This is a genomic window from Streptomyces sp. NPDC001410, assembly GCF_042895235.1.
In the GTDB taxonomy this organism is placed as follows: Bacteria; Actinomycetota; Actinomycetes; order Streptomycetales; family Streptomycetaceae; genus Streptomyces.
In genome coordinates this window covers 1-112,506 of sequence record NZ_JBIAWE010000017.1, presented here as the reverse complement: position 1 = coordinate 112,506, position 112,506 = coordinate 1, and the positions used below count along the sequence as shown (strand labels likewise).

Sequence of the window (112,506 nt, the reverse complement as noted above, 5' to 3'; positions counted from 1 at the left end):
AACCTCGACCATCTTACCCATTGGTATTCCATCCTTCGTGGCTTCGATTACTGCCTGTTGAAGGCTCCTGAGTTGGACTTGGGTGGCGAGTCGTACCTGTTCTGGGTTCGCCCTTTCTGTTATCCTTCCCTGGAGGTATTCGTTCATGTGCTTAGTTGCGTTCGCGTGAACCCATACCCGTTTATCTCCTGCCTGCATCTCGAAGGACTTCGGAAGCTCCGTCAGTGGGTAGTTCGGCTGAGTCGGTTTAATGTCCTCCCAGACCGTTCCGCAACCAGGTGCCAATCCGAGAGGGTCGCTCCAGGTATGTGGATTGTGGACGTAGGTGGCGGGATTGGGTGCGGGCGTGAGTCCGAGGGGGTCCGGGGTCAGGTATCGGGCGGTTTCGGGGTCGTACTGGCGAAAGTAGTTGTAGTGGAGGCCGGTTTCGGGATCGTAGTACTGCCCCGAAAAGCGTAGGGGTGTGTACGCCGTACTGTTCGCCGCCCACGCCGTCGTTCCCCACAGCGTGCTGCGGGTGCGCCAAGCAATGTCGCCCTGCTCGTCGATGAGTTCGCTGGGTGTGCCGACGAGGTCGGTAATTATGGCGAAGAAGCGGGAGTCGATCTCGTTCTGGTGTGCGTCGGTCGCGGTGATGCGTTCCGTTTGGGCCAGGGGGCGCAGGCCCTGGTGGTCCCAGGTGAGGGTGACCGGGTTGGGGAGGTCTGCGGACGTCGTGGTCTGTTCGCAGAGGGTGGAGCCATCCCAGGTGAAGTCCACCCGCTCTGCGACCGTTTCGCTGTCCGCTCCTAGGCGAAGCTTTGCCGTGCGGCGGCCCAGGGGGTCGTAGGTGTAGCGCCAGCGCGTGCCGTCGGGGGTCACCACCGACGTCAGGCGGTCCTCGGCGTCCCATTCGTAGCGCCAGGTATCCGGCTTGTGGGACAGGCGGGTCTTCTGGCGGAGGGTGATGCGGCCCAGGGCGTCGTGTTCGTAGCGGACGTTGCCCGCTCGGGTGATGCGCGTGCCTGTGTAGGTGCGGGGGCCGATTGCCTCCTGCCCTGGGTGATCGGTCGGCCAGGCGGCCTGGGTCTGGTTACCAGCCTCGTCGTAGGCGTAGCGCTCCGTCCACCCGGCGGCGTGCACGGCGGTCACCCTGCCCGCCGCGTCGAGGTCGAAGCGGCGGGAGCCGGAGAGCTGATCGTCGATGCCGATGACGTTGCCGTCGGCGCGGTAGGTGTACGTCCGGTGCTGCACCGTGCGGTGCTCGGCGCCGGTGACGGACTGTGTTGTCAGGCGCCCCAGAGCGTCGAAGTCGTGCTCAAGGGTGACCATCTCGCCGACCCGGCGTGTCAGTTCGCGGCCTGCCTCGTCGTACGTGAAGTCGATGGCGCGGCCCGAGACCACCATGCCGGTGCGGTGGCCCACAGCGTCGTATGACCAGGTTGTCGTAGCCCCGGTGGGGGTCGTGCGCCCGGTGCGGCGGCCCAGCACGTCGTACGTGTAGCTCACCGTGCGGCCGTTGACCGTCTCCGAGTGCAGGCGGCCGTAGCGGTCGCGGAGGAGGGTGAGGGTGGTGCCGTCGGGGCCTGTTGCCTGCGCCAGCTGGTCCGTGAAGTCGTAGGCGTAGGTCGTGATCTGGCCGGACGCGTTCTTGAGGGTCACCTGGCCGAGTTCGTTGCGATCGAAGGACACCACCTCGCCGAGAACGTTTCTGCGCGAGGTGAGGCGACCTGCGTGGTCGTACGTGTACGTCAGGGTGCGGTCGTCGAAGTCCGTTTCCGTCGCCAGGCGGCCTGCCGCGTCGTACTTGTACTTCCAGGTCAGGCCCTGTGGGTTGGTGACCTTCGTCAGGCGCAGTTCGCTGTCGTGGTCGAACTCGTAGCGGACGCCATCCGGGCCCGTGCGTGCCGTCAGCAGGTCAAAGTGGGTGTACTCGAAGCGGGAGACACCCCCTATGGGGTCGGTGTGGCTGGTGCAGTTGCCCTCGCCGTCATACGTCCAGGTCTCCGTTGTGCCGTCTGGGGCTGTGCGGCGAGCCAGGTGGCCCTCGAGGGTCCACGACAGGTGGGAGGCGGCACCAGTGGGATCCGTGATCGCGGTTGTGCGGCCGAAGGCATCCCGCTCGTAGCGGGTGGTCGCGCCGAGCGGGTTCGTCACCACCAGAGGAAGGCCGGAGCGGTCGCAGATCGCGGTCGTGGTGTTGCCGAGTGGGTCGGTCACGGAAGTCAGGTGGCCCGCCTCCGTGTAGGTGAAGCGGGTCGTCTGGCCCGCCGGGTCCGTGATCGAGGTGCGGTTGCCGCGTTCGTCGTACGCCTGGCGCACGACTGTGCCGTCTGGATTGACCAACTTCACTGGTAGGCCGAGGTCGTTGTACTCCGCTTTCGCCTCGCGCCCGTCCGGGCGTACGACCGACGTCAGGTTGCCCTCGTCGTCATAGCGGAAGGTCGTCGTGTGGCCCAGCGGGTCCGTCTCGGAGAGCAGACGGTTGTAGCGGTCGCGGCTGTATCGAGTCGTTGCGCCGAGCGGGTCGGTCTCGGCTACCACCTGTAGGGCGTCATTGATCAAGTAGCGCCAGCTGTGACTCTCGCCTGTCGTGGCCGTCGTGGTCCGCAGACCGGTCGTCGGGTCGGGCTCGTCGTAGGACAGACGCATGGTCATGTGGCCTGCGGGGCCACCCTGGGCTATGCACCGGTCCTTGTCGTCGTACTCGTAGGCATAGCTGCGGTCGTTCGTGTCCGTCCATGAGGTGATTCGGCAGGCTTCGTCGTAGGTGAAGCGGAGCGGCAGGCCGGAGGAGTTGATGACCTCGGTGAGGTTGCCGTCCGTGTAGCCGTAGCGCTTCAGCTCCTCGCCGGTGGTGACCAGGTGGAGGGCCGCTATTCGGCCGGAATCCGTCGTGATGTGGACGCCTTGGCCGCTGCTGGAGGCCACTGCCAGCGGGGTGCCCTCCGCGTCGTACTCGAAGGTGATCCAGTTGCCGTTGCGGTCGTCTATCTGCTCCAGCACAGCCAGGCTTTTGCTTCGGTCGGCGAAGTGCCAGATGCGGTGTGTCTGCGGGTCCGTGATCGTGTAGCCGTCGTCCACGCGGTCCAGGGGCCAGCGGGGGCCGTGGCTGGGGAGGGTGGGCAGGCCGGGAGCCGGGTGAGGGTACGCCAGGAGCAGGCCGTCCTCCGTGACGAAGACGACTCCCTCGGTGTCGATCTCCAGACGTTGGTCCAGGGTGGAGGACCAGGAGGGGCCGAACCAGCGGCCCAGTCGGTAGCCGGACTCCGCGCGTCGCTTGAGGAGCAGGGGCAGCACCCCGGGCAGGATGACGTCGGTCTGCGGCAGGAACATCTTGCCGGAGGCCACGTCGACCGGGTCGCCGCATTCCTCTACGCAGTGCTCCTGGCGCGAGGATTCGTCCGGGTGCTCGTTCACCTTGTCCCGAGCGGTGTTCTCGCCTCCGGTCTCGGCCCCCGCCTGTCCCTCGCGTTTCGCCGCCGCCTTCGCCGCGTCCTCTGCCGCGCGCGCCTCCCTCGCCGCGGCCTTCACCCCGTTCGCCTCCACCCCCAGTCCGCCGGTCAGAAGCGCTTCGGCAGTGAACCGTCCCCCGAACTCGGACGGATCCTTGATGAAGTCGCCCAGGTTCTGCTTCAGCACCTGTTCCGGATGCGCGACGCCGGAGACGAGACCGGCCAGGGTCATCGCCTGGTGCTGGAGGGCCTCGGCAGGGTGGGTCAGGTTGTACGGGCTCAGTGGGTTGGCGTTGAGGGCCGTGCTCACCAGACCCGTGCCCGCCTTGATGACGCCGCCCCCGAAGTGGACGGCCTCCGTGTTGAAGGCGTCGAAGCCATCGGCCGCGTCCACCTTGAACTGGGTCAGCGGAGGCGGTTCGGCAGGGGCGTGCGCGAGGGCCGTGTCGACGGCCTTGGTGGCGGTGTCGGCTGCGTGGTTGCGTTGTTTGCGGGCCTCGTTCAGGATCTCGTCGGCCCGTTTGAGGTCTGCGGTACCGGGGTCATCGAAATCGCCGGGGGCCGGGCCGGGGTCCTTGTCACCCGAAGCGACAGCGGCCTTGTAGGCGTTGGACCGCTTTTCGTACGCCGCCTTCGCGTTTTCTGACGTCTCCTTGCCTGCCTTGTACAGGTCGATCGCGTCTTTGGCCTGCTTCTGTGCCCAGGTGACTGTCTCCGCGTATGTCTCCAGGGCTGCGGCGGCCTTGGAGCAGGCGTCCGCCGCGTGCAGCCATTTCACCGGGTGCATCGCGAACTTCTTGCGGAACGCTTCGGCCGCCTCGCCCTGCCACTGCGAGGAGTCCAGCTTCCGCATGCCCTCGCCGACATTGTCGAAGGCCTTGTGGAAGTCCTTCAGGTGTTTGGCGGTGGCCTGGATGTCCGCTGCGTTGCCGTGGACCAGGTCCTTCGGGTCGTCACTCTCGCCGAGCTGCTTCTCGCCCGGAGTGGCGCCCAGGGCGGACGCGGCCCCATCGCCCCAGTTTTCGACCTTGTCCGCCCAGCCGTGGGCACCGGCCTTGTCCAGGCCCTCGCCGACGAGGTCGGTGCCTTTGTCGATGCCCTCACCGACGAACTTCTTGCCGGAGTCGACGATGTGCCCGGCACCGCTGATGAGGTCGTTGGTCACGTCACCGAGCCCCATCAGCCGGCACCCCCGTTCTGCTGCTGGTTCTGTTGCTGCTCAGCGGCCCGCGCACGTTCCTCGGGGGACGGGCCCCACGTGTCGTCGAGCATGCGGTTGTAGTCGTCGCTGTTTCCGGTCGCCCGGTTGATGTCGTCCATGGTCACGCCCGGCGGCAGCCCCAGCGATCCGGTCATCGCGTCGCGCCCGGCGTCCTTGAGGCTCTGCTTGCTGTGCTGCCACGCCTCGGCGAAGGACTTCTCGCTGTAGACGGGGTGGGTCAGGCCGTCGGCGCTGCTCCGGCGCAGCTGGTCCCAGCTCATCTTCTCGACGTCGTCCTCGGACGCGTACGGGTTGCCCACCAGCGAGTTGTAGCCGACCTTCAGCGCGCCGCCGACGTACTGGTCCGTCTCGTGCAGCGTGCCCGCTGACAGACCCACGTTTTCCGCGAAGGTGTTGCCCTCCACCACCAGGGCACGCACACTCCACTCCCAACGCTCGCAGAAGGACTTGAACTTCGAGGTGAGGTTCTCGTGGCCCAGCTGGAGCCCGGACAGCTCCAGGTTCGAGAAGCCCCGGCCTGCGCCCGCCAGGCTGTCGACGCCCAGCTCCTTCAGCTCGGCGAGCGTCTGGGTGATGCCCTTCGCTATCTCGTCCAGCCCGGCAGCCCTGATGTCCTTGCCGCCCTTGCCCCCGCTCACTGCCGTGCCTCCTCAGTCCTCACGTCGACGGCTGCCGCGTCCGGCACGATCCCCGCCACCGGCGGGAACAGCACACCCTCAGCCCCACTGGCCGCATCAAGAGCCACCCCGCACGGCACCCCGACGGCCGGAACCCCCGCATCCAGCAACCTGGCGCCCAGCACCCGCTGGTACGCCCACTCCCGCTCCCCTTCACCCCTCGCGATCGCGAACCGGGCCAGCGCCGACTCGTTCGAGAAGGCCAGGATCCAGCGGATGCCGCCGTAGTCGGCGGTCAGTGGGGCCTCGTCCGCATCGACAGGGAGCAGCACTGCCGTACGGCGGAACTCGCCCAGCACAGCAGCGAACTCGCGGCGCCTGCGCGCTATGGCGTCCGTCTCGGAGGGAGCAGGTGTGGTGGTCGGCGACGGGGGAGCGGCGGCGAACGGTGTGTCCGGCACAGGAGCAGGAATCCCACTGGATGCATCCGCGTCCGCCGGCTCCGCGTACTCCGCCAGCCGTGACCTGCGTATCGGCCCCGACGAGTCGGCGCCACCCCCCGTGATCAATCATGTCCGGGATCATCACATCGGTACGTTGCCGAACACAACGCGGTACTCGGCAAGGTGAAAGGCCTTTGGCCGAATGTGTCTGTCAGCGGAGGCACGCATACGTCGACGGAAACGCATAGTCGGAGACGCATGCACGACGACGCCCGGACCCAGGCCGGGGCCGGGGCGTCCTCAAGCCGAGAGACTAGCCTCACTTCTACCCGACGGATACGGGTGGGTGGGTGGGCAGAACGACGTCGGCGACAACACAGCTCACGTTGTCAGGACCCCCCGCCGCATTGGCCTCGTCAACCAGCAACTGCCCCGCACCCTCACACGCGAGCAGCTCCTTGATCCGCTCGTCCGGGACGACCCCGGTCAGCCCGTCGGAGCACAGCAGATAGCGATCACCGACCCGAGCCTCGTGCAGCCGCAGGTCCGGAACCGGGGCCATGCCGCCGCCGAGGGCCTTCAGCAGCAGAGCACGCTGCGGATGACTCGCGGCCTCCTCCATCGTCAGGCGCCCCTCGTCGATCAGGGACTGAACCACGCTGTGGTCGTGGGTGATCCGGAACAGCTCGCCGTCCCGCAGCAGATACGCCCGCGAGTCCCCGATGTGGACCAGGGCCAGCTTCGACCCGGTCCACAGCAGCGCGGTCAGCGTGGTGCCGTTCTCCTCGCCGCCCTCCGCGAGGTCATGGACGGCCTCGCTGGCCCCCCGTACCGCGTCCTCCAGCAGGTTCAGCACGCTGCCGGCCGCGATCTCCTCTCCCTCGTCCAGAAACCTCAGCGCCTCCACGGCCGCGCTGCTCGCCGGTGCCCCCGCCGGCCCGAACCCGTCGGCCACGGCGAGCAGCCTGCGGCCCGCGTACACCGTGTCCTGGTTGGCCGGGCGGACCTGCCCACGATCGGAGTGGGCGGAATAACGCAGTTCCAGCATGGTGGTGTGATCCCTTCTCGACTCACCGGTCAGCTGGTCGACGAGGAACGCGGCGAGATCCCGCCGTACGGCCGTCTCCGCCTCGACCCGCGCCCAGTACGCCCGGATCTCCGCCGCGGCGTCCGGCGCGTCCAGCGCGCACACGGCGCGGATCTCGGCCAGCGGCATACCCAGCCGCCGCAGCCAGGCCACGAGCCGGGCCTGCCCGAGCTGCTCGACGGCGTAGTACCGGTATCCGGTGCCGGGGTCGACCCGGGCGGGCCGCAGCAACTCCAGCTCGTCGTACAGCCGCAGTGCCTTCGGCGACAGCCGGCTGGCCCTGGCGAAGGCACCGATCGTCAGCAATTCCATGAGGCTCCTCGCGCTCCTCGTCGTCCGCCACCGATGCTGGGGCTTCACCAAAGGTGAAGGTCAAATGCGCTGTCGTGGTTCCTGCGGCGGTTGTTAGCCTCACAGCGGATCGAACCGTCGTACGACAGGGAGCCCGCCGTGCCCCGAATAGCGCTCGCCACCTACGACCCCGGAGCCGAGCCGACCAAGGACCGCGACCTGCCGGTGCTGGTGCGGGCGCTGACGGACGCCGGGGCCGAGGCGGAGGCCCGGCACTGGGACGACCCGGATGCCGACTGGGGCGCCTACGATCTCGTCGTCATCCGGTCGACCTGGGACTACAGCTGGCGCGCCGAGGAGTTCGGGGCCTGGGTGGAGCGGGTCGGCGCCGTGACGCGCCTGGCCAATCCGCCCGCAGTGGTGCGCTGGAACTCCGACAAGCGCTACCTCGGCGAGCTGGCGGCGGCCGGTGTGCCGACCGTGCCCACGCGCTACCTCGCTCCCGGCGAGCCCGCCGACCTGCCCGCCGACCACGAGTACGTGATCAAGCCGACCTCCGGCGCGGGCGCCCGGTTCGCCGCCCGCTACACCCCCGCCGAGCACGAGACGGCCGTACGACAGCTGGCGCGGATGCACGCGGAGGGCTTCACCGCGATGGTGCAGCCGTACGTGCGCGACATCGACGTCAGCGGGGAGCGGGCGCTGCAGTTCTTCGGCGGCGCCCTGCTGCACGCCAGCCGCAAGGGCGCAGTCCTCTCCTCCGGGACCCCCTACGACGCCGACAAGGTCGCCCACCCCGACCTGCAGCCCTGGCAGCCCACGGACGCCGAACTCGCCGTGGCCGAGAAGGCGTTGACGACCGTACCCGGCGGCGCACCGGGCCTGCTGTACGCACGCGTGGACCTCGTGGACGGGGAGGACGGGCAGCCACGAGTGATGGAACTGGAGCTGGTCGAGCCCAACCTGTTCCTGTTCCTGCACCCGGCCTCGCTGCCGCGCGTCACGGAGGTCATCCTGGCGGCGGCCGCAGAGGACTAGGGCCTGTCCGGCCCATCAGCCCCCTAGGCTGACCCGGCCGTGGCCCGGCAGGCCTCGGCGTACGCGCGGACCAGGGGCCGTCCCTCGTCCTCGCGGCGCCACGCCAGGGCGTAGCGGCTGGGGTCGATGCCGCGGATCGGGCGGGTGGTGACGCCGCCCAGGGTGATCAGCGGGGCGTTGCCCTCGGCGAGCAGGCAGACGCCGAGGCCGGCCACCAGTGCCTCGTACGTCTCCTCTGCCCCGGCGATCTCCGCGCCGATGCGCGGCGGGCGGCCGGCTCGGGCGTCCAGGGCGAGCCAGTAGTCGCGCAGCGGGCCCGCGGTCTTCGGCAGGGCGAGGAACGGCTCGTCGAGCAGGTCCGCGAAGTCGATCTCGGCACGGGCCGCGAGCGGGTGGGTGTCGGGAAGGGCGACCAGGCGGGGCTCCTCGGCCAGCACCGTCCAGGCGTAGCGCTCCTCGTCGGGCAGCGGCAGCCACACGAAGGCGACGTCCGCGCTGCCGTCCGCGAGGCCCGCCGTCGGGTCCTCCCAGCTCACCTGGCGCAGCCGGGCGGTGGCCTCGGGGTGCGCGGCGGTGAAACGGGAGCGGATGGCCGGCAGCAGCCCGCCCCGGCCGGGACTGGTGCTCATGCCCACCACGAGCGTGCTGCGCTGCGCCGCCTTGGCCGCCTCCACCGCGGCCGCGCCCTCCTCCCACGCGGCCAGCACCCGCCGGGCATGCGGCAGCAGCGCCTCGCCCGCGGCCGTCAGCGCCACCCCGTGCTGATCGCGCTGCAGCAGATCGGCCCCCAACTGGCGCTCCAGCGCCCGGATCTGCTTGCTGAGCGCGGGCTGTGACACGTACAGCCTCTCGGCCGCGCGCGTGAAGTGCAGCTCCTCGGCGACCGCGACGAAGTAGCGCAGATCCCGGGCATGGACGTCCATCGTCATAACCATTGGCTATCACCGTGGGTCTTGGACGGGCAACGGCATCCGGCAGCAGGCTGGTTCGTGTCAGGAAACAGCAGGAGCTACGGGGAGTTGCCGTGAACAAGGTATGGCTGGTGACCGGTGCGAGCAGCGGTTTCGGGCGGGCGATCACGGAGGCGGCCGTCGCCGCCGGTGACGTCGTGGTGGGCGCGGCCCGGCGCCCCGAGGCGCTGGACGACCTCGTGGCCGCGCACCCCGACCAGGTGGAGGCGCTGCGCCTGGACGTCACCGACGCGGCCGCGATCGAGGAGGCTGTACGGGACGTGGTGGCCCGGCACGGACGGATCGACGTGCTGGTGAACAACGCGGGGCGCACCCACGTCGGCGCCGTCGAGGAGACCACGGACCAGGAGCTGCGGGACCTGTTCGACCTGCACTTCTTCGGCCCCGTGGCCCTGGTGCGGGCGGTGCTGCCGCACATGCGGGAGCGGCGCTCGGGCGCGATCGTGCAGATGAGCAGCATGGGCGGGCAGATGTCCTTCGCGGGCTTCGGCGCGTACAGCGGGACGAAGTTCGCGCTGGAGGGCATGTCCGAGGCGCTCGCGGACGAGGTGCGGGAGTTCGGTATCAAGGTGCTGATCGTGGAGCCGGGTGCCTTCCGGACTTCGCTGTTCGGCACCGGCCGGGCCGGTGTCAGTGCGGACAGCGGGGTGTACGCCAAGGTGAGCGAGACCCGCGGGTTCGTCGAGGGCGGTGACGGTACGCAACCCGGTGACCCGACGAAGGCGGCGGCGGTCATCCTGGCCGCGCTGGACGCGGAGCAGACCCCGCTGCGGTTGCCGCTCGGCGACGACGGAGTGGATGCCGTCCTGGACCACCTCGTCCAGGTTCGCGCGGACGTCACCGCCTGGGAGAAGGCCGCGAGGGCGACCACCTTCGACGACTGACCGGATCAGCCGGCCACGCAGCCGACCGCCGTCCGCTGCAGCAGCCCCCAGGTGAACTCGGCGACGACCTCGTGCCGTACGCCGTCCCGGTCCGGGGCGGTGAAGGCCAGCCCCCAGCGGCTGGGGGCCGTGCCCTCCAGCGGGCGGGCCGGGGCGAAGGCGCGGGCGGCCTCGTCCACCGTGCAGGACCACGGGGCCAGGTCGTCCAGGGTCTCCAGCCTCGGCGCCGGGGCGCCGGGCGCGCGCACCAGCCACTCGTTCCAGACCGCGCCGTCGGGGGAGACCAGCACCTCGAAGCGCAGACCGGGCCAGAGGGGCAGCGCCCACTGCCGGGCCTCGCAGTCGACGTCGCCGAGGCGGCGCCGGACGACGGCGGCGGGCTCGCCGAGGACGGAGCGGTAGCGGGCGGCCGCTGACCGCGACCTCGGTGACCGGACCATCGCCTGCCACCGCTTGTTGGTCTCCCGCATGTCCGCGATCGACGCGCCGAGCGTGCGCCGGGCGTCCTCGACCAGGTCCGGGTTGTGGTCCGCCATGCGGCGCAGCAGCACCAGCTGGAAGTCGAGTTGCATGGCACCCATGGTGCCCGGCTCCGGGCTTCGCATCCCGAGGACTCCCGCCCATTGCCCGCGCACCCCGCGATGACTAGCCTGTGTTCGTCATGCCGATCGTCTGTTGAAATCTCGAACACAGACGCTTAGACCCAAGGGAGGGGGCCGGACGTGGGACGCCTCGTGCCTGCCGTGACCCGGGCTCTCGACATTCTTGAGCTGTTCCTGGACGGGGACGGGACGCTCTCCGCCCCCGACATCGTGCGCAAGCTGCAGCTGCCGCGCACCACCGTGCACGAGCTGGTCACCACGCTCGCCGCACGCTCGTACATCGTGCAGGTACCGGGTCAGCCCGGACGGTACCGGCTCGGCGTACGCCCGTACCAGCTCGGCAGCCGCTACGCCGAGCAGCTCGACCTCGCGGCCGAGGGCCAGCAGGTGGCCCGCTCGGTCGCGGAGACCTGCGACGAGACGGTCCATGTGGCCATACTCGAGGGCACCGACGTCATCTACATCGCCAAGGTCGACTCCACGCACGCCGTGCGCATGGTCTCGGCCGCCGGCCGCCGGCTGCCCGCCCACTGCACCTCCGTCGGCAAGATGCTGCTGGCCTCGCTGCCGGAGCAGGAGCTGGCGGCGCGGATCCCGGACGACGCCGAGCTGGCCGCGATGACGCCCAACAGCATCACCGATCCGGCCGCGCTGCGCGAGGCCCTTGCGGAGATCCGGCAGCGGGGCATCGCGGTGGAGAGCCGTGAGTCCAACCCGGACGTGTCGTGCGTGGCCGCCCCCGTGCGCGACCGCGCGGGCCACGTGGTCGCCGCCCTCTCCATCTCGGTCCCCATGATCCGCTGGAGCGACGAGCGGCGGGCCGAGCTGGAGCAGCTGGTCGTGAAGGGCGCGGCGGAGCTGTCGGAGCGGCTCGGCCACCGGAGCGTGGCATGACGTCGTACGAGGTCGCCGTGCGGGCGGAGGCGGCGCTCGGCGAGGGCCCGACCTGGGACCCGGCAACGGGCCGCCTCATCTGGGTCGACGTCCTGGGCATGCGCGTCCACACCTACGACCCCTCCTCCGGCCGCCGCACGATCCGTACGACTCAGCAGCACGTCGGCGCGGCAAAGCCCCGCGCGGGCGGCGGCCTGGCCCTGAACCTGCGCGACGGTGTCGGGCTGCTCGACCCCGACGACACCTTCCGCTGGCTTCACCACGAGCCCGTCCCCGGCCGCCGCGCGAACGACGCGGCCGTAGCTCCCGACGGGTCCCTCTGGGCGGGCACGATGCGCTACGACGAGGCGACGGGGGGCGGCACGCTGACCCGCCTCACCGGCGACGGGGACATACGGCTCGCCCTCCCCGACGTCACCGTCAGCAACGGCATCGGCTGGAGCCCCGACGGCCGCCTCATGTACTACGCCGACACCCCCACCCGGCGCGTGGACGTCTTCGACCACGACACCGAGGGCATCCGCAACCGGCGCACGCTGGTCGAGATCGAGCAGGGCGCCGGCTTCCCCGACGGCCTGACGGTCGACGCGGAGGGCTGTGTGTGGGTGGCGCTGTGGGACGGGGGAGCGGTCCGCCGCTACACGCCGTCCGGCGGCTTGGACCGTGTGCTCACCTTGCCTACTCCGCGTACGACGGCCTGCACGTTCGGTGGCCCGGACCTGACCGACCTGTACATCACGACGGCTCGTACGGGATTGTCGGCACCGCATCCGATGTCGGGCTCGGTGCTGGTGGTACCCGGTGTGGGCAAGGGGTTGCCGCAACCTGCGTTCGCCGGCTGAGCGGTACTGGGGCTGGGCGGGGGTGGGTTTCGCTTGCCCGCGCGGGCGGGGTGCCGCTGCGCCCACCCGTGCCGCCCCAGCGGCACGACTGCCCGCAGCTACGCGGGACCATTCAGGCTGACGGTGCTGCAACTCCCCAGGGGCGCGGGGAACTGCGCGACCAGCTCCCACCGGCCCGCAGCCTACGAAACCCCCGCAGCCTTCCGCTCCTCCACAGTTAGCGGAGGTCCAGTCAGTGGCGGCTTCAGCGGCCCCACCGCCGCAGCGATCAGCATGCTCGGGGTCAGCAAAGACTCCGCGCCCCGCTGCAGCGCCGTCACGTCCGTCACCCGGCGGGCAATGCGGCCGTTGCCCGTCGCGGTGTGCAGGAGGCGCTCGACGTAGGCGGACAGGAGGCGGTCCCGGAGAGTGGGGCCCGTCTCGGTCGCGCCGGGGTAGAAGACATCCGCCCCGATGGCCAGGTCCCAGGCCGCCCGAACCGTCCGCCCCACCGCCTTCTGGATGTGACGGGACAGGCCGGGGGTGTCCAGGGAACGCAGGCCCTGACGGCGGATCACGTCCCGCAACGCGAGGGCCGACTGGGCCGACACCGCCATCCCGTGGCCGTACAAGGGATTCAGCGCACACACCGCATCCCCGAGCACCACGAAGCTCTCGGGCCACACCGGCATCCGCTCGAAGAAGTAGCGCCGGTTCGCGGTCGTCCGGGTCAGCGCCACCTCGGTCAGCGGCTCCGCGTTCGCCAGCAGCTCGCCGATGATCGGATGGCGAAGCTCCTCGCGGGCGTACCGGGCGAAGTCGTCCGCGGTCGTGGGCATTTCGTCGCCGCGGCCGCCGAACAGCGTGACGATCCACTTGCCGTCCTCGACCGGCATCAGCGCGCCCCCGCGCCCGGTCCCCGCGCTCCGCGGATCGGGTTCGATGTTGACGATCGGGAAGCCGTCCCGCGCCGCCTGCTCGGGCGCCCGGAACAACCGGCTGGCGTACACCAGTCCGGAGTCGACCTCCCGCCGCTCCGGCCCGGGCAGCCCCAGCTCGGTCAGCCAGTGGGCGGCCCGGGAGCCACGGCCGGTGGCGTCCACGACGAGGTCGGCCGACAGGGTGCGCTCGGCGTCGTTGTGGGCCCGGATCCGTACCCCGGTCACCGCCGCGTCCGTGCCCGTGAGGGCGACCGCCTCTGCCCGCTCCACCAGCTCGATGTCCCCGTCGGCCAGTACGAGTTGCCGTACCACCCAGTCCAGCAGGTCCCGGCTGGCCGGCAGCATGAACGCCGACTCGGCCCACCGCCGGTACCAGCCGTGCGGCGACAGGGCCACCATGTCCGTGGTCATCGGCACCCGGCTCACCCCGGCCGCCCGCAGCCGCCCGATCGCCCCGGGCAGCAGCTGCTCCAGCGCCCGCGCCCCGCCCGACCACAGCTGGTGCACGTGCCGGGCCTGCGGCAGCCCCTTGCGCGGCTCGGGCCCCGCGGGCAGCGCGTCCCGCTCGACCACGGTCACCCGGGCGCCGGTCGAGGCCAGGGCGCGGGCCGCGAGCAGGCCGGCGAGAGAGCCGCCGAGCACGACGGCGACGGGCTTGCGTTCAGTCATGTACGGCAACGCTCTCTGCTGGGGCGGTCGCACGCGCGCGGACCGCCTCGATGTCGTCGGGACGGCGCAGGGCCCGGGAGACGGCCGCGATCTCCTGGAGCAGGCTGGTGGTGTCGGGCCCGGCGGCCTCCCCCAGTGCCTCAAGGTCCTGGGGGGACCCCCAGGGCGGCTCGGGGTCACGGGCCTTCGCCTCGGTCGCGTCGAGGATGCTCACCGCGGCCGCCAGCGCCCGGGCCCGGGCCGGCGGATGCCCGAGGTCGAGCGCGGCGTCGTACGACCGCCTGTTCAGGCCGGTGTCGATGTGCCGGGCCAGCGGCAGCAGCACGTCCCGGATGAACGTCTCGCGCCGGGTCAGCCGCAGCTCGGGCGTGGCCCGCAGCACGAACGGCACGCCCTCCCCGCTCGTGGACCGCATCAGCTGGTACAGCGGCCGCAGTTCGCGGTGGGCGAGCCGGACCCGCCAGCGATCGTGCAGGTACTGGCCGGCGTGCGGCAGGATGAAGCCGACGGCGATCAGGATGGCGGACAGGGCGGCGACCGGCGGGGCGAGGTTGGTGCTCAGCCAGTCCAGGTCCTGCCCGAACCAGCGCGCGACGACGGCGATCAGCTTGCTCGCGTCGAAGATCAGGTTCAGTACGTAGCCGGCCCCCAGCAGCTTCAGTCCCCAGCGCAGCCACGCGTCCAGGCCCTCGGTGCGCACCCAGTTCCAGATCAGCTTGGAGGTGATCAGGCAGGCCACGGCGTGCGCGACGAGGTAGAGCAGGATCTCCTCGCGCATGAACGGGGTGGTGGCGTAGTACGTGTCGAGGTCCCGCAGCCGCTCCACGGGCGCGTCGGCGAGCAGGAACAGCACCCACAGCGCGACGACCACCCCGGAGTAGACCGAGACGACCCAACGCATCGCGCGCCGGGTGGCGGCCGAGCGGTCGGACAGGCCGTTGCGCCAGGTGATGATCAGCAGCAGACAGGATCCGCAGAACGCGGTGATCAGCGAATAGCACCAGGGCGCCGAGATGTTGGGGACGCCGGTGAACCGGTTGACGGCGGCGATCGTGGACGGGGTGCAGAACACGAACACCCCGCAGGCGAGCAGCAGCAGTCCGCCGACCGCGCGCAGCAGCGGGTCCCGCCACAGCCGGATGATCGTGGGCAGCTTGATCACCAGGGCCGCGGTGAGCACCGCGGTGGGGATCCAGAAGGAGATGTAGAACTCGCTGAGGAAGTCCGAGGGGTCGAGTGCCAGCAGGGTCACCGCGCGGCTCCGCCTTTTTTCGTCGCTCGGTTCGCCTGGTCGCGTCCGCGGTAGCCGAGAGAGCGCTGGACCGGGTCGAGGGGCGTGCCCGGGCCGGGACCGGTGAGGTAGGGCCGGAACAGCGTGGCCAAGCGGTGGCCGAAGTCGTCGGCCTCGGCCTCGTCCACCTCGCGGGAGCCGTTGCGGGCGGCCACCGTCAGGGCCATGTCGCGCCAGCGGGGCTCGCCCGCGAGTGCGCGGGCCGCCGCGGCCCCGGCCAGGTGGTGGTGCCGGTGCCCGGTGTGCAGATGCCACAGCTCGTGTCCGAGGATGACCAGTTGCTGCACGGCCTCGGCCCGCTCCTCCACGATGACCAGGTCGAAGTCCTGGAACTCCACCCACAGGCCGGTGACCTCGATCTCGTCCGGGAAGCGCTCGAAGCGCAGCTCCACCGGCCGTCCGGCTCGCCGTACGGTCATCTCCTCGCACAGCGCCTGGCACAACTCGCGGACGCCGTCGGGTGGTTGTGGTCGCGTGCGGAGGGCGGTGGCGAGGTCGGCGGCCAGGGTGCGCATCGCCGGGCCCGGGCGGGAGCCGTACAGCCATGCGGCCAGCCGCGCCGCCCGCTGCCGCGCACCCGCGATGGTCATCGGTCCCCCTTCTCACTGCCGGTGTGCGGTTCGTCCGAGCGTACGCGCCTGGATGTGTCCGCGTCAGGTGATCGGACGACCGTCGTTCAACGCGGAACGACTGCTTCCGCTCCCGTGACGAGCGAAAGCTCGCGTCCAACCCATTGACGCGCAAGCGCTTCGATTCTACGGTCCCGTTCGAAGTTACGGGCAGTATTCGATATCCCGAACGGTGGGGGCAAGGTATGGGACAACCTGGCCTGAGTCGCAGGCAACTTCTAGGGGCGGCCGGAGGGTTGGCGGTGGCCGCGAGCTTCGGTTTCGCCGCCCTCGGCAGCGGAGCCGACGCGCTCGCCTCCAGTGCCCGCACACGGGTGCGCTACTGGAACCTCTTCAGCGGCGGCGACGGCGGCAACATGGTCGCGATGGTGGACGCCTTCCACCGGGCCGACCCGGACGTCGCGGTCGGCCTCCCCGGCACCTGGACCGACCACGGCAAGGCCCTCCCCGACGCCCCGGTCCACCACCTGGCGACCCGCCCGGACGCCCCCTACGCGGTGGAGGGCGCCTCGATCCTCCACCACGGCGCCTACTACTACCTCTTCGCGTCGTACGACGCCTGCTGCGCGGGCGTGAACTCGACCTACAAGATCAGAGTGGGCCGCTCGACATCGATCACCGGCCCGTACGTCGACAGCACCGGCACCCCCATGCTCAACGGTGGCGGAGACCTGCTCCTGTCCGGCCACGGCCGCTACATCGGCCCCGGCGGCGAGTCCACGTTCCGCACCCACGGCAAGACATGGCTGGCCTACCACTACTACGACGCAACCGACAACGGCCCCCCGAAGCTGGGGCTGAACAAGCTCGGCTGGTCAAAAGAGGGTTGGCCAAAGTTCTTTTAGGGGCGCGGGGAACTGCGCGACCAGCCACAACGCACCCGCACTCGCCGACGAATCACCAGCCACCCACCCTGAAAGGCGCACATGCACCCCGCCCGCTTCACGCTGGACCCCGCCTTCACCATCGGCGAAGTAAGCCCCCGCCTCTTCGGCTCCTTCGTGGAACACCTCGGCCGCTGTGTCTACACCGGCATCTTCGAGCCCGACCACCCCACGGCCGACGCCGAAGGCCTCCGCACCGACGCCCTCGACCTGGTCCGCGAACTCGGAGTCACCACGATCCGCTACCCCGGCGGCAACTTCGTCTCCGGCTACAAGTGGGAGGACTCCGTCGGCCCCGTTGAGGACCGCCCCCGCCGCCTCGACCTCGCCTGGCACTCCACCGAGACCAACCGCTTCGGCCTCTCCGAATACATCGCGTTCCTGAAGAAGCTCGGCCCCCAGGCCGAACCCATGATGGCCGTCAACCTCGGCACCCGCTCAGTCGCCGAGGCTCTCGAACTCCAGGAGTACGCCAACCACCCCGAAGGCACCGCCCTGTCGGACCTCCGTGTCTCCCACGGCGACAAGGACCCCTTCGGCATCAAACTCTGGTGCCTGGGCAACGAGATGGACGGTCCCTGGCAGACCGGCCACAAGACGGCCGAGGAGTACGGCCGGATCGCCGCCGAGACGGCCCGGGCCATGCGCCAGATCGACCCCTCCGTGGAACTGGTGGCGTGCGGCTCCTCCAGCCAGTCCATGCCCACCTTCGCCGCATGGGAGGCGACCGTCCTCCAGGAGACGTACGAGCTGGTCGACCACATCTCCCTGCACGCCTACTACGAGCCGGTCGACGGCGACCTGGACTCCTTCCTCGCCTCCGCCGTCGACATGGAGTCCTTCATCGAGAACGTGGTGGCCACGGCCGACCACGTGGGCGCCCGCCTCAAGTCCAAGAAGAGGATCAACCTCTCCTTCGACGAGTGGAACGTCTGGTACCTCTCGCGCTGGGAGGAGTACGCGAGGACCCTCGACCGGACCGGCTGGCCGGAGGCCCCCCGCCTCCTGGAGGACAACTACAGCGTCACCGACGCCGTCGTCTTCGGCTCGCTGCTCATCGCCCTGCTCCGGCACGCCGACCGCGTCACCGTCGCCTGTCTCGCCCAGCTGGTCAACGTGATCGCGCCGATCATGACCGAGCCGGGCGGCCCGGCCTGGCGGCAGACGACGTTCTTCCCGTTCGCGCAGGCCTCGAAGTACGGCCGGGGCGAGGTGCTGGACGTGCGGGTGGACTCGCCGACGTACGAGACGAAGAAGTACGGCGAGACGGACCTGCTGCACGCCACGGCCGTGCGCGCGGCCGACGGCACGGTCACGGTGTTCGCCGTGAACCGCAGCCGTACGGACGCCCTGCCCCTCGAAGTCGCCCTGAACGGGCTGGAGTTGACGCACGTCACCGAGCACAGCGCGCTCGCGGACGCCGACCCCGACGCCCGCAACACCCTGGACGACCCCGAGCGGGTCGCCCCGCACCCGGTCGAGGGCACCGCCCTGCGGGACGGCACCCTCACCGCCGTGCTGGAGCCCCTGTCCTGGAACGTGATCAGGCTCGCCTGAGTGGTCTCAGCGGCCGGGGGAGAGCACCGGAGTCACCGGTGTCCCCCCGGTCGCCCGGCCCAGCAGGGTCAGCTGGACGTTCCCCGGGCCGGACTCCGTGGTGAACTCCGAAAGGACCGCCAGCGCCAGGGTGTTGGAGCCCCGGGTGCGCAGGATGCCGTTCGGCAGGACGAAGGTGTGCTGCGGGCCGACGTTGTTGATGTACTGGCCCATGTTCCAGCCGTTGAGGAAGATCTGCGCCCGGTAGGCCCGGTACGGGTCGTCCTCCAGGGTCAGACCGATCGAGGCGTCGATGTCGGCCGGGACCGACAGCCGGAAGCTGGTCCGGTACCAGGTCACGCCCTGCCGCCGCTCGGCCCGCGGGAAGGTGACCGCCTTCCAGTCGCTGTCGCTGTCGCGGAAGCCGGGCAGGTGCCAGCCCTCGCGCTCGCCGTACAGGCCGCCGTTGTTCTGCGGTCCGCGCACCGGGTCCGGTGCCGCCTCGCCCTGGATCCGCCAGGTCACCTTCGGCGCGGCCCCCTTGAAGAGGGCGGCGGTGAGGCCGCGGGCCGCCTTGTGGGTGTCCAGCGCCTTGCCGTCCTGGTCGTGCTGCATGCGCCGGACCAGGACCGACAGCACGTGCCGGCCGGGCGAGCGCAGCCGTTCGTCCACCGGGAAGACCGCGGTGGCGTCCCAACTGCCCTTCCTGACCGTGGTGTTCTTGTCCGGCACGGGCATCCGGTGGGTGCCCAGCGGCTCCCCGTCCAGCCATGCCATCAGCAGGCCCTGCGTGCCCGTGGTGTAGGCGAGCGAGACCTCCTCGATGCCGGCGGAGTCGCTGAACGTGCCCCGGTACCAGACGTCTCCGTAGTGGAAGCCGTAGTCGTCCGCGAACAGCACCGGCTGGTCCTCGGGGACCGGGGTGATGCTGTACGACGACGTCCGGTCCGCCTTCTTCCAGGACGAGTCGTCGAAGTTGGGCCCGGCCTCCGGGTTCTCGGTCCGCATCCGCCAGCGGTCCAGCCGGGGCAGCACGACCTCCGGCACGGAGGGCAGCATCCCGGTCGTCATCACGCTTTGGGACATGGTGATCCGGGTCGGCACCTTGCGCCCGTTCCACACCAGGCTCGTGATCCCGCGCGGCCCCCACACCTCCACGCTGGTCTCCTCGGTGACGTCACCCGTCAGGTGGACCTCGGAGCCGCGCACCTCGGCGTGGCGCAGCAGCGAGGGGCCGTACACCAGCAGGGTGCCGGACGGGGTGTCGTACGGGAAGATCCGCACGGCGGTGGCGTCGTCGGCGAAGAGCAGCAGCAGCGGGATGTCGCTCTCGCCCTTGGCGACCAGCACCCGGGTGAGACCGCCCTGCCCGAGGATCGCGTTGACGTGCAGTTCGTTGCTGTCGTACGCCCAGGCGCCCTCCGGGTCGAGCCGGGTGACGAACGGTTCCTCCGGGCACTTCAGGACCAGCTCCGCCATGTCGTCGCGGCGGCCCGCGAACACGGCGATGTCCTGCCGCCCGGCCGTCACGCACAGCATGGGCTGGGTGGTGGAGTACTTCAGCGTCCGGTGGCCTAGGCGGAGTCCGGTGGTCAGCATGCGGGCGTCGCGCGCGGGCACGGTGATCTTCAGGTCCCCCGCGTCCGTGGGCAGGTCGGTGGTGACCGGCTCGGTCCCGTCGTTGCGGGCCACGTACACCTGGGTGCCGGTGTCCGGGTTGGAGAGGTGGTAGACCTTCAGCCCCTCCGCCTTGACCTCCGCCGCCCGGTCCAGCCGGGCGAAGTCGGGCACGCGCTGCAGCAGATGCCCGAGCTGGTGCATGGGGGCGATCTTGTCGGTGACGTTGCGCGCCTCGTCGATGGCGGCCCCGTAGTCGTACGACGTGTAGACGACCGGTGCGGGCAGCCAGCCCCACGACGTCCCGCCGAACGTCATGTACACGTTGTGCAGGGTGATGCCGTTGGCGAGGTTGGTGAGGTAGAAGCGGCGCTCGTAGGCCGCGTCCCGGGTGCGCCGCGACTCGGCGTACCCCTTGCCGTCGAACCAGGACCCGCCCCACGGGTCGAACCAGCCGCCCCCGAACTCGGGGATGAACCCGGGCGTGCGCGGCGAGGCGGTGGACCCGCCGGTCGGCCCGCCGGGCCCGAAGGTGCCCCAGTCGGGCGGCGTCTGGGACGGCGACGGATACCCGTCGAAGCCGTACAGCCAGCCGCCCCGCTCCCCGCCGGTGTCGAACGCGCCGGGGACCCAGTGGCCGTTCCTGCCCTTGTCGTTGTGGAAGAGCGGGACGTCGATCCCGTCGTCCCTGACCTTCTTGTACAGGTGGGACATGTAGTCCCGGCCGGTCGCCTCGCCGACGTGGGAGTCGTACTCGTTCTCGATCTGGTAGAGCAGGATCGTGCCCTTGCCCTGGGTGAACAGGTGCCGGCGGGCGATCCGGTTCACCCGGGTCAGCCACTCGTCGACGTGCGACAGATAGGTCGGGTCGGCGGTGCGGGCCGTCCCGTTGGTCGCCGTCAGCCAGCCCGGGAAGCCGCCGCCGTCGACCTCGGCGTTGATGTACGGGCCGGGCCGCAGGATGACGTACAGCCCGGTCTCGGTGGCCATCCGCAGGAAGAGGTCGAGATCCCGGACCCCGGAGAAGTCGTACCGGCCGGGCGCGGGGGAGTGGTAGTTCCACGACACGTAGATGCTCACGGCGTTGTACCCGTGCGCCCGCATCTTCTGCAGCACGTCCCGCCACAGGGACGGGCTCGGCAGCCGGAAGGGATGCATCTCGCCGGACCACACGACCAGCCGCCGGCCGTCGACCAGCAGCGAGTAGTGGTCGTACCCGATCGTGTGGTGCTGCCCGTCGGCGCGCGGCGGGGCGGGCGCCGGACCGGTCGGCACACTGCGCGCCGCGTACGCCGAAGGCGCCCCGGGGCCGCCGCTGCCGCCCAGGGCGAAACCGAGCGCGGCCGAGCCGGCGAGGGCACTGAAGGTACGTCTGCTGAGCGCCAAGGTGGATCCTCCCGGGCGATCTTACGGGGGCGCGGTCCGGCCATTCTCCATGGAGATACGCCCCACAATGGACCCATGAGGATCTCGGCGCGGGCGGATTAGGCGGTGCGGGCGGTACTGGAGCCGCCCGTACGGGAGGGTGACACCCCGATGAAGGCCGAGGAAATCGCCGCTGTACAGGACATTCCGCACAAGTTCCCGGAGGGCATCCTGGGCGACCTCCGGCGCGCCGGAATCGTCGGCAGTCGGCGCGGCGGGGGCCAGCGGCTACCGGCCGGCCCGGGCCGCGGCCGCGATCACTGTGGCGGACGTCATCCGGGTGGCGGACGGCCCGATCGTGTCGGTACGCGGAGAACGCCCGACGGCCCTGTCCTGCACGGGCACGGCCCAGCCGCTGCTGCCGCTCTGGATCGCTCTGCGTGCCAACGTCCGCCGCATCCTGGAGGGCGTCACGATCGCCGACCTCGCGGCGGACGCGCTGCCGGAGCCGGTACGGGCCCTGGCGGCGGAGCCGGCGGCGTGGGAGAACCCGTAGCCCGCCGGGCGGCCTGTGAACGGCCCGAAGTGAATGGCCGGAGTTCGCCCTCCCGGGGCGGAGCGGGGCTTCCTACGATTCCCTCGCCTCCCCCTCTTTCACAGGTTCCACACAGCTTCTGCAAGGTTGAACGGACGGGTCGGAGGCCGAAACCCCCCACTCGACAACTGGAGAAAGCATGGCTGGTGGACTCCTCCTGAGCGGTGCCGTAGCCGCTCTCCTCACCACCGCGATACCCGGCTCGACCTCCTCCCCCGTCTTCGACGACCCGCCGCCGGACAAGATCGTCATCGACGTGGCCACGGTGAACGGCTCCGGCTGTCCCGCGGGCACGGCCGCCGTGGCCGTCTCCCCGGACAACACCGCCTTCACGGTGACCTACAGCGACTACCTCGCCCAGGCCGGCGGCAACTCCGACCCCACGGCCTTCCGCAAGAACTGTCAGCTCAACCTCGTCGTGCACGTCCCGCAGGGCTTCACCTACGCGATCGCGAGCGCGGACTACCGCGGTTTCCTCTCGCTCCAGCAGGGCGCGACCGGCACGCAGAAGGCCTCGTACTACTTCCAGGGCTCGCCGAACACCGCGGCCAAGACCCACCCGTTCGGCGGCCCCTACAACGACGACTGGCAGGCCACCGACAGCACCGACTGGGCCCAGCTGGTCTGGGCTCCCTGTGGGGTGCTGCGCAACTTCAACATCAACACCGAGCTGCGGGTGTCGGCGGGCACCCAGGCTCCCGGCAAGGTGAGCTTCATGACGATGGACTCGACCGACGGGGACATCAGCACGGTGTACCACATGGCGTGGAAGACGTGCCCGGGCAAGTGACGTAAGCCGAGACGTAACCGACTACTGCTGAGGCGCGTCGAACTCCTGGGAGACCACCTCGACGCGCCCGGTGGCAGGATCGGAACGCACGGTGTCCAGGCCCATGCGCTCCAACTCGGCGAGCGTCGCAGCGTGCGTGGTGGTGTTCAGGGCGAGCATGGCCACCTGGGGGCTTCCCTCCCCGAGCACCACCTCCCCGCCGAGCAGCGTCTCCGTCAGCCGGTGGGCGGAGGCCGACGGCAGCGGCTCGTCGACGGCCATGTGCAGCATCAGGTACTCGAACCCGGTGTCCATGCGGCGCGCGTGCGACACCCAGACCGTACGGACGGCCGGGAAGTCCCGTATCCGCCGGGCGAGGGCATCGCGCAGCGCCACGGCGACGGGGTGTGTCGACCAGGTGAGCTTCAGCTGCTGCCCTCCGGCCTGCTGACCTCGCTCGCGCAGCGTCTGGGACAGCAACGGCAGCGGTACGCTCGCCCAGTTCGTGGCCGAGTGGAGCGCGAGGACACCGACGCCGGTCTGCTGGGAGATGTCCAGCAGCCGCAGGGCGTCGCAGTGGACGGCCCCGGCCGCCTCCGGCAACCGCTCGGCGCAGCACGCTTCGCTGACGTAGCCGGGGAGGAGAGGGCTGCCGTCCTCGCTGTTCCGCAGGAACATCACCGACCCGTTCGCCTGCACGGGCACGAAGACGCCGTGATCGGCGAGGGTGGCGAGCAGTTGCTGCGACTCCGACGCGGCGGCGCCACGGTCGAGGATGTCGGCGAGGGCCCCGTTGATGGTCATATGGGGAGCATAGATCAACTGTGGTGAGTTTCCTGGAGGTTGCTGTCGGGGGGAAGTGGGCGGCTTGGCGCCGCCTCTACGTAATTCGATTACTGTGTGTGTTGACGCTCGCATGAGTGGTCAGTGGTTCGACGTTGACCTGTGGGTGATCTGAGCGGCCATTCTTTTCGGCTGGGGCGCGTGGGGGCGCGAGTTGTGAGCGGGGCTCTCCTCGTGCGCCGCCTGTTTTGCTTACTCAACGTGATCGCGACTCTGGTAGTCCTGTGTGCGCAGCGTGACGACGCCTCGTCGTCGCGTTCTCATGTGTCACGGGATCCGAGGGAGAGTCATGCCACTCGAGACGGCGACAGCACCGGCCGCGGGCGCGGAGTCGGCCCAGCAGCGGGAGCAGCAGAGCCTCAGCACCGCGGCGGCGCGCAATCTCGCCACCACCACCAAGTCCGAACCCCAGATGCAGGGCATCAGCTCCCGCTGGGCGACCCGCATGCTGCCCTGGGTGAACGTGCCCGGTGCGACGTACCGGGTCAACCGCCGCCTGTCGTTCACCATCGGGGACGGCCGGGTGTCCTTCGTGAAGACCGGTTCGAAGGTCCAGGTGGTCCCCGCCGAACTGGGCGAACTGCCGCTGCTGCGCGGCTTCTCGGACACCGATGTGCTCGGCGCGCTGGCCGACAAGTTCGTGCAGAAGGACTTCACGCCGGGCCAGGTCATCGTCCAGGCGGGCCGCAAGGCCGATCACGTGTACCTGATCGCGCACGGCAAGGTCGAGAAGATCGGCGAGGGGCCGTACGGGGACGAGGTCGTGCTCGGGCTGATGGCCGACGGGGACACCTTCGGCGGTCAGGTGCTGGCCGGGCAGGCCAAGAAGTGGGAGTTCACGGCCCGCGCGACGACCGCCACCACGGTGCTGGCGCTGCCGATGACGGCGTACAAGGCGGTCGCCGACCGGCACGAGGCGCTGCGCAGGCACGTGCAGCAGATCAGCTCCGACGGGCACCGCAAGGTGAATCGGTCGGGCGAAGCGGTGATCGAGCTGAGCTCGGGACACGCGGGCGAGGCGACCCTGCCGCATGCCTTCGCCGACTACGAGCTCTCCCCGCGCGAGTACGAGTTGAGCGTGGCGCAGACCGTGCTGCGGGTGCACAGCCGGGTCGCCGACCTCTACAACGAGCCGATGAACCAGACGCAGCAGCAGTTGCGGCTGACCATCGAGGCGCTGCGGGAGCGGCAGGAGCACGAGCTGATCAACAACGAGGAGTTCGGCCTGCTCCACAACGCCGACTTCGACCAGCGGATCTCCACCTACTCGGGCCCGCCGACCCCGGACGACATGGACGAGCTGCTGAGCATGCGGCGCAAGACCCGCTGCTTCCTCGCCCACCCCAAGGCGATCGCCGCGTTCGGCCGCCAGTGCAACAAGCGGGGCCTCTACTTCGGCGGCATCGAGCTGCACGGCAACCATCTGCCCGCCTGGCGCGGGGTGCCGCTGCTGCCGTGCAGCAAGATCCCGATCAGCGAACAGGGCACGTCGTCGATCATCGCCATGCGTACCGGCGAGGACGACCAGGGCGTCATCGGCCTGTACCAGACCGGGATCCCGGACGAGGTGGAGCCGGGCCTGAACGTGCGGTTCATGGGCATCGACGAGAAAGCGATCATCTCCTACCTGGTCAGCACCTACTACTCGGCCGCCGTCCTGGTGCCCGACGCCCTCGGTGTCCTGGAGAACGTCGAGATCGCCCGTACGAACGGGAGCTGACGACGGTGTCGTTGATCTCCCGGGTCACGGCACCCGCCGCGACCCATGACGTGGCGGGGTTGGTCCGGGCCCTGCTGGCGACGGGCCCACCGACCTCGGCCAACCGGCCGCCCGGCGGGCCGGGCCCGCCGGGCGGCCGGTTCCGCGTGGGTCAGTTCCGAGTGGGTCAGTTCCGCGGGGGTCGGCGCCGCCCGGACCGTGCCCGCCGGAGGGGCCGCGCCTGCTGGAGGGTCTGCGCCTGCCGGGAGGTCCGCGCTTGCCCTCCGGCCCGACCGGGCCGGGTACGTCCGCGGCGCGGATCTCCGCCGGCGTCACGGCTGCACCGCACCCCTCCGGGTCCGGCCCCGCCACGGCCGACGGCACCGTCGCACCGTCCCTCCCGCTGCCGACTCCAGCGGCATCTTCTGTACCGCTCCCTACCTCGGCGGCACCTCCCCTACCGTCGCCCACTCCGGCGGCACCTTCCGTACCCCCGCCGACTGCGACTACCCCGCCCACGCCGGCGCCCACGTCAACGCTCACGGCCGTACTGCCCAACGGCCCCACCGGACTCGGAACATCAGGCGCGGCCGTCCGGAAGGCCATCACCCCCGAGCCCCGCCAGCTGACCACCACCCCCGAGCCCCGCCGGGAGGCGGCGCCGCGGCCGATCCCGCGCCGGGGCTGCACTGTCCGCCCGCCATGCGCGACGATCCCGCCCTGGGGGAGACCGTCACCGAGCGGCTGGTCGAGTGGGCCGAGGAGGTCGGGATCTACCCCGGCCAGCTCGACAAGATCCGCACCGCCGACTTCGGTCGGCTGATCATGCTGGCGCATCCCGAGTCGGACGACCCCGACCGGCTGCTCGCGGCCGCCAAGTGCGCGCTGTCGGAGTGGGCCGTGGACGACCACTACGTGGACGGCGAGGCGGAGGAGGCCCGGCACGAGCAGCTCGGGCAACGGCTCGCCATCGCCCACTCGGTGATCGACCAGGCACACCTGCCGCTCGCCTACGCCCCGCAGCTCGAAGAGGTCGTACGGGCCGACCCGGTCATGCGCGCCCTGCGCGACAGCCTGCGCAACCTCCACACGTACGCGACGACCTCCCAGGTGCGCCGGCTCCGCCACGAGCTGGGCATCATGTTCATCGCCTACAACCAGGAGGGGTACTGGCACACCGCCGGGCACACCCCGCCGGTGTGGGAGTTCCTGATGCACCGGCACGAGAACAGCTTCGTCCCGTGCATGGTGCTCGTCGACGCGGTCGCCGGATACGAGATCCCCTACGGCGAGTTCGCCGACCCCCGGGTCCGGCGCGCGTTCACCATGGCGGGTACCGCCAGCGTGATCGTCAACGACCTCTACTCCATGGGCAAGGAGGGCCCGACGGACTTCAGCCTGCCCCGGCTGATCGTCGCCGAGGACGGCTGCTCGCCACGGGAGGCGGTCGACCGCACCGTCGGGATCCACAACGAGCTGATGCACACCTTCGAGGCGGAAGCGGCCGCGCTCTGTGCGACCGGCTCCCCGGAGCTGCGCCGCTTCATGGCGAGCACCTGGGCCTGGCTCGGCGGCAACCGCGAGTGGCACGCGGGCAGCGCCCGCTACCACGCCGACGCGCAGGCCGCCTGACCCCGCCCCACCCCGCTCCGTCTCACCGCATTCCCCCCCACCTCAGTAAGGAACGCCTGCCATGTCCAAGATGTCCATCCAGATGGAAAGCATTGCCATGCGCGACGTCCTGCGCACCGATTACCAGAAGTCGGTCGCGGAGTACTGGAACAAGGAGAAGGACCCGGTCAACATCAAGCTCGGCGAGGTCGACGGCCTCTACCACCACCACTACGGCCTCGGCGACTGGGACCCCTCGGTGCTGGCCGGCGCGCCGGAGAACCGCGACCAGCGCATGATCGAGGAGATGCACCGCCTGGAGACCGCCCAGGCCGAGGTGCTCCTCGACCACCTGGGGGACATCACCCCGGACGACCGCCTCCTCGACGCCGGTTCCGGACGCGGCGGCACCAGCTTCATGGCCAACGCCCGCTTCGGCTGCCACGTCGACGGCGTGAGCATCTCCGAGCAGCAGGTCCATTTCGCCAACGACCAGGCGAGGCACCGCGGGGTCACCGACCGGGTCCGCTTCCACTTCCGGAACATGCTCGACACCCGCCTGGACACCGGCTCGCGCCGCGCGATCTGGACCAATGAGACGACGATGTACGTCGACCTCTTCGAACTCTTCGCGGAGTTCTCGCGCCTGCTGGAGTACGGCGGCCGCTACGTCTGCATCACCGGCTGCTCCAACGACGTCACCGGCATGCGCCCCAAGGCCGTCAGCCGGATCGACGAGCACTACACCTGCAACATCCACCCGCGCAGCGAGTACTTCAAGGCGCTCGCCGCCAACAACCTGGTGCCGATCCAGGTCGTCGACCTGACCCCCGACACCATCCCCTACTGGGAACTGCGCGCCAAGTCGTCCGTGGCCACGGGCATCGAGGATCCGTTCCTGACCGCCTACAAGGAGGGCAGCTTCCACTACCTCCTCATCGCGGCCGACCGCATCTGACCCACGCGCCCCTTGGAGCCGAGCCAGGCTCCAAGGGGCGCGTGGGTCAGAGGACCTTCGGTCAACCGGACACACCCAGGGTGAGGGTGCCGGTGTAGCCGTAGGGCGGCGGCCGTGGTGCCGGTGGCGATCAGTACGGTGCGGCGCCCGACCGGGCGGGCATCTGAGTTCTCTGTCATGGAGACGGCACCGTAGAAACGCTTGCTGTCCGCAGGCTGTCAGTTGGGCAAAGCGGCGGACCGTCAAGATGCCTGATGAGACAGGAGAGTTGATGTGAGAACTGTGACGTCGTCGTCCACGACCCCACCATGATCCGTACCTCCGCCGGCCGTTACCTGCTCTACTCCACCGGCGGCGGACTGGCCTACAAGACCTCCACCGACCGCATCTCCTTCACCGCCGGCTCCGACGCCTTCTCCGCCAAGCCGAGCTGGTGGTCGTCGTACGCCACCGAGGCCTGGGCGCCGGACATCTCGTACCACGGCGGCAAGTACCTCATGTACTACGCGGTCTCCACGTTCGGGTCCAACAAGTCGGCGATCGGACTGGCCGGTTCGACGACGGGCCTGCCGGGCTCCTGGACCGACTACGGCGTCGTCTACACCTCCACCACCTCCAGCGACTACAACGCCATCGACTCCAACCTCTTCGTGGACGACGACGGCAGGTGGTGGCTGTCCTTCGGCAGCTGGTGGACCGGCATCAAGGTGATCCGCATCGACCCGTCCACCGGGAAGCAGTACGCCGGCGACACCACCCGGTACGCCCTCGCCTCCCGCCCGACCGGCAGCAAGGCCGTGGAAGCGCCGGACGTCGTCAAGCGGGGCGGCTACTACTACCTCTTCGCCTCCTACGACGTCTGCTGCCAGGGCACCAGCTCGACGTACAAGGTGAAGGTCGGCCGCGCCACCTCCGTCACCGGCCCCTACTAGGACAAGAACGGCGTCGCGATGACCGCCAACGGCGGCACCCCGGTCCTGGAGTCGCACGGCAGCGTCATCGGCCCCGGCGGCCAGTCCGTCATGCACGACACCGACGGCGACCTGATCGTCTACCACTACGACGCCAACGACAACGGCACCCCGAAACTCGGCGTCAACCTGCTGAGCTGGAGCACGGGCTGGCCGGTGGCGTACTAGCGCCGGGCGCGCACCGGTGGCTGTACTACTCCGCCTCCGCCGCCGATCACTTCACCACGTTCGTGCCGAGCAGGGACGGCTGCTTCCTGAGGACCGCCGGCCCGACAGTCCGCTAGCCCGCCTGCCCCATCCCCGCCGCGTTCGGCCAGCTCTGTGCGTTGGGCCAGCCGGTTGCCGGGGCCGGGGTCAGATCGGCCGCCGGGGTGCCCGGGGCCGTCATGCCGCGTACCTGGGCCGCCGTGAGGCCCCCGCGGGCCGGGACACCCGGCGGGGTGGGGCCGAGCGGGGCGGCCGGGACAGGGGCGGGGGCAGAAGCCATGGGGACAGGGGCGGGGGCGGGAGCCGCGGGGACAGGGACAGGGGCGGGTGCGGGTACCGGTGTCGGGTACGGCGCCGGTGCAGGAACCGGAGTCGGGACAGGCGCCGGCACCGGAACAGGCGCCGGGACAGGTACCGGTGCGGGGACAGGTACCGGTGCGGGGGCCGGGGCCACCGGCTGCTGTACCGGGGCCGGTACCGGCTGAGCCGGCGTCGGCTGCTGTACCGGCACCGCTTGAGCTGCCGCCGGCATCGGCATCCCGCCGCCGGTCGGCGCTGCGGCGGCGGGGAGCGGCATGCCGGTGCCGGCGGCCGGGACGGCGCCGGTGCCGACGGCCTGCGCGGCAAGCCCCGGCACTCCGGCGCCGTTGGTCGCGCTCACCAGCCGATCCACGGCCGCCGTACCCGAGCTGTAGCTGGTCCCTGTGCCCAGCTCGGGTACGGCGGCTCCCCTCCTGGTCCCGTAGAGCACCTGCTCCAGGCCGGACACCAGGCGACGCACGTCGACCTGGGGGCGCACCACGAGTCTCAGGAAGCGGCTGGAGGAGCCGATCTTGTTGCCGCACTCGCGGACCAGGATCCGGTGCTCGGTGAGCATCCGGTCCCGGACCACCGTGCCCTCGGCTCCCACGGGGAGGCGCACGAAGAGGAAGTTGCCCTGGGAGGGATAGACGGTGAGGCCGGGCAGGGCGGAGAGATGGCTGGCCATCTCCAGCCGGTCCCGGCGCACCTGCATCAGGCTCTGCGCGTACTCGGCACCGTGCTCCTTCAGCATGAACACCACGTGCTCGGCGAAGGAGTTGAGGTTCCACTTCGGAAGCATCGAGCGGACGCGGCCGGCCAGGGCCGGGTTCGCCACCAGGTAGCCGAAGCGGATGCCGTGCAGGCCGAAGTTCTTGCCGAGGCTGCGCAGCACGACCACGTTGGGCCGGAGCATGGCCTCCTGGACGACGCTCGGGTCGGCCTCCGCGTCGGCGAACTCCAGGAACGACTCGTCCACGACCACCAGGTCCAGGTCCGCCATCGCGTCCATGAACTGCACCACCGACTGCTTGCGCAGATAGCCGCCGTCGGGGTTGTTCGGGTTGCAGATGACCGCCACACGGGTGCCGCGGGCGCGGATGAACTCGGCGTACTGGGCGAGGTCCAGCGCGAAGCCGTTCGCCTCCTGGAGCGGGAACATGTCGACCCGCTTGCCGGTCTCCATCGGCTGGTCGGTCCAGCGGCCGAACGTGGGGACGGGGATGGCCAGGGACTCACGGACCAGGAGATGGTCGATCCAGGTGATCAGCTCCGTCGAGCCGTTGCCCATTGCCACGCACTGCGGCGGCAGCTGGAGCAGACTGCACAGCTCGGCCGTGATGGTGTCGGCGCTGCTCGGGTAGTACGTGATGATCTCGCGCAGCCGGACCGCCAGCTCCTCGAACATGGTGGGAGTGGGGAAGTACGGATTGCACGGGATGCAGAAGTCCACCGGGCCCGACCCGTCGCTCTCCCGCGCCAGCGCCGCCATCGAAGGGCTGTGCGCTGCGGTGTCGCGGAACAACGAGGTGACGTTGTCAGGCAAGGGAACCTCCGTCGAAGGGTGGCCCGGGCGGGGGAGCCCGGGCCACCCTTGGATACGGAGGAGACAGCAGTGGCGTTCAACTCACCTGCTGTGTGAGCCGCTTCACGCCCGCCTCACGCCGAGAACGTGTGGACCGTCGTCGTCCGGTAGGTCTGGCCCGGCCGCAGCACGGTCGACGGGAAGTTCGCGTGGTTCGGCGAGTCCGGGAAGTGCTGGGTCTCCAGGCACAGGGCGTCGCCCTGGCGGTAGGTGCGGCCGCCGGTGCCGGTCAGGGTGCCGTCGAGGAAGTTGCCGGAGTAGAACTGCAGGCCCGGCTGGTCGGTGGCGATCTTCAGGGTGCGGCCGGAGCGCGGGTCGCGCAGCGTGGCGACGTGCTCGGGCCCCGCGGTGATGCCCTTGTCCAGGGCCCAGTTGTGGTCGTAGCCCTTGGCCTGCACCTGCTGCTCGTGGCCGGCGCGGATGTCGCGGCCGATCGGCTTGGCGTGCCGGAAGTCGAAGGGCGTGCCCGCGACCTTGGCCAGTTCACCGGTGGGGATCAGACCCGAGTCGGTGGGGGTGTAGCGGGAGGCGGCGATGCGGAGTTCGTGGTCCTCGATCGTGCCGCTGCCCTCGCCGGCCAGGTTCCAGTAGACGTGGCTGGTGAGGTTGACGACGGTCGCCTTGTCGGTGGTGGCCTCGTAGTCGATGCACCAGTCACCGTGCCTGGTGAGGGTGTACGTCACCGTCGCCTTGAGCGTGCCGGGGTAGCCCATCTCGCCGTCGACGCTGGTGTAGTGCAGGTGCAGGCCGACGTCGGTGCCCTTGGTGAACGGCTCCACGTCCCACACGTGCTTGTCGAAGCCCTGCTTGCCGCCGTGCAGGCTGTTCACGCCGTCGTTGACGGACAGCTGGTGGCTCTTGCCGTCGAGGGTGAACTGGCCCTTGGCGATGCGGTTGCCGTAGCGGCCGATGAGGGCGCCGAAGTACGGGGTCTTCGCGACGTAGTCGTCGATGTTGTCGAAGCCCAGGGAGACGTTGGCGTAGTGGCCGCGCCGGTCCGGGATCTCCAGGCTCTGGACGACACCGCCCCAGTTGAGGACCTTCAGGCGGGTGCCGCCGTTCTCCAGCGACCAGCGGTAGATCTTCGTGCCGTCGGCGAGCTTCCCGAAGGACTCCTTCACCGGCTTCCTGCCTCCCGAGGCGGCCTCGGCGCTGCCCGTGCCGAGGGTGGTGGCGGCGAGGCCTGCGGCTGCCGCGCCCGCAATGACCGTGCGTCTGTTCAGTTCCATCTAGCGGCTCCTTAAGAAGAGAGTTGAAAGGCGCCCGCTGAGCCCCGTGCCCCAAAGGGGCGCGGGGAACTGCGCGACCAGCCCCCGACGGCCCGCAGCTTTGATTCGGCCTTCCCAGCGGAGCGTTCGCGCTGACTTACGAACCGGACTTGCGCTTGTTCCACACGTCGAAGCCGACCGCCGCCAACAGGGCGAAGCCCTTGATGACCTGCTGCCAGTCGGTGCCGACGCTGAGGAGGTTCATGCCGTTGTTCAGCACGCCGAGGACGAGACCGCCGATGATCGCGCCGAGGACGGTGCCGACACCGCCGCTCATGGACGCACCACCGATGAACGACGAGGCGATCGCCTCGAGTTCGTAGTTCAGGCCGGCCTTCGGCGAGGCCGCGTTGAGGCGGGCGGCGATCGCCAGACCCGCCAGGGCCGCGAGCGCGCCCATGTTCAGGAAGACGTAGAAGGTGACCTTCTTGTCCTTGATGCCGGACAGCTTCGCCGCGGGCAGGTTGCCGCCGATCGCGTAGATGTGGCGGCCGAAGACGGCGTTGCGCATGACGTAGGTGTAGGCGACCACCAGGACACCGAGGATGATCAGCACGATCGGGGCGCCCTTGTAGCTGGCCAGCAGCAACGTGAGGGTGAGGACCGCGGCGACCAGGGCGACCAGCTTGAGCAGGAAGAGGCGGCCGGGCAGCACCTCGAGCGCGAACTCCTGCTGGCGACGCCGGTCCTGCACCTCCTGCCACACCACGGCGACGATCAGGACGAGGCCGAGGAGCAGTGTGAGGTTGTGGTAGTTGGTGTTCGGGCCGACCTCGGGCAGGAAGCCGTTGCCCATCTTCTGCAGGCCGTCGGGGAAGGGGCCGAGGGTCTGGCCCTTGAGGAGGATCTCCGTGAAGCCGCGGAAGATCAGCATCCCGGCGAGGGTGACGATGAACGACGGTATGCCGAGGTACGCGATGAAGAACCCCTGTGCCGCGCCCGCCGCCGCGCCTGCCAGCAGGCACAGCACCACGGCGATCGGCCAGGGCACATGGTGCTGCACCGTCAGCAGGGCCGCGAACGCGCCCACGAAGGCGGTCAGCGAGCCGACCGACAGGTCGATGTGGCCCGCGATGATCACCAGCATCATGCCGATGGCGAGGATCAGGACGTAGGCGTTCTGCAGCACCAGGTTGGAGACGTTGTGCGGCAGCAGCAGGTCGCCGTCGGTCCAGATCGCGAAGAGCAGGACGATCAGGCCGAGCGCGAGCAGCATGCCGTACTGGCGCATGTTGGCGCGCAGCCCCGCCAGCATCAGCTGGAGCAGGCCCGCGCCGGTGCCCGATCCGCTCCTGCCCGGCGGCGCGGAGGCCGGGATCTTGTCGGTCACGTCGGTGCTCATCGCGTTACCTCTTTGTCCTTCGTCATATGACGCATCAGCACTTCCTGCGTGGCCTCGGCCCGCGGCACCTCACCGGTCAGCCGTCCGGCGGCCATCGTGTAGATGCGGTCGCACATGCCGAGCAGCTCGGGCAGCTCGGAGGAGATGAAGACGACCGCCTTGCCCTGGGCGGCCAGCTGGTCGATGACCGTGTAGATCTCGTACTTGGCACCGACGTCGATGCCGCGCGTGGGCTCGTCCAGGATCAGCACGTCCGGACCCGAGAAGATCCACTTGCTGAGGACGACCTTCTGCTGGTTGCCGCCGGACAGCTTGCCCACCGGCTCGAAGACGGTCGGCGCCTTGATGTTCATGGACTTGCGGAAGCCCTCGGAGACCTGCCGCTCCTCGTGCTCGTCGACGATGCCCCGCTTGGCGACCTTGCTCAGGGCGGTCAGCGAGATGTTGCGGTTGATCGTGTCGATGAGGTTGAGGCCGTAGTGCTTGCGGTCCTCGGTGACGTACGCGATGCCGTGGCCGACCGCCTCCGCGACGGTCTTCGTACGGATCTCCCTGCCGTCCTTGAGGACCGTGCCGCCCGCGTACCGGCCGTAGGCCCGCCCGAAGACGCTCATCGCGAGTTCGGTGCGGCCGGCGCCCATCAGGCCCGCGATGCCGACGATCTCCCCGCGGCGCACGGTGATCGACACGTCGTCGACCACCTTGCGCTCCTGGTCGATCGGGTGGCGCACGGTCCAGTTGCGGATCTCCAGGGCCGGGGCGGCACCCTCCTGCGCCTCGTGCGGGGTGCGCTCGGGGAAGCGGTGGTCCAGGTCGCGGCCCACCATGCCGCTGATGATCCGGTCCTCGGTCGTCTCCGGCGACTTCACATCGAGCGTCTCGATGGAGTGGCCGTCGCGGATGATCGTCACCGAGTCGGCGACCTTGCGGATCTCGCCCAGCTTGTGGGAGATGATGATCGAGGTGATGCCCTGCTTCTTCAACTCCAGGATGAGGTTGAGGAGTTTGTCGCTGTCCTCGTCGTTCAGCGCTGCCGTCGGCTCATCCAGGATGAGCAGCTTCACCTTCTTCGACAGCGCCTTCGCGATCTCCACGAGCTGCTGCTTGCCCACGCCGATGTCGGCGACGCGGGTCTCCGGGTGGTCGTCGAGACCGACCCGGCGCAGCAGCTCGGTGGCGTGCCGCAGGGTCTCCCGCCAGTTGACGAACCCGCGCTTGGCGTGCTCGTTGCCGAGGAAGATGTTCTCCGCCAGGGAGAGGTACGGCGACAGCGCCAGTTCCTGGTGGATGATGACGATGCCGTGCTGCTCGCTCGCCCGGATGTCCTTGAAGCGGCAGACCTCTTGCTCGAAGAGGATCTCGCCCTCGTAACTGCCGTGCGGATGGACGCCGGAGAGCACCTTCATCAGGGTGGACTTTCCGGCGCCGTTCTCACCGCAGATGGCGTGGACCTCGCCTTGCCGGACGGTCAGTGTGACGTCCGACAGCGCTTTGACACCGGGAAAGGTCTTGACGATCGAGCGCATTTCCAGGACGGGTCCCGCCATGGTCGTGCCTTCCAATCAGTGTGGGGTCGGTCGGTTGGCGGGACTACTTCAGCTGGGCGTCGGTGTAGTAACCGGTCTTGATCAGCGCGTCCTCGTAGTTGGTCTTGTCGACGCTGACCGGCTCCAGCAGGTAGGCGGGGACGACCTTGGTGCCGTTGTCGTACGACTTGGTGTCGTTGACCTGGGGCTTCTTGTTGTGCAGGACATCGTCGACCATCGTCGAGGCGACGTCGGCGAGCTTGCGGATGTCCTTGTAGACGGTCTGCGTCTGCTCACCGGCGATGATCGACTTCACCGAGGCCAGCTCGGCGTCCTGGCCGGTGATGACCGGCAGCGGCTTGCTCTTGGTGCCGTAGCCGTCCGACTTCAGGGCGGACAGGATGCCGATGGAGATGCCGTCGTACGGCGACAGGACCGCGTCGACCCGCTCGCTCTTGTAGGAGGAGGTGAGGACGTCGTCCATGCGCTTCTGCGCGGTGGCGCCGTCCCAGCGCAGGGTGGTGACCTTGGTCAGCTCGGTCTGGCCGGAGCGGACGACCAGCTGCTTCTTGTCCATGTACGGCTTCAGGACGCTCATCGCGCCGTTGAAGAAGTACCGGGTGTTGTTGTCGTCGTTGGAGCCCGCGAACAGCTCGATGTTGAACGGGCCCTTCTTGCCGCTGTCCAGGCCGAGCTTGTGCACGATGTAGGTGCCCTGCAGCTTGCCGACCTTCTCGTTGTCGAAGGAGGCGTAGTAGTCGACGTTCTTGGTGCCGAGGATCAGGCGGTCGTAGGAGATGACCGGGATGTTGGCGTCCGCGGCCTCCTGGAGCACGCTGTTCAGGGACTTGTTGTCGATCGCCGCGATGATCAGGCCCTTGACGCCCTGGGTGATCAGGTTCTCGATCTGCGAGACCTGGGTCTCCGGGTCGTCCTCGCCGTAGACCAGCTTGGTCTTGTAGCCCTTGGCCTCAAGGTCCTTGACGACGTTCTTGCCGTCGGCGATCCAGCGCTCGGACGACTTGGTCGGCATCGCGATGCCGATGGTGGCCCCCTTGGTGCTGCCGGCCTTCTCCTTGCTCCCGCCCTCGCCGCTCTGGCCGCAGGCGGACAGGGTGAGGGCGAGGGAGGCGGCTCCGGCTATCGCGGTGAGTACGGTTCTGCGGTTGCGCATGTGATCAGTCCTTGTTCGTCTCGTCGTTGAGAGGGGTCACGCGTTGGTGGGGAAGCGGTTGAGCGCGCCGGGCAGCCGCGAGCCGAGCGGCGCCATGTCGCCGTCCGCGCCGTGCCGGGCGAGCAGGTCGAGGGCGAGCCGGCCGCGCCGCACCCGCTCCCGGGCGGTGTCCAGGGTCACGTCCCGCAGGTGGGTGCCCCACGGGTAGATGCCGGGAGCCTTGGACAGGCCGAATTTCAGGTAGAGCGGTGCGCCGCGCCGGATCAGCTCGGCGACCTCGTACATGCGCACATAGCCGCCGAGGTCGTCGGGGGCCTCGATGTACATGTCCATGGGGGTGGCGGACACCCGGCGGATCTCGGTGAGGTGATCCAGCGTCAGATCACTGGGCACGTTGATGGAGTCGGCCCCCAGCCCCTCGTACACCGCATACGAGGCGGGGTTGACCGGCCCGATCAGCGCCGAGACCTTCAGGGTGGTGTCGGCCGGGATGATGCCCGCCTGGCGGGCCCGGTGCAGGGTCCACAGCACGCCCTCGTCGGCGACGAGGAGGCACTTGACGCCGAGTTCGGTGGCGCGGACGGCGTCCTCGACACATCCGGCGACGGCGTCGTGGCCACGGGCGCGCAGTCCGGCCCCCCGCGAGTCGGTGCGCACCGAGCCACCGATGTCCCAGGTGCCGCGCGGGCCGGTGAACAGGCAGAGTTCGATGTCCCGTTCGCCGGTCGCGTCGACCATCTCGGTGATCTCGGCGTCGGTCAGCATCCACACGCCGCTGCCCTGGCTGATCCGGTGGATCGGCACGTCGAGGCGGGAGGCCTCCTTCAGTACGACCGCCAGCGCTTCGGGACCCTCGCACGAGGGGATCTCGGTGCGCCAGCGGCCGCCGCCCGGGAAGCTGTGGGTGGAGGTGTCGGCGGGGTCGAGGGCGGGCGCGTCCAGGCCCAGTGCGGCGAGCACCTGCTCGCCGGGCCTGCGGGCTGCCGGAGCGGAAGCGTCGGTCACAAGCTGTCCTTCGTGTTCGATATTTCGGACAAGGTTCGCGGCTCTGGGTAGAAAAAGGCCTTGGTGGTACGCCGGTCAGGGCGCCGTCAGGTCACGCCCCGACCGGCGTACGGTCAGGGGCGGAGCAGCACCTTGCCCACCTTCGGATCGCCGGCTCCCACCAGCTCGATGGCCTGCGGGAACTCGGTCAGCGGCAGCTCGTGCGTGACCAGCGGCAGCGGGGCGAGCAGCCCGGCGCCGAACACCCGCACGGTGTGCGCCCAGGCGTCCGGCGGCGCCCCGAAGACGGTGTGCACCTCCAGCTGCCGTACGACGAGATCGGTCGGGTCGAGCCCGTCGGCGCCCGGCGCCGGGATGCCCGTCAGGACCAGGCGTCCGCCGCGCCTGAGCAGGGAGGCGGCGGTGCGCGCGGCGGACGCGGACCCGGCGGTCTCGATCACCACGTCGAAGTCGTCGGGCAGTTCCTGGTCCCTGAGCCGGAAGTCGGTCGCCCCGAACTGCCGGGACAGCGCCTCCCGGTCGCCCCGGGTGCCCACGACGAGCAGCTCCACCGGCGAGATCGCCTTCAGGAACTGCACGGCGAACATCCCGAGCGTCCCCGTGCCCACCACCGCGACCCGCTCACCCGGCTGGGCCTTCGCCTTCAGCGCGGCGGCCGCGATGCACGCGGCGGGCTCCAGCAGGGCGGCGGCGGTGAGGTCGGCGTCGTCCGGCAGCGGGTGCAGCAGCCGGGCGGGCAGGGTGAGCGTGGCGGCCATGGCACCGGGCTGGGTGAACCCGGTCTCCTCGTACCCGGCCGTGCACAGCGTGGTCTCGCCCGCGTGACAGCGGTCGCACACCTGGCAGTTGCGGAAGCCCTCGCCGACGACCTTGCGGCCGACCAGGCTCTCCGGCACGCCCGCACCCACCGCGCGCACGGTCCCCGACCACTCGTGGCCGGGCGTGAGCGGATAACGCACGTACCCCTCGGGCCGGTTGCCCTGGTACACCTCGCGGTCGCTGCCGCAGATGCCCACCGCGTGCACGGCGACCAGCGCCTCGCCGGGACCGGGATCCCGGGGCGTGTGCTCTTCGACCCGGTGCGTGCCCGGCGCCTCGATCAGGACCTGGGAACTCACTTCGAGCCCTTCGGCTTGCGCTGCTCCCAGCCCTCGGCCCACAGGTCGAACCGGGCCTGCTGCTGCGGGAACTCGGCGGCCGCGTCGGTGTCCAGCTCGACGCCGAGACCGGGCTCGTCGGAGAGGTGGAAGTAGCCGTCCACGACCTCCGGCGCCCCCTTGACCACCTTCTTGATCTCCGCGTCCGCGAAGTCGTTGAAGTGCTCAAGGATCTTGAAGTTCGGGGAGGTGAAGCCGACTTGGAGCGAGGCGGCGGTCAGCACGGACCCGCCCACGTTGTGCGGGGCGACGAGCATGTAGTGCGTCTCGGCGGTGGCGGCCAGCTTCCGGGTCTCCCAGATGCCGCCGATGTGGCCGACGTCGGGCTGGAGGATGTCCGCTGCCTGGCTCTCGAACAGCTCCCGGAACTCGATCCGGTCGTGGATGCGCTCACCGGTGGCGACCGGGATGTCCACCTTGGCGGCGACCTTCTCCAGCGCCTTCAGGTTCTCCGGCGGCACCGGCTCCTCCAGCCAGGCCGGCTTGAACGGCGCCAGCTCGTGGGCGAGCCGGACGGCGGTGGCGGGGGAGAAGCGGCCGTGCATCTCCAGCATCAGCTCGGCGTCCGGACCGATGGCGTCGCGCACGGCCTCGATGAGTGAGACGGCGTACCGGGTCTGCTCGTGGTCCAGCTCGAAGTGCCCGGTGCCGAACGGATCGATCTTGAGCGCCTTGTACCCGCGCTCCATCACCCTCCGGGCGGCCTTGTGGTACGCCTCGGGCGTTCGCTCGGTCGTGTACCACCCGTTGGCGTACGCCTTGACCTTGTCGGTGACCTTGCCGCCCAGCAGCTGCCACACCGGCACGCCGAGGGCCTTGCCCTTGATGTCCCAGCACGCCATCTCGACGACCGCGATGCCGGACATGACGATCTCGCCGGCCCGGCCGAAGTCGCCGTACTTCATGCGGCGGACGAGGTCCTCGACAGCGAACGGGTCCGAACCGAGAATGTGGTTGGCCTCGGCCTCCCGCAGATAGCCGATCAGCGCGTCGGTGTGACCGAGCATCCGGGTCTCGCCGACTCCCGTGATCCCTTCGTCGGTGTGCACCTGGACGTAGGTCAGGTTGCGCCACGGCGTCCCGACCACGTGTGTGCTGATTCCGGTGATGCGCACGGCAGTTGCCTCTCAGCTGTTCGAGATTTCGTCACACGTTCGAAATGCTGGCGTGACAGTAAGGACGGTGCGGCGGGGGTGTCAATGGGTCGAACGGGTAACGGTTTCGACAAGACTTTCGAGAACCTTTTCGGTCCCGCACGAAACCTTCACAGCGGTGCCTAGGAACGTGACCGATGAGGAATCTAGTCTTCCGGCGTCATGGACTTCTGCCACCCGTGCCAACGGCACCTCAACGGCGCCCTGGCCTGCCCCGGGTGCGGCGCGCCGGCGCCCTCTCTCGCCGCGCACGGACACACGGGCACGGCGGCCGGTCCGTACGGTCAGGAAACCTTCACGAGTGCAGCGGCCCGGCCGTACGCCGAACAGGTCGCCCACCACCCCCACGAGTCCCCCCGCGTGCCCACGCAGTTCGGCGCAGCGGAGGCGGCGGACGCGTACGGGGCCGCCACGGACGAGTACACGTACGCCGGCGCGGACGGCCACACCGGCCCGGACGACTACGCCGACCAGGACGACTACGCCGACCAGGACGCCCCTGATGACGCTCGTGGCGAGGCACAGGGCGACGCCGAGGACGCCTCCGCCACCCCCGACGAGCCCGGGGGCCGTGCCGCCCGGCGGCAGTCGCGCGGCCGGGGCCGCGGTGGAGCCACGGCCGGCGGCGAGACGGACAGCGGCCCCGGCGCCGCCGACGCCAGCCGTCGCGATCGCAAGGCCGCCGCGCACCGGCGCCGCCGCCGTCGTACCGTCCTGATCGCCGCGGGCCTCGTGCTGGCGGCCGGCGGCCTCAGCGTCGCCGAACTCGGCACCGACGCCCCCTTCTCCCCGTTCTCCAGCGACGAGCCGGCGACGACCGCGGACACGTCGGCGGACGGCGGCACCTCCTCCGCGTCCCCGGACCGGACGGCGAACCCCCTCGACGACGCCTCGGGCGCCGCGGGGAAGGCGGGCGCCTCCGCCTCCCCGGACGCCTCGGCCTCGGCCTCCGCCTCCAAGTCGCCGAAGGACAAGGACTCCAAGTCCCCGTCCGCCACGGACCAGGCGGAACAGTCGGCCACGTCGGGCGCGGGCGGGCCGACCACGGCGCCGACCGCCCCGGCCACCTCCCACCCGACGTCCACCCCCACGTCCGACCCGACGACGTCGAACCCGACCGCGCTGCCGTCGCCGACGAAGACGTGCAACCGCTTCCTGTGGTGGTGCACGTAGGCGGCGGCTTCCCGGCGCGCCGCACCGCCGATCCTTCCTCTCCTTCCCTCTGATCCCTCACTGGGACACCCCCTGTCACGTACCGCCCTGAGCCATCGGCCATCCGGGGTATCGATGACACCAACCCGCCTCCTGCGCGGTTGAGTCGGACAGGTACATCCCGCCGTACACGATCCAGGGAACGCGCGACGGCGGAACGGGCGTTGTGCACAGGGGGAGCGGCGAGCAGCGGCTCAGTGGAGGAGAGCGGATGACGCAGGGGATCACCGTGCACGGCACGGTCGCCGAGGGATTCGAAGCGGTGCGCGAGGAGTTCGCCTCCTTCGTCGCCGAGGAGCGGGACGACTACGAGGGCCAGTTGTGCGCCTACGTCCACGGCCGGCGGGTCGTCGACCTGTGGGCGGGCGAGGGCGCCGACGGGGACTCGCTGTACGGCGTGTTCTCGTCCACCAAGGGCGCCGCCCATCTCGTCGTGGCCCTGCTCGTGCAGGACGGCACGCTGGAGCTGGACCGCAAAGTCACCTACTACTGGCCGGAGTTCGGCGCCGAGGGCAAGGGCGCGCTGACCCTGCGCGATGTGCTCGCGCACCGCGCGGGCCTGGTCGGCACCGACACCGGGTTCAGCGCGGCGGAGCTGGCCGACGACCGCGCGCTGGCCGAACGTCTCGCCGACCAGCGGCCGTTCTGGCGGCCGGGCACGGCCTTCGGCTACCACGCGCTGGTGATCGGCGCGCTGACCGGCGAGGTCGTCCGGCGGGCGACGGGCCGCACGATCCAGGAGCTGTACGAGGAACGGGTGCGCGCGCCCTACGCCCTGGACTTCCACCTGGGCCTGCCGGTCTCCCGCGAGCCCCGCTTCCGCACGGTCCAGCCGATGCTGCCGACCCCCGAGCAGCAGGCGGAGCTCGACGCGCTGCCGTCCGGACCGCACAGCCTCTCCGCGATCGCCTTCAACCGGCACACGGCCGACCCGACCGACCTGGTCGCCCTGCCGAACGAGCGCGGCGTCCGCGCCAAGGGCCCGGCTTCGGTGGGCGGTGTCGCCTCGGCGCGCGGCCTGGCCGGGATGTACGCGGCGATGATCAGCGAGGTCGACGGCAAGGCACCGCTGCTGAAGGAGGACACCGTCGCGGAGTTCGGCCAGCCGCACTCCGTCGGGTACGACCTGGTGGCCCGCGCCCACAGATCGTTCGGCCTCGGCTTCCAGGCCACGTCCGACGCCTGGTACCCCTTCCTGGGCGCCGGCACGATCGGCCACAGCGGAGCAGCAGGCTCCCAGGCCTTCGCGGATCCACGCAGCGGCTTGGCGTACGGCTACACGCGCCGACGGTTCGCATTTCCGGGCGGGGCAGCCCCAGAAAACGAAAGGTTGGTGGCGCTGGTACACCGGGCGGCGCTAATCCCCTAAGGGGCGCGGGGCTGTATCTATATGCGGCTCCGCCGCGTGGGCGCGAGCAACCCACCACGACCCGCACCCGAAAAAACAGCAGCCGCACCCCACGTCCAAGGATGCGGCTGCCGATGTACGCAACGACGGTTCTCAGACCAGCGTCACGGTGATGTTGCCCCGAATCGCCTTCGAGTACGGGCACACCTGATGCGCCCTCTCGATCAGCTCCCGAGCAACACTCTCCTCGACGTTCGGGATCTCCGCGGAGATCTCCACGATGATCCCGAACCCCTCCTCGTTCCGCCCGATCCCCACCTTCGCGGTGACGGTCGAACCGGAGACGTCGACGCCCTCCTGCCGGGCGACCACGCCGAGCGCGCCCTGGAAGCAGGCGCTGTACCCGGCGGCGAACAGCTGCTCCGGGTTGGTACCGGCGCCGCTGCCGCCCATCTCCTTGGGCGGGTTCACGACGACGTCGAGCTTGCCGTCGTCGGTGGCGACCCGGCCGTCGCGGCCGTTTTCCGCGGTGGCGACGGCGGTGTACAGGACGTCTGACTGCTGGATGGGCATGCGGTTGTCTTCCTCCTCGGCCCGCCGTGACTCGCGCCCACGATCGACGGCGGATTTCGGAAAGAAGTTACCGCATTCCGGAAAGTCTAGGCCAGGGGTGGAGGCTCGTCAGAGCTTGACGATCATCTTGCCGGTGTTGTCGCCGCGCAGGACCCCGAGGAACGCCTCCAGGTTGTTCTCGATGCCCTCGACGACGGTCTCGCGGTACTTCAGCTGCCCGGACGCCACCCACGGACCGACCTCGGCCACGAACTGCGGCTGCAGATCGTAGTGGTCGCCGACCAGGAAGCCCTCGATGCGGCCGCGGGTCTGGATCAGCCGGGTGAGGTTCCTCGGGCCGGGGGCGGGCTCGGTGTTGTTGTAGACGGAGATCATGCCGCAGACCGCGATCCGGCCGCCCTCGTTGAGCGAGCCGATGGCCGCCTCCAGGTGGTCGCCGCCGACGTTGTCGAAGTAGACGTCGATGCCGTCGGGAGCGGCCGCGCGCAGCTGCTCGGCCACCGGGCCGTTCTTGTAGTTGAAGGCGGCGTCGAAGCCGTACTCCTCCACCAGCAGCTTGACCTTCTCGTCGGAACCGGCCGAGCCGATGACCCGCGAGGCGCCCTTGAGCTTGGCGATCTGCCCGACCTGGCTGCCCACGGCACCCGCGGCGCCGGACACGAACACGACGTCGCCCTCCTTGAAGGAGGCGGTGCGCAGCAGGCCGGCGTAGGCGGTCAGGCCGGTCATGCCGAGCACCCCGAGGTACGTCGACAGCGGTGCGGCCGCGGGGTCGACCTTGACGGCCTGCTTCGCATCGAAGGCCGCGTACTCGCGCCAGCCGAAGAAGTGCAGGACGTGGTCGCCGACCGCGATGCCCTCGGCGTTGGAGGCGACGACCTCGCCGACCGCGCCGCCCTGCATCACCTTGCCCAGCTCGAAGGGGGCGGCGTACGACTTCGCGGCACTCATCCGGCCGCGCATGTACGGGTCCACGGAGAGGTACTTGTTCCGTACCAGAATCTGGCCCTCACCCGGCGTCGGGACCTCTGTCTCGACCAGGGCGAAGTCCTCGGGCTTCGGCCAGCCGACCGGTCGGCTGAGCAGGTGCCATTCGCGGTTGATCATGACAGTGCCTTTCGAGATTTACTTCAGAACCTGAAACAACCATGCACCTGAATATTTCAGGATGTCAAGTAACGGGGTATCCTGGGGTCCATGTCCACCCCAGAGAAGACCCGCCGCCCCGACGCCGTGACCATGGAGGTCGTCGAGCTGATCGGGGACGTCGTGGCCCGCTTCTACGCGGACTACGAGCTGGCGGCGGGCGAGCACGCACTGACCGGTCCGCAGGCCCGCCTGCTCAGCCTGCTGTCGCTGGAGCCGCTGCCCATGCGCAAGCTGGCCCAGAAGCTGAGGTGCGAGCCGTCGAACGTGACCGGGATCGTGGACCGCCTGGAGGCACGCGGCCTGGTGGTGCGCCGTCCCGACCCCGCCGACCGCCGGGTGAAGCTGGCCGCCCCCACCGACGAGGGCCTGCGGGTCGCCCGCGACCTGCGCGAGGGCCTGCGCTTCGCCCGCGAGCCCCTGGCCGGCCTCACCGACGAGGAGCGAAGCTCCCTCAGGGACCTGCTGCGCCGCATGCTGGACGCGTAGCGCCCGCCCGCCGGCCCGGACAAGGTCGTGAACAAGCAGGCGGCGTCCCCCGATAGGGTTCCCCCATGCGCGATCTCGGGGTGGGTTTCGGTTATCTCCTCAAGGGCCAGCGGTGGGTCGGCCGGCACGGCAAGCAGTACGGCTTCGGCCTGCTGCCCGGCCTGATCGCGCTGGTTCTGTACGCGGCGGCGCTGGTCGCGCTCGCCTTGTGGGGCGAGGACGGCGTCGCCTGGGCGACCCCGTTCGCGGACGACTGGTCGAGCCCCTGGCAGGGTCTGTTCCGCGGCTTCCTCACGGTCGTGCTCTTCGCGCTCGGCCTGCTGCTGGCCGTCCTCACCTTCACGGCCGTCACCCTGCTGATCGGCCAGCCCTTCTACGAGAGCCTGTCGGAGAAGGTCGATGAGGACGTCTCGCCCGACGGCACCGCACCCCGCTCCGACCTCCCGCTCTGGCACGAGCTGTGGATCTCGGCCCGCGACAGCCTGCGGATCCTGGTCCGGGCCATGCTGTGGGGCATCCTCCTCTTCGGGCTCGGCTTCCTGCCCGTCGTCGGCCAGACGGTCGTCCCCGTGCTCGGCTTCTTCGTCACCGGCTTCTTCCTCACCGAGGAACTGACCGCCGTGGCCCTCCAGCGCCGCGGGGTCGAACTCCGCGCCCGCCTCACCCTGCTCCGCTCCCGCAAGTCCCTGGTCTGGGGCTTCGGCACGCCCCTCGGCCTGGCCTTCCTGGTCCCGTTCGTCGCGGTGTTCCTGATGCCGGGCGCGGTCGCGGGGGCGACCCTCCTCGCCCGTGACCTGCTGGGCGAGGAGAGCGCCGAGGAGGAGGACGCCGAGGACGGGGTGCGGGTCACTTCCTGAACGTGGCCTGCGCCGCCACCGTCACGATCGACCGCACCTGCGCGATGATGTCCAGCCGGCTTTGGACGAACTCCGGGTCGGTCACCGTGCCCGTCGCCGGGTCGGTGTTGCCCGCGCCGAACTGCAGCACGGGCGTGTGCACGTGGCCGCCCGGCAGCGTGTCGTGCAGGCCCAGCCGGTCCCGGAGCAGGGTCGCGCGGTAGGCGATCTCGTTGGAGAGGTAGTTGCCGCCGCCTCCCGCACGGGCGGTCGAGCCGGCGGTCGGTCCGTCCGGCCGTACGACGGGATCGGTGCCGCCCGCCGGGACCTCGGTCACCTCCGTGTGGTCGTACACCGGGAACCGGCCCGTGTCCGCGGCCGTGATGGCGGCGTACGGCAGTGTCGTCGTCGTCCACTGGGGCTGTGTGGCCGGATCGGTGACGGGGACGGTCTCGGTGCGGGAGACGTTGTCGTTGTCCGGGAAGCCGCCCCGCCAGGCGCCGTTGCTGCGCTCGATGTCGAAGCGCCCGACCCGGCCCTGGCTCACGGTCGTGAACAGGTCGACCTTCGGCAGGTGGGGCCGGAGCGTCCGCTCCACCGTGCCGTCCGCGAAGTCCTGCCAGCGCACGGGGAACACGGCCGTCTCCACCCGGGCCGGACCCTCTGCCGTCTCGATCACCGTGCCGTCCAGCGCCAGCGCGCTCGCCCCGGACGGGTTGGAGATACGGATGTCCCGGTCGAGCGTGAAGGGGTCGAAACCGGTGAGGAGGACCCGCCTCAGGTGCGGCTGCCCCGGATAGCGGATGTCGGTCTGACCGCGTGAGGTGGGCTCCAACTGATCCAGCAGGGCGGACCGTTGGGAGTCGGTGAGGCTGAACTCCGGCTCCCAGGTGCGCACTTCCCGGGTCATCCCGAGGCGCGCCCAGTACAGCGGCCGGTCGTCGTCCCGGCTCAGATCACCGCCCCCCGGCCCCCGCCCCTGCGCCCGCTCCACGGCCCGCCGCCACAGCGCGGACCCCTCGCGTACGACGATGCGGCGGGCCTGCGGGTAGGAGTGCGCGCGCTCCAGAGCATCGGCGAACTCCGGTGCCACGCCGTCGAATCCGGAGCGGCGCAGAATCTCCTGCGGTACAGCCTTGTCGAGCCGCTGCTCCTCGACGGTGGGGGAGGCGGCGGCCGCCTGGGTGGCACAGGCCGTCGCCCCGGGAGCCGACAGTCCGGCCAGCAGAGCCATACCGAGCACGGCGGTGCGTAGGCGTAACGAGGTCACGGGGGTTGGGGTCCTTCCGTCGCTGCGGGACGCGTGGTGCGGGGAAGTATCGCGTGCGGGGAGTGGTCTACGCCATGGTGCGGACCGGTGGGGGCTGGTCGCGTCCGGCACCCCGCAAGCGCGGGCAAGCGAGACCCACCCCCGGCGTCCTTCGTCGGGAAGTAGTGCAGCAGCCCCTGCTGGGCGGATGCAGGATGAGAGGGATCCAAGGCACTCAGCGAGGAGGTACCGCTGTGGCGGAGACAGACAAGGCACGCGCAGACGAGGCCCGCGAGACGGCCGTGGAGGCCGCGCTGGGACGCCTCGAACTCGACGCCAAGGCACGGCTGCTGGCCGGGCAGGACATGTGGACCCTGCCCGCCCTGCCGGAGATCGGCCTGAAGTCCCTCGTCATGTCCGACGGCCCGATCGGCGTCCGGGGCGTGCGCTGGACCGCCGACGACCCCTCCGTCGCCCTGCCCTCGCCGACCGCGCTCGCCGCCACCTGGGACCCGGCCCTCGCCCGCCGCGCCGGCGTGCTGCTCGCCCAGGAGGCCCGCCGCAAGGGTGTCCACGTCCTGCTCGCGCCGACCGTGAACCTGCACCGCTCCCCGCTCGGCGGCCGCCACTTCGAGGCCTACAGCGAGGACCCCTACCTGACCGGCGAGATCGGCTCCGGCTATGTGACCGGCGTCCAGTCCGGCGGCGTCGGCACCACCGTCAAGCACTTCGTCGCCAACGACGCCGAGACCGACCGCTTCACCGTGAACAACCTGGTCTCCGAACGCGCCCTGCGCGAGCTGTACCTGGCCCCCTTCGAGGCGATCGTCGCGAACGCCCACCCCTGGGGGATCATGACCGCCTACAACCAGGTCAACGGCACGACCATGACCGAGCATCATCACCTGGTCAACGAAGTCCTGCGCGGCGAGTGGGGATTCGACGGCTTCAACGTCTCCGACTGGATGGCCGCCCGCGACACCGTCGGTGACATCGAGGGCGGCCTCGACGTCGCCATGCCCGGCCCCGAGACCGCCTACGGCGAAGCCCTCGCCCGGGCCGTCCGGGACGGCCGGGTCGCCGAGTCCACCGTCGACGCGGCCGTCCGCCGGGTACTGCGCCTCGCGGCCCGCGTCGGCATCCTGGACGGCGCCGAACCCGTCGTCACCGAGCCGCCCGCGCCGGTCGACGGCGAGGCCCTGGCCCGCGAGATCGCCCGTCGCTCCTTCGTCCTCGTACGCAACGAGAACAGTGCACTCCCGTTGAGGGCCGGCACGGTCGCCCTGATCGGCGCCGCCGCCCGCGACGCCCGCGTCCTCGGCGGCGGCTCCGCCACCGTCTTCCCCGCCCGGATCGTCTCCCCGCTCGACGGCCTCACCGCCGCCCTCCCCGAGGGCACCCTCAGCTACGCCGTGGGCGCCGACCCGGCCACCGAACTCGCCCCCGCCGGGCAGGGCTTCACGCTCAGCGCGGTCTGCCGGGACACCGACGGCAACGTCATCGGCACGGGTACCGCCCCGAGCGGCCACATCCAGTGGATGGGCGCCGACCTCCCCGAGGGCGTCACCCACGACAACCTCCACACCGTCGAACTGACCGGCGCCTTCACCCCGTGCGAGTCGGGCCCGCACACCTTCGGCATCAAGGGCATGGGCGCCTTCACCCTCACCATCGACGGAACGACGTACTACGACGACGTCCAGCGCCCCGAGAGCGACGACCCCTTCGAGACCCTCTTCGCGCCCCCGACGCCCCGCGCCCAGGCCGAACTCGTCGCGGGTGAACCGGTCGACGTCTCCCTGACCCACGTGGTCCGGTTCCCCGAGAACATCCGCATGAAGGTCGTCACCTTCGGCCTCGCCCACTCCGGCCCCCAGCGCGACCCCGACGAGCTGATCGCCGAGGCCGCCCGGGCCGCCCGCGGCGCCGACACGGCCGTCGTCATGGTCGCCACCACCGACCGCGTCGAGTCCGAGGGCTTCGACCGCACCGACCTCCGCCTCCCCGGCCGCCAGGACGACCTGGTCCACGCCGTCGCCGCCGCCAACCCGAACACCGTCGTGATCGTCAACTCCGGCTCCCCGGTCGAACTGCCCTGGCGCGACGAGGTCGCCGCCGTGCTGCTGACCTGGTTCCCCGGCCAGGAGGGCGGCGCCGCCCTCGCGGACGTGCTGACCGGCGCCCACGAGCCCGGCGGCCGCCTCCCCACCACCTGGGGCTCCCTCACCGACGCCCCCGTCACCCAGGTCGTCCCCGCCGACGGCGAACTGCCCTACACCGAGGACCTGCTCATCGGCTACCGCGCCTGGGAGAGGGCCGGCCGCACACCGTCGTACCCCTTCGGCCACGGCCTCGGCTACACCGACTGGACCTACGAGGCGCTGGAGATGGACGGCACCACCGCCCGCATCCGGCTGCGCAACACCGGCGACCGGCCCGGCCGCGAGGTCGTCCAGATCTACGTCGCCCCGGCCGAGCCCGACACCGAGCGCCCGGCACGCTGGCTGGCCGGATTCGCCGACGCCGAGGCCGGACCCGGCGAGAGTGCCGAGGTGACCGTCGAACTGCCCCGCCGCACCTTCGAGGTCTGGGACGACACGGCGAAGGCGTGGGCATTTGTGAAGGGTTCGTACGAGATCACCGCTGCCCGCTCGATCTCGGACCACAGGCTGACCGCGACGATTAACGTCTGATCCGGGACAGTCTGCACACACCGCGGACAAAGTCCCCACATACAGCCCCGGTCCGGGACCTGACCCCTGGACCGGGGCTCAGTCAGCGGACCGAGAAGCCGTACACCGTCTCCGAGCGGAAGACCCGGCCCGGCCGCAGCTCGGTGCTCGGGAAGTCCGGGTGGTTCGGGGAGTCCGGGAAGTGCTGGGTCTCCAGGGCGATGCCGTCGCCGGGGGCGAAGGGGGCCGCGAGGTGGTCGGCGGTGTAGAGCTGCAGGCCCGGCTCGGTCGTGGCCACGGTGAGCACCCGGCCCGACGCCGGGTCGTACAGCTCGGCCACCTCCTCGGCCGCCTCGGTCACCCCCTTGTCCAGCACGAAGTTGTGGTCGTAGCCGGAGCCCACCTTGCGGGCCGTACGGAAGTCGAAGCGGGAGCCGGAGACGTCCGTCAGCGCTCCGGTGGGGATCAGGTCGGCGTCCACCGGCGTGTAGCGGGAGGCGGCCAGCCGCAGTTCGTGGCCGCCCGCGTGGCCGGAGCCGCTCAGGTTCCAGTACGTGTGGTTGGTGAGGTTGATGACCGTCGGCGCGTCCGTGACGGCCTCGTAGGCGATCCGCAGCGCACCGGACGCGTCCAGGGTGTACGTGGCCGCCACCTCCAGCCGGCCGGGGAACCCCTCCTCGCCGTGCGGGCTCACCCGGCTCAGCCGCAGCCCGTTCTCGACCGGCTCGACCTCCCACACCCGCTTGTCGAACCCCTGTGAGCCGCCGTGCAGCGAGTTGGGGCCGCTGTTCTGCTCCAGCGCGTATGTGCAGCCGTCCAGTGGGAAGCGGCCGCCCGCGATGCGGTTGGCGTACCGGCCGACCAGAGCGCCGAGAAACGGCTCCGGATGCTCCCGGTAGCCGTCGAGCCCCGGGAACCCCAGCACCACGTCCGCCGTGTACCCGTCCCGGTCCGGGACCTCGACGGACTCCACGATCCCGCCGTACGACAACACCCGCACCCGCACCCCGGCCCGCTCCAGCGTCCAGCGGTGCACCGGGGTGCCGTCGGAAAGTGTGCCGAAAAGTTCGCTCATGTGGGAAACCCTAGGTCACGGCCGTTCCGCGGTCACCGTGCGGTAGGCGATCTCGGCGAGCCGTGCCTGGCCGTTCCGGCTCGGGTGGAACCAGTCCCAGTGGCTGAGCTGCTCCGTGTCGAAGCGGTAGTCGAAGACCGCGTTGCGGTCGAAGCGGCAGCGGCGGTCCTTGGCGCACACGTCCTTCAGCACCGCGTTGTAGGCCTCCACCCGCTTCTGCACCTTGTCCCGGCGCAGCGTGGCCCTGACGGTCAGGTCGTCCGCGTCCCCCAGCATCGACGGGCAGATGCCCAGCTTCCACACCTGCTTGCCCAGCGGGTTCGTCCGGCCCGCCGACCACAGCCGCTTCAGGTTCGGCACGCTCGCCACGTACACCTGCGTCTTCGGCAGCGCCGCGCGCAGGGTGGCCAGCGACTCCTCGAAGTCCGAGCGGAAGGAGGCCACCGAGGTCATCGCCCGGGCCGACGAACGGCACGCGTCGTTCGCACCGATCATCACCGTCACCAACTGGGGGCCACGGGCGGCCGCCTGGGCCATCTGCTCCGGCAGGTCGGCCATCCGGGCACCGGTCACCGCGTAGTTCCAGCTGCGCTCCGCCGCCCCCGTCACCCCCAGCAGCCGCACCGCCAGGCTGTCCACCTTGGCGTCGCTGCCCGTCGCCCACGACACCTCGGGGCAGTCGGAGAGCACCGTGCACGCGTCGAACCCGCGCGTGATGGAGTCCCCGACCGCGGCGATCGAGTCCGGGCTGCGGTTCCACACCGGCGTGGGCCGGGGCGAGGGACGGGACGCGCTCGCCCCGGAATCCTTCGTACCGTCACCACCGCCACCGAAGGCGTCACACCCCGCCGTGCTCAGCACGGCCGCCGCCACGACGGCAAGGGCAGCCCGCGCACGGTGGCTTCGCTTCCGCATCCCTGCTGATCCCCTCGCTCGATGTGGAGTGGTCGCTCTTATAACAACGCGCGAGGGTTCCCGGCCCGGGGACCTTGGAACGGCTCACCCCCGTACAAGCGTCCCCCTGGGTGAATGGCGGGAGTTTCCTGGCACTGGGACCGACGGTACGTCACACTCCTTGCGCCGCCGCAGGGTAGCCTCGCCATCAACGCGGCCGTCGCGCCACAGCCGCCCAGCCAGTCCGCAAGATGTCCCGCTCTGCCCGGAGGTTCCGGTGACGACACGTGGAGTTCTGTACGTGCACTCCGCGCCGCGCGCGCTGTGCCCGCACGTCGAGTGGGCCGTCGCCGGGGTGCTCGGCACGCGCGTCAACCTCGACTGGATCCGGCAGCCCGCGGCACCCGGCACCTGGCGCTCGGAGTTCTCCTGGCAGGGCGAGGTGGGCACGGCCTCCAAGCTGGCCTCCGCCCTGCGCGGCTGGCACCTCCTGCGCTTCGAGGTCACCGCCGAGCCCTGCCCCACCGCCGAGGGCGAGCGCTACAGCTGCACCCCGGACCTCGGCATCTTCCACGCCGTCACCGGCATCCACGGCGACATCCTCATCCCTGAGGACCGCCTGCGCGCGGCCCTGCTCCGTAGCCAGCGCGGAGAGACCGACCTGGAAGCAGAACTCTCCAAGCTCCTCGGCAAGCCGTGGGACGACGAACTGGAGCCCTTCAGATACGCGGGAGAGGGAGCACCGGTGCGGTGGCTGCACCAGGTGGTGTGAGTACCGGGACATGAGGAAGGGCCCCCGCCGTCAGGCGGGGGCCCTTCCTCATGTCTCTCAGACGGTCCGGAACGCCAGGACCACGTTGTGCCCACCGAATCCGAACGAGTCGTTCAGTGCGGCGATCCGACCCTCGGGGAGAGCCCGCGCCTCACCGACGACGACGTCCGCGTTGACCTCGGGGTCCAGCTCGCGCACGTTGATCGTCGGCGGAGCCGTACGGTTCACCAGCGCCAGGATCGACGCGACCGTCTCGATACCACCGGCGCCACCCAGCAGGTGACCCGTCATCGACTTGGTCGCGGAGATCGCCATGTGGTCGACGTCGTCGCCGAACACCTTCCGCAGCGCCTTGATCTCGGCCACGTCACCCTGCGGCGTCGAGGTGGCGTGCGCGTTCACGTGCACGATCTCGGCCGGCTTCAGGTCCGTGTTGTCGAGCAGGTTCTGCAGCGCGGCCGCGATGCCGTTGCCGGACGGCTCGGGCTGCGTGATGTGGTGGGCGTCGGCGGAGATGCCCTGGCCGACCGCCTCCGCGTAGATCCGGGCGCCGCGGGCCTTCGCGTGCTCCTCGGACTCCAGGACGATCACACCGGCGCCCTCGCCGAGCACGAAGCCGTCACGACCGGAGTCGTAGGGACGCGAGGCGCCCTCGGGGTCGTCGTTGTTCTTGGACATCGCCATCATGTTGCCGAACGCGGCGATGGGAAGCGGGTGGATGGCGGCCTCGGTACCACCGGCCACGACCACGTCCGCACGCCCGGTGCGGATCATCTCGATCGCGTACCCGATGGCCTCCGCGCCCGAGGCGCAGGCCGACACCGGGGTGTGCACACCGGCGCGGGCACCCAGCTCGATACCGACGTTGGCCGCCGGGGAGTTGGGCATCAGCATCGGCACGGTGTGCGGGGAGACACGGCGTACGCCCTTCTCCTTGAGCACGTCGTACTGGTCCAGGAGCGTCGTCACACCGCCGATTCCGGAGGCGATGACCGCACCCAGCCGGTCCGGGTTCACGGACACGTCCTCACCGGCCTTGGCGGTGAATCCGGCGTCCTTCCAGGCCTCCTGAGCGGCGATCAGCGCGAACTGCGCGGACCGGTCCAGCTTGCGGGCCTGCGGGCGGGGGATGATCTCGCCCGGCTCGACGGCGATCTGTGCGGCGATGCGGACCGGCAGTTCGGCCGCCCAGTCCTGCTCGAGGGCGCTGACTCCGGACTTGCCGGCGAGCAGGGCCTCCCAGAACGAAGCTGCGTCGCCACCCAGCGGTGTGGTTGCGCCGATACCGGTGACGACCACGGTGCGATTGGTCGGGCTCACGGGAATTCTTTCTCCAACGGATGCGGGATTCATACGGCGCCACCGCCGGGTGGCGGGGCCTTGCAGCCTGTGACCTAAAGGGTGGCTCAGGCCTGGTGCTTGAGGATGTAGTCCGTGGCGTCGCCGACGGTCTTGAGGTTCTTGACGTCCTCGTCGGGGATCTTGACGTCGAAGCGCTCCTCGGCGGCGACGACGACCTCGACCATGGACAGCGAGTCGACGTCCAGGTCGTCGGTGAAGGACTTGTCCAGCTGGACGTCCTCAACCGGGATGCCGGCGATCTCGTTCACGATCTCGGCGAGACCTTCGACGATCTCTTCCTGAGTGGCGGCCATGTTGGCGCTCCTTCTTCGATAATCCAGACGGTTTGTGGCAAATGATCCCGCACCGGATCGCATGATCCGGCACGGAGTGCCTAGGGGAGGGTAACGACCGTCGCGGCGAACACGAGACCCGCCCCGAAGCCGATGAGAAGCGCGGTGTCGCCGCTCTTCGCCTCCCCGGTCGCCAGGAGCCGCTCCATCGCGAGCGGAATCGAGGCGGCCGAGGTGTTGCCGGTGGTGCGGATGTCACGGGCGACCGTGACGCTCTCCGGCAGCTTCAACGTCTTCACCATCGAGTCGATGATCCGCATGTTGGCCTGGTGCGGAATGAAGACGTCCAGGTCGTCCGGGGTGATTCCGGCCGCGTCCAGCGCCTGCTGGGCGACCTTCGCCATCTCGAACACGGCCCAGCGGAACACCGCCTGGCCCTCCTGCGTGATCGCAGGGAACTTGACGTTGCCCTCGCTGTCGACGGGCAGTTCGGAGAGGTCTCCGACGTGGAACCGGTCCCAGGGGACCGTCTGCTTGATGGTCTCGGCCTTGTCGCCCTCGGAGCCCCACACGGTCGGGCCGATCGCCGGCTCCTGGGAGGGGCCGACCACGACCGCGCCGGCGCCGTCACCGAACAGGAAGGCCGTGGCCCGGTCCTCCAGGTCGGTCAGGTCGCTCAGCCGCTCCACGCCGATGACGAGCACGTACTCGGCGGAACCTTCCGTCACCATGCCCTTGGCGAGGGTGAGGCCGTAGCCGAAGCCCGCGCAGCCCGCCGAGATGTCGAAGGCGGCGGCCTTGGCGGTGCCCAGCTTGTCGGCGATCTCGGTGGCGATGGCCGGGGTCTGGCTGAAGTGCGAGACGGTCGAGACGACCACGGCGCCGATCTGCTCGGCGGCGATGCCCGCGTCGGCGATCGCCTTGCCGGAGGCCTCGATGGCCATCGCGGCGACCGTCTCGTCGGGGCCGGCCCAGTGCCGGGTCTCGATACCGGAGCGCGAACGGATCCACTCGTCGGACGAGTCGATCTTCTCCAGGATCACCTCGTTGGGCACGACCCGGACCGGCCGGTAGCCGCCGACACCGAGGATGCGCGCGTACGGGGCGCCCTTGCTGGGCTTGATCTTCGCCATGTGCGTTACGGCTCCTTAAGCGTCGGCGCCCGCTGCGGCAGCAGCGGAATCAGCTGCTGCGGCGATGAGCTCGCGGGCCGCGTCGAGGTCGTCGGGGGTCTTCAGGGCCAGCGTCTTGACACCCGGAAGGGCCCGCTTGGCCAGGCCGGTCAGCGTGCCGCCCGGGCACATCTCGATGAGCGCGGTGACACCCAGTGCCTTGAACGTCTCCATGCACAGGTCCCAGCGCACCGGGTTGGCGACCTGGCCGACCAGCCGCTCCAGCACCTCGGCGCCGGTGGCGACGGCCTGGCCGTCCTTGTTGGAGACGTAGGTGACCTTCGGGTCGCCGGGCGTCAGCTCGGCGGCGGCCTTGGCCAGCGCGTCCACGGCAGGAGCCATGTGGTGCGTGTGGAAGGCGCCGGCGACCTTCAGCGGGACGATCTTGCGGACGCCCTCGGGCATGTCCTCGTTCAGCGCGGCGAGCTGCTCCAGCGTGCCCGCGGCGACGATCTGGCCCGCGCCGTTGACGTTCGCGGGGGTCAGGCCCAGCTTCTCCAGGTGCGCGACGGAGACCTCGGGGTCACCGCCGAGCAGCGCGGACATGCCGGTCTCGGTGATCGCGGCGGCGTCGGCCATGGCCAGACCGCGCTTGCGGACGAGGCCGAGCGCGGCGGTGTCGTCCAGGACGCCCGCGAAGGCGGCGGCGGTGATCTCACCGACGCTGTGGCCTGCGACGGCGCCCGGGGCGATCTCGGAAATGTCACCGAGTGCCGCGGCGGACAGGATGCCGGCGGCGACCAGCAGCGGCTGAGCCACCGCGGTGTCGCGGATGGCGTCCGCGTCGGCCTGGGTGCCGTAGTGGACCAGGTCCAGTCCGATGGCGTCCGACCATGCGGCGACACGGTCGGCGGCACCGGGGAGGTCGAGCCAGGGAGTCAGGAAGCCGGGCGTCTGGGCGCCCTGGCCGGGAGCGACGAGTACGAGCACTCTCACACTCTCTCTTGGGGACGGCCGAGGCCGCCCGTGGGGACAGGGACGAAGAACACGGGGGGCTTTTGTAGGGCCCCGACAAAAGCCTAGAGTTGGGCGTCTCCTTCGGCCAGACGCCCCAGGATCAGCGCGATCCGCAGTGTGAAGGCGGATCGTACATCCGAAGGCGACCAGCCGGTGACGTCTGTCACACGTCGGAGCCGGTAGCGCACGGTGTTCGGGTGAACGAAGAGCATCCGGGCCGCGCCCTCCAGGCTGCTCGCCTGCTCCAGGTAGACACTCAACGTTTCCAGGAGCGCCGACCCGGCTTCCTCCAGCGGTCTGTAGATCTCCTCCACCAGCTGCTCGCGGGCGCTCGGATCGCCCGCGATGGCGCGCTCCGGCAGCAGATCCTCCGCCAGCACCGGCCGCGGCGCGTCCTGCCAGGCGGAACACGCCTTCAGCCCCGCGGCGGCGGCCTGCGCGGACCGCGTGGCGGCCAGCAGATCGGGTACGACGGGCCCGGCGACGACCGGTCCGGCCGCGAACGGCCCGATCAGCGACTTGGCGACGGCGAGCGGATTCGCGCTGCCACCCGCGATGACGACGAGCCGGTCACCGAGCACCCCGGTGAGCACCTGGAGCTTGGCGTGCCGCGACGCCCTCCTGATCGCCTCCACAGTCAGCTCGCTGTCCCCGTCGGGAGCGGTCCCGAGCACGACACACACATGCTCCGGCGAGTTCCAGCCGAGCGCGGCGGCCCGGCTGACGGCCCCCTCGTCGGCCTCCCCGCTCAGCACGGCGTTGACGACGAGCGACTCCAGCCGCGCGTCCCAGGCACCGCGTGCCTCGGCGGCCTGGGCGTAGACCTGGGCGGTGGCGAAGGCGATCTCGCGGGCGTACACGAGCAGCGCCTCGCGCAGCACGTTCTCGTCGCCGGGCGCCGCCACCTCGTCGATGGCGCTCTCCATGACCTCGATGGTGGTCCGCACCATCTCCACGGTCTGCCGCAGCGTGATGGCCCGGGTCAGCTCGCGGGGCGCCGTCCCGAAGACATCCGTCGAGATCGCCTGCGGAGCATCGGGATGCCGGAACCACTCGGTGAAGGCGGCGATGCCCGCCTGGGCCACGAGCCCGATCCAGGAACGGTTCTCCGGGGGCATGGCCCGGTACCACGGCAGCGTCTCGTCCATGCGTGCGATGGCCTGCGCGGCGAGGCTCCCGGAGGACTTCTCCAGCCGCTTCAGGGTCGCGGAGTGCGGGTGGACGACATGTGCTGCGGGTTCGCTGTGACGGGATTCGGGTTCGGGCACGTGGACAAGACTGCCTTATCCGGACGTGAGCGTGCGTCGCCGGGGTCAGCAGGTGAGACGCCCCGCCGGGCCGAGGGGGTGTGTGCGCGGTCTACGGTGGTGCCGTGATGGACGTACGGCGCGCCGCAGAGCGCTACCCCGGAGGGGACCCAGGGGCCGGGATCGACACCCGCCACGCCTTCTCCTTCGGCCCGCACTACGACCCCGAGAACCTGCGTTTCGGCGCGGTGATCGCCTGCAACGAGGAGCGGCTCGCCCCCGGCTCCGGCTTCGACGAGCACCCGCACAGCCACACGGAGATCGTCACCTGGGTCGTCGAGGGCGAACTGACCCACCGCGACTCCACGGGCCACGAGACCCGGGTCCGTCCCGGAGACGTCCAGCACCTCAGCGCGGCGGCGGGCGTCCGCCACGTGGAGCGCAACGACGGCTCCACCCCCCTGACCTTCCTCCAGATGTGGCTGGCCCCCCTGACCCCCGGCGGCGACCCGTCCTACTCGATCGTCCCGGGCATCGCCGACTCCACCCCCTACGCACTCCCGGCCGCCGGCGCAATGCTCCACGTCCGCCGCCTGGCCCCGGCAGAGCGGACGGCTGTGCCGGACGCGGCGCACGTCTACGTCCACGTCGTGCGCGGCGAGATCAACTTGGCGGGGGAGACGCTGGGCCCCGGGGACTCGGCCCGGATCACGGAAGCGGAGGGCCTGGAAGCGGTCGGGGTCACGCCGGCGGAACTGCTGCTGTGGGAGATGGCGCCGTAGGGGGTCGTCGTTCGGCTGCGGGCCGGTGGGGGCTGGTCGCGCAGTTCCCCGCGCCCCTAGGGATGCGTAGCTGCGGGCAGTCGTGCCGCTGGGGCGGCACGGGTGGGCGCAGCGGCACCCCGCAAGCGCGGGTGAGCGAGACCCACCCCCGGCGGGCAGCAGTGGACCTCAGCCTCGCAGCTCCGTGAGCACCGCGTCCGTGAACGCCGGCCACGCCTCGATCGCCCAGGGGCCGAACGCGCGGTCCGTCAGGGCAACACCGGCCACCCCGGCATCCGGGTCGATCCACAGGAACGTACCGGACTGGCCGAAGTGTCCGAACGTGCGCGGCGAAGACGAAGACCCCGTCCAGTGCGGCGACTTGGAGTCACGGATCTCGAAGCCGAGCCCCCAGTCGTTGGGGTTCTGGTGCCCGTAGCCAGGGAGGACACCCTTCGTCCCCGGATACTGCACGGACATCGCCTCGGCGACCGTACGCGGATCCAACAGCCTCGGCGCCTGCACCTCCGCCGCGAACCGCAGCAGGTCGTCCACCGTCGAAACGCCGTCCTTGGCGGGGGACCCGTCCAGCGACGTCCGCGTCATCCCCAACGGCTCCAGCACCGCCTGCCGCAGATACTCCGCGAACGGAATGTCCGTCGCCTTGGCGATGTGATCCCCGAGCTGCTCGAACCCGGCGTTGGAGTACAGCCGCCGCTCCCCGGGAGGCGCCATCACCTTGTGCTCGTCGAAGGCCAGCCCGGAGGTGTGCGCGAGCAGATGTCGGACGGTCGCCCCGGCCGGCCCGGCCGGCTCGTCCAGCTCGACGGCACCCTCCTCGTACGCGACCAGCGCCGCGTAGGCCGCCAGCGGCTTGGTCACCGAGGCCAGCGGAAACCGGTGCCCGACGGGCCCATGGGTCCCGAGGACGGTCCCGTCGGCCCGTACGACACCGGCCGCGGCGGTGGGAACCGGCCAGTTCTCGATCAACGCGAGGCTCTTCAGCGACATGCCGTCGAGCCTAAGCGCTCAGAGCTTCAGCTCCATCAAGGGGTCCGGCCTGGGCAGGAAGCCGAGGCCGGCGTAGAGCGGCACGGCCTCGGCGGACGCGGTGAGGTGGACGCGCCCGGCGCCGCGCTCGCGGAACCACTCCAGCAGCGCGACCATGCACGCACGCGCGATCATGACCTGCCGCAGTCGCAGCACTTCCTCGGCGTGTTCGGGCAGCGCCCGGCGTACGAGACTCATGTCCCGCACGCTAACGACCGCCGCCCGGCCCCGTCGTGCGCATTTCTTACCGGGTTCGGCTTGCTTCGAGTGCACTCGAAGGCCATAGCGTGGGGGCCATGACGGTGATGCAGACCGAGGAGAACGCGAGCAGGACCGACATCTGCGCAGCCCCGCCCCGGCGGCACCCACGCCCCGACGGCCAGGACCGCTACACGATCAGCGAGGTCGTCGCCTTCACCGGCCTGACCGCGCACACCCTGCGCTGGTACGAGCGGATCGGGCTGATGTCCCACATCGACCGCTCCCACACCGGCCAGCGCCGCTACAGCAACCGCGACCTGGACTGGCTGGACTTCGTGACCAAGCTGCGCCTGACCGGCATGCCGGTGGCGGACATGGTCCGCTACGCGGAACTGGTGCGCGAGGGCGAGACGACCTACCCGGAACGCCAGGCCCTGCTGGAGTCGACCCGCCGGGACGTGCTGGCCAGGATCGCGGAGCTGCACGACACCCTCTCGGTCCTGGACCGGAAGATCAGCTTCTACTCCACGGGGCGCTGACTACATTTCGGCCAGCAGTTCCGCCTTCTTCGACGAGAACTCCTCGTCCGTGAGCAGCCCCGCCTGATGCAGCTCCCCGAGGTGGCGGATCCGCTCGGCGATGTCGGCCGGGTCCCGGCGTGCCGGGGCCGGTACCGCCGGTACCGGCCCACGGGTGCGTACGGCCTCCAGGACGGCCGCCGCGAACGGCAGCGACTCGTGCACCGGGCCGTATCCGAGCCCGAAGACGACGGACGCCGGATCCTGGTCGGGCTGCGCCGGCCGGGCGGAGCCGCCCTCGCGGGGCAGCAGCCGTAGATGCCCCTCGAAGACCTCCGGCGACCGCCACTCCACCCCGCTGAGGCCGGCGACCGCGAAGCTCTGGTCCCCGGCCTTCCACTTCGCCGAGGACGCTCCCGTCCAGGACCACCGGAACTGCACGGTCGTCCCGTCGAAGGACGCCTTCCCGTCGTACGCCTTGAACTGCAGCGGCGCCTCCGGCGCGGCCACCAGGTACCGGTCGGTGGGCCCGGACTCGGTCAGCAGCCCCTTCAGCTCGTCCGCGTAGTACTCCGCGAGCGTCGACCGCTCGGCCGGCAGCGCCAGCCGGTACGGGTCGGAGCTCTCGCGCAGCTGCCCGGCCGCCGCCTCCCACAACGGGTCGGCCCCGACGCGCGGCCGCAGCCGCAGTGCGACGGTGCCGCGCTTGCCCGGCGTGAGAGTCACTTCCTCGACCGCGGACAGCGGGATCCGCCGTTCGCCCAGCGCCTGGAACAGCTTCGGTGTCCGAATCCCCCGTTCGTAGCGGATGAGCACGGAGTCGGACTCGAACTCCCAGACGGCATGAAAACCCGCCAGTACGTCACCCATGCGGCTCATCGTATGCGGCACGTGCTCCTCCGTCGCCACCCGCGCAGACCGCACTTCCTGCTGTTTCTACGCGCGTTGGGCCATCGACGTGCGGGGCAGACCGGCCCGGCACGCATCGTTCTCGCGTGCGCAGGTGACCGCGTCGTACGCGCCCACCCCGATGTCGGCGAGGTTGCGCAGGCTGTCCGTGCCCGGCTGGAAATAGCCTGCGTGACCCTGCGCGTCCCGTGCCGACAGCACCCGCGCGCCGAACGACGAGGAGACCGGGTCGGCGCCGTGCCCGAGCCCGCCTACCTCCAGGTACGGCACGTCCTGCACCCAGTCGGTGGCGTCCCGCATCGCCCACACCCGGGCCGAGGTGCCGAGGCCGGAGGCCTTGCCGACCCGCATGCCGGGGCTCGCGGCCACCGCTATGTCGGTCACCCGGCGGGGCATGTCGTGCGCGGCGACCCCGCAGACCACCGAGCCGTAGCTGTGGCAGAACATCGACACCGGAGCCTTGCCCGGCAGGGCGTGCAGCAGCGCGTTCAGGCGCAGGGCGCCCTCCGCGGCGCGCAGCCCCGTGGCCGCGTCCACGCCGAGTCCGTCCGGCGCGGTGTAGTCGGCCCAGGCGATCACGGCCGTACGGGTCGTGGGGCTCTGCGCCCGCTCGGCCGCGTACAGGGCCTTGGCCATGCCGACCGGGGCGCTGTACCTGCGGTTCGTGCGCTGGAAGGTGAGCAGGTCGGTGTCGACGCCGGGGACGACGACGGAGATCCGCTCGGCCTTGGTCAGGTTCCCGAACACCTCGGCGATCCGGCCCGAGCCCTCGGGGTCGAAGGCGAGGATCTGCCGCTCGGGGTTCAGCAGTGACTCGTAGCGGTGCATACGACGCCCCGCCTCCTGCTGGCCGGCCGCGCTGAGCCGGCTGTCGTGCATGCGCTTCTTCTCGACCTTGCGGGCCTGCTCCAGCGCGACGTGGTTGGCGCGGTAGCGCAGCGAGACGGGGGCGCCGTTCATGTTGCCGACCGCGAGGGGGTAGCGGTGGGCGAGGCGGTCCTGCTCGTGCGGGGTGAGCGAGGCGAAGAAGCGGGCGAGCCGCGCGGGGGAGCCCTCGGGGTCCGGCAGGTGCAGGCCGTGGATGCTGCCCTGCTCCCACTTGGCGAGCGAGGCCTGCAGCGCGGTCGCTTCCCGGTGGCTGCGCAGCGCGGTCCAGCCGGTGGTCGCGAGCATCACGAACACCACGGCCAGCGCGAGCAGCATGCGCCAGACGTTGAGTTGCGGGGAGGTGTCGAAGGAAGTCACTGGGAGGACACACTAGGAGAACGGGAGGGTCTCGGGGTAACCGAGTGACAGGTATCACGTTTCGTGAGGCGTCGAACGAACCCCGAACGACCTCAGGTGATACGCCAGTTCCCGGTGAGCGCCGAACCCACCTGATCGAGGTACGACGCGGTGAGTTCACGGATCGCCTCCACGCTGAAGTCGTCGCCCGTGCTCCACTGTCGCTCGGTGACCCTTATCACCCCGCCGAAGACGGCCACGGCCAGCCGCGGCCGCGGGTCGGCGTCCACGTCGACGCCCTCCCGTTCGGCGAGCAGCCGCGCGAGGGTCTCCTCCGTGGCCACGGAGCGCAGCAGATGGGCGGCGAGCAGGGACGGGGTCGACTCGATCGTCCGGTACATGCGCACGTACAGCTCGACCGGTACGACGGCCTCGACGGCCTCGCGCAGCCCGTCCCAGCCCTCCAGCACGGCCTGCCGCAGCGTCTCCATCGGGGTCTCGTGCACCGGCCGTTCCCGCACCGCCGCCACGAAGCGGGCCTCCGCCAGGTCCTGGACGGCGAAGGCCACGTCCTCCTTGCCGGCGAAGTAGCGGAAGAAGGTGCGCTGCGAGACGCCGACGGCCTCGGCGATCTCGTCGACGGTCGTGTGCTCGTACCCCTGGGTCGTGAACAGTTCGAGGGCGGAGCGCAGCAGGGCGTCCCGGGTGCGCTGCTTCTTGCGCTCACGCAGTGTTTCCATAATGTGTCAGTTACCGACTTGTGAATTGGTTTGTCAATTGTCAGCGGCTGTCACTAGCCTCGAACACATGACTAGTCAGACCACCATCGACACGACGGGGCCGGCGGACAAGGCGCCGGCGGCCCCGTCGGAGGCGACCCCGGCCGCGGGGCTGCGCGGGCACCCGTGGCTCACCCTCATCACCGTCGCCGTAGGGGTCATGATGGTGGCCCTCGACGGCACCATCGTGGCGATCGCCAACCCGGCCATCCAGAAGGACCTCAAGGCGAGCTTCGCCGACGTCCAGTGGATCACCAACGGGTACTTCCTCGCCCTCGCGGTCTCCCTGATCACCGCGGGCAAGCTCGGTGACCGCTTCGGCCACCGGCAGACCTTCCTCATCGGCGTGACCGGCTTCGCCGCCGCTTCCGGCGCCATCGGGCTGTCGAACAGCATCGCCGCGGTGGTCACCTTCCGCGTCTTCCAGGGCCTGTTCGGCGCGCTGCTGATGCCGGCCGCGCTCGGTCTGCTGCGGGCCACCTTCCCGGCCGAGAAGCTCAACATGGCGATCGGCATCTGGGGCATGGTGATCGGCGCCTCCACCGCGGGCGGCCCGATCCTCGGCGGCGTCCTGGTCGAGCACGTCAACTGGCAGTCGGTGTTCTTCATCAACGTGCCGGTCGGTCTGCTGGCCCTGGTCCTGGGCGTACTGATCCTGCGCGACCACCGCGCGGCCCTCGGGCGGAGCCCGGAAAACGGATACAGCGCCCCGCGCTCCTTCGACATCCTCGGCATCGTCCTGCTCTCCGGCGCGATGTTCTGCCTGGTGTGGGCCCTGATCAAGGCGCCGAGCTGGGGCTGGGGCTCCGGCCGCACCTGGCTCTTCATCGCCGCATCGGTGCTGCTCTTCGCCTTCTTCGCCTTCTGGGAGACGAGGGTCGCCGAACCTCTGATCCCGCTGGGCCTGTTCCGCTCGGTGCCGCTGTCCGCGGGCGTCGTGCTGATGGTCCTGATGGCGATCGCCTTCATGGGCGGCCTGTTCTTCGTGACGTTCTACCTCCAGAACGTGCACGGCATGAGCCCCATCAAGGCCGGTCTGCACCTGCTGCCCCTCACCGGCATGATGATCGTCGGCTCCCCGCTCGCGGGCGCCGCGATCACCAAGCTCGGCCCGCGCATCCCGCTGGCCGGCGGCATGGCCGCGACCGCGATCGCCATGTACGGCATGTCGACGCTCAAGGCCGACACCGGCAGCGGTGTGATGTCGATCTGGTTCGCCCTGCTCGGCTTCGGCCTCGCGCCGGTCATGGTCGGCGCCACCGAGGTCATCGTCGGCAACGCGCCCATGGAGCTGTCCGGTGTGGCGGGCGGCCTCCAGCAGGCGGCCATGCAGATCGGCGGCAGCCTCGGTACGGCGGTGCTGGGTGCCGTGATGGCCTCCAAGGTCGACAGCGACCTGCCGGGCAACTGGACCGGTGCGGGGCTGCCGCCGCTGACGCCGGCTCAGTCGGACAAGGCGTCCGAGGCCGTTCAGGTCGGTGTGGCCCCGGTCGCCAAGGGCACCCCGGAGCCGATCGTCGCGAAGATCACCGGCGTCGCCCATGACACGTTCATCTCCGGCATGAGCCTCGCGTCGCTGGTGGCGGCGGGCGTGGCGGCGGTCGCCGTCCTCGTCGCGCTGCTCACCAAGCGGGGGCAGAACGCGGAGGCAGGCGCGGGAGTCGGCCACATCTGAGGCCCCGTCCGAGGCGGATTTCCCCTATCAGGGTGACTCCGCTAAAGATTCCTCGCACTCGGCGCGCGCCGCAGGTCACAGTGGGTCAGGTCCTCCGCAGGGCATGGGAGGACGACCGGGCCGCGGCGCGCGCTGCGGAGGGGGCTGCGCGCGCCTTCGCCTTCGGCGATTGGGCCGTGCTTCGTCTGCGGGCCGGTGGGGGCTGATCGCGCCCACGCGGCGGTAGCCGCATGTCAAACACAGCCCCGCGCCCCTAAAAACCTGCGCAGCTGCGGGCAGTCGTGCCGCTTGGGGCGGCACGGGTGGGCGCAGCGGCACCCGGCCAGCGCCGGTAAGCGGACCCACTCCCGGTCGGCAACAGCACCGGGCGCCCGCTCAACTCCGCTGCTCCTCCCGATCCGCAGCCAACCGAGCCACTTCCGCCCGCAGCAAGCGAACCTCCTCCGCCAAAGAAGCAATCGCCTCCGTCTGCCGCCGCTCCTCCACATCGTCCTTCTCGAACCGCGAGATGAACCACGCGGCGATGTTCGCGGTCACGACACCCAACAGCGCGATCCCCGACAGCATCAGCCCGACCGCGATCATCCGCCCCAGACCGGTCGTCGGCGCATGGTCCCCGTACCCCACGGTCGTCATCGTCGTGAAGGACCACCACACCGCATCACCCAGCGTCCGGATGTTCCCGTTCGGCGACTCCCGCTCCACCGACAGCACCGCGAGCGACCCGAACATCAGCAACCCGACCACCGCCCCGCCGACATAGGTCGTGAGCCGGATCTGTGAGGCCATCCGCGCCCGCCGCCCCACCAGCAGCAGCGTCGACACCATGCGCAGCAACCGCAGCGGCTGCAACAGCGGCAGCACCACGGCGCACAGGTCTATCCAGTGCGTCCGGACGAATTCCCGGCGCCGCCGGGTGAGCGCCAGCCGCATCACGTAGTCCACGGCGAACGCGCCCCACACCACCCACTCCGTGGCCGTGCAGGCGACCGTCAGGGACCGGCTGGCGGGGTTGTCCACGATCGGTACGGCATACGCGACGGCGAACGCCACCGCGAGCGCCAGCAGCGGTCGTTGGGTGCGCTGTTCCCAACGGGCCTGCGCCGACTGTTCGTTCATGGCCGCATAGTAAAGAAAAAGTAACGGGGGCGGTGCACAGGCACCGCCCCCTTGACCGCTGAAGCCGCGCAGCGCTACGCGTCGCCGCCCGCCGCGCCCGGATGCGCCGCCGAGACGTCAAGCAGCTGGTACCGGTCGATGGCCTGCTTCAGCACGGACCGGTCGACCTTGCCCTCCCGGGCCAGCTCGGTCAGCACCGCCACCACGATCGACTGGGCGTCGATGTGGAAGAAGCGGCGGGCCGCGCCACGGGTGTCCGCGAAGCCGAAGCCGTCGGCGCCCAGCGACTGGTAGGTGCCGGGCACCCAACGGGCGATCTGGTCCGGGACCGATCGCATCCAGTCGGACACGGCCACGAACGGCCCTTCGGAACCGCTCAGCTTCTGCGTCACGTACGGCACCCGCTGCTCCTCCTCCGGGTGCAGCAGGTTGTGCTGCTCCACCGCCACGGCCTCGCGCCGCAGCTCGTTCCAGGAGGTCGCCGACCAGACGTCGGCCTTCACGTTCCAGTCCTCGGCGAGGAGCTTCTGCGCCTCCAGCGCCCACGGCACCGCGACACCGGACGCCATGATCTGCGCCGGGACCGAGCCCGCCGTACCCTCGCTGATCCGGTGGATGCCCTTGAGGATGCCCTCGACGTCCACGTCCGCCGGCTCGGCCGGGTGCTGGATGGGCTCGTTGTAGACGGTGAGGTAGTAGAAGACGTCCTCGCCGTGCGGGTGCTCGGCGTCGCTGCCGTACATCCGGCGCAAGCCGTCCTGGACGATGTGCGCGATCTCGTACGAGTACGCCGGGTCGTAGGCCACGCACGCCGGGTTCGTCGAGGCGAGCAGCTGGGAGTGGCCGTCCGCGTGCTGGAGGCCCTCACCGGTCAGGGTCGTACGGCCCGCGGTCGCACCCAGCACGAATCCGCGCGACAGCTGGTCGGCCATCTGCCAGAACTGGTCGCCGGTGCGCTGGAAACCGAACATCGAGTAGAAGACGTAGACCGGGATGAGCGGTTCGCCGTGGGTGGCGTAGGCCGAGCCCGCCGCGATCAGGGAGGCCGTGCAGCCCGCCTCCGAGATGCCGTCGTGCAGCATCTGGCCGGTCGGCGACTCCTTGTACGCGAGCAGCAGGTCGCGGTCGACCGCCTCGTACTGCTGGCCGAGCGGGTTGTAGATCTTCGCGCTCGGGAAGAAGGAGTCCATGCCGAACGTGCGGTACTCGTCCGGTGCGATCAGCACGAACCGCCGGCCGATCTCCTTGTCCCGCATGAGGTCCTTGAGGAGTCGGACAAAGGCCATCGTCGTGGCGATGGACTGCTGGCCGGTACCCTTCTTCACGGTCGCGTACGTCTTGTCGTCGGGCAGCTGCAGCGGCTTGGAGCGCACGACACGGGTCGGGACGTACCCGCCGAGCCCCTTGCGCCGGTCGTGCATGTACTGGATCTCCTCCGAGTTCCGGCCCGGGTGGTAGTACGGCGGCGGGCCGGACTCCAGCTCCTTGTCGGAGATCGGCAGGTGCAGACGGTCCCGGAAGTGCTTGAGGTCGGTGACCGTCAGCTTCTTCATCTGGTGCGTGGCGTTGCGGCCCTCGAAGTTCGGGCCCAGCGTCCAGCCCTTGATCGTCTTCGCGAGGATGACCGTGGGCTGGCCCTTGTGCTCGACGGCCGCCTTGAAGGCCGCGTAGATCTTGCGGTGGTCGTGACCGCCGCGGCCCAGGTGCAGGATCTGGTCGTCGGTCATGTTCTCGACCATCGCGCGCAGCCGGTGGTCGTCACCGAAGAAGTGCCGGCGGATGTAGTCGCCGGACTCGGTGGCGTAGGTCTGGAACTGGCCGTCCGGGGTCGTGTTCATCTTGTTGACCAGCACGCCGTCGCGGTCCTGGGCGAGCAGCGGGTCCCAGGTGCGGTCCCAGACCAGCTTGATCACGTTCCAGCCGGCGCCCCGGAAGACCGACTCCAGCTCCTGGATGATCTTGCCGTTGCCGCGCACCGGGCCGTCCAGGCGCTGCAGGTTGCAGTTGACGACGAAGGTCAGGTTGTCCAGGCCCTCGCGCGCGGCGATGGTCAGCTGGCCGAGCGACTCCGGCTCGTCCATCTCGCCGTCGCCGAGGAACGCCCACACGTGCGACTTGGAGGTGTCCGCGATGCCGCGCGCCTGCATGTAGCGGTTCATCCGGGCCTGGTAGATCGCGCCCAGCGGGCCGAGGCCCATGGAGACGGTCGGGAACTCCCAGAAGCCCGGCATGGAGCGCGGGTGCGGGTAGCTGGACAGCGCGTTCGGGTACTTCGACTTCTCCTGGCGGAAGCCGTCGAGCTGCTCCGCGCTGAGCCGGTCGAGCAGGAACGCGCGCGCGTAGATGCCCGGGGAGGCGTGGCCCTGGAAGAAGACCTGGTCGCCGCCGTCGCCCTCGTCCTTGCCGCGGAAGAAGTGGTTGAAGCCCACGTCGTACAGCGAGGCGGAGGAGGCGAAGGTGGCGATGTGGCCGCCGACGCCGATGCCGGGGCGCTGCGCGCGCGAGACCATCACGGCCGCGTTCCAGCGGGTCGCGTTCAGGATCCGGCGCTCGATCTCCTCGTTGCCGGGGAAGAACGGCTCGGCCCGGGTGGGGATCGTGTTGACGTAGTCCGTGCTGCGCATCTCGGGCACGGCCACGCGCTTCTCGCGGGCTCGCTCGATCAGGCGCAGCATGAGGTAGCGGGCCCGCTCACGGCCCCGCTCGTCCACGGCGGCGTCGAGGGAGTCGAGCCACTCCTGGGTCTCTTCGGGATCGAAGTCAGGAACCTGACTCGGAAGGCCGCCAATGATGATCGGATTGCGATCGGATCCGGAAGCCACGCTGTTCCTTACCTGTGAGAGGGCCACTTTTTCCTAGTGCCTGCACCGATCCCCATCGTGTACCTCGGGAGGGCGTACGTCATCTCTACCGCGGGGTAACCGAGGCGTGGGTCGGTCAAAACGCAACGATACGCCCGGGCTGTGACGGACTTGGCAAACTTGTTCGAGGCTCGTAGTGCCGGATGATTCCGAACGGCGCAAAGGGGGCACATCGGTGTGATGTGGGTCATGGCGAATCGGGGTACGGTGCCAGAAGTTGCGACGACACGGCCGGGATCGTCACCGTTTCGGCGGTCTGAACGGCCGGGTACTTGCGCGATCCGTCCTGCCCGTGTGGACTACGGCCAATGCTTCGCGCACGCGCGTGGCTGAGATTCCCCCGAGCTCTTGACGAGCAGGGGGTACCCCCATCCAAGACATGATCAGGAGGCAACCCGTGAGCGCGACCGCGGACCACGCGGAGGAGCGGACCAACCCTGCCGCCAGGCTGGGTTTCCAGCCCGGGCAGGTGGTCCAGGAGATCGGCTACGACGACGACGTCGATCAGGAGCTCCGCGAGGCCATTGAGGAAGCCATCGAAGGCGACCTGATGGACGAGGACTACGACGACGTGGCCGACGCCGTCGTGCTGTGGTTCCGTGACGAGGACGGCGACCTGACCGATGTACTCGTCGATGCCACCACGTACATCGAAGAGGGCGGCGCCATCCTGCTGCTCACGCCGAAGACCGGCCGTACGGGGTACGTGGAGCCGAGTGACATCTCGGAGGCCGCGACGACTGCCGGTCTGACGGCGTCGAAGAGCGTCAGCGTCGGCAAGGACTGGAGCGGCTCGCGTCTGGCGACGCCGAAGGCCGCGAAGTCCGGCAAGAAGTAGACCGCCTCGTCCTGAGGACGTCGGACGGGCCGGGAGCACCCGGCCCGTCCGAAAGTCCGCGCTGAACCCGCGGTGATCGCTGCGTAGGGTGGTTCCGAGCGTTTGCACGCTCTCACCCGATCAGCCCACCGAAGGGATGCAGGACGATGGCGATCCAGGTCGGCGACAAGGCGCCCGACTTCGAGCTCAAGGACAACCACGGCCGCTCCGTGAAGCTCTCCGACTTCCGCGGCGAGAAGAACGTGGTGGTGCTCTTCTACCCCTTCGCCTTCACCGGCGTGTGCACCGGCGAGCTGTGCGAGCTGCGCGACAACCTGCCGCAGTTCTCGGACCGCGACACCCAGCTGCTCGCCGTCTCCAACGACTCCATCCACACCCTGCGCGTCTTCGCCGAGCAGGAGGGCCTGGAGTACCCGCTGCTCAGCGACTTCTGGCCGCACGGCAACGTCTCGCGTGCCTACGGCGTCTTCGACGAGGACAAGGGCTGCGCCGTCCGCGGCACCTTCATCATCGACAAGGAGGGCGTCGTGCGGTGGACCGTGATCAACGGCCTGCCGGACGCGCGCGACCTGAACGAGTACGTGAAGGCGCTCGACACCCTGTGATCCGGCCTCGGGGCCGACACCTGTGAGTCATCGGGTCCAGGGTCTGCGGGGGCGGGAACCCGTCACTAGGATCGGCACGTTGATCCCATATCCGAGCACGACGGGGCTCCCCGCCCCTGGACATCACATGGAGGACTCGTGGGAGTCAGCCTCAGCAAGGGCGGCAACGTATCGCTGACGAAGGAGGCCCCGGGCCTGACCGCCGTCATCGTCGGTCTGGGGTGGGACGTGCGCACCACGACCGGCACCGACTTCGACCTCGATGCCAGCGCGCTGCTGCTGAACACTTCCGGCAAGGTCGCGAGCGACCAGCACTTCGTCTTCTTCAACAACCTCAAGAGCCCCGACGGCTCCGTGGAGCACACCGGTGACAACCTCACCGGTGAGGGCGAGGGCGACGACGAACAGATCAAGGTCAACCTGGCCGGCGTCCCGGCCGACGTCGACAAGATCGTCTTCCCGGTTTCGATCTACGACGCCGAGAACCGCCAGCAGTCCTTCGGGCAGGTCCGCAACGCGTTCATCCGCGTCGTCAACCAGGCGGGCGGGCAGGAGATCGCCCGCTACGACCTCAGCGAGGACGCCTCGACGGAGACCGCCATGGTCTTCGGCGAGCTGTACCGGCACGGCCCGGAGTGGAAGTTCCGCGCCATCGGCCAGGGGTACGCCTCCGGTCTGCGCGGCATCGCCCAGGACTTCGGCGTCAACGTCTGATCCCAGCAGGGTTCCGACACCCCTACCGTCCGGCGCCGCACCGTTTACGGTCGGCGCCGGACGCGCAGGACAACCAAAGAAGCACCACAAGGGGAGGACCAGCATCATGGGCGTCACGCTCGCCAAGGGGGGAAACGTCTCCCTCTCCAAAGCCGCACCGAACCTCACCAACGTCATGATCGGGCTCGGCTGGGACGCGCGCTCCACCACCGGCGCCCCCTTCGACCTGGACGCCAGCGCCCTGCTGTGCGGCGCCGGGAACCGGGTGCTGGGCGACGAGTGGTTCGTGTTCTACAACCAGCTCACGAGCCCCGACGGCTCGGTCGAGCACACCGGCGACAACCTCACCGGTGAGGGCGAGGGCGACGACGAATCGATCCTGGTGAACCTGGCCAAGGTTCCGCTCCAGTGCGAGAAGGTCATCTTCCCCGTCTCGATCCACCTGGCCGACGAGCGCGGCCAGACCTTCGGACAGGTCTCCAACGCCTTCATCCGCGTGGTCAACCAGGCCGACGGCCAGGAGTTGGCCCGCTACGACCTCAGCGAGGACGCCTCCACCGAGACCGCCATGATTTTCGGCGAGCTCTACCGCTACCAGGGCGAATGGAAGTTCCGTGCGGTGGGCCAGGGGTACGCGTCCGGTCTGCGCGGCATCGCTCTAGACTTCGGAGTCAACGTTTCGTAAAGCTGAGTACGGCTCGGGGGAGACCCGTACCAACACGATGGGGTAGCCAGTGCTTCTGAAAACCTTCGGCTGGTCGTTCGCGGTTACCGCGATCGGTCTGGTCGCTGCGGTCTTCTACGGGGGGTGGGAGGCCTTCGGCATCGTGGCGATCCTCTCCGTCCTGGAGATCTCGCTCTCGTTCGACAACGCGGTGGTCAACGCCGGAATCCTGAAGAAGATGAACGCCTTCTGGCAGAAGATCTTCCTCACGGTCGGCGTCCTCATCGCGGTCTTCGGCATGCGGCTGGTCTTCCCCGTCGTCATCGTCGCGATCAGCGCCAAGATGGGCCCGATCGAGGCCGTCGACCTCGCTCTCAACAACAAGGACCGCTACCAGGAGCTGGTCACGGACGCCCACCCGGCGATCGCGGCCTTCGGTGGCATGTTCCTGCTGATGATCTTCCTCGACTTCATCTTCGAGGACCGGGACATCCAGTGGCTGCGCTGGATCGAGCGGCCCCTGGCCAAGCTCGGCAAGGTCGACATGCTGTCGGTCTGCATCTCCCTGATCGTCCTGCTCATCACCTCCTTCACCTTCGCCACCAGCGCCCACCAGCACGGCGGCGCCCACGTCGACAAGGCGCAGACGGTCCTGATCGCCGGCATCGCCGGCCTGATCACGTACATGATCGTCGGCGGTCTCTCCGGCTACTTCGAGGACAAGCTGGAGGAAGAGGAGGAGCGCGAGCACGAGGAGGAGGAAGAGGCCGCCCGCACCGGGAAGAAACGTTCTCCGGTGGTCCTGGCCGGCCAGGCCGCGTTCTTCATGTTCCTCTACCTCGAGGTCCTGGACGCCTCCTTCTCCTTCGACGGTGTGATCGGCGCCTTCGCCATCACCAACGACATCGTCCTGATGGCGCTGGGCCTCGGCATCGGCGCGATGTACGTCCGTTCGCTGACGGTCTACCTGGTCCGCCAGGGCACCCTCGACGACTACGTCTACCTGGAGCACGGCGCCCACTACGCGATCGGCGCCCTGGCCGTGATCCTCATGGTCACCGTCCAGTACGAGATCAACGAGGTCGTCACCGGTCTCGTCGGCGTCGTCCTGATCGCCTGGTCCTTCTGGTCCTCCGTCCGCCGCAACCGCGCGCTGGCGGCCGCGGAGGGGGAAGCGGGCTCGGACGAGAAGGCCGAGATCCCGTCCGGGGTCTGACGTCCTGAGGCCCCTGAGCGCGCCCCTTACGGGCAAGATCAGGGACGTGACGGGGTGTGGCATCCCGTCCGGTGAGGAACGCTCTGTTCGGGGCGGCCGACGTGGTCGGCCGCCCCGACGGCGTTCGGGACGAGTACGTGGGGGCGGGAATGGGGTTCTTCGACGGGCTGCGGGGCAGCCGGGCCGAGTTCGACTCGGGCAGCGCGGCGAGCAACGCGATCGAGCTGACCCGGCGGCACCACCAGGTGTCGCTCACCAAGCAGGACGCGGCCACCGGGCATCTGCGCGTCAACCTGACCTGGCGGATGCGGACCACCGACTTCGACAGCAACCAGCGCACCAGCCTCTTCCGGCACCCCTTCAAGGCGCTCAAGCCGCCGGAGGTGCTCGGGCACGGGCAGAGCATGGTCAACGTCGACCTCGACCTGGGCTGTCTGTACGAGCTGGCCGACGGCACCAAGGGGGTCGTCCAGCCGCTCGGCGGCTACCTCGGCGATGTCAACGCACCGCCGTACATCAAGCTCAGCGGGGACGACCGGTTCGGGTCGGCGTCCGGCGAGACGATGTACATCAACCTGGACCACCGGGACGCGATCAAGAGGCTGCTGGTCTTCGTGTACATCTACGACCAGACGCCGGCCTTCGACCGTACGCACGCGATCGTGACTCTTTACCCGAGCAATGGGCCTCGTATCGAGATAGGCCTGGACGAGCGGCATCCTCAGGCTCGGTCATGTGCGGTAGTGATGATCGAGAACGTGAAGGGGGAGCTGGTCGTCCGGCGCGAGGTGAAGTTCGTGTACGGGTTCCAGGGGGAGCTGGACCGGTTGTACGGGTGGGGGCTCACCTGGGGGCGGGGATACAAGTCCAAGGTGGAGAAGTAGTCGCCTACTGGGCTCGCCCGACCCCTAGCGCCCGATGAATTGTGGCCCTTGAGGGGGCAGCTGGAAGTTCGGGTCCGGGGCTGTCGGGGCCGGCTGGGGCTGGGGATAGCCGTAAGCGGGCTGGCTCGTCGGCTGCGGGTAGCCGTAGGCCGGCTGCTGCGCCGACGTGGGCTGCGGGTAGCCGTATGCCGACTGGGGCGGGACCGTCGTCGGCTGCTCGGGGGGCAGGGGCTGGGACGTGGTTTCGGGCAGGGGCAGGGGCTGGTGCGCCTCCTCCTCCGGCTCCGACTCGTCCACCGAGATGCCGAAGTCCGTGGCGAGGCCCTTCAGGCCGTTCGAGTAGCCCTCACCCAGCGCGCGGAACTTCCAGCCCTCCCCGCGCCGGTACAGCTCGCCGCAGATCATGGCGGTCTCCGCGCCCGTCTCCGGCTTGATCTCGAAGTGGGCCAGCGGCTCGCCGTCGACGACGGCGGCGTCGTACAGCAGGATGCACAGGGCCGGGACGCGGTCGAAGGTCTCGCCGTCCGCGGAGGCGACCAGCAGGATGCGGCCGACGCCGGGCTCGACCGCCGAGAGATCTGACTGGATGGTGTCGGTCAGGCCCTCGGTGATCCGCTTCTTGCCCAGCCGCCAGACCTTGCCCGAGGGGTGCCGGGGCTGGTTGTAGAAGACGAAGTCCTCGTCGGAGCGCACCCGGCCGTCGGTGCCCAGCAGCAGCGCCGAGGCGTCCACGTCAGGGACCCCCTGTCCGGGGGTCCAGCGCAGCACGGCGCGCACCGTGGTGGCTTCGAGCGGGACGTTGGACCCCTTCAGCATCGCGTGCGTCATGCGGTCATCCTGCCTTCTTGGTCCTGGCCACGACAATGCGGGGGGTGTCGGCACCGATACGGGTGAGTTACCGGAAATTCATGCCCGAGGGGAACCTTCGACATGGATCCCTACGTACTATTACCGGCCACCCTTTACCCAATCCACAAGCTCGGCTTGCGCGCACTGAGGAGCCATATGCGTCATTTCGGGCACGTCGCCCCTGAGGTGCGGCAGCGCCTCTTCCACCAGGAGCCGTGCGAGTTCACCGCCGACTCCCCGGCCCGGCTGCTCTCCGCGGCCCTCGGTGCCACGCTCTACAGCCCGGCAACCCGGCCGCGGCTCGCCGACGACATCGTCAAGCAGGCCGGCAGCGGCGTGGTCTCGATGGTGCTGTGCCTGGAGGACTCGATCGACGACGCGGACGTCGTGGCCGGCGAGGAGAACCTCGTCCGGCAGTTCGCCGACCTCGACTCCCGCGCGGGAGTGGAACCGCCCCTGCTCTTCATCCGGGTGCGCGCCCCCGAGCAGATCCCCGACCTCGTGCGACGCCTCGGAGCCGCCGCGCGGCTGCTGTCCGGGTTCGTCGTGCCGAAGTTCACCGAGGAGCGCGGCCTCCCGTTCCTGGAGGCCCTCACCGCCGCCGAGGCCGAGAGCGGGCGCCGGCTGTTCGCCATGCCCGTCCTGGAGTCGCCCGAGCTGCTGTACCGCGAGTCCCGGGTCGACACCCTGGAGGGCATCGCCCGCGCGGTCGACAAGTTCCGCGACCGGGTGCTGGCCCTGCGCCTCGGCGTCACCGACTTCTGCTCCTCCTACGGCCTGCGCCGGGCCCCCGACATGACCGCCTACGACGTCCAGGTCGTCGCCTCCGTGATCGCCGACGTGGTCAACATGCTCGGCCGGGCGGACGGCACCGGCTTCACCGTGACCGGTCCGGTCTGGGAGTACTTCCGGGTCCCCGAGCGCATGTTCAAGCCGCAGCTGCGGCAGAGCCCGTTCCTGGAGGTCCAGGCCGTCGAACTGCGCGAGAAGCTCATCGAGCACGCGATGGACGGCCTGCTGCGCGAGATCTCCCTCGACCAGGCCAACGGCCTGCTCGGCAAGACCTGCATCCACCCCTCCCACGTGCTGCCCGTGCACGCGCTGTCCGTGGTCAGTCACGAGGAGTTCAGTGACGCCCAGGACATTCTGCGGCCGGAACGCGGCGGTGGGGGTGTACTCCGGTCGGCCTACACGAACAAGATGAATGAAGTGAAGCCGCACCGCGCCTGGGCCGAGCGGACCCTGCTCCGCGCCGAGGCCTTCGGCGTCGCACGCGAGGACGTCGGCTTCGTGGAGCTGCTCGCCGCCGGCATACCCGGCTGACCCTCATCAACCCAAGGAACGCATGAAGAACGCAGTGAACGACGGGGTCTGGTCCGGCACCTGGGTCGCCGAGCGGCTCGGCGTCGGACTAGAGGGCGACGACGGGCTCCAGGCCCTGCTCGGGCTGGCGCTGCGCCGCAACCCCAAGCGGGCCCACCTGCTGGTCTCCCACGTGCTCGGCAAGCACGTGCCGCAGTCGCCGTCCGTGGTCTACGGCCACGGATTCCGCCTCGGCCGCCGGGTCCGCGAGCTGCTCGGCGAGACGGAGGCCGCCTCGGCGGTCGTCCTCGGCTACGCGGAGACCGCCACCGGCCTCGGCCACTCGGTCGCCGACGGCCTGGGCCTCGCCCCGTACCTGCACTCCACGCGCCGCCCGGTGGCCGGGGTCGCCCGGGCGGGCGGCTTCGAGGAGTCCCACTCCCACGCCACCTCCCACCTGCTGCTCCCCGAGGACGCGGTGCTCCTGGCCGGAGATGGGCCGCTGGTGCTGGTCGACGACGAGTTCTCCACGGGTAACACGGTGCTCAACACCATCCGTGACCTGCATGAACGTTATCCGCGGCGGCGGTATGTGGTGGTGGCTCTGGTCGATATGCGTTCTGCTGAGGACTCCGCCCGCCTGGAGCGGTTCGCCATGGAGATCGGCGCCCGGGTGGACCTCGTCGCGGCCGCGACCGGGACCGTACGGCTGCCGGAGGGCGTGCTGGAGAAGGGGCAGCAGCTGGTCGCCCGGCACGAGCCCGTTCAGGAGGCACCGGAGCCGTCGTACGGCCGGATCACCCGCGTCGACCTCCACTGGCCCCCCAGCCTCCCCGACGGCGGTCGGCACGGGTTCACCCCCGCCCATCGCGCCCGGCTGGAGGCCGCGCTGCCCGCCATGGCCGCGCGTCTCGCCGAGGCGCTGCCCGCCGACGCCCGGCGGGTACTCGTGCTCGGCTTCGAGGAGCTGATGTACGCCCCGCTGCGGATCGCCCGCGAGCTGGAGCAGGTGATCCCCGCCGAGGTGCGCTTCTCCACCACCACCCGCTCGCCCGTCCTCGCGGTCGACGACCCCGGCTACGCGATACGCACCCGCCTGGTCTTCCCCGCCCACGACGACCCGGCCGACGGCCCCGGCGACCGGTACGCCTACAACGTCGCAGGTGCCGGCTTCGACGCCGTCGTCGCCGTGGTCGACTCGGTCGCCGACACCCCCGCACTGCACGCCCCCGACGGTCTGCCGGCCCGCCTCGCCGCCCACACCCCGCACGTCCTGCTCGCGGTCGTCCCCTCGTACGTCCCCGAGCCCCTCTCCTCCCCCGAAAGGCCGGACATGCTGCCCGAGCCCCTCCGCGGCCCCGCCTTCTCCTCGTACGCCCCCGAAGAGGTCGGCTGGCTGCTGCAGGACCTCTCGGACGTGACCCTGGAGGCGCCGACCGAGGAGCGCGAGGAGGCCATCCAGAGCGGCGGCGCCCACTACGCCGAGTCGCTGCCGGTCGAGTACCAGCCCAGCGAGCAGTACCAGGAGCTGTTCCACAGCGCCCTGGACGCCTCCGCCGCCCGGATCGCCCAGGCCGTCGGTGTCGTGACGGAGACCGTCATCGCCGAGCGGTCGCCCCGCCCGGTGCTGGTCTCCCTGGCCCGCGCCGGCACCCCGGTCGGCGTGCTCATGCGCCGCTGGGCCCAATTCCGGCACGGCCTCGAACTCCCGCACTACGCCGTCTCGATCGTCCGCGGCCGCGGCATCGACGCCAACGCCCTGCGCTGGCTGGCCGCCCACCACGACCCCCGGGACGTCGTCTTCGTCGACGGCTGGACCGGCAAGGGCGCCATCACCCGCGAACTCGCCCAGGCCATCGAGGAGTTCGAGGACAAGGAGGGCATCACCGGCTTCGACCCGGAGATCGCCGTACTCGCCGACCCGGGCTCGTGCGTACGCACCTACGGCACCCGCGAGGACTTCCTCATCCCGTCCGCCTGCCTCAACTCGACCGTGTCCGGGCTGATATCCCGTACGGTCCTGCGCGCGGACCTGGTCGGCCCGAACGACTTCCACGGCGCGAAGTTCTACCGCGAACTCGCCGGCGCCGACGTCTCCGTGGCCTTCCTCGACGCGGTCTCCGCCTGCTTCCCCGAGGTCGCCGACACCGTCGACGCGGCGGCCAAGGAGCTGATGGCCGAGGACCGCACCCCGACCTGGGAGGGCTGGCAGGCCGTCGAGCGGATCAGCGAGGAGTACGGCATCCACGACGTCAACCTGGTCAAGCCCGGCGTCGGCGAGACCACCCGGGTGCTGCTGCGCCGGGTGCCATGGAAGATCCTGGCCAAGGCCGGCGCGGGCGCCGACCTCGACCATGTGCGACTGCTGGCGGAGCAGAGAGGGGTTCCGGTGGAGGAGGTCGGCGAGTTGCCGTACACCTGCGTGGGGCTGATCCACCCCAAGTACACCCGGGGCGCCACGGGCGCCGACGGCAAGGCGGTGAACGTCTGATGCCGGTGCTGGTGGCGAGCGACCTCGACCGCACGCTGATCTACTCCTCGGCGGCCCTCGCGCTGACCATGCCGGACGCGCGGGCGCCCCGGCTGCTGTGCGTCGAGGTCCACGAGAGCAGGCCGCTGTCCTACATGACCGAGACGGCCGCCCAGCTGCTGACCGACCTCGGCGACACGGCCGTCTTCGTGCCGACCACGACCCGCACCCGCAAGCAGTACCAGCGCATCAACCTGCCCGGCCCGCAGCCGGCCTACGCGATCTGCGCCAACGGAGGGCATCTGCTGGTCGACGGCGTCACGGACCAGGACTGGCACGCACAGGTGCTGGCCAGGCTCGCCGAGGAGTGCGCGCCGCTGGAGGAGATCCGGGAGCACCTGATGACCTCCGCCGACCCCCTCTGGGTGCGCAAGCACCGGGTGGCCGAGGACCTGTTCGCCTATCTCGTCGTGGAACGCGAGCTGCTGCCCGAGGAGTGGGTGAAGGAGCTGGCGGCCTGGGCGGAGAACCGGGGCTGGACGGTCTCGCTCCAAGGCCGCAAGATCTACGCCGTCCCCAAGCCGCTCACCAAGAGCGCGGCCGTACGCGAGGTCGCCCGGCGCACCGGCGCCCATCTCACCCTGGCCGCCGGGGACTCCCTGCTCGACGCCGACCTGCTGCTGGCCGCCGACCGCGGCTGGCGCCCGGGCCACGGCGAACTGGCCGACAGTGGCTGGAGCGCACCGGAGATCAGCGCGCTCCCCGAGCGTGGCGTGCTGGCCGGGGAGCGGATCGTACGCGAGTTCCTGCGGGCCTCCCGCCCGAGGGCCTGACCCGCACGGTCGGCGTCAGCCGCAGCAGCCTCCGCCGCAGCAGCCGCCCCCGCCCGCCCGGGGCGCCGGGGCCGGCGCGGCGGAGGTGCCGCCCACGGCCACCGTCGACAGCAGCTTGACGGTGTCGTCGTGGCCCGCGGGGCAGGCGGCAGGCGCGCTGGACTCCGCCATCGGACGGCTCAGTTCGAAGGTGTCACCGCAGGTACGGCAGCGGTACTCATAGCGAGGCATGCGCACAGGTTAACCGGAGTGGCGCTTGTCACAGCACTTCAAAGTTTTATGAGTGTTCGCTTGTGCCCGAAACTGGTGCGGAGATTTTGAAAAGATCGCTGATAACTTAGCTTAGCCGCGAGGAGCCGTAAGACCGGGGGAAAAGGGGGGTTCACCGCGCCGCGACGACGACCATCGCGGCGGTGTCCACCTTTGCTGAGTCTGAACCGCGCGCGCAAGGACCAGTGCGAGGGGAGACGCAGCCTTGGCCAAGTCATGGCAGCGGCCAGAGGGCGACGGGGACGACAAGAGTGCCCGGCCCGAGGAGCGGCAGCCGCAGGAGTCGGACGCCACGCTGCATCTGAAGGTCGACGCCCTCCGCGCGGATGTCACCATGCAGCTGCGTGTGCCCCCGCCGCCCGAGCCTCCCGCCTCCGGCGGTGGCCGCGCACAGCGCCGGCGCAGCTCCCGCCTCCCGGCGCGCGCCCGCCTCACCGTCGCCGCCACGTCCGCCCTCGCCCGGCTGCGTGCCGTCGCGGGCCCCCGGCTCGCGCCGCTCGCCCCGTACGCCCGCCGCCTCAGACCGCTGTACCCGCGCCCCGGCCGAATAGGCTGGCGCCGCTGGATACCCTCCTGGCGCCAGTGGCTCGGCGCCGTGCTGTCCGGCTTCACCGTGATCAGCCTGTCCCTGTTCATCGCCTACGAGATGACGGACATACCGAAGAACCTCAACACCTTCGCCACCCAGCAGGACAACGTCTACTTCTGGTCCGACGGGACGCCGATGACCCGCACCGGCTGGGTGCGGCGCCAGAACATGCCGCTCAAGGACATACCCGAGCAGGTCCGCTGGGCGGTGCTCGCCGCGGAGAACGCGAGTTTCTACTCGGATCCCGGTATTTCCGTCAAAGGCATCACCCGCGCCGTGTGGCGCACCGTCGGACAGGGGGACACCGAGGGTGGTTCCACCATCACCCAGCAGTACGTCAAGAACGTCTACCTGAATCAGAACCAGACCTTCAGCCGCAAGTTCACCGAGGCGATGATCTCCCTCAAGCTCGACAACAAGATGAGCAAGGACCAGATCCTGGAGGGCTACCTCAACACCAGCTGGTTCGGCCGCGGCACCTACGGCATCCAGCGCGCTTCCCAGGCCTACTACGGCAAGGACGTCAGCAAGCTCAACGCCAGCGAGGCGGCGGTGCTCGCCTCCATGCTGAAGGGCGCCGCGCTCTACGACCCCACCCTCAGCGAGGCCAACCACAAGCGGGCCGTGGAGCGCTGGTCCTGGATCCTGGACCGGATGGTCGACATCGGCAAGCTGTCGCCGGCCCAGCGGGCCAAGTACCGGACGTTCCCCGAGCCGCTCAAGTCGGGCGCGGTCTTCGACACCGGCAAGCAGAGCGACTACCTGGTGGAGCTGGCCCAGCAGTACGCCAAGAAGGCCGCCCACATCTCCGACCGGGACTTCGACCTCGGCGGCTACCAGATCTACACGACCTTCGACCGCAAGCGGGAGAACGCGCTGACCGACGCCGTCGCCAAGGCCCGCGAGCAGGGGAAGAAGGACCACCCCCTGCAGGCGAAGGCCGCCCACTACGGCGCCGCCTCGGTCGCCGCCGACGGCCGGATCCTCGCCGTCTACGGCGGTCCCGACCACCGCAAGCAGGGCTACAACGAGTCCAACGCGACCACCGTCAAGGCCGGCTCGGCGTTCCTGCCCTTCGTCTACGCCGCCGGTCTGGAGCACGGGGTCCACAAGACCCGCGGCGGACCCGCGACGCCCGTCACACCCGAGACCGTCTACGACGGCGACGACGGCGTCCCCGTCACCACGCCCGAGGGCCCCTACTGGGACCGCAGCGGCAAGAAGGTCGCCGCCCACAACGACGGCGAGACGTCCTACGGGCAGATCACCCTGGACAAGGCCCTCGCTCAGTCGGTGAACACGCCCTTCATGCAGCTCGGCATGGACACGGGCCTGGACAAGGTGAGCGAGACCGCCGTGGCGGCGGGCCTGCTCTCCTCCAGCATGGGTCCGCAGGTGCCCGCCCTGTCGATGGGCAACTCCACACCCAGCGCGATCCGGATGGCGAGCGGATACGCCACCTTCGCCGCCTCCGGCACGCACACCGAGCCGTACTCGGTGCGCCGCATCACCCGCAACGGCACCCAGGTGCCCCTGGCCACCCCACGCCCCGGGCGGGCGGTGGGCGCGGACGTCGCCGAGAAGGTCGAGCGCGCGCTGACGGAGTCCTACCGCCGCGCCCACCCGACCAGCACGGCCCAGGTGTCGGGCAAGGCCGGCACCACCGACGACGACAGCGCCGCCTGGTACGTCGGCACCTCCGCGTCCGTGTCCACCTCCGTCGTCGTCTACCGCATCGACCTGACCAAGTCCCTGGAACCCCTGTCGCTCGACGGGTTCGCCGGAACCACCAGAGACGACGTCGACGTCCCGTACGGCATCTGGGCGCACGCCACGGGCCTCGGCTGACCCCCGAGGCTCCGCGCCGACCTCCCTCCCCTCGCACCAGAATGAGCCGCCGCATGAACAAGAAGCCGCAGACCGGCCGTCGCCGCCGGGCCAAAGCCCGCCCCCGTCCCACGGGCGTCGGGATGCGGACCCTGGCCGCCCTCCTCGCCGTCGCGTCGGCGACCGCGGGCTACCTGGTGCTCAGCCACCGGGACAACACCGCGCCCGCCGCCTCCAGCAAGGACACCTCCAAAAACGCCGCGCCGAAGCCCGGCAAGACGCCCGCGTGGGACGGCAGGACGAAGATCCTCGGCGACGGCTCCACCTCCTACACCGGCCCGCAGAAAGGGCAGTTGGTACCCAAGCCGCTCAAGCCCGGTGAGAAGCCGCCCCAGTTCGTCGTCTTCTCCTGGGACGGCGCTCTGGAGGGCAGCGACCACCTCTTCTCGCACTACCGGGAGCTGGCCGAGGAGTACGACGCCCACATGACCTTCTTCCTGACGGGCATCTACCTGCTGCCCAAGGACAAGAAGACCCTCTACCACGGCCCGCAGCACGACCCGGGCGACGCCGCGATCGACTACGCGACCGACGACCACATACGCACCACCCTGGAGCAGCTCCGCGAGGCCTACGACCAGGGCAACGAGATCGGCACCCACTTCAACGGGCACTTCTGCGAGAAGAAGGGCGGCGGCGACTGGAGCGTCGAGGAGTGGAAGAGCGAGATCGACCAGTTCTACGACATCGTGGAGCACTGGAAGACCAACACCGGCTTCAAGGACATCGCGCCGCTGCCCTTCGACTTCAAGAAGGAGGTCGCCGGCGGCCGCGCGCCCTGCCTGGAGGGCCAGAAGAACCTGCTGAAGGCCATCAAGGCCTACGGCTACGGCTGGCGCTACGACGCCAGTTCCACCGGTGACTTCCAGATATGGCCCGCCAAGAAGAACGGCGTCTGGAACTTCCCGCTCCAGCTGCTCCCCTACGAGGGCGGTGACTACCAGGGCCTGTCGATGGACTTCAACTTCCTCGCCAACCAGTCCGACGGCCAGACCGACGGCAACCCCGCCGACTACCCGCAGTGGGAGAAGGAGACCGTCGACACCTACATGGCCGGCTTCAACCGCGTGTACTACGGCAGCCGGGCACCGCTGTTCATCGGCAACCACTTCGAGGCCTGGAACGGCGGCATCTACATGAAGGCCATCGACCAGGTCGTCAAGAACGTGTGCACGAAGAAGGGCGTCAAGTGCGTGTCCTTCAAGGAACTGTCCGACTGGCTCGACGTGCAGAAGCCGGCGACCCTGCAGCAGCTGCGCGCCCTTGACCCTGCGCAGTCGCCCCGTGACTGGTCCACAGTGGTCAAGTGACGTTCGTGCGCCGCAAGTTCCACTTGTGCAACCCCCTTCACAACTGGCGCACATGTCATGCGAAGATGCCCTCGCCCGGTCGGTGTGCCGGTGTAGAGGGGAACATCATTGAAATCAAGAAAACTGAGCCGTAAGGGGCGTCGCGCCGGCATAGTCTCGGTGGCGGCCGCCTCGGTCGTCGCCGGTGTGGCCCTGGTGCCCAACTGGAGCGCGGGTGCGGCGGTCGTGGACGACCCGACGGTGGACGCCGCGACCAAGGCGACCTTCCAGAAGCTGGCCGACGCCGTCTTCACGGACCGCACGGACGCCCTGGTGGACCGGAGTGACCAGCACCGGTCCAAGCCACTGGCCTCCACCTTCTCCGGAGACGTCAAGCTGTCCTCCGGGCAGTCGCGCCAGGAGAACTCCGCGCTGACCGAACTGCGCGGCCGCCAGTCCCGCCTCGCGAAGCTGGGCGAGAAGTACAGCAAGGCCAGCACCCGCGTCACGCTGGACGCGACGCGCGTGACCGGTCGTACGGCCAAGGCCGACGTCACCGAGACCACGGCGCTGACCTACGCGAAGGTCAAGGGCACCGAGCCGAAGACCACCGGCTTCCAGGCCCACCACGAACTGACCTTCAAGGCCGACGAGCACGGCAACTGGCAGCTGACCGGTGTCCGTGACACGGACGGCGGCTACCTCGCGGTGAACCAGGTCGCGAAGCCGTCCTCCGTGAAGGCCAGCCCGGCCGACGACGGCCCGCCCGAGGCGCCCCGTGCGGCCACCTCGTGGCCCGCGCCGGCCAACCGGAAGAACGTCACCACCGGCGCCTACGACTACAAGGCGATGGTGGCGTACGCGACCAAGTACTGGAACAACTACAACCCGGACTACCCGGACTACAACGGGCAGGGCGCGGGCGGCGACTGCACCAACTTCGTCAGCCAGTCCCTGAAGGCGGGCGGCTGGAAGCACGTGCCCGGCTACACGAACGACTTCCACAAGTGGTTCGGCAACGCGGACATCCAGTCGGACTCGTTCGTCGGCGTCAACGAGTTCTCCTGGTTCGCCCTGTCCTCCAAGCGCGTCACCAGCCTGGCCAACGTGTACCAGCTGGACATCGGTGACGTGCTGCAGATGGACTTCAACCGGGACGGGTCCAAGGACCACTCCATGATCGTCACGTACCGCAGCCCGTACGGCGTGCCGTACGTGACGTACCACTCCAACAACACCTACAACCGGTCGGTGGCGAGCCTCGTCGCGTCGTACCCCAGCGCGGCTTTCTACGCCTACCGCACCTGATCCCCGGTGGCATCGGCCCGTTGCTCCGCGTCGGGGTGGCGGGCCCGCCAGTACGGGTTGTCGTGCGGCAGGGTCGAGCCGACTCTGCCGTACATCCCGAACACCATGAGCAGTACGCCGACCACGAAGCTGAACAGCACGTTCTGGATCCTGAAGGCCAGGAAGTTGTAGTCGCCGTCGAGCAGGGACAGGTTCAGGAAGCCGCTCAGGATGAACAGGATGCCCAGCGTCATGTTCAGCGTCGACGCGAAGTTCCCGCCGATCACCATCCCGACGCAGAGCAGCAGCCCGACACAGACGGACAGGACGCTGAGCGTGCCGTTGGTGTTCAGGCCCATGGCGGTGTTCCCGCCGGTGTCGAAGAAGCCGATGTTGTCGGTGAGGCCGAGAATGCCGAAGGCGAGCAGGAACAGGCCCATCAGGCCCGCGCCGATCCGGTAGACCGTGTTCAGGCGGTGATCGACGGGGAGATGGTCGTCCAACCGGGTCCGGTGACGCTCTGCCCTGTGCGTGGTGTGTGAGGCCATCTTCGCCTCCTTGTGCGTGCTGGCGGCGGCCCTACGTACCTTCCCCCCAATATCCGCCCGGTGCGGCCCGGCGGCAACGGCTCAGTGCCCGGGGCTCCCGCGCTCCTCCCGGATCTGCGCCACCACGCGGGCCGTGCTCTGCCGCACGGCGTCCGTCTCGGTCAGGAAGTGCCAGTAGTCGGGGTGCCGGCCCTCCAGCGTGCCGATCGCCCGTTCTAGCCGCGCCACCGCGTCGTCCAGCGGCCGCGCGTGCCGCGGATCCGGGGTCGTACGGCCGGTCATGGCCAGCCGCTGGGCGTCCCGGATCGCGAACCGGGTCCGCTGGATCTCCTGCTCCGGGTCCTTCTGCACGGCGTTCAGCCGGATCAGCCGGTCACCGGCGGCCGACACGGCCTCGTCCGTGGTGTTCAGCAGCGCCCGTACCGTCGACAGCAGCGAGGTGGCGTCCGGCCAGCGCTGGGCGTCCCGGGCGGCCTGGGCCTCGCGCAGCTTCAGCTCGGCCTGGTGCACGTTCTCCACGGCCTGCGTGGGCACCTGCTGCAGGTCCTGCCAGCACGCGGCAGCGAACCGCCGCCGCAGCTCGCTCAGCACCGGGTCCACCTGGCCCGCCCGGGTGGTCAGCGCCTGGGCCCGGGTGCGCAGGCTCACCAGCCGGTGGTCGATCTCGGCCGCCTTCTCCGGCAGCCGCTCCGCCTCGGCCCGGATCGCCGCGGCCTCCCGCTGCATCCGCTCGGCCCGCTCCAGCGTCGGCGCCACCCCGTGCCGGCCGGCTCCCTGGTTCAGCTTGGTCAGCTCGGGCGAGAGCACGGCGAGCCGCACGGCGAGGTCGTCGGCCCTCAGGCCCTTCTCCCGTACGGCGTCCAGCGCGTTGCTCGCGCCCAGCAGCGCCTGCCGGGCCCGCTCCACGGCCGGGGCGAGTCGGGCCAGCTGGGTCTCGGCCTTGCCGAGCAGCGACCCGAGCGAGCTGCCGAAGCGGTCCAGCTCCTGCTTGACCCGGACCAGTTCGTCCCTGGCCGCGGTCAGCTCGCCGCGCGCCCGGGCGGCCGTCGCGGCCTCCAGGTCGTCCCGGTCCAGGTCATGGGCGTCCACGGCCTGGATGTAGCGCTGGCTGACCTCGTCGATCCGGCTGCCCAGCGCCGCGAAGTCGGCCACCGCGCGCCGGGCGGCGGGGGAGTCGTCGACGGCCGAGATGGTCTCGATGGAGATCCGCAGGTCCCGCTGGGCCGTGTCCAGCTCGTAGAACGCGGCCGCGGCGGCGTCCTTCGCGGCCTGCGCCTCGGCCCGCTGGCTCTCCGCGCGACCGCCGAACCAGCGCCGGGTACCGCCGCCGGCGAACGCGGCGGGCAGCGCGAGCGCGGCGAGCACCGGCAGGCTCATCAGGGTGAGGGTGTCGCGCAGAGCCGAGAGGGCGCCCGAAGGAGGGTACGACCTCGTCGCCGGCGTGCCCGGTGTCGCCGTCACATCCCTCTCCCGTGCTGTTGTTCGCCCTGGGTGGTGTCATTCTCCCACCCGTTCAGGACGAACACACGGGCCGGTCAGTTCGCCGTGTGCACCGTCACTTTTCCGTCCGGCCGGGAGCTGCCCGCGCCCCGGACGGGGTTTGCGGCACCGCCCCCCTGGCCATGTAGGCTGTCGACCTGTCCCGGGTGCGTAGCTCAGGGGTAGAGCGCCTGCCTTACAAGCAGGATGTCGGCGGTTCGAAACCGTCCGCGCCCACCAGGAGAAGCGAGAAGCCCCCGACCGGTCCGGTCGGGGGCTTCTCGCGTCACTCCTTGTCCTCGGCCTGTCCTCGGCTCAGTCCTTGTCCTCGGCCGTCTCTTCGTGGGCGTGCTTCAGCTTCGTGCGGGCCTCGACCCGCTCCGCCGCCGTGACCTCGGACCAGAAGCGGTGGCCGCTGACGAACACCGCCAGCTCGTGCTCGCGCCGCCGCAGCTTCTCCACCTCGGCCTGCTCGTCCGCCGTCCAGCCGGGGGAGGCGGGCCGCTCCACCTTCCGCCAGCCGCTGTCGTCGCTGAAGCCGTCCCTCGGCTCGACCGACCAGGGCAGCCGCTTGAGCAGGGCCGACAGCTCGGCCCGGACCTGATGCAGCTCCTCCTGACCGGCGAGGAGGTCACTGGGGAATTCATAGGTCGTAGCCACGCGGCAATGCTACGCCTGTTCGATTTTGGGTGGCGAGTTCGCTTGTGAGGTTCACGCGAACGAGTAGTGCCCGCTCCCCCCGGCTCAGTGGCCGGCGGCGCGCAGTTCCCGCACCAGGCGGGCCGCCACCGGCACCGGTACGCCGTGCCGGTCCGCCGCGCGCAGCAACGCCCCGCCGATGGCGTCGAGTTCGAGCGGGCGGCCCGCCTCGGCGTCGCGCTGCATGGAGGACTTGGCGGCCGGCGGGAAGGCGTCGTACCGGGCCAGGGCCTGGGCTGGGTCCGTGGGGGCGCCGCAGGCCCGGCTGACCGCGGTGGTCTCGGCGACCAGGGCCTCCAGCTCCTCGCGGTGGCGGGTGCGGATCTCGCCGAGGGGGAGGCCGTAGCGGGTGGTGAGCAGGGCGAAGGGCGCCAGGAAGGACATCTTCGACCAGAGGGCCGTCGTCTCATCCCCGAGTACGCGGGTGTTCACGCCCGCGCCGGAGAGGGTGTCGGCCAGGGCTTCGAGGCGGGGGCGGGGGACAGCGTCGCCCGTCAGGTCCATGTCCACGAAGTCGCTGCCGTGCTCGATCAGGCCGGGGGTCAGGCGGGTCGACTCCACTCGGATCACCGCGGGGGCCACGCGGTCGGGCCGGTAGTGGGTGCGCAGGGCCGCGGGGTGTTCGACGCCGTTCAGGAGCGGTACGACGAGGGCGTCGCCGAGGAAGGCGGACGGGACGCGGGTGAGGGCGGCGTCCAGGGTGGTGTGCTTGACGGCGATCACGCAGGCGTCCACCGGCTCGCGCAGTTCGGTGTCCGCCTCCACGGGTGCGGTGAAGTCGCCGAACTGGCGGCTGCGGACCTGGATTCCGGTGCCGCGCAGCGTGTCGGCGGTGGCCTGCCGGGCCAGGCAGATGACGCGGTTGCCGGCGCGGGACAGGAGGGCGGCGAGAAGGCCGCCGGTGCCGCCGGGGCCCAGGATCGCCACGGTGTGCTTCGTCATGAGGATGTTCCTCTCGTCGGTCGGCCCCGGGAATCGGTGGCCGCCTTCGGTGGGATCTTCGCAGGGGCCGCGCCGTGCGTGAGACTGGGGGCATGTGCCGGAGTATCAAGACGCTGCGTCCGCCCGTACTGCCCGGTGAGGCCACCGAGGACGACATCCACGCCGCCGCGCTGCAGTACGTGCGCAAGGTCTCGGGGTTCCGGGCGCCCGCCGCCCACAACCGCGAGGTGTTCGAACAGGCCGTGCAGGCCGTGGCGGAGGCCACGGCGCAGCTGCTGGGCGGCTTGGAGGTGCGCGGGCAGTCCGTGCGCGGCGCGGCGGGGTAGGACCTGCGTGCCGAGGTGGCCGGAGCGGCGGCGGTCGCCGCTCGGGCCGGTCGCGCTGCCCGTGCCATCGCCGGGCGCTTGAGTCTCCCGCGGGGGGAGACCCGAAGGTGGGGTCATGGACGGCGGCACCCTGTACTCGATGTACTCGATCGGTGAGCTGGCCCGGCGTACCGGGCTGACGGTCAAGAGGATCCGGCTCTACTCCGATCGCGGCCTGGTACCGCCGGCCGACCGCACGCCCGCCGGTTACCGCCGCTACGGCCCGGACGCCGTCGCCCGTCTCGCCCACGTGCGGACCCTGCGCGAGCTGGGGCTCGGCCTCGACACGATCCGCCGTGTCCTGGACCGGGACCTCCCGCTCGGTCGGGTCGCCGCGGAGCATGCCGCTGCCCTGGACGCGCAGATCGGCATCCTGCGGCTGCGGCGGGCGGTGCTGGTCGCGGCGGCCGGGCGCGAGGCCACCTTCGAGGAGATGGAACGCATGCACCAGCTCGCCACCCTGTCCGAGGCCGAACGCCGGCGCCTGATCGACGACTTCCTCGGCGCCGTCTTCGGCGGCGCGGCGGATCGTACGGGCCCTGCCGCGGCCGCCCTGCGGTCGTTGACCCCCGAGCTGCCCGACCGGCCCACGGAGGAGCAGGTCACGGCGTGGGTGGAGTTGGCGGAATTGTCCCTGGACCCGGACTTCCGGGCCCGGATGCGGGGGCTGGTCGAGGAGCACACGGGCGAGCGGTCCGACGGCGCCGCCGTGCCGCCCCGGCCGGACGTCGTCGCCGTCACCCGTGATGTCGTGGCGGCGGCCGTGTCCACGGGGGTCGATCCGCGGTCTGAGCAGGCCGAGCCCGTCGCCGCACGCCTCACCGCGGCCTGTGCGACCACCGTCGGTCGGCCCGACGACGCCGAGCTGCGCGCCTGGCTGGTGCGTCACCTGGCCACGGTGAACGATCCCCGCCGGGACCGGTACGGCCGCCTCCTCGCCCTGATCAACGGCTGGCCCGCCCCGGATACGCTGACTCCCGTGATCGAATGGGCAGTTGAGGCGCTGAGTACGGGAGCGGCCCGGTGACAGTGCCGTCGAGCGATCGGGAGGACCGCATGTCCACGGCACGGCTGGAAGTGGCCGCCACCCCCTCGGGCCCCGCTCTCCTGCTGAGGCCGTGGTGCCCGGGAGACGCGGCCGCGCTGGTCGAGGCGTACCGCGACGCCGCCCTGCGCCGTTGGACCAGCGGGGTGGTGGAGGACGAGGCGGGCGCGGCCCGGTGGATCGGGGAGCAGGCGCGCGGGTGGGAGGAGCGGCGCCGGTTCGCCTTCGCCGTCGTGGAGTCCGGTCCCGGGCCCGGGCCCGAGCGGGTGCTGGGGCACGTGGTCCTGAAGTTCGCCGAGGCCCCGGGCGCCTCCGCCGCCGAGGTCGGCTACTGGACGGCGGCCCCCGCGCGCGGCCGGGGAGTGGCGCCGCGCGCCCTGCACGCGCTGACCGACTGGGCCTTCGCGGCCTTCGGCGGCGACGGGCTGACCCGCCTCGAACTGCTCCACCAGGCGGACAACGCGGCCTCGTGCCGGGTCGCGCAGAAGTGCGGGTACGCGTTGGCCCGGCTGCTTCCGGCGGCGCCGCCCGCGTTCCCGCTCGACGGCCATGTGCATGTGCGGGAGTACGGGCAGGAGTGCGCAGCCGTCGCGCGCTGAGTGTGCGTCCATGACCGGAATGACGGACAACTCGGGGCGGTGGAAGGTGTATTGGGGCGGGCGGGCCCAGGGGTCCGACCGCCCGGCGAGCCCCGGACCGGCATGATGAGGCGGACCGTCCGCTTCCTGTGGGCGGTCTGCTGCCATGCGCCCCACACGCCCGGGAGTCACGCCGTTGTCTGCACCGATCCAGGAAACCCCCACGGTCTCCGTCGCCCTGGTCGGGGCCGGACCCCGCGGAACCAGCGTCCTGGAGCGCCTCTGCGCCTCCGCACCGAAACTCGTTCCGCCGGGCGTCCGGCTGACGGTCCACGTGATCGACCCGGCGCCGCCCGGCCCGGGCCGGGTCTGGCGGACCGCGCAGTCGGCCGAGCTGCTGATGAACACCGTGGCGAGCCAGGTGACGCTGTTCACCGACGCCAGCGTGGACTGCTCGGGCCCGATCCGCCCGGGGCCCAGCCTGCACGAGTGGGCGGACGGCGAGTTGGGCCCGGACGACTACCCCACCCGCGCCCACTACGGCCGCTATCTGGAGTGGGTGTTCGCGCGGACCGTCCGGGCCGCCCCGCGTGCGGTGCGCGTCGAGACCCACCGGGCCCGTGCCGTACGGCTGGACGACGGACCCGGCGGCGGCCAGACGCTCACCCTCGACGACGGCCGGGTGCTGTCCGGGCTGACCGCGGTGGTCCTCGCCCAGGGACACCTGCCGACGGCGGCGGACGCGGAGCAGGAGCGGGCGGCCGGACACGCCGAGCGGCACGGCCTGCGCCACATACCCCCCGCCAATCCGGCCGACGTCGACCTCTCCCCGCTCGCGCCCGGCGAACCGGTGCTGCTGCGCGGCCTGGGCCTCAACTTCTTCGACCACATGGCCCTGTTGACCACGGGTCGGGGCGGCCGCTTCGTCCGCGCTGCCGACGGCGTCCTGCGCTACCGGCCCTCCGGACGCGAGCCGCGCCTGTACGCGGGCTCACGGCGGGGGGTGCCGTACCAGGCGCGCGGCGACAACGCGAAGGGCCCGTACGGCCGTCATCTCCCGCAGGTGCTCACCCCCGAGGTGATAGCGGCCTTCCGCAAGCGCGCCGACTCCGGTGAGGCGCCCGACTTCCTCGCGGAGATATGGCCGTTGGTCGCGAAGGAGGTGGAGACGGTCTACTACGGCGCCCTGAGCGGCCGGCCCGACTTCGCCGACCGCTTCCTCGCCGTGCCGCACGGCGATCCCCGGGAGGCGGCGCTGCTGGCGGAGTTCGGGGTCGGCGCCGAGGACCGCTGGAGCTGGGAGCGGATCTCCCGGCCGTACGGGGACCGGGAGTTCACGGAGGCCGGGCAGTGGCGGGCGTGGCTGCTGGCGTATCTGCGCGAGGACGCGGCGCAGGCCGCCCTGGGCAACGTGCGCGGTCCGCTGAAGGCGGCGCTGGACGTGCTGCGCGACCTGCGCAACGAGATACGCCTGGTGGTGGACCACGGCGGCCTGACCGGCGCCTCCCGGCGTGCGCACCTGGACCGCTGGTACACCCCGCTCAACGCCTTCCTGTCCATCGGCCCGCCCCGGCGCCGGATCGAGGAACTGGCGGCCCTGGTCGAGGCGGACGTGGTCGAGGTGCTGGGGCCGCGTCTGGAGGTGCGGGCCGAGCAGGGGGCGTGGACGGCGCACTCGCCGGACGTGCCGGGGCGGGCGGTGCGTGTGACGACCCTCATAGAGGCGCGTCTTCCGGAACCCGATCTGCGGCGGACGGCCGACGAGCTGCTCGCGGGGCTGCTGGCGAGCGGCGACTGCCGGCCGCACACCGTGGACGGGTACGAAACCGGAGGGCTGGATGTGACACGGCGGCTCTACCAGCTGATCGACCGTCAAAGTCGCGTACACACAAGGCGGTTCGCGTTCGGTGTGCCGACGGAGGGCGTGCACTGGGTGACCGCCGCGGGCGCCCGTCCAGGGGTGGATTCGGTCACGCTTTCGGATGCCGACGCGGTGGCGCGAGCCGTCCTACGTGCGGCCGCGGCCGATGCGGAACGCAAGCGGATGCGGAACCATGGCCAAATGTTGAACTTGCAAGCATGAATTAGGTCCGCCTAACCTGGGTCCCTCGTTCGGTACCGCCGCCCTGGCACCGCTCTGTCCGGCTACTCCGGACGGCCTGGCCGGCCACACCGACACCGAAGAGGAGCACCCCCATGTCCGCACGCCTCAACTCCGCTCAGCCGTACGTCATCGGCATCTTCCGCATCGTCATCGGCCTGCTGTTCGCCGTGCACGGTGCCGCCTCGCTCTTCGGCGTCCTCGGCGGCGCCGCCGGCACCGACGGCGGCACGATCCCCTCCGGCACCTGGCCCGGCTGGTACGCGGCCGTGATCCAGCTGGTCGCCGGCGGCCTGGTCCTGCTCGGCCTCGGCACCCGCGGCGCCGCGCTGATCGCCTCCGGCTCGATGGCGTACGCGTACTTCGATGTCCACCAGCAAGCCGCCCTGTGGCCCATCCAGAACGGCGGCGAGCTGTCGGTCCTGTTCTGCTGGACCTTCTTCCTGCTGGTCTTCACCGGCTCCGGCGCCTTCGGCCTGGACCGGCTGTTCGCCCGGCGCGCGGGTGGGACGCAGCAGTCGGCCGCGGAGCGGGCCCCGATCGCGGCCTGACCGCCGTCGCGCGTGTTCACGCGCGTGAGTACGTGCGTGAACACGCTGCGTCGATCACATGTGCCCCCCACGAACCTCCTGTCACACCCTCGGCGTACGCTGTATGGCTGTCATGGGGGAGCAACGGGGGAGTCGTCGTGTGGGAGAGCGTGGGTTCACTGGCCGCCGTTCCATGGATCTACGCCATGGTGGCCCTGTCGGTACTGCTCGACGTCTTCGTGCCCGTGCTGCCGAGCGGAGTGCTCGTCATCACGGCGGCCACGGCAGCGGCGGCGGGTACGGGCGCGGCGACCGGTGACGTGCCGGACATCGTCACCCTGATCCTCTCCGCCGCGACCGCCTCGGTCCTCGGCGACCTGCTGGCCTACCGGCTGGCCTGGCGGGGCGGTGAGCGCCTGGACCGCACGATCGCCCGGTCCCGCCGCCTGACCGCCGCGCAGGAACGTCTCGGCGAGGCCCTGTCCCGCGGTGGCGGCGCCCTGGTCGTCCTGGCCCGCTTCGCCCCCGCCGGCCGCTCGGTCGTCTCGTTCTGCGCGGGCGCCGCCCACCGCCGCGCCCGCGACTTCGTCCCCTGGTCCGCCCTGGCGGGCCTGTCCTGGGCCGTCTACAGCGTCGCCCTCGGCTACTACGGCGCCCGCTGGCTGGGCCCCACCTGGCTGGCCACGGGTGTGTCGGTGGCGGCGCTGTTCGGCGCCGGGGCCGCGGCCGGCTTCCTGATGCGGCGGCGGCCGGCGTAGCCGTCCGGACAGTCGACCGCCCTCCGCGACGGCCCGCCCGCGGGCGGGCCGTCGCGGAGGGCGGAGGAGCGGCAGCGGTCAGCAGCTCGCCAGGTAGTTCGTCAGCGCGGTCTTCTCCGCGGAGTCGACCGAGAGGTCGTAGTAGTACTTCACCTGCACCCAGGCGCGGACGTAGGTGCAGCGGTACGCCGTGCGCGACGGCATCCAGGTGGCCGGGTCCTGGTCGCCCTTGGCCTGGTTCACGTTGTCGGTGACGGCGATGAGCTGCGGGCGGGTCAGGTCGTTGGCGAAGGCCTGGCGCTGGGAGGTCGTCCACTGGCTGGCGCCGGAGTCCCAGGCCTCGGCGAGCGGGACGAGGTGGTCGATGTCCAGGTCGGAGGCGGCGGTCCAGGTGGCGCCGTCGTACGGGGAGTACCAGCTGCCGCTGGTGGCCGCGCAGGAGGAGTCGGTGACGACGTTCGAGCCGTCCCGCTTGAGGACGGTCTCGCGGGTGTTGCAGGTGCCGCTGATGGTGATCCAGTGCGGGAAGAGGTCGCGGCTGTAGCCGGTGCGGTTCTCGGTGGCCACGGTCAGCTGGGAGAGGTAGCTGCGGGCGGTGGCGCCGCTGACCGGTGTGGGGAGGGCGGCGGAGGCGCTCGGAGAGTTGAACAGGGCGACGGAGGCTATGAGTCCGGTAAGGACGGAGAGTATGCTCAGGCGTCGACGCGCGTAGAACTTCGGCATGCGAACTCCCTTGTGGGGTGGGGGTGTTGGAGCGCGAGCGAGGGAATGCTCGCGGTGCCGTGTTGCCGGAAGGTGAGCGCTCGGTAAGAATTTAGTGACGTGTTCATGACACGACAAGCTTTACGGCGGAACTTTCGCGTCGCGTACTATGGGACGCGCAGAAGGGGAGTAGCTCTTCGCCGGACCGTCGACATACTGCTCAGCCAGCCTGAGCCGGCGCCCGGAGGCGGGTCCTTCCAGGACCGCCCAGCGAGACCTTCGGCAAGCAGTGCACGCCCGTGCCCCACGGCATGGGCGCCGAGTGTGCTGCCATGCCGAGGTGTCTCATGTGAGGTCCAGCACTCTCGGCGGGGCAGCTCCCCGACCGATTGAGGAATGTTGATCAGCATCACCGTGACGGCGCTCGTGTTCGGCGTCATCTTCCTTGCCGAACTGCCGGACAAGACCGCGCTCGCCGGCCTCGTCCTCGGCACCCGCTACCGCGCCTCGTACGTCTTCGCGGGCGTTGCCGCCGCCTTCCTGCTGCACGTCCTGCTCGCCGTCGCGGCCGGCAGCGTGCTGACCCTGCTGCCCCAGCAGATCGTGCACGCGATCACCGGTGTCCTCTTCCTCGGCGGCGCCGCGATGCTGCTGATGAAGAAGGACGAGGACGAGGAGGAGATCCGCAAGCCGGCCGACCAGTCCTTCTGGAAGGTCGCGGGCACGGGTTTCATGCTCATCCTCGTCGCCGAGTTCGGGGACCTCACCCAGATCATGACCGCCAACCTCGCCGCCCGTTACGACGCCCCCGTCTCCGTCGGCCTCGGCGCGGTCCTGGGTCTGTGGGCGGTGGCCGGGCTCGGCATCGTCGGCGGAAAGGCCCTGATGAAGCGGGTGCCGCTGCGGCTGATCACACAGATCGCGGCCCTGCTGATGCTGGGGCTCGGTGTGTGGAGCCTGTACGAGGCCGTGGCGGGCTGAGCTTGAACGGTCGGTGAACGCTCGCCGGAGGCGGTGGCGGACCCGGGGCATGTTTTGTACCGTGGAGGAACAAAGTGGCTCCCGCCCGTTTTCCCTGACCGGCGGGCGGGGCCGCCTTGTCCCGTTCTCCCCTTTGGAGCTGCCGATGCCGGCCATCGCCCCCATCACCCCCACCGCCCTCACCGCCCGCGCCCTCCTGCTCGACATGGACGGCACCCTCGTCAACTCGGACGCCGTGGTCGAGCGCATCTGGCGGCGCTGGGCCGAGCGGCACGGGCTGGACGGCGACGAGGTCATGAAGGTCGTCCACGGGCGGCAGGGCCACGCCTCGATGGCGGTGCTGCTGCCCGACCGGCCGGTGGAGCAGAACCTCGCCGACAACGCCAGCATGCTCGCGGAGGAGACCGCCGACGTGGAGGGTGTGGTCGAGGTTCCTGGTGCGGCTGCGTTCCTTGCCTCGCTGCGGGGTGTGCCGCACGCGCTGGTCACCTCCGCCGATGTCGCCCTGTCCACCGCGCGTATGGCCGCCGCCGGGCTGCCGCTGCCCGAGGTGCGCATCACGGCCGAGTCGGTCGGCGCGAGCAAGCCCGACCCCGAGGGCTTCCTGAAGGGGGCTGCCGAGCTGGGGATCGATCCCGGGGAGTGTGTGGTCTTCGAGGACTCGGGTGCCGGTATCGCGGCGGGGCGCGCTGCTGGGATGCGGGTCGTGGGGGTAGGACCGCGGGCCGGCGCCCACGGGCCCGATGTCGTCGTACGGGACCTCACTCAGGTGCGGGTCGAGGTCGTGGGGGACGGCTCCGTCCGTCTGCACGTGGGATAAGCGGGTTTCTCGCCCCCGCCGCCCCTACCCGTCCCATCCCCAGGGGCTCCGCCCCTTCGACCCCGCCAGGGGGCTCCGCTCCCTGAACCCTTTTCGACCCACCGAGTCGGGTGGTGGGTGGGCATAGGTCGGGGGTCCAGGGGGCGGAGCCCCCTGGGACGGTGGGGGAACTCCGTTGGACCGGCTTGAGAGGGTCACGGCTTCGTCGTTTCCGACTCCAGGCTCTCCCGCGTAGTCGGCCCGTACACGCCGAGTGGGTCGTCCGTAAGACCCCGGGCCCACTGGTACGTGCGTACCGCGTCCTCCACGGGGCGGGCGAAGACGCCGTTCACCTCGTCGTTGTAGAGGTTCAACTGCTGCAGGCGGAGCTGGAGTTCAGTGACCTCCGGACCCTTGTCGCCACGCTGCAGCACCGGCACGGAGCCGGTGGGCGCCGCGTTCGGGGTGCCCATGGTCGTCGCCGAGGGGGTGGGGGAGGCGGAGGGGGACGGGCTGTGGGAGCGAGTGGAGGTCGGGGTCGGGGAAGCGGACGTGGCCGTCGGGGTCGGGGTCGGGTCCAGTGACGGGGACGCGGGTGGTGAGGAAGGACGGGGCGAGACAGGCGCCGCGGGGGCCGACGAGGTGCTCGGTGTCGTCGTGTCGGGGACGCTCGGGCGTACCTCCTGAGCCGCCCGGTCCCGGGCCGGCGGGTGGTACGAGAACAGCCCGCTCGCCATACCGGCCGCCGCCACGACCGCGATTGCCGCACCGGCGACGGACAGCAGAACCGTACGGCGGGAACGACGCGGGGGTGCGTCGTCCGCCGGGCTCGCCTCGGGCTCGTCAGGTGGCTCCTGCTCGAAGAGGCTCAGGTCGGCGGTGCTCGCGCCGGGCATCGGACGCAGCGGAAGAGTGGCCTCGACCGCCGGCACCGGGTGCGTCTGCGCCGCCGAACCCTCGTCGGAGGCACCCGCGCCCGCGCCCGCGCCCGCGTCCGCACCCGCGACCTCGACATACGGGCGGATGCGCAGCGGGTTGAAGTCCTCCGCCGCTGCCGCCTGCGCCGTACGCGCCTCGCGCAGGGCGTCCGACGCCCGCTGGGTGCAGTCGCAGGACGGGGTGTTGTCCGCCCCCCTCGGCGCCCCGCATTCCGGGCAGGTGTGGCCCGTCGGTTCCGTCACGCGTAAGTCCCCTCCCCTCGGGAACTCCCGAGTTTATGCAGACCTCCTCCACATCCACCGAACCGGGACACGCGGCAAACCGGCCACAGAGGGACCTCAACAGGCCATAAACGGCCACACCGCCGAGGATGGTAGGAGTCCCCGAGCCCCGGGAGGTCTCCATGACCCTGGAAACGCACGGTACGGCGAAGGAGATGAAGGCCGCCGAGCAGGTCTCCGGCAACGTCCTCGTCTCGATCGGTGCCCTCCTGCTCGGACTGCTGCTCGCCGCGCTCGACCAGACCATCGTGTCGACCGCGCTGCCCACCATCGTCAGCGACCTGGGCGGGCTGGAACATCTGTCATGGGTCGTCACCGCCTATCTGCTCGCCTCGACCGCCGCCACCCCGCTGTGGGGCAAGCTCGGTGACCAGTACGGGCGCAAGAAGCTGTTCCAGACCGCGATCGTGATCTTCCTCATCGGGTCCGCGCTGTGCGGCATGGCGCAGAACATGCCGCAGCTGATCGGCTTCCGGGCGCTGCAGGGGCTGGGCGGCGGCGGGCTGATGGTGCTGTCGATGGCGATCGTGGGCGACATCGTGCCGCCGCGTGAACGCGGGCGCTACCAGGGGCTGTTCGGTGCCGTGTTCGGTGCGACCAGTGTGCTCGGGCCGCTGCTCGGCGGGCTGTTCACCGAGCACCTGAGCTGGCGCTGGGTGTTCTACGTCAACCTGCCCGTCGGCGTCGTCGCCCTCGCCGTGATCGCCACCGCCCTGCGCATCCCGCGCCGGGCCGCGCACCACGTCATCGACTACCTCGGCACGTTCCTGATCGCCGCGGTCGCCACCTGCCTGGTGCTGGTCGCTTCCCTCGGCGGTACGACGTGGGCGTGGGGCTCCCCGCAGATCATCGGGCTCGCCGTGCTGGGCGTCGTCCTCGCCGCCCTGTTCGTCGCCGTCGAGCGGCGGGCCGCCGAACCCGTCCTGCCGCTGGGGCTGTTCCGCATCCGCACCTTCACCCTCGCCGCCGTCATCAGCTTCATCGTCGGCTTCGCCATGTTCGGCGCGATGACCTATCTGCCGACCTTCCTCCAGGTCGTGCACGGCATCTCGCCGACCATGTCCGGCGTGCACATGCTGCCGATGGTGATCGGCCTGCTGCTGTCCTCGACCGCCTCCGGGCAGATCGTCAGCCGCACCGGCCGCTGGAAGGTCTTCCCGGTCACGGGCACCGCCGTCACCGCCATCGGCCTGCTCCTGCTGCACCGGCTGGACGCGCACAGCTCGACCGCCGTGATGAGCGTCTACTTCTTCGTGTTCGGCCTGGGCCTCGGTCTGGTCATGCAGGTCCTCATCCTCATCGTGCAGAACGCGGTCTCGTACGAGGACCTGGGCGTCGCCACCTCCGGCGCCACGTTCTTCCGCTCCATCGGGGCCTCCTTCGGCGTCGCCATCTTCGGCACCGTCTTCGCGAGCCGTCTCGGCGACAGTCTCGCCGCCGCCTTCCGGGGCGTGCGGCTGCCGCCCGGTGTCTCGGCCGACGCGCTCCAGTCCGACCCGCGCGGCATCGCCGCCCTGCCGGCCTCGCTGCGCCCGGCCGCCCTGGACGCCTTCTCGTCCTCCATCACCGACGTCTTCCTGTACGCCGCCCCGGTCGCCTTCCTCGGCTTCGTGCTGGCGTGGTTCCTGAAGGAGGACCGGCTGCGCGGCTCGGTCACCGCGCCGGACGTCTCCGAGACCATCGCGCCCAACCCGGTCGAGCGCTCCTCCTACGACGAGGTGTGCCGCGCGCTGTCCGTGCTCGGCACCCGCGACGGACGCCGCGAGATCTACCGGAAGATCACCGAGCGGGCCGGGTACGACCTGCTGCCCGCCGCCAGCTGGATGCTGCTGCGCATCCGCAGGTACGGCTCGGTGGAGCCGGGGCAGCTCGCCGAGCGCACGGACGTCCCGATGCAGGCCGTCCTCGCCGCAGAACGCCAGCTGGAGGAGCGGCACCTGGTCGACCGCCAAGGCCTGGACCTGACCCTCACCGAGTCCGGCCGCGAGGCCGCCGAACGGCTCGCCAAGGCCCGCGAGGAGTCCCTGGCCGAGCTGCTCGGCGACTGGTGGCAGCCGGGCCGCTCCACCGACCTGGTCCAGCTGGTGAAGGAACTCACCGGCGAACTGTGCGGCTCGGAGCGCGAGCGGCCCCGCGACGGGGCTTCGACCAGGCTCAGTTGACGGTCTCGGGGGCCGACAGGTCCTTGCGGAACCAGTGTTCGGCGTACTGGCCGTCGTTGTGGGGCCCGGTCTCCGTGTAGCCGAGACGGGCGTACAGGGCGCGGGCCTCCACCAGGTCGCTGCGGGTGTCGAGGAGCAGCTGCCGGGCGCCCAGCGCGCGGGCGGCCTCCTCGGCGGCGCCGACCAGGAGCGCGGCGCCGCCCCGGCCGCGCATCGCCTCGTACACGAACACCCGGGTGAGTTCGGCCGTGTCCGCGTCGAGCAGCCGTACGCCCGCCGAGCCGGCCGGCGCACCGTCGTACCGGGCGATCAGCAACTGCCCGGTGGGCGGCGCGAGTTCGGCACCCGTCCGGGCCGCGACCTCGCGCTCCAGCTCGTCCGGGTCGGTGCGGTGCCCCTCGTGCAGGAGGTACCAGCGGTCGCTGACCTCCGTGTAGTACGCCCGCCACAGTGCGGCGGCGGCCGGGCAGTCGTACGGTTCCGGGGCGATCGTCCAGGTCATGCGAGCCATTCTCGGGCGCCGTCGCGGACCCTCCGCAAGCGAATATGCGTGACCTGCGGCGAGTCCGGCACCTGCGTGCGGAGACTGTTTGTCGTGAACCGAACCGACCGTCTCTACGCCCTGGTCGAGGAGCTGCGCGCCGCCGCACCCCGCCCGCGCAGCGCCCGCGCGCTGGCCCGGCGCTTCGAGGTCAGCGTCCGCACCATCGAGCGCGACCTGCTGGCGCTGCAGCAGTCCGGGGTACCGATCCACGCCGAGCCGGGCCGCACCGGCGGGTACGTGCTCGACCGGGAGCGCACCCTGCCCCCGCTGACCATCACCCCGGCCGAGGCGACCGCCCTGGCCGTCGGGCTGCACGCCCTCGCCGGGACGCCGTTCGCGGCGGACGCGCGCAGCGCGCTGCACAAGGTGCTGGCCGTGATGCCCGGCCGGGAGCGGCGGGCGGCGGCGCAGCTGGCCGGGCGGGTGCGGCTGCTCGTACCGGCCGCGCGCCCGGCCCGGAGCGCCGAGCCGGTGGTGCCCGCCGCGCTGCGGGAGGCGCTGTCGGCGGGGAAGGTGCTGCGCCTGCAGTACGCCGACGCGGCGGGCGCCGCCACCGCCCGCGACGTCGAACCGCTCGCCTTCCTCGGCGGCGAGGAGCACTGGTACCTGGCCGCCTGGTGCCGGCTGCGGGACGCCCCGCGCGGCTTCCGCCTCGACCGCATCCGTACGGTCGCGGGGCTCGACGAGCGGGCCCCGGAGCGCGCCGTCGACCTGGCCGCGCTCGACACCCTCGGCTCGGACCTCGTCCCCCTCGGCGAGCTGGGAATGTGACGGCAATCACCGACAGGAGGGTGTCGCGGGGGAGGCGGAGGCTGGTGCCCGTTCCGATCAGCGACGACCAATACCGACGACCAATACCGGAGACACCAGAAATGACGACCACGGCATCCCCGACCCCGACGGCCGGCACCCTCACCCCCGCCCTCGGCAGCACCCTCTTCGACCGCTGGACCGCCCTGTGGAACGGCGACTTCAGCGACCCGGAGGCCTTCCTCGCGCCCGACTTCCGCATCCGCTTCGGCAACGACCCCGAGAACGCGGCCACCGACGAGATCCACGGCCCGACCGGCATCGTCGCCTTCATCTCCGCCTTCCGCACGCAGAAGCCCGGGCTGCGGTTCGTCGTCGACGGGACCGCGCTGGTGGACGGCGGGCTGGGGCAGGCCGCCGTCCGCTGGTACGTGACCGGGCCGGACGGGGCCGACAAGAGCGGCATCGACCTGATCGAGGTGGCGGACGGGCGCATCGCGACCGTGTGGTCGGTGACCGGGCTGCGCCGCTTCGCGTCCTGACGGCCGTTTGTGGCCCGCCCGCCGGGGTCACCCGGGGGGAGAACCGGCCGAAGGAGAGGTGGGCCATGGTCAAGGACTGGGAGACCGGGCCCGTGCGGCCCGCACCCGCCATGGACGACGAGATGCCCGAGGACGGGCTCGGCGTGCCCTCCCCGGGTGGGATCACCGCACGCGAGGCGGCGACGACGGAGGGCCGGGCGGCGGACGCCTGGCCGGCGCCGCCCGGCCCGGAGGGCATGGCGCTGCGCGTCCCGCTGCTGCCGCACGAGGAGCGGGAGCAGTGGGAGCGGCGGCTGCTGCAGACGGCGGCCGGGTTCGTGGACGCGCCGCGCACCGCGGTCGAGGAGGCCGACCGGGAGCTGGAGGAGATCGCCACACGGTTCACCGAGGCCGTGACGCGGCGCCGCCGAACCCTGCGCATGTCCTGGCAGGAGGGGGTGGAGAGCGACACCGAGCAGCTGCGCCTGGCCCTGCGGGACTACGAGGAGCTGGCCGGACGCCTGCTGCACTTCTGACCGGCTACCCGTGCGAGCCCGGAACGTCCCCCGAGACGTCCTCCGTGGCGGCAGCCCTCCGCTGCCGCCACTCCCGTACGACCTCCTCGACGTCGTACGGCTTCTTGCCCAGCGGCGGGCCGGGCGGCGGCTTGAACATCATGTCGCGGATCTTCACGTTGACGTCGGTGATGATCTTCCGGACGATCCGTTCCGAGGGTGCCGCGTAGGCCGCCGCGAGCGCGTCCTCGGCCTCCTTGCGCAGCGCCAGCGCCGGCGGCAGCACCGCAAGACCCTCGCGGGCCATCTTCCGCTTGACCCACCACAGTTCGTCGTACGTGGAGTCGACGCCGGCGGGCAGCGGCTCGCCCGCGCCCGGCAGATGATCGAACTCACCCCGCTGCTGGGCGACACGGATCTGGTGATCGACCCAGGACTCGAACGGGACACCCGGTGGCTTTCGCTCGGTCATGAACCCATTGTGCCGGACGCGACCCGGCCGGGCGTTTTATCATGCGGCGGCGGTGCACACAGTCACCGCACAAGACGTTTCCGACGTCTCAGCTTCTTCAGGTCCTCCAGGGGGAACGCACGTGCTCGAACTGACCATGGCCACCGTCTCCGGGGCCGACGCGGGCGCCACGGCCGGCATGACGATGGCCGACGCGCCCAGCGAGCCGGGCGCCGTGCTCCGGGTGGGCCGGGACGCGTCCGTGTGCCGGCTGGTCACGCCCGACGACTGGCTGTTCGTCTCCCGGGTCCACCTGGAGTTCCTGTGCGGCCCCGACGGCGGCTGGCAACTGTCCTGGCTGCGCGGCTCGCAGGCCGAGCCGTCCGCCGAAGTCCGGCTGATCGTCGGGGAGTACGCGCAGACCATCGCCTACGGCGGGGTCGTGACGCTGCCGCGCGGCGGCTCCGGCGAGGTCATAGTGCAGGACCGCACCGCGCCGCGCAGCATCAACGTGGGCTTCTTCCACGAGGCGTGAGCCCCGTCCCGCAAGAGCCCGGGTCCCGCAAGAGCCTGGGTCCCGCAAGGGCCTGCGGGCTGTCAGCCCAGCACTCGGGCCAGCGCGAAGCCGTCGTACCCCTTGCTGCCCACCGTCTGGACCGCGGTGCCGGTCAGCCTGGGGTGGGCGGCGATCAGTTCGACGGCGGCCCGGGTGCCGACGATGTCCGGTTCGGTGCTGTCGGCGTCGGCGATCCGGCCGCCGCGCACCACGTTGTCCACGACGATGAGGCTGCCCGCGCGGGAGAGCCGCAGCGCCCACTCCACGTAGTGCCGGTTGTTGGCCTTGTCGGCGTCGATGAAGACCAGGTCGAAGGGGGCCGGGTTCTCGTCGGCGAGTTTGGGCAGCGACTCCAGGGCCGGGCCCACCCGCACCTCCACGATCCGGTCCAGGCCCGCCCGGGCGATGTTGCGCGTCGCCACCTCGGCGTGCTTGGCGCTGTACTCCAGCGAGATCAGTCTGCCGTCCTCCGGCAGGGCGCGGGCCAGCCAGATCGTGCTGTAACCGGCGAGCGTGCCGATCTCCAGGATGTGCCGGGCACCCTGGATCTCGGCGAGCAACTGGAGGAACTTGCCCTGGGGGGCCGTGACACTGATGTGGGGCAACCCCGCGGCCTCGCTCTCGCGCAGGGCCGCCTGGAGCACATCGTCCTCCGGTGAGAGATGGCTGCTGAAGTAGAAGTCGACGTCGTCCCAGAGCTGCGACCCGCTCATCGCCTGCTGCCTTTCCCGAGTGTCCCTCGGGTCGATTCCCGAGGCTTCTTACCTTCACCTTGCATCGTCTCAGCCGATCGGCGCGGACGGGGGCAAAGTCGGCGGGGACTGCGCGGGCGGCGGGGGAGTCACCGACCGCCGCGAGCGTCGTACGACGACCAGGGCGACGACGGTGAGGGCCGCGAGCAACCCCAGCAACCCCCCACCGACGGTGATCAGCCACGCCGGGATCCCGGCCACCTCGCGCAACCGGTCCTCGTAGATGACCTTCTGGACCCGGGTGTCGACGGCCGCGCGGCGCAGCTCGTGGTCGCCGGAGATCCGGGCCGGGTCCGGGAACTGCTGGGTCAGGGCCGTCAGGTACGGCGTCCCCTTGGCGAGCGTGCCCAGCGTGCCGCCCGGCTTGTCGAGGCGGCCCGCGAAGACGACCTCGGGCTGCTCCCCGCCGATCGTCGTGCGCGTCTTCATACGGTGCGCGGCGAGGACGTACAGGCCCAGGGACTGCGGGGTGCGGGCCAGGCGGGACAGGCGCATCGGGTAGACCGCGCGGTCGCTGGCGAACGTGAGGTGGAGCGGGTCGAGGGCGCCGTAGAGGGGGGTGCGCGAGGCCTTCGGGGCGAGCCGGACGGCCACGTACTCCCAGTGCCGGTCGACGTACGGCTGCAGTGCGGTCCTCAGCCTGGCCGGGAAGGTGAAACCGTGCTCGTGCAGCCAGGTGTCCAGCGCCGCCGGGTCGGTCGCGGTCAGCCGGGCCACGTCGAACGGGCCCAGCCGCTGCCGGCCGACCACGCCGACGCCGTCCGCCGCGGGGGGCGCGGCGGCGCCGGCCTCGTCGTGGCTGTCGAAGGGCCAGTCGCCGTTCTCCGGCCAGAAGTGGTACCGGGTGCGGTGCACCGGAGCCATGGCGGCGGCCAGCTGGCCGAAGAGGGCCGGGTCACCGAGGCGGACCGTCGCCCGGTGCGGGACCGGCATGATCCAGGCGGCCCGGTCGGCGTCCCCGCCGACCGTCAGCCGCATCACGATCTGCTCCTGCCGCCCGTCCCAGCGCAGCACGGACTGCTCGCTGGAGACGGCGATCCGCTGCGAGGGGTAGGGGACCATCGCGCCGCATCCGCAGGCGTATGCGGGGGCGATGAACCAGCCGAGCTGTATGCCGAGGAGCGCGAGGACGACGGAGAGCAGACGGGCGCGTTTCACGGGGCTACAGACGGTGCCGGTACGTGATCGGTTCCGGCGTTGCAGCTCCCTGAGGGGCGCGGGGCTGTGTCGATACTCAGCTGTGTGTGCCGAGCGTGACTGGGCCGAGGCCGGACGGCAGCCGACGCACTGCCACTGCCACGGCCTCTTGCGCGGTGGCGAATACGCCGAGGTCCTGGGTGATGAACCCCCTGCCCACTCCGTACGTGTCGTCGTTCGCGGTCAGGCTCGGTCCGACGATGGTCAGGTCCGGGCGGGTGGTGGTCGAGAAGCGCAGTACCCACTGGCTCGTGAACGGGTAGAGAGCGCGCAGCGCCGACTCCGCGTGTGCCGCCTCGATCAGGTTTTGGTACGTCGCCTGCCAGGCGGTCTCCAGATCGGCCGCTTGCTGGAGCATGCCCTGCCATTCGGATTCCGTCAGGCGCGCGGGATCGTTGTCGGGCACCTCGAACCGGCCCGTCAGGTGCACGAATGGTGCCACCTGTCGGATGTCCTTCAGGGCCGCCCCGTCGTGCCACGCTCGGGCGGCCTTGGCGATCTGCGCCAGGTCGTCCGTCCTGCCGTCGATGAGGGGCACTCCCTGGAAGGATTCCTCACCGCGGATCGACCACTGCTGTTCGTGCGACCAGGGACTGATCTGCAGCGGCGCGCGGTGCGGCAGGACGCTTGCGACGCTGGCGAAGCGCAACGGATCAGAGATCGAGGCCGTGACGGGGACGGTGTCGAGGCAGCCTTCCGCCTGGGCTCGAAGTGCTGTGGCGAGACTGCCGCAAGCCGCGACGGTGGGATCAGGTGAGGCGGGCATGGCTCTGATTCTGCCCGAGCCGCCACTCCTGACCCCCTCCGACGCCGCACTCGAACCAGACCGTCTTCCCGCCGCCGGGGCTCGGTGCCACGCCCCACTTGTCGACCACGGCGTCGAGCAGGCACAGGCCCCGCCCGCCTTCCGATTCCTGGTCCAACTCGGCTTCCAGGCAGGGGAGTCGAGCAGAGCCGTCGGTCACTTCGGCCCGCACTCCCACTGTCTGCCGCGCCACGACGAGGGTGCAGCGGCGGTCGGGCACATGCCGTACGACATTGGTGACCAGTTCGCTCACGCCCAATTCCACGGTGAACGTCAGCTCCGGCAGCTCCCAGTCGTCGAGCAGCGAGCGGACGATACGGCGGATGTGGCGGACCGAGTGCTCGCTGACGGTCAGGCTCATGCGGTAGTGGGGGAAGTGGTAGTTCACGGGACGAGACTGACCTCGGATCACTACGGTGGGCTACAGGTTGAACACAACGGGTCCGAGAGGGGACTTGGCATGGTGAACATCAACACCCTCGACCCGGGCGCCTCACCGCTCGATTACTACGGCTATGAGCTGCGCCGCTGTAGAGAGGCGGCCGGTCTGACGCAGCGGCAGCTCGGGGAGATCCTCAATTACACGGGGTCGCTGGTGGGGCAGGTGGAGACGGCCCGGAAGCTACCGACGCCCGAGTTCAGCGAACGGGTGGACGCGGCGCTGGGGACGGGTGGGTTATTTTCGCGCCTCGTTGAGCTGGTGATGCGAAGTCAACTTCCGGCCTGGTTTCAGCAGGTGGCGGAACTCCAAGCGCGGGCAGCGGGGATCTACTCCTTCGAGATGGGCATGGTGCCTGGTCTCCTGCAGACGCGGGCATACGCGCGGGCGGTGCTCGGGGCGCTCGACCAGACCGACCTCGACGACCGTACCGCCGTACGACTGGACCGACAGCGCATCTTCGAGAAGGAGGAGCCGCCCGTTTTCTGGCTGGTCCTCTTCGAAGCGGCTCTGAACCTGGAGATCGACGGACCCGAGACCATGCGGGAGCAACTGGCCCACCTCTTGTCCTTCGAGCACAACCCCCTGATCAACGTCCAGGTGCTGCCGTTCAAGGCCGGGGCGCACGCAGGAATGACAGGCTCGTTCGATGTCTACCGCTACGCCAGTGACCCAGCCATCGTCTATACGGAGGGCTACGGCAGCGGGCACCCGACTGCAAACCCGGACACCGTCAAGGACTGCTCGCTCCGTTACGATCATCTTCAGGCCGCCGCCCTATCCCTCAAGGACTCGGCGGAGTTGATCCGGCGCGTGATGGAGGACCGCTATGGAGAGCAACTGGCGTAAGTCCAGCTACAGCAGCGACCAGGGCGGCAACTGTGTAGAGGTCGCCGAATTCCCCGGCGCCACCGTAGCCGTACGCGACTCCAAGAATCCCACGGGCCAGCGGCTCGACTTCCGGCCCGAGGCCTTCAACGCGTTCCTCGGTTGGACTACAGCCGCTGGATGATCGTCCCCGTAGCCAGCCCACCGCCCGCGCACATGGTGATGAGTGCGAACTCCTTGTCCGTGCGCTCCAGTTCGTGCAGGGCCGTGGTGATCAGGCGGGCCCCCGTCGCCCCGACCGGATGCCCGAGGGCGATCCCACCGCCGTTCACGTTGACCTTCTCCAGGTCCTGCTCAAACACCTGAGCCCAGCTCAACACCACCGACGCGAAAGCCTCGTTGATCTCGACCAGGTCGATGTCCTTCAGGGACATCCCGGCCTTGCCCAGCACCGCCTTGGTCGCGTCGATCGGGCCGTCCAGATGGAAGTGCGGGTCGGCACCCACCAGCGCCTGCGCCACGATCCGCGCCCTCGGCTTCAGCTTCAGGGCGCGGGCCATCCGCTTGGAGGCCCACATGATCGCCGCGGCGCCGTCCGAGATCTGTGAGGAGTTGCCGGCCGTGTGAACCGCCGTCGGCATCACGGGCTTCAGCCCCGCCAGTGCCTCCATCGACGTGTCCCGCAGCCCCTCGTCCTTGTCGACAAGGCGCCACATGCCCTGCCCGGCGTGCTGCTCCTCCTCGGTGGTGGGCACCTGTACGGCGAAGGTCTCCCGCTTGAAGCGTTCCTCCGCCCAGGCGTGCGCCGCCCGCTCCTGCGAGAGCAGTCCCAACGAGTCCACGTTCTCCCTCGTCAGGCCCCGGTGCCGGGCGATGCGCTCGGCCGCCTCGAACTGGTTGGGCAGGTCGACGTTCCACTCGTCGGGGAACGGCTTGCCCGGGCCGTGCTTGGAGCCCGAGCCCAGCGGTACGCGCGACATGGCCTCGACGCCGCAGCTGATCCCCACGTCGATCACGCCCGCCGCGACCATGTTGGCCACCATGTGCGAGGCCTGCTGCGAGGAGCCGCACTGGCAGTCGACGGTCGTCGCCGCGGTCTCGTACGGCAGCCCCATGGTCAGCCAGGCGGTGCGCGCGGGGTTCATGGACTGCTCGCCGGCGTGGGTGACCGTGCCGCCGACGATCTGCTCGACCGCGTCGGCGGGCATACCGGTGCGGCCGAGGAGTTCACGGTAGGTCTCGCCCAGGAGGTAGGCGGGGTGCAGATTGGCGAGCGCGCCGCCGCGCTTGCCGATGGGGGTGCGTACGGCTTCGACGATCACGGGTTCGGCGGCCATGGGTGCGGGTCCTCTCCGAGAGGGCTCTCCTCCAGAACTAGTACGCGTTCTAGTTCTCTGTGCAGTCTGCTGACGTGATGTCCATCACCGCAAGGGTCTTGCAGGTGCCGAAGTCGCGATCTGCACGAACTCCGCACGGATTGGGGGTGCCGCACCCCTTGCCAGTTTTAGAACCCGTTACTACGTTCACGGCACTTGCTGATGGGCCGTCAGATGGCTGGGAGTCGCCCATGCACTGTCCCGCGCTGCCCGACGGGTTCGACTTCACCGACCCCGACCTGCTGCACCACCGTGTGCCCTTCCCGGAGTTCGCCGAGCTGCGCCGCACCGAGCCGGTCCGCTGGATCCCGCAGCCGCACGGACTGGCGGGCTTCGCCGACGACGGCTACTGGGCCGTGACCCGGCACGCGGACGTCAAGTACGTCTCCACGCACCCCGAGATCTTCTCCTCGACCCTCAATACCGCGATCATCCGCTTCAACGAGCACATCGAACGCGACGCGATCGACGCGCAGCGGCTGATCCTGTTGAACATGGACCCGCCCGAGCACACCCGGGTGCGCCAGATCGTGCAGCGCGGTTTCACACCCCGCTCCATCCGCGCTCTGGAGGAGCGCCTGCGGGCGCGCGCCGGGGCGATCGTCGAGTCGGCCCGCGCCCGCTCCGGGCCCTTCGACTTCGTCACCGAGGTCGCCTGCGAACTGCCCTTGCAGGCCATCGCCGAGCTGATCGGCGTACCGCAGGAGGACCGGTCCAAGATCTTCGACTGGTCCAACAAGATGATCGCCTACGACGACCCCGAGTACGCGATCACCGAGGAGGTCGGCGCACAGTCGGCCACCGAGATCATCGCCTACGCGATGAACATGGCCGCCGAGCGCAAGCAGTGCCCGGCCCACGACATCGTGACGACACTGGTGGCCGCGGAGGACGAAGGCAACCTGAACTCCGACGAGTTCGGCTTCTTCGTGCTGATGCTGGCGGTGGCGGGCAACGAGACGACCCGCAACGCCATCACCCACGGCATGCACGCCTTCCTCACCCACCCCGACCAGTGGGACCTCTTCAAGCGCGAGCGCCCGGCGACGACGGCCGAGGAGATCGTCCGCTGGGCGACCCCGGTCAACTCCTTCCAGCGCACGGCCACCCAGGACACGGAACTCGGCGGTGTGCAGATCCGGAAGGGCGACCGGATGGGCCTCTTCTACGCCTCCGCCAACCACGACCCGGAGGTCTTCGCCTCGCCCGACGCCTTCGACATCACCCGTGACCCCAACCCCCACCTCGGCTTCGGCGGTGGCGGCCCCCACTTCTGCCTCGGCAAGTCCCTGGCGGTCCTGGAGATCGACCTCATCTTCACCGCGATAGCCGACGCCATGCCGGACCTCCGCCTGGTCGGCGACCCACGCCGGCTGCGCTCGGCCTGGATCAACGGCGTCAAGGAACTCCAGGTCACCACGGCCTGACCCACCGATCGGGGCCGACGGCTCCCGGCACCGCCGGCCCACCCCGAGGGAGGCAGGAACATCCCGTCCCTATGCCCGGTTCCTGCCTCCCCCGAGGTCACAAGTACCCACGTTCAAACTCCCGTTCGGTGACGACGCCAGTGCTGTGACCGGGAACGTTCACCGGCTTGGCGATGATGGGGCCAGAACCGGTTGGATGCAGGAGACATCCAACGGGCCAGCAAGCCGGTGACTGGCCGACCGCAGCCGGCCCCCGGCCCCGCCCAGGCCGACCATCCTGCACGAGCTGCGCACCGCGCTCAGCCGATAGGGGCTGCCCGGCGACCGCGAGGCTTCGAGCAGGCCTTGGCCACCGCCCCCGACTCCCTTGCCGCCGGTGCCGCGGGCTACGCCCTTAGCGCGACACTAGGGGCCTTCAACAAGGACGAGATGGGCCGGATCACCGCCAGAGCAGCGGGCTGAGACACCTTGGGGTTCCAGTAGTTCTCCCCAAGGAGCTGCGGCGATGCTGGGAGGGGGCGAAGCACTAGCCGTGGGGCGGCCTGCCCCAAAAGCAGGCCGCCCCAGTCCAAAGCGGCAGAGAGTGTCACGCCCGTGAGGTCCCGTCACCCTGCTGCTCAGGCCGCAGCCGTCCATCTCAACCTTCGGCCGCGTCTGGTACGGTCCGCGCTGGGCTGGATCTACCGGCTCTGCGCGGCGCTGATGTTCGTGTGGTTCGCCGCAGCGGCAAAGTCGCGGACCTTGGAGTCGCGGAAGAGCACGTCCTGGAAGACGGTGGCGATGACGGCCTGCCCCTGCGGGTTGGCGTGGACGTCGTGGAACGGGGTGCATTCCCAGGTCAGCCGGCAGATGTTCGCCACGTTCACCGGCAGCTCCCCGAACGGCGGTAGGTTGACCAGGGGGCTGAACTGGTCGGTTTCGAAGGCGCGGGCCACGTCGGCGATGCGGAAGCGGTTCTGGTGCATCCCGCGGGCCAGGATGTCGTTGAACGTGTCGGTGAGCTGCACGGAGACTCTCGCCAGGGCCTGGCCGCTGGGGCCGGTCAGCCATGCGGCGAGGAACGGGTCGTAGTACGTCATGCCGATGTACTGCGGGTACCGTCCTCCGGCGGCGCGCAGCGCGTGAGTGATGCTCGGGATGTTGTGATCCACCGTGGCCAGGCCCTGGTTGATGCAGGTCTGGTCGATCGTTCCGTCCGTCACGCAGCCATCGACGTCGTTGGCGCCGATGTCGAGGGTGACGAGGGTGACCCGGTCGCGGTGGTGTTTCAGGAAGGCGACGGCGGCGTCGAGTTGCGAGGCGGCGTCGTTGTAGGTGCAGACGCCGCCGTTGATCATCGTGGTGGTGGTCTCGCCGCTGCAGGCGAGGTTGACGTGGACGAGGCTGGGATCCTTGGCCTTCAGGCGGGCGTAGAGCTGGTCCGCATAGGACACGCCGGGCACGTCGTGTCCGACGTCCGGCTGGTATCCGGCGGCGAGCGAGTTCCCCAGCGAGAGGTAGTAGTGCGTGTGCCCGTACCCGCTGTCCGCAGTCGCCGCGGTGGCGGAAGCCGATCCGGTGACCAGCGAGGTGGCCAGCAGCGCCGCGCCGGCGATCAGCCGCGAGCGGCGTCTGCGCCGACCGCACGGGTCACGCGAGAAGCGCGCGGAAAACGCGGAGAAAGGCATCTGCACTCCTTTGATTTCGGACTGATGATGACCAATGACTCACAGTGACAGAAGTGTGTCTGTTATGGCCGCCAATCCGTGACAGAGTCGTGATCGCGTCGGCGCCGTGGCGCTCCAGCCATGGAGGTGCGACAGGCCCCTCAGTTCTGACCGGTATGGTTCGCCGGGGTGGAGTTGAGGACTGGCGTGTTCGTTGAGATCGTCCTCTCTCACCTGCCGATCAACCGTGATGAGGTCGAGGAGGCGTTGGAGGCTGCGTTCGGCTCCGATGGTGAGACAGGCGTGGGCACAGTCATGGGACGCTGCCATCTCGACCTGGAGATCAAGATGTGCCCGGCCCCGGATGCAGCACTGGACCGGCTTCGAGTGCTGGCCGATCTCGGCGTCAAGGAGTACGCGACGCTCAACGTCAGCGACTGATCAAGCAGCTGCCGGCCGGCCTAGCGCAGGCCCTTCTCGCTGCGGATGCGGGCGCGCTCCTTGCGCTGGGCGGCCAGGATGTCGGGGTGGCGGGCGTTGGCGTTGTGCCACCGCAGGCAGGCGTGCAGCGTGCGAGTCTGGACCGTGTGGTTCGGGCGGTTCGAGTTCGCCAGCGTGAACTGTCGTAGCGGTCCAAAGTGGGCCTCGATCGGGTTGGCCCAAGAGGCGTTGGTCGGGGTGAAGCGCAGGTGGACGTTGTTGTTCTTGGCCCAGCAGAGGATCTTCTTGCCGTTGTGGGCGGAGAGGTTGTCCAGGATCACATAGACCGGGGCGCCGTCCGGGCGGGCTGCGCGGATCGACTTGAGCGCGGCCGGGGTGTTCGCGGTGCCCTTGCAGCGCCGGTTGACGCCCCACAGCTTGTCGTCGCCGATCGAGTGGCAGCCGTGGAAGTACGTGACGCCGTGGGTGCGATGGTAGGTCGTGGGGAGCCGGTCTGGCTTGCCTTGCTCGGCCCAGCGGGTCCCAGCGGTGGGGCGGATGCCGAGTGGGCCGAATTCGTCGAACGCGAACGTACGATCGGGGAAGTGTTCCAGGACGTGCTCGATCCGGTCGAGCTTGGCGTCGTCGGCGGGGTCGGTGGACTCCTTCCAGGTCTTGGTGCGCTGGAAGGTGACGCCACGTCGAGCGAGCAGGCAGCGCAGGGCCTCGCGGCCGATGCGGATCACCCGGCCGTGACCTCGGCGCAGGTAGGCGAGCAGCTTGCGGATCGACCAGCGGGTGAAGGCGGATCTCGCAGATCTTCAACTGGAAGGACAGCATCTGGCCGGGGGCGTCGACCCTCGCGTCCTATGAGGGGGGCAAGGCTGTCGCGGCCTTCGGGCGTCTCCAGGGCGGTCTGAAGACCTGCCGGTCCTACACCGGCACCGGCTGGGTCGGCCCGTTCAAGGCGGAGTCGACGCCCGAGAAGGCGCCCCGCCTGGGGGACGAAGCCGTGAGTTACGAGGTCACCATCCCCATGCCGGAGGACAAGCGGCTCAACCATTACCAGTACACCGTCGTCCGGGTCGGTTCCGTCATCGTCACCTTCAGCGCACAGGACCTCGGCAAGCACGCCTCGTTCCCGGCCGACCTGATGCGTAAACAGGTCGAGCGGATCAGCACCGCACAGCGGAAACACTGAAGTCGGCACAGCCTTCCGGAGGCGGTCGGCTACAGGACCGCCTCAGTGGGTCCGCTGATCAGATAGGTGAATCCATACTTCTCCCGTTCCTGCTCCCATTCGGAAAAGGTCGGTTCCGTCTGCTCTCCTCCCGGAGTCTCCAGATCAGCGACCAGTGGTGTGATGGGAGTTCTGTTCTCCTTGCCCAGCACCCACCACACAGTGATATGCCTGGACCTTCTCGTGAAGTTCAGGATCTGATTGCTGTAGTGGACTGGCACCTGGTACCTGATGTAGTCGGAACCGGCGTCCGCCTCCGCGTAATCCGTGACCCACTTGGGAATTGTTTCTCTCTTGCCGGACCATGAATAATAGGTGGTCGGGGTGGCGCTGTAGGTCATTCTGTCCTTCCTCAGCAAATAAGCCTCGCTTGTGATCTGGACGGCCCGGTACAGCTTGGTGGGCAATTCGATGACTTTCTCTTGTGTGAGCTTTTCACCCGGATTCAAATCGTAATTGCCGGGCTGCTGGAGCAATCCGATGCTGACGGTGTAAGGCTGCGGCTTGTCGGCGTACGCATGCAGATCGGTCAATGAGCGTTTTCAGCACGGCCACTGATCGGGTAACGCCGACGGGGTGCGCAACGCACGAGGCTCCCGTGCCGTTGGGGGAGGTGTTCGAAGTCTCAACCCACAGGCGCAGGAGCCGCGTTGGTTCCGT

General features: G+C 70.3%; 99 protein-coding genes, 1 tRNA gene and 6 pseudogenes (1 of these 106 only partly in view). 52 read left to right on the top strand and 54 right to left on the bottom strand.

The window, feature by feature from the left end; genetic code table 11:
- The 4 genes from ACFY3C_RS32865 to ACFY3C_RS32850 all read right to left on the bottom strand — a co-directional run.
- Positions 1–4,614, bottom strand: partial view of a putative T7SS-secreted protein gene (locus ACFY3C_RS32865; protein WP_390773362.1) — the 5' portion only. The gene continues 78 nt to the left of window position 1, outside the view; 4,614 of the gene's 4,692 nt are visible here — the first part of the coding sequence; it begins with the start codon at positions 4,612–4,614; the stop codon falls past the left edge of the window.
- Positions 4,614–5,294 (bottom strand): hypothetical protein, encoded by a 681-nt coding sequence (locus tag ACFY3C_RS32860; protein ID WP_390773361.1) that lies wholly within the window; start codon positions 5,292–5,294, stop codon positions 4,614–4,616. Before ACFY3C_RS32860 ends, ACFY3C_RS32865 begins: the two co-directional genes overlap by 1 nt.
- Complete coding sequence (locus ACFY3C_RS32855) at positions 5,291–5,839, bottom strand: hypothetical protein (RefSeq protein WP_390773441.1); 549 nt, start codon at positions 5,837–5,839, stop codon at positions 5,291–5,293. The genes ACFY3C_RS32860 and ACFY3C_RS32855 overlap by 4 nt, the downstream gene beginning before the upstream one ends.
- 202 nt (positions 5,840–6,041) lie before the next feature.
- On the bottom strand, positions 6,042–7,115 hold the full coding sequence (locus tag ACFY3C_RS32850; protein ID WP_390773360.1) for a MerR family transcriptional regulator: 1,074 nt from the start codon (positions 7,113–7,115) through the stop codon (positions 6,042–6,044).
- Between the two features lie 138 nt (positions 7,116–7,253).
- On the opposite strand from ACFY3C_RS32850, the gene ACFY3C_RS32845 reads away from it, so the two are divergent.
- Positions 7,254–8,132, top strand: a complete 879-nt coding sequence (locus ACFY3C_RS32845; RefSeq protein WP_390773359.1) for a RimK family alpha-L-glutamate ligase — start codon at positions 7,254–7,256, stop codon at positions 8,130–8,132.
- A gap of 23 nt (positions 8,133–8,155) precedes the next feature.
- On the opposite strand, the gene ACFY3C_RS32840 is transcribed toward ACFY3C_RS32845, so the two are convergent.
- Positions 8,156–9,067: a LysR family transcriptional regulator gene (locus tag ACFY3C_RS32840; protein ID WP_390773358.1), complete on the bottom strand. Its 912-nt coding sequence runs from the start codon at positions 9,065–9,067 to the stop codon at positions 8,156–8,158.
- An 89-nt stretch (positions 9,068–9,156) separates the two neighbouring features.
- On the opposite strand from ACFY3C_RS32840, the gene ACFY3C_RS32835 reads away from it, so the two are divergent.
- Positions 9,157–9,987 carry an oxidoreductase gene (locus ACFY3C_RS32835; RefSeq protein ID WP_390773357.1) on the top strand — a complete coding sequence of 277 codons (831 nt, stop codon included), beginning with the start codon at positions 9,157–9,159 and terminating at the stop codon, positions 9,985–9,987.
- A 5-nt stretch (positions 9,988–9,992) separates the two neighbouring features.
- On the opposite strand, the gene ACFY3C_RS32830 is transcribed toward ACFY3C_RS32835, so the two are convergent.
- The gene (locus tag ACFY3C_RS32830) at positions 9,993–10,592 is read right to left on the bottom strand and encodes a hypothetical protein (RefSeq protein WP_390773356.1); all 600 of its coding nucleotides are present in this window, start codon (positions 10,590–10,592) and stop codon (positions 9,993–9,995) included.
- A gap of 117 nt (positions 10,593–10,709) precedes the next feature.
- Here ACFY3C_RS32830 and ACFY3C_RS32825 point away from each other — a divergent pair, with 117 nt between their 5' ends.
- Positions 10,710–11,483 carry an IclR family transcriptional regulator gene (locus tag ACFY3C_RS32825; protein WP_386572127.1) on the top strand — a complete coding sequence of 258 codons (774 nt, stop codon included), beginning with the start codon at positions 10,710–10,712 and terminating at the stop codon, positions 11,481–11,483.
- Complete coding sequence (locus tag ACFY3C_RS32820; protein ID WP_390773355.1) at positions 11,480–12,325, top strand: SMP-30/gluconolactonase/LRE family protein; 846 nt, start codon at positions 11,480–11,482, stop codon at positions 12,323–12,325. Before ACFY3C_RS32825 ends, ACFY3C_RS32820 begins: the two co-directional genes overlap by 4 nt.
- 182 nt (positions 12,326–12,507) lie before the next feature.
- Here ACFY3C_RS32820 and ACFY3C_RS32815 read toward each other — a convergent pair whose 3' ends face one another.
- From ACFY3C_RS32815 to ACFY3C_RS32805, 3 genes are read right to left on the bottom strand one after another with little or no spacing between them, the layout of a single operon-like run.
- Positions 12,508–13,914, bottom strand: a complete 1,407-nt coding sequence (locus ACFY3C_RS32815; RefSeq protein WP_390773354.1) for an NAD(P)/FAD-dependent oxidoreductase — start codon at positions 13,912–13,914, stop codon at positions 12,508–12,510.
- The gene (locus ACFY3C_RS32810) at positions 13,907–15,166 is read right to left on the bottom strand and encodes an MAB_1171c family putative transporter (protein WP_390773353.1); all 1,260 of its coding nucleotides are present in this window, start codon (positions 15,164–15,166) and stop codon (positions 13,907–13,909) included. The genes ACFY3C_RS32815 and ACFY3C_RS32810 overlap by 8 nt, the downstream gene beginning before the upstream one ends.
- A complete protein-coding gene (locus ACFY3C_RS32805) occupies positions 15,163–15,795 on the bottom strand; it encodes a toxin-antitoxin system, toxin component family protein (protein WP_390773352.1) in 633 nt (210 codons plus the stop codon). Before ACFY3C_RS32805 ends, ACFY3C_RS32810 begins: the two co-directional genes overlap by 4 nt.
- 470 nt (positions 15,796–16,265) lie before the next feature.
- Between ACFY3C_RS32805 and ACFY3C_RS32800 the strand changes: the two are divergent.
- Both ACFY3C_RS32800 and ACFY3C_RS32795 read left to right on the top strand, forming a co-directional pair.
- Positions 16,266–16,679: pseudogene (locus tag ACFY3C_RS32800) on the top strand (family 43 glycosylhydrolase); the annotation flags it as partial.
- A gap of 81 nt (positions 16,680–16,760) precedes the next feature.
- Complete coding sequence (locus ACFY3C_RS32795; RefSeq protein WP_390773351.1) at positions 16,761–18,275, top strand: alpha-N-arabinofuranosidase; 1,515 nt, start codon at positions 16,761–16,763, stop codon at positions 18,273–18,275.
- A 6-nt stretch (positions 18,276–18,281) separates the two neighbouring features.
- Here ACFY3C_RS32795 and ACFY3C_RS32790 read toward each other — a convergent pair whose 3' ends face one another.
- Entirely contained in the window at positions 18,282–21,257 is a 2,976-nt protein-coding gene (locus ACFY3C_RS32790) for a beta-galactosidase (protein WP_390773350.1), read from the bottom strand.
- Positions 21,258–21,362: 105 nt separating this feature from the next.
- On the opposite strand from ACFY3C_RS32790, the pseudogene ACFY3C_RS32785 reads away from it, so the two are divergent.
- Positions 21,363–21,792: pseudogene (locus ACFY3C_RS32785) on the top strand (RrF2 family transcriptional regulator).
- Between the two features lie 178 nt (positions 21,793–21,970).
- Positions 21,971–22,621, top strand: a complete 651-nt coding sequence (locus ACFY3C_RS32780; protein WP_390773349.1) for a DUF4360 domain-containing protein — start codon at positions 21,971–21,973, stop codon at positions 22,619–22,621.
- 21 nt (positions 22,622–22,642) lie between these two features.
- Here ACFY3C_RS32780 and ACFY3C_RS32775 read toward each other — a convergent pair whose 3' ends face one another.
- Positions 22,643–23,404, bottom strand: coding sequence for a hypothetical protein (locus tag ACFY3C_RS32775; RefSeq protein ID WP_390773348.1), 762 nt, complete (start codon positions 23,402–23,404; stop codon positions 22,643–22,645).
- A 328-nt stretch (positions 23,405–23,732) separates the two neighbouring features.
- Here ACFY3C_RS32775 and ACFY3C_RS32770 point away from each other — a divergent pair, with 328 nt between their 5' ends.
- The 4 genes and pseudogenes from ACFY3C_RS32770 to ACFY3C_RS32755 all read left to right on the top strand — a co-directional run.
- Positions 23,733–25,163, top strand: a complete 1,431-nt coding sequence (locus tag ACFY3C_RS32770) for a family 2B encapsulin nanocompartment shell protein (RefSeq protein ID WP_390773347.1) — start codon at positions 23,733–23,735, stop codon at positions 25,161–25,163.
- A 45-nt stretch (positions 25,164–25,208) separates the two neighbouring features.
- The gene (locus ACFY3C_RS32765) at positions 25,209–26,774 is read left to right on the top strand and encodes a family 2 encapsulin nanocompartment cargo protein terpene cyclase (protein ID WP_390773346.1); all 1,566 of its coding nucleotides are present in this window, start codon (positions 25,209–25,211) and stop codon (positions 26,772–26,774) included.
- 61 nt (positions 26,775–26,835) lie between these two features.
- Positions 26,836–27,711 (top strand): geranyl diphosphate 2-C-methyltransferase, encoded by an 876-nt coding sequence (locus ACFY3C_RS32760; protein ID WP_390773345.1) that lies wholly within the window; start codon positions 26,836–26,838, stop codon positions 27,709–27,711.
- 287 nt (positions 27,712–27,998) lie between these two features.
- Positions 27,999–28,850 (top strand): annotated as a pseudogene (locus tag ACFY3C_RS32755) (arabinan endo-1,5-alpha-L-arabinosidase); the annotation flags it as partial.
- 112 nt (positions 28,851–28,962) lie between these two features.
- Here ACFY3C_RS32755 and ACFY3C_RS32750 read toward each other — a convergent pair.
- The 8 genes from ACFY3C_RS32750 to ACFY3C_RS32715 form a co-directional block, all read right to left on the bottom strand.
- On the bottom strand, positions 28,963–30,735 hold the full coding sequence (locus ACFY3C_RS32750) for a pyridoxal phosphate-dependent aminotransferase (RefSeq protein ID WP_390773344.1): 1,773 nt from the start codon (positions 30,733–30,735) through the stop codon (positions 28,963–28,965).
- 113 nt (positions 30,736–30,848) lie between these two features.
- On the bottom strand, positions 30,849–32,003 hold the full coding sequence (locus tag ACFY3C_RS32745; protein WP_390773343.1) for an aldose epimerase family protein: 1,155 nt from the start codon (positions 32,001–32,003) through the stop codon (positions 30,849–30,851).
- A 136-nt stretch (positions 32,004–32,139) separates the two neighbouring features.
- On the bottom strand, positions 32,140–33,384 hold the full coding sequence (gene mmsB, locus ACFY3C_RS32740; RefSeq protein WP_390773342.1) for a multiple monosaccharide ABC transporter permease: 1,245 nt from the start codon (positions 33,382–33,384) through the stop codon (positions 32,140–32,142).
- Positions 33,381–34,931: a multiple monosaccharide ABC transporter ATP-binding protein gene (mmsA, locus tag ACFY3C_RS32735; RefSeq protein WP_390773341.1), complete on the bottom strand. Its 1,551-nt coding sequence runs from the start codon at positions 34,929–34,931 to the stop codon at positions 33,381–33,383. Before mmsA ends, mmsB begins: the two co-directional genes overlap by 4 nt.
- Positions 34,932–34,974: 43 nt before the next feature.
- Positions 34,975–36,084: a multiple monosaccharide ABC transporter substrate-binding protein gene (chvE, locus tag ACFY3C_RS32730; RefSeq protein WP_390773340.1), complete on the bottom strand. Its 1,110-nt coding sequence runs from the start codon at positions 36,082–36,084 to the stop codon at positions 34,975–34,977.
- Between the two features lie 36 nt (positions 36,085–36,120).
- The gene (locus ACFY3C_RS32725) at positions 36,121–37,089 is read right to left on the bottom strand and encodes a hypothetical protein (RefSeq protein ID WP_390773339.1); all 969 of its coding nucleotides are present in this window, start codon (positions 37,087–37,089) and stop codon (positions 36,121–36,123) included.
- A 113-nt stretch (positions 37,090–37,202) separates the two neighbouring features.
- Positions 37,203–38,207 (bottom strand): zinc-binding dehydrogenase, encoded by a 1,005-nt coding sequence (locus ACFY3C_RS32720; RefSeq protein ID WP_390773338.1) that lies wholly within the window; start codon positions 38,205–38,207, stop codon positions 37,203–37,205.
- Positions 38,204–39,361 (bottom strand): mandelate racemase/muconate lactonizing enzyme family protein, encoded by a 1,158-nt coding sequence (locus tag ACFY3C_RS32715; protein ID WP_386572151.1) that lies wholly within the window; start codon positions 39,359–39,361, stop codon positions 38,204–38,206. Before ACFY3C_RS32715 ends, ACFY3C_RS32720 begins: the two co-directional genes overlap by 4 nt.
- 201 nt (positions 39,362–39,562) lie before the next feature.
- Here ACFY3C_RS32715 and ACFY3C_RS32710 point away from each other — a divergent pair, with 201 nt between their 5' ends.
- Together ACFY3C_RS32710 and ACFY3C_RS32705 are read left to right on the top strand one after the other, a co-directional pair.
- Positions 39,563–40,573 (top strand): hypothetical protein, encoded by a 1,011-nt coding sequence (locus ACFY3C_RS32710; protein WP_390773337.1) that lies wholly within the window; start codon positions 39,563–39,565, stop codon positions 40,571–40,573.
- Between the two features lie 250 nt (positions 40,574–40,823).
- Positions 40,824–41,981, top strand: a complete 1,158-nt coding sequence (locus ACFY3C_RS32705) for a serine hydrolase domain-containing protein (protein WP_390773336.1) — start codon at positions 40,824–40,826, stop codon at positions 41,979–41,981.
- Positions 41,982–42,113: 132 nt separating this feature from the next.
- On the opposite strand, the gene ACFY3C_RS32700 is transcribed toward ACFY3C_RS32705, so the two are convergent.
- Entirely contained in the window at positions 42,114–42,533 is a 420-nt protein-coding gene (locus tag ACFY3C_RS32700; protein ID WP_390773335.1) for an organic hydroperoxide resistance protein, read from the bottom strand.
- Positions 42,534–42,641: 108 nt separating this feature from the next.
- Positions 42,642–43,640, bottom strand: coding sequence for an NADP-dependent oxidoreductase (locus ACFY3C_RS32695; protein ID WP_390773334.1), 999 nt, complete (start codon positions 43,638–43,640; stop codon positions 42,642–42,644).
- A gap of 90 nt (positions 43,641–43,730) precedes the next feature.
- Here ACFY3C_RS32695 and ACFY3C_RS32690 point away from each other — a divergent pair, with 90 nt between their 5' ends.
- Positions 43,731–44,168 (top strand): MarR family winged helix-turn-helix transcriptional regulator, encoded by a 438-nt coding sequence (locus ACFY3C_RS32690; protein ID WP_390773333.1) that lies wholly within the window; start codon positions 43,731–43,733, stop codon positions 44,166–44,168.
- A gap of 65 nt (positions 44,169–44,233) precedes the next feature.
- Entirely contained in the window at positions 44,234–45,025 is a 792-nt protein-coding gene (locus tag ACFY3C_RS32685) for an EI24 domain-containing protein (RefSeq protein WP_390773332.1), read from the top strand.
- Here ACFY3C_RS32685 and ACFY3C_RS32680 read toward each other — a convergent pair.
- Positions 45,015–46,274: a pyroglutamyl peptidase gene (locus ACFY3C_RS32680; RefSeq protein WP_390773331.1), complete on the bottom strand. Its 1,260-nt coding sequence runs from the start codon at positions 46,272–46,274 to the stop codon at positions 45,015–45,017. The two genes, ACFY3C_RS32685 and ACFY3C_RS32680, sit on opposite strands and share 11 nt — an antisense overlap.
- Positions 46,275–46,507: 233 nt before the next feature.
- On the opposite strand from ACFY3C_RS32680, the gene ACFY3C_RS32675 reads away from it, so the two are divergent.
- A complete protein-coding gene (locus tag ACFY3C_RS32675; protein WP_390773330.1) occupies positions 46,508–48,946 on the top strand; it encodes a glycoside hydrolase family 3 C-terminal domain-containing protein in 2,439 nt (812 codons plus the stop codon).
- 82 nt (positions 48,947–49,028) lie between these two features.
- On the opposite strand, the gene ACFY3C_RS32670 is transcribed toward ACFY3C_RS32675, so the two are convergent.
- Positions 49,029–50,000, bottom strand: coding sequence for an aldose epimerase family protein (locus ACFY3C_RS32670; protein WP_390773329.1), 972 nt, complete (start codon positions 49,998–50,000; stop codon positions 49,029–49,031).
- Between the two features lie 15 nt (positions 50,001–50,015).
- Entirely contained in the window at positions 50,016–50,915 is a 900-nt protein-coding gene (locus ACFY3C_RS32665; RefSeq protein WP_390773328.1) for an SGNH/GDSL hydrolase family protein, read from the bottom strand.
- A gap of 256 nt (positions 50,916–51,171) precedes the next feature.
- Here ACFY3C_RS32665 and ACFY3C_RS32660 point away from each other — a divergent pair, with 256 nt between their 5' ends.
- Complete coding sequence (locus ACFY3C_RS32660; RefSeq protein WP_145883325.1) at positions 51,172–51,666, top strand: DUF3145 domain-containing protein; 495 nt, start codon at positions 51,172–51,174, stop codon at positions 51,664–51,666.
- 57 nt (positions 51,667–51,723) lie between these two features.
- Here the strand turns inward: ACFY3C_RS32660 and fabF are convergent, their stop codons facing one another.
- From fabF to ACFY3C_RS32635, 5 genes are all read right to left on the bottom strand, one after another.
- On the bottom strand, positions 51,724–52,986 hold the full coding sequence (gene fabF / locus ACFY3C_RS32655) for a beta-ketoacyl-ACP synthase II (protein ID WP_386572169.1): 1,263 nt from the start codon (positions 52,984–52,986) through the stop codon (positions 51,724–51,726).
- Between the two features lie 86 nt (positions 52,987–53,072).
- Entirely contained in the window at positions 53,073–53,321 is a 249-nt protein-coding gene (locus tag ACFY3C_RS32650) for an acyl carrier protein (protein WP_046425089.1), read from the bottom strand.
- An 80-nt stretch (positions 53,322–53,401) separates the two neighbouring features.
- Positions 53,402–54,433 (bottom strand): ketoacyl-ACP synthase III, encoded by a 1,032-nt coding sequence (locus ACFY3C_RS32645; protein WP_386572171.1) that lies wholly within the window; start codon positions 54,431–54,433, stop codon positions 53,402–53,404.
- 15 nt (positions 54,434–54,448) lie between these two features.
- A complete protein-coding gene (locus ACFY3C_RS32640) occupies positions 54,449–55,402 on the bottom strand; it encodes an ACP S-malonyltransferase (RefSeq protein ID WP_390773327.1) in 954 nt (317 codons plus the stop codon).
- A gap of 89 nt (positions 55,403–55,491) precedes the next feature.
- Positions 55,492–56,697: a PucR family transcriptional regulator gene (locus ACFY3C_RS32635; RefSeq protein WP_390773326.1), complete on the bottom strand. Its 1,206-nt coding sequence runs from the start codon at positions 56,695–56,697 to the stop codon at positions 55,492–55,494.
- Positions 56,698–56,804: 107 nt separating this feature from the next.
- On the opposite strand from ACFY3C_RS32635, the gene ACFY3C_RS32630 reads away from it, so the two are divergent.
- Positions 56,805–57,458 carry a pirin family protein gene (locus ACFY3C_RS32630; RefSeq protein ID WP_390773440.1) on the top strand — a complete coding sequence of 218 codons (654 nt, stop codon included), beginning with the start codon at positions 56,805–56,807 and terminating at the stop codon, positions 57,456–57,458.
- Positions 57,459–57,626: 168 nt separating this feature from the next.
- Here ACFY3C_RS32630 and ACFY3C_RS32625 read toward each other — a convergent pair whose 3' ends face one another.
- Positions 57,627–58,448 carry a serine hydrolase domain-containing protein gene (locus tag ACFY3C_RS32625; protein WP_390773325.1) on the bottom strand — a complete coding sequence of 274 codons (822 nt, stop codon included), beginning with the start codon at positions 58,446–58,448 and terminating at the stop codon, positions 57,627–57,629.
- A gap of 18 nt (positions 58,449–58,466) precedes the next feature.
- Positions 58,467–58,616: pseudogene (locus ACFY3C_RS32620) on the bottom strand (GNAT family N-acetyltransferase); the annotation flags it as partial.
- A 167-nt stretch (positions 58,617–58,783) separates the two neighbouring features.
- Between ACFY3C_RS32620 and ACFY3C_RS32615 the strand changes: the two are divergent.
- Entirely contained in the window at positions 58,784–59,227 is a 444-nt protein-coding gene (locus ACFY3C_RS32615; RefSeq protein ID WP_389174017.1) for a MerR family transcriptional regulator, read from the top strand.
- Here ACFY3C_RS32615 and ACFY3C_RS32610 read toward each other — a convergent pair whose 3' ends face one another.
- The 3 genes from ACFY3C_RS32610 to ACFY3C_RS32600 all read right to left on the bottom strand — a co-directional run bounded on the left by ACFY3C_RS32610 (position 59,228) and on the right by ACFY3C_RS32600 (position 62,079).
- A complete protein-coding gene (locus tag ACFY3C_RS32610; RefSeq protein ID WP_390773324.1) occupies positions 59,228–60,076 on the bottom strand; it encodes a DUF4429 domain-containing protein in 849 nt (282 codons plus the stop codon).
- 66 nt (positions 60,077–60,142) lie between these two features.
- Positions 60,143–61,360, bottom strand: a complete 1,218-nt coding sequence (locus tag ACFY3C_RS32605) for an alpha/beta hydrolase (protein ID WP_390773323.1) — start codon at positions 61,358–61,360, stop codon at positions 60,143–60,145.
- A 92-nt stretch (positions 61,361–61,452) separates the two neighbouring features.
- Complete coding sequence (locus ACFY3C_RS32600) at positions 61,453–62,079, bottom strand: TetR family transcriptional regulator (RefSeq protein ID WP_386572183.1); 627 nt, start codon at positions 62,077–62,079, stop codon at positions 61,453–61,455.
- 67 nt (positions 62,080–62,146) lie between these two features.
- Here ACFY3C_RS32600 and ACFY3C_RS32595 point away from each other — a divergent pair, with 67 nt between their 5' ends.
- Positions 62,147–63,793, top strand: a complete 1,647-nt coding sequence (locus ACFY3C_RS32595) for an MFS transporter (protein ID WP_390773322.1) — start codon at positions 62,147–62,149, stop codon at positions 63,791–63,793.
- Between the two features lie 375 nt (positions 63,794–64,168).
- Here the strand turns inward: ACFY3C_RS32595 and ACFY3C_RS32590 are convergent, their stop codons facing one another.
- Together ACFY3C_RS32590 and aceE are read right to left on the bottom strand one after the other, a co-directional pair.
- On the bottom strand, positions 64,169–64,912 hold the full coding sequence (locus ACFY3C_RS32590; RefSeq protein WP_390773321.1) for a potassium channel family protein: 744 nt from the start codon (positions 64,910–64,912) through the stop codon (positions 64,169–64,171).
- Positions 64,913–64,986: 74 nt separating this feature from the next.
- Positions 64,987–67,734: a pyruvate dehydrogenase (acetyl-transferring), homodimeric type gene (gene aceE / locus ACFY3C_RS32585; protein ID WP_386572187.1), complete on the bottom strand. Its 2,748-nt coding sequence runs from the start codon at positions 67,732–67,734 to the stop codon at positions 64,987–64,989.
- A 436-nt stretch (positions 67,735–68,170) separates the two neighbouring features.
- Here aceE and ACFY3C_RS32580 point away from each other — a divergent pair, with 436 nt between their 5' ends.
- The 6 genes from ACFY3C_RS32580 to ACFY3C_RS32555 all read left to right on the top strand — a co-directional run bounded on the left by ACFY3C_RS32580 (position 68,171) and on the right by ACFY3C_RS32555 (position 72,694).
- Positions 68,171–68,611, top strand: coding sequence for a DUF3052 domain-containing protein (locus tag ACFY3C_RS32580; RefSeq protein ID WP_186581706.1), 441 nt, complete (start codon positions 68,171–68,173; stop codon positions 68,609–68,611).
- A gap of 146 nt (positions 68,612–68,757) precedes the next feature.
- Positions 68,758–69,216 carry a peroxiredoxin gene (locus ACFY3C_RS32575; RefSeq protein ID WP_386572191.1) on the top strand — a complete coding sequence of 153 codons (459 nt, stop codon included), beginning with the start codon at positions 68,758–68,760 and terminating at the stop codon, positions 69,214–69,216.
- A 138-nt stretch (positions 69,217–69,354) separates the two neighbouring features.
- A complete protein-coding gene (locus ACFY3C_RS32570) occupies positions 69,355–69,930 on the top strand; it encodes a TerD family protein (protein ID WP_386572193.1) in 576 nt (191 codons plus the stop codon).
- A gap of 106 nt (positions 69,931–70,036) precedes the next feature.
- A complete protein-coding gene (locus ACFY3C_RS32565; RefSeq protein WP_386572194.1) occupies positions 70,037–70,615 on the top strand; it encodes a TerD family protein in 579 nt (192 codons plus the stop codon).
- Between the two features lie 49 nt (positions 70,616–70,664).
- Complete coding sequence (locus ACFY3C_RS32560) at positions 70,665–71,810, top strand: DUF475 domain-containing protein (protein ID WP_390773320.1); 1,146 nt, start codon at positions 70,665–70,667, stop codon at positions 71,808–71,810.
- Positions 71,811–71,959: 149 nt separating this feature from the next.
- The gene (locus tag ACFY3C_RS32555) at positions 71,960–72,694 is read left to right on the top strand and encodes a Tellurium resistance (protein ID WP_386572465.1); all 735 of its coding nucleotides are present in this window, start codon (positions 71,960–71,962) and stop codon (positions 72,692–72,694) included.
- 24 nt (positions 72,695–72,718) lie between these two features.
- Here ACFY3C_RS32555 and ACFY3C_RS32550 read toward each other — a convergent pair whose 3' ends face one another.
- The gene (locus tag ACFY3C_RS32550) at positions 72,719–73,522 is read right to left on the bottom strand and encodes a TerD family protein (RefSeq protein WP_390773319.1); all 804 of its coding nucleotides are present in this window, start codon (positions 73,520–73,522) and stop codon (positions 72,719–72,721) included.
- Between the two features lie 177 nt (positions 73,523–73,699).
- On the opposite strand from ACFY3C_RS32550, the gene ACFY3C_RS32545 reads away from it, so the two are divergent.
- The 3 genes from ACFY3C_RS32545 to ACFY3C_RS32535 are packed head-to-tail and all read left to right on the top strand — an operon-like array spanning position 73,700 to position 78,148.
- Positions 73,700–74,866 carry an HpcH/HpaI aldolase/citrate lyase family protein gene (locus ACFY3C_RS32545; protein WP_390773318.1) on the top strand — a complete coding sequence of 389 codons (1,167 nt, stop codon included), beginning with the start codon at positions 73,700–73,702 and terminating at the stop codon, positions 74,864–74,866.
- Positions 74,867–74,888: 22 nt separating this feature from the next.
- Positions 74,889–77,336, top strand: a complete 2,448-nt coding sequence (locus tag ACFY3C_RS32540; protein WP_390773317.1) for a phosphoribosyltransferase — start codon at positions 74,889–74,891, stop codon at positions 77,334–77,336.
- The gene (locus ACFY3C_RS32535) at positions 77,336–78,148 is read left to right on the top strand and encodes an HAD family hydrolase (RefSeq protein ID WP_386572203.1); all 813 of its coding nucleotides are present in this window, start codon (positions 77,336–77,338) and stop codon (positions 78,146–78,148) included. The genes ACFY3C_RS32540 and ACFY3C_RS32535 overlap by 1 nt, the downstream gene beginning before the upstream one ends.
- A gap of 15 nt (positions 78,149–78,163) precedes the next feature.
- Here ACFY3C_RS32535 and ACFY3C_RS32530 read toward each other — a convergent pair whose 3' ends face one another.
- Positions 78,164–78,379: a zinc ribbon domain-containing protein gene (locus ACFY3C_RS32530; RefSeq protein WP_386572205.1), complete on the bottom strand. Its 216-nt coding sequence runs from the start codon at positions 78,377–78,379 to the stop codon at positions 78,164–78,166.
- Between the two features lie 334 nt (positions 78,380–78,713).
- On the opposite strand from ACFY3C_RS32530, the gene ACFY3C_RS32525 reads away from it, so the two are divergent.
- From ACFY3C_RS32525 to ACFY3C_RS32515, 3 genes are all read left to right on the top strand, one after another.
- Positions 78,714–80,855 (top strand): transglycosylase domain-containing protein, encoded by a 2,142-nt coding sequence (locus ACFY3C_RS32525; RefSeq protein ID WP_386572466.1) that lies wholly within the window; start codon positions 78,714–78,716, stop codon positions 80,853–80,855.
- Positions 80,856–80,908: 53 nt separating this feature from the next.
- Entirely contained in the window at positions 80,909–82,204 is a 1,296-nt protein-coding gene (locus ACFY3C_RS32520) for a hypothetical protein (RefSeq protein WP_390773316.1), read from the top strand.
- A gap of 159 nt (positions 82,205–82,363) precedes the next feature.
- Complete coding sequence (locus tag ACFY3C_RS32515; protein ID WP_390773315.1) at positions 82,364–83,491, top strand: amidase domain-containing protein; 1,128 nt, start codon at positions 82,364–82,366, stop codon at positions 83,489–83,491.
- On the opposite strand, the gene ACFY3C_RS32510 is transcribed toward ACFY3C_RS32515, so the two are convergent.
- A complete protein-coding gene (locus tag ACFY3C_RS32510) occupies positions 83,479–84,018 on the bottom strand; it encodes a DUF4383 domain-containing protein (protein ID WP_386572210.1) in 540 nt (179 codons plus the stop codon). The genes ACFY3C_RS32515 and ACFY3C_RS32510 overlap by 13 nt on opposite strands.
- 81 nt (positions 84,019–84,099) lie before the next feature.
- Positions 84,100–85,479 carry a hypothetical protein gene (locus ACFY3C_RS32505; protein WP_390773314.1) on the bottom strand — a complete coding sequence of 460 codons (1,380 nt, stop codon included), beginning with the start codon at positions 85,477–85,479 and terminating at the stop codon, positions 84,100–84,102.
- A gap of 183 nt (positions 85,480–85,662) precedes the next feature.
- Here ACFY3C_RS32505 and ACFY3C_RS32500 point away from each other — a divergent pair.
- Positions 85,663–85,737, top strand: a tRNA-Val gene (locus ACFY3C_RS32500).
- Positions 85,738–85,812: 75 nt separating this feature from the next.
- On the opposite strand, the gene ACFY3C_RS32495 is transcribed toward ACFY3C_RS32500, so the two are convergent.
- Positions 85,813–86,157, bottom strand: coding sequence for a hypothetical protein (locus ACFY3C_RS32495; RefSeq protein WP_390773313.1), 345 nt, complete (start codon positions 86,155–86,157; stop codon positions 85,813–85,815).
- An 84-nt stretch (positions 86,158–86,241) separates the two neighbouring features.
- A complete protein-coding gene (locus ACFY3C_RS32490; RefSeq protein WP_386572214.1) occupies positions 86,242–87,138 on the bottom strand; it encodes a ketopantoate reductase family protein in 897 nt (298 codons plus the stop codon).
- A gap of 92 nt (positions 87,139–87,230) precedes the next feature.
- Here ACFY3C_RS32490 and ACFY3C_RS32485 point away from each other — a divergent pair, with 92 nt between their 5' ends.
- The 6 genes and pseudogenes from ACFY3C_RS32485 (at position 87,231) to ACFY3C_RS32460 (ending at position 92,515) form a co-directional block, all read left to right on the top strand.
- Positions 87,231–87,464 (top strand): DUF2277 domain-containing protein, encoded by a 234-nt coding sequence (locus tag ACFY3C_RS32485; RefSeq protein ID WP_386572215.1) that lies wholly within the window; start codon positions 87,231–87,233, stop codon positions 87,462–87,464.
- A gap of 115 nt (positions 87,465–87,579) precedes the next feature.
- The gene (locus ACFY3C_RS32480; protein WP_390773312.1) at positions 87,580–88,530 is read left to right on the top strand and encodes a MerR family transcriptional regulator; all 951 of its coding nucleotides are present in this window, start codon (positions 87,580–87,582) and stop codon (positions 88,528–88,530) included.
- A 29-nt stretch (positions 88,531–88,559) separates the two neighbouring features.
- Positions 88,560–89,147: a GNAT family N-acetyltransferase gene (locus ACFY3C_RS32475; RefSeq protein WP_390773311.1), complete on the top strand. Its 588-nt coding sequence runs from the start codon at positions 88,560–88,562 to the stop codon at positions 89,145–89,147.
- A gap of 145 nt (positions 89,148–89,292) precedes the next feature.
- Positions 89,293–91,214 (top strand): annotated as a pseudogene (locus tag ACFY3C_RS32470) (FAD/NAD(P)-binding protein).
- 108 nt (positions 91,215–91,322) lie between these two features.
- Positions 91,323–91,778 carry a DoxX family protein gene (locus ACFY3C_RS32465; RefSeq protein WP_386572221.1) on the top strand — a complete coding sequence of 152 codons (456 nt, stop codon included), beginning with the start codon at positions 91,323–91,325 and terminating at the stop codon, positions 91,776–91,778.
- 137 nt (positions 91,779–91,915) lie between these two features.
- Complete coding sequence (locus ACFY3C_RS32460) at positions 91,916–92,515, top strand: DedA family protein (RefSeq protein ID WP_386572222.1); 600 nt, start codon at positions 91,916–91,918, stop codon at positions 92,513–92,515.
- A gap of 78 nt (positions 92,516–92,593) precedes the next feature.
- Here ACFY3C_RS32460 and ACFY3C_RS32455 read toward each other — a convergent pair whose 3' ends face one another.
- Positions 92,594–93,238 carry an HNH endonuclease family protein gene (locus tag ACFY3C_RS32455; protein WP_386572224.1) on the bottom strand — a complete coding sequence of 215 codons (645 nt, stop codon included), beginning with the start codon at positions 93,236–93,238 and terminating at the stop codon, positions 92,594–92,596.
- A gap of 378 nt (positions 93,239–93,616) precedes the next feature.
- On the opposite strand from ACFY3C_RS32455, the gene ACFY3C_RS32450 reads away from it, so the two are divergent.
- Both ACFY3C_RS32450 and ACFY3C_RS32445 read left to right on the top strand, forming a co-directional pair.
- Complete coding sequence (locus ACFY3C_RS32450; RefSeq protein ID WP_390773439.1) at positions 93,617–94,198, top strand: TMEM165/GDT1 family protein; 582 nt, start codon at positions 93,617–93,619, stop codon at positions 94,196–94,198.
- A gap of 145 nt (positions 94,199–94,343) precedes the next feature.
- On the top strand, positions 94,344–95,018 hold the full coding sequence (locus tag ACFY3C_RS32445; protein WP_390773310.1) for an HAD-IA family hydrolase: 675 nt from the start codon (positions 94,344–94,346) through the stop codon (positions 95,016–95,018).
- 194 nt (positions 95,019–95,212) lie between these two features.
- Here the strand turns inward: ACFY3C_RS32445 and ACFY3C_RS32440 are convergent, their stop codons facing one another.
- A complete protein-coding gene (locus tag ACFY3C_RS32440) occupies positions 95,213–96,178 on the bottom strand; it encodes a peptidoglycan-binding protein (protein WP_390773309.1) in 966 nt (321 codons plus the stop codon).
- Positions 96,179–96,339: 161 nt separating this feature from the next.
- Between ACFY3C_RS32440 and ACFY3C_RS32435 the strand changes: the two genes are divergently transcribed.
- Positions 96,340–98,379 carry a DHA2 family efflux MFS transporter permease subunit gene (locus ACFY3C_RS32435; RefSeq protein ID WP_390773308.1) on the top strand — a complete coding sequence of 680 codons (2,040 nt, stop codon included), beginning with the start codon at positions 96,340–96,342 and terminating at the stop codon, positions 98,377–98,379.
- Here the strand turns inward: ACFY3C_RS32435 and ACFY3C_RS32430 are convergent.
- Positions 98,372–98,890, bottom strand: a complete 519-nt coding sequence (locus ACFY3C_RS32430) for a GNAT family N-acetyltransferase (protein WP_390773307.1) — start codon at positions 98,888–98,890, stop codon at positions 98,372–98,374. The genes ACFY3C_RS32435 and ACFY3C_RS32430 overlap by 8 nt on opposite strands.
- Before the next feature lie 84 nt (positions 98,891–98,974).
- Here ACFY3C_RS32430 and ACFY3C_RS32425 point away from each other — a divergent pair, with 84 nt between their 5' ends.
- The 3 genes from ACFY3C_RS32425 to ACFY3C_RS32415 all read left to right on the top strand — a co-directional run bounded on the left by ACFY3C_RS32425 (position 98,975) and on the right by ACFY3C_RS32415 (position 100,730).
- Positions 98,975–99,694 carry a helix-turn-helix transcriptional regulator gene (locus ACFY3C_RS32425; protein ID WP_390773306.1) on the top strand — a complete coding sequence of 240 codons (720 nt, stop codon included), beginning with the start codon at positions 98,975–98,977 and terminating at the stop codon, positions 99,692–99,694.
- A gap of 101 nt (positions 99,695–99,795) precedes the next feature.
- Positions 99,796–100,215 (top strand): nuclear transport factor 2 family protein, encoded by a 420-nt coding sequence (locus tag ACFY3C_RS32420; RefSeq protein WP_390773305.1) that lies wholly within the window; start codon positions 99,796–99,798, stop codon positions 100,213–100,215.
- 65 nt (positions 100,216–100,280) lie between these two features.
- A complete protein-coding gene (locus tag ACFY3C_RS32415) occupies positions 100,281–100,730 on the top strand; it encodes a hypothetical protein (protein ID WP_389173927.1) in 450 nt (149 codons plus the stop codon).
- A gap of 4 nt (positions 100,731–100,734) precedes the next feature.
- Here ACFY3C_RS32415 and ACFY3C_RS32410 read toward each other — a convergent pair whose 3' ends face one another.
- Positions 100,735–101,181 (bottom strand): DUF1992 domain-containing protein, encoded by a 447-nt coding sequence (locus ACFY3C_RS32410; protein WP_390773304.1) that lies wholly within the window; start codon positions 101,179–101,181, stop codon positions 100,735–100,737.
- A gap of 121 nt (positions 101,182–101,302) precedes the next feature.
- Here ACFY3C_RS32410 and ACFY3C_RS32405 point away from each other — a divergent pair, with 121 nt between their 5' ends.
- Positions 101,303–101,695 carry a hypothetical protein gene (locus ACFY3C_RS32405; RefSeq protein ID WP_386572236.1) on the top strand — a complete coding sequence of 131 codons (393 nt, stop codon included), beginning with the start codon at positions 101,303–101,305 and terminating at the stop codon, positions 101,693–101,695.
- A 62-nt stretch (positions 101,696–101,757) separates the two neighbouring features.
- Here ACFY3C_RS32405 and ACFY3C_RS32400 read toward each other — a convergent pair whose 3' ends face one another.
- From ACFY3C_RS32400 to ACFY3C_RS32385, 4 genes are all read right to left on the bottom strand, one after another.
- On the bottom strand, positions 101,758–102,429 hold the full coding sequence (locus ACFY3C_RS32400; protein ID WP_386572237.1) for an O-methyltransferase: 672 nt from the start codon (positions 102,427–102,429) through the stop codon (positions 101,758–101,760).
- Between the two features lie 69 nt (positions 102,430–102,498).
- Entirely contained in the window at positions 102,499–103,626 is a 1,128-nt protein-coding gene (locus tag ACFY3C_RS32395) for a DUF2330 domain-containing protein (protein ID WP_390773303.1), read from the bottom strand.
- A 76-nt stretch (positions 103,627–103,702) separates the two neighbouring features.
- Positions 103,703–104,431, bottom strand: coding sequence for a DUF6193 family natural product biosynthesis protein (locus ACFY3C_RS32390; RefSeq protein WP_390773302.1), 729 nt, complete (start codon positions 104,429–104,431; stop codon positions 103,703–103,705).
- Complete coding sequence (locus ACFY3C_RS32385) at positions 104,415–104,831, bottom strand: ATP-binding protein (RefSeq protein WP_390773438.1); 417 nt, start codon at positions 104,829–104,831, stop codon at positions 104,415–104,417. Before ACFY3C_RS32385 ends, ACFY3C_RS32390 begins: the two co-directional genes overlap by 17 nt.
- A gap of 99 nt (positions 104,832–104,930) precedes the next feature.
- Here ACFY3C_RS32385 and ACFY3C_RS32380 point away from each other — a divergent pair, with 99 nt between their 5' ends.
- The gene (locus tag ACFY3C_RS32380; RefSeq protein ID WP_389173911.1) at positions 104,931–105,758 is read left to right on the top strand and encodes a helix-turn-helix domain-containing protein; all 828 of its coding nucleotides are present in this window, start codon (positions 104,931–104,933) and stop codon (positions 105,756–105,758) included.
- The gene (locus ACFY3C_RS32375) at positions 105,739–105,921 is read left to right on the top strand and encodes a DUF397 domain-containing protein (RefSeq protein WP_389173908.1); all 183 of its coding nucleotides are present in this window, start codon (positions 105,739–105,741) and stop codon (positions 105,919–105,921) included. Before ACFY3C_RS32380 ends, ACFY3C_RS32375 begins: the two co-directional genes overlap by 20 nt.
- On the opposite strand, the gene ACFY3C_RS32370 is transcribed toward ACFY3C_RS32375, so the two are convergent.
- Positions 105,905–107,074 (bottom strand): steroid 3-ketoacyl-CoA thiolase, encoded by a 1,170-nt coding sequence (locus ACFY3C_RS32370; protein ID WP_390773301.1) that lies wholly within the window; start codon positions 107,072–107,074, stop codon positions 105,905–105,907. The two genes, ACFY3C_RS32375 and ACFY3C_RS32370, sit on opposite strands and share 17 nt — an antisense overlap.
- A gap of 230 nt (positions 107,075–107,304) precedes the next feature.
- Between ACFY3C_RS32370 and ACFY3C_RS32365 the strand changes: the two genes are divergently transcribed.
- Positions 107,305–108,540, top strand: a complete 1,236-nt coding sequence (locus ACFY3C_RS32365; RefSeq protein ID WP_390773300.1) for a cytochrome P450 — start codon at positions 107,305–107,307, stop codon at positions 108,538–108,540.
- 680 nt (positions 108,541–109,220) lie between these two features.
- Here ACFY3C_RS32365 and ACFY3C_RS32360 read toward each other — a convergent pair.
- Positions 109,221–110,207 carry an SGNH/GDSL hydrolase family protein gene (locus ACFY3C_RS32360; RefSeq protein WP_390773299.1) on the bottom strand — a complete coding sequence of 329 codons (987 nt, stop codon included), beginning with the start codon at positions 110,205–110,207 and terminating at the stop codon, positions 109,221–109,223.
- A 186-nt stretch (positions 110,208–110,393) separates the two neighbouring features.
- On the opposite strand from ACFY3C_RS32360, the gene ACFY3C_RS32355 reads away from it, so the two are divergent.
- Entirely contained in the window at positions 110,394–110,627 is a 234-nt protein-coding gene (locus ACFY3C_RS32355; RefSeq protein WP_390773298.1) for a hypothetical protein, read from the top strand.
- 20 nt (positions 110,628–110,647) lie between these two features.
- On the opposite strand, the pseudogene ACFY3C_RS32350 reads toward ACFY3C_RS32355, so the two are convergent.
- A pseudogene (locus tag ACFY3C_RS32350) lies at positions 110,648–111,409 on the bottom strand (transposase); the annotation flags it as partial.
- 209 nt (positions 111,410–111,618) lie between these two features.
- On the opposite strand from ACFY3C_RS32350, the gene ACFY3C_RS32345 reads away from it, so the two are divergent.
- A complete protein-coding gene (locus tag ACFY3C_RS32345) occupies positions 111,619–111,807 on the top strand; it encodes a hypothetical protein (RefSeq protein ID WP_390773297.1) in 189 nt (62 codons plus the stop codon).
- Between the two features lie 29 nt (positions 111,808–111,836).
- Here the strand turns inward: ACFY3C_RS32345 and ACFY3C_RS32340 are convergent, their stop codons facing one another.
- Entirely contained in the window at positions 111,837–112,379 is a 543-nt protein-coding gene (locus ACFY3C_RS32340) for a hypothetical protein (protein ID WP_390773296.1), read from the bottom strand.
- Positions 112,380–112,506 lie beyond the last annotated feature (127 nt).

What these genes read in the sequence shown, in the direction of transcription:
- ACFY3C_RS32775 (WP_390773348.1), bottom strand. Translation starts at nt 23,404, where the DNA reads ATGACCATCAACGGGGCCCTCGCCGACATCCTCGACCGTGGCGCCGCC.
- ACFY3C_RS32805 (WP_390773352.1), bottom strand. Translation starts at nt 15,795, where the DNA reads ATGACCATCGCGGGTGCGCGGCAGCGGGCGGCGCGGCTGGCCGCATGG.
- ACFY3C_RS32380 (WP_389173911.1), top strand. Translation starts at nt 104,931, where the DNA reads ATGGTGAACATCAACACCCTCGACCCGGGCGCCTCACCGCTCGATTAC.
- ACFY3C_RS32555 (WP_386572465.1), top strand. Translation starts at nt 71,960, where the DNA reads ATGGGGTTCTTCGACGGGCTGCGGGGCAGCCGGGCCGAGTTCGACTCG.
- ACFY3C_RS32705 (WP_390773336.1), top strand. Translation starts at nt 40,824, where the DNA reads ATGACGCAGGGGATCACCGTGCACGGCACGGTCGCCGAGGGATTCGAA.
- ACFY3C_RS32410 (WP_390773304.1), bottom strand. Translation starts at nt 101,181, where the DNA reads ATGACCGAGCGAAAGCCACCGGGTGTCCCGTTCGAGTCCTGGGTCGAT.
- ACFY3C_RS32485 (WP_386572215.1), top strand. Translation starts at nt 87,231, where the DNA reads ATGTGCCGGAGTATCAAGACGCTGCGTCCGCCCGTACTGCCCGGTGAG.
- ACFY3C_RS32575 (WP_386572191.1), top strand. Translation starts at nt 68,758, where the DNA reads ATGGCGATCCAGGTCGGCGACAAGGCGCCCGACTTCGAGCTCAAGGAC.
- chvE (WP_390773340.1), bottom strand. Translation starts at nt 36,084, where the DNA reads ATGCGCAACCGCAGAACCGTACTCACCGCGATAGCCGGAGCCGCCTCC.
- ACFY3C_RS32840 (WP_390773358.1), bottom strand. Translation starts at nt 9,067, where the DNA reads ATGGTTATGACGATGGACGTCCATGCCCGGGATCTGCGCTACTTCGTC.
- ACFY3C_RS32850 (WP_390773360.1), bottom strand. Translation starts at nt 7,115, where the DNA reads ATGGAATTGCTGACGATCGGTGCCTTCGCCAGGGCCAGCCGGCTGTCG.
- ACFY3C_RS32420 (WP_390773305.1), top strand. Translation starts at nt 99,796, where the DNA reads ATGACGACCACGGCATCCCCGACCCCGACGGCCGGCACCCTCACCCCC.
- ACFY3C_RS32435 (WP_390773308.1), top strand. Translation starts at nt 96,340, where the DNA reads ATGACCCTGGAAACGCACGGTACGGCGAAGGAGATGAAGGCCGCCGAG.
- ACFY3C_RS32590 (WP_390773321.1), bottom strand. Translation starts at nt 64,912, where the DNA reads ATGAACGAACAGTCGGCGCAGGCCCGTTGGGAACAGCGCACCCAACGA.
- ACFY3C_RS32475 (WP_390773311.1), top strand. Translation starts at nt 88,560, where the DNA reads ATGTCCACGGCACGGCTGGAAGTGGCCGCCACCCCCTCGGGCCCCGCT.
- ACFY3C_RS32760 (WP_390773345.1), top strand. Translation starts at nt 26,836, where the DNA reads ATGTCCAAGATGTCCATCCAGATGGAAAGCATTGCCATGCGCGACGTC.
- ACFY3C_RS32520 (WP_390773316.1), top strand. Translation starts at nt 80,909, where the DNA reads ATGAACAAGAAGCCGCAGACCGGCCGTCGCCGCCGGGCCAAAGCCCGC.
- ACFY3C_RS32480 (WP_390773312.1), top strand. Translation starts at nt 87,580, where the DNA reads ATGGACGGCGGCACCCTGTACTCGATGTACTCGATCGGTGAGCTGGCC.
- ACFY3C_RS32830 (WP_390773356.1), bottom strand. Translation starts at nt 10,592, where the DNA reads ATGCGAAGCCCGGAGCCGGGCACCATGGGTGCCATGCAACTCGACTTC.
- ACFY3C_RS32535 (WP_386572203.1), top strand. Translation starts at nt 77,336, where the DNA reads ATGCCGGTGCTGGTGGCGAGCGACCTCGACCGCACGCTGATCTACTCC.
- ACFY3C_RS32795 (WP_390773351.1), top strand. Translation starts at nt 16,761, where the DNA reads ATGCACCCCGCCCGCTTCACGCTGGACCCCGCCTTCACCATCGGCGAA.
- ACFY3C_RS32400 (WP_386572237.1), bottom strand. Translation starts at nt 102,429, where the DNA reads ATGAGCGGGTCGCAGCTCTGGGACGACGTCGACTTCTACTTCAGCAGC.
- ACFY3C_RS32565 (WP_386572194.1), top strand. Translation starts at nt 70,037, where the DNA reads ATGGGCGTCACGCTCGCCAAGGGGGGAAACGTCTCCCTCTCCAAAGCC.
- ACFY3C_RS32545 (WP_390773318.1), top strand. Translation starts at nt 73,700, where the DNA reads ATGCGTCATTTCGGGCACGTCGCCCCTGAGGTGCGGCAGCGCCTCTTC.
- ACFY3C_RS32455 (WP_386572224.1), bottom strand. Translation starts at nt 93,238, where the DNA reads ATGCCGAAGTTCTACGCGCGTCGACGCCTGAGCATACTCTCCGTCCTT.
- ACFY3C_RS32770 (WP_390773347.1), top strand. Translation starts at nt 23,733, where the DNA reads ATGCCACTCGAGACGGCGACAGCACCGGCCGCGGGCGCGGAGTCGGCC.
- ACFY3C_RS32610 (WP_390773324.1), bottom strand. Translation starts at nt 60,076, where the DNA reads ATGGGTGACGTACTGGCGGGTTTTCATGCCGTCTGGGAGTTCGAGTCC.
- ACFY3C_RS32385 (WP_390773438.1), bottom strand. Translation starts at nt 104,831, where the DNA reads ATGAGCCTGACCGTCAGCGAGCACTCGGTCCGCCACATCCGCCGTATC.
- ACFY3C_RS32670 (WP_390773329.1), bottom strand. Translation starts at nt 50,000, where the DNA reads ATGAGCGAACTTTTCGGCACACTTTCCGACGGCACCCCGGTGCACCGC.
- ACFY3C_RS32370 (WP_390773301.1), bottom strand. Translation starts at nt 107,074, where the DNA reads ATGGCCGCCGAACCCGTGATCGTCGAAGCCGTACGCACCCCCATCGGC.
- ACFY3C_RS32745 (WP_390773343.1), bottom strand. Translation starts at nt 32,003, where the DNA reads ATGGAACTGAACAGACGCACGGTCATTGCGGGCGCGGCAGCCGCAGGC.
- ACFY3C_RS32540 (WP_390773317.1), top strand. Translation starts at nt 74,889, where the DNA reads ATGAAGAACGCAGTGAACGACGGGGTCTGGTCCGGCACCTGGGTCGCC.
- ACFY3C_RS32415 (WP_389173927.1), top strand. Translation starts at nt 100,281, where the DNA reads ATGGTCAAGGACTGGGAGACCGGGCCCGTGCGGCCCGCACCCGCCATG.
- ACFY3C_RS32595 (WP_390773322.1), top strand. Translation starts at nt 62,147, where the DNA reads ATGACTAGTCAGACCACCATCGACACGACGGGGCCGGCGGACAAGGCG.
- ACFY3C_RS32490 (WP_386572214.1), bottom strand. Translation starts at nt 87,138, where the DNA reads ATGACGAAGCACACCGTGGCGATCCTGGGCCCCGGCGGCACCGGCGGC.
- ACFY3C_RS32630 (WP_390773440.1), top strand. Translation starts at nt 56,805, where the DNA reads ATGGACGTACGGCGCGCCGCAGAGCGCTACCCCGGAGGGGACCCAGGG.
- ACFY3C_RS32665 (WP_390773328.1), bottom strand. Translation starts at nt 50,915, where the DNA reads ATGCGGAAGCGAAGCCACCGTGCGCGGGCTGCCCTTGCCGTCGTGGCG.
- ACFY3C_RS32765 (WP_390773346.1), top strand. Translation starts at nt 25,209, where the DNA reads ATGACGTGGCGGGGTTGGTCCGGGCCCTGCTGGCGACGGGCCCACCGA.
- ACFY3C_RS32375 (WP_389173908.1), top strand. Translation starts at nt 105,739, where the DNA reads ATGGAGAGCAACTGGCGTAAGTCCAGCTACAGCAGCGACCAGGGCGGC.
- mmsA (WP_390773341.1), bottom strand. Translation starts at nt 34,931, where the DNA reads ATGGCGGGACCCGTCCTGGAAATGCGCTCGATCGTCAAGACCTTTCCC.
- ACFY3C_RS32690 (WP_390773333.1), top strand. Translation starts at nt 43,731, where the DNA reads ATGTCCACCCCAGAGAAGACCCGCCGCCCCGACGCCGTGACCATGGAG.
- ACFY3C_RS32780 (WP_390773349.1), top strand. Translation starts at nt 21,971, where the DNA reads ATGGCTGGTGGACTCCTCCTGAGCGGTGCCGTAGCCGCTCTCCTCACC.
- ACFY3C_RS32700 (WP_390773335.1), bottom strand. Translation starts at nt 42,533, where the DNA reads ATGCCCATCCAGCAGTCAGACGTCCTGTACACCGCCGTCGCCACCGCG.
- ACFY3C_RS32820 (WP_390773355.1), top strand. Translation starts at nt 11,480, where the DNA reads ATGACGTCGTACGAGGTCGCCGTGCGGGCGGAGGCGGCGCTCGGCGAG.
- ACFY3C_RS32390 (WP_390773302.1), bottom strand. Translation starts at nt 104,431, where the DNA reads ATGCCCGCCTCACCTGATCCCACCGTCGCGGCTTGCGGCAGTCTCGCC.
- ACFY3C_RS32625 (WP_390773325.1), bottom strand. Translation starts at nt 58,448, where the DNA reads ATGTCGCTGAAGAGCCTCGCGTTGATCGAGAACTGGCCGGTTCCCACC.
- ACFY3C_RS32365 (WP_390773300.1), top strand. Translation starts at nt 107,305, where the DNA reads ATGCACTGTCCCGCGCTGCCCGACGGGTTCGACTTCACCGACCCCGAC.
- ACFY3C_RS32510 (WP_386572210.1), bottom strand. Translation starts at nt 84,018, where the DNA reads ATGGCCTCACACACCACGCACAGGGCAGAGCGTCACCGGACCCGGTTG.
- ACFY3C_RS32465 (WP_386572221.1), top strand. Translation starts at nt 91,323, where the DNA reads ATGTCCGCACGCCTCAACTCCGCTCAGCCGTACGTCATCGGCATCTTC.
- ACFY3C_RS32360 (WP_390773299.1), bottom strand. Translation starts at nt 110,207, where the DNA reads ATGCCTTTCTCCGCGTTTTCCGCGCGCTTCTCGCGTGACCCGTGCGGT.
- ACFY3C_RS32695 (WP_390773334.1), bottom strand. Translation starts at nt 43,640, where the DNA reads ATGATCAACCGCGAATGGCACCTGCTCAGCCGACCGGTCGGCTGGCCG.
- ACFY3C_RS32600 (WP_386572183.1), bottom strand. Translation starts at nt 62,079, where the DNA reads ATGGAAACACTGCGTGAGCGCAAGAAGCAGCGCACCCGGGACGCCCTG.
- ACFY3C_RS32530 (WP_386572205.1), bottom strand. Translation starts at nt 78,379, where the DNA reads ATGCCTCGCTATGAGTACCGCTGCCGTACCTGCGGTGACACCTTCGAA.
- ACFY3C_RS32815 (WP_390773354.1), bottom strand. Translation starts at nt 13,914, where the DNA reads ATGACTGAACGCAAGCCCGTCGCCGTCGTGCTCGGCGGCTCTCTCGCC.
- ACFY3C_RS32650 (WP_046425089.1), bottom strand. Translation starts at nt 53,321, where the DNA reads ATGGCCGCCACTCAGGAAGAGATCGTCGAAGGTCTCGCCGAGATCGTG.
- ACFY3C_RS32685 (WP_390773332.1), top strand. Translation starts at nt 44,234, where the DNA reads ATGCGCGATCTCGGGGTGGGTTTCGGTTATCTCCTCAAGGGCCAGCGG.
- ACFY3C_RS32710 (WP_390773337.1), top strand. Translation starts at nt 39,563, where the DNA reads ATGGACTTCTGCCACCCGTGCCAACGGCACCTCAACGGCGCCCTGGCC.
- ACFY3C_RS32445 (WP_390773310.1), top strand. Translation starts at nt 94,344, where the DNA reads ATGCCGGCCATCGCCCCCATCACCCCCACCGCCCTCACCGCCCGCGCC.
- ACFY3C_RS32615 (WP_389174017.1), top strand. Translation starts at nt 58,784, where the DNA reads ATGACGGTGATGCAGACCGAGGAGAACGCGAGCAGGACCGACATCTGC.
- mmsB (WP_390773342.1), bottom strand. Translation starts at nt 33,384, where the DNA reads ATGAGCACCGACGTGACCGACAAGATCCCGGCCTCCGCGCCGCCGGGC.
- ACFY3C_RS32430 (WP_390773307.1), bottom strand. Translation starts at nt 98,890, where the DNA reads ATGGCTCGCATGACCTGGACGATCGCCCCGGAACCGTACGACTGCCCG.
- ACFY3C_RS32550 (WP_390773319.1), bottom strand. Translation starts at nt 73,522, where the DNA reads ATGACGCACGCGATGCTGAAGGGGTCCAACGTCCCGCTCGAAGCCACC.
- ACFY3C_RS32645 (WP_386572171.1), bottom strand. Translation starts at nt 54,433, where the DNA reads ATGGCGAAGATCAAGCCCAGCAAGGGCGCCCCGTACGCGCGCATCCTC.